Raw genomic sequence first — 115,343 nt, forward strand, 5'->3', positions numbered from 1 at the left:
TTGCTGAGTTGGGGGGAGACGAGTGTTTAATCCGGAAGGAATTCCGCTGGCAAGACAAGTAGACTATGTTTTCAGACAATTGGAGGGAGAATTAAAGAACGCATCGGCAGGGACGGTTCATATTCACGTCAGGAATAATGCGGTAGGGAAGTTCGGTGTTAAGCATCATCCGATCGAGATCCGCAACGGCGAGTTGAAGCCGGCGGAGAAGGGGCTCACGACGCAGCAGGTTGAATCGTTCCGTAAAATGGCCATTGAGGCGTTGAAGATGAAACGGAACTGGACGCACGGAGAAATTTGTTACGATTTCGCAACGCGTCCGGGTACGGGTACATGGTCGGCTAGCGTATTGTACGAATCCAATTACAATATGGCGAATCATACGGGATCATTGTTTCAGTATTCGCCGAAGAGGAATCGTTAATGAACAAAATTCCATATGGAAGAACAAGAAGGCTGCACGAGCAAAGGCGCGTGCAGCCTTCTTGTTGGCGGTTACAATTTATCGATAAGCTTGGCCACTGAGTTGCTCCTGAGCAAGCTGGATAAGGCGGCGTGTAATATTGCCTCCGATCGTGCCGATCTCACGGGTTGTCATATTGCCGTAATAGCCGTCCTGCGGCAGCTGAATGCCTAACTCTTGAGCGATTTCGAACTTCATTTGTTCGAGCGCCATTCTTGCTTGAGGTACTACGAGTGTATTGCGAGATTGTCTTGCCATAGTTGTTCACTCCCTCTATGTCTTTGCACTTTTATTATGATCATTAAGGAATGAAGTATGCAAAATTAGGGTTGAGATTTAATCAAAGCTATGAAGCGGATGTGAGTAACACTATTTATAGACAAAAATTTATTTATATAAAATTTTTGGATACTAAGAGTTTCGTCCATTTTACCCGATATTTTGGACCCATCAATTGGGTACAGGTTTGTAGTACAGATTGGGACCGCGGGATCAAGTCAAACAGCGTGGCTGAGTTATCGGCTTCTTGGCTTTAGAACAGGTTCAGTGTAACTTTCCACGTTGTTCATATGTTTCTCTGCTGCAAAGGTGTTGTCTACCGGCTTATGCGGGACTGCAAAGCCGAGAAGCAGCGGAAGCGCAAACAGGCTGTAGATAATAAGATTGCGTAATAAAGAGTTGGACGGCGTATGGCTATGCCCATGATCGTCATCGCTTGCATGAGCTTCTCCGTGGTGATACGTCCCGCAGCCGCAGGAGACGGTATGCTTGGGAGCGCACAGCATTTGAAATGCGGAGAAGGCTTGATAAGAGGCGCAAGCCATTAGTCCGAGCGCAGTTAGCTTAATCCCTTGCTCGGTTCGTGATGACACGAATAGCGACAGTTCTCCGGTGTGTTTTAAATAAATGATCAGCATACTAAAGCCCGCCAGCATAGCGGCCCGGAGCAGATAATGAGCAACCAGTGTTGGAACCAGAATGCGGTCCATCGTAGTCCTCCTTAGGAGATTGGTTTATCCGTGCAAGGCGCCGGCTATCCAGGTGGAGACATAGACGAGCACGGCGGTGAACGCGATTACCGCAAGCACGATGCGCAGCTTGAAGACGGATAGGAGCATGAGCGTATTTTTCAGATCAATCATCGGACCGAAAACGAGAAAAGCAAGCAGTGGGCCGGCACTGAACATGCTGCTGAATGAAGCGGCAATGAAGGCGTCGGATGTTGAGCAGAGCGACAGTAAGTAAGCGAAACTCATCATGAAAAGATGGGCGAACCAGGAGCTTTCGGCGACAGTGTTCAGCAAGGAGCGGTCGACCCCGGTTTGTATGACAGCAGTAAGCAGCGAGCCGAAAATTAAATATTTGCCCATATCGAAAAATTCATCCGACGCATGTCCTAGCGTGGACACGAGGCGGCTTCCGATCGATTGCTTTCCACGATCATGCACATGAGCATGAGCGTGATCGTGATGGTGGTGGCTATGCGTGTGTTCAGGTTGCTGGTGTTCAAGAGGATGATGGCTATGATGGTGTCCGTCATGGTGATCATGCTTATGAGTGCCGGCCGGGTGAGGTATAGCGTCTTTGAGCGGATTGGCTTTCATGTATCGGTGCAGGATGAGGCCGACAGTGAACGCGACGGCGAATCCGAGCAGCATCCGTTCGTAGACGAGATGCAGCTGCCCGCGAAATGCGGAGTAAGTGGAGGCGAACACAACGGGATTAACAATCGGTCCTGCCAAAATATAAGTAATGCCGATATAGGCCGGCATTCCTTTGCGGATCAGTCGGCGAACGATCGGAATCATGCCGCACTCGCAGAGCGGGAACAGCAATCCGAGCAGCCCGCCGAACGCTGCGCCGAGAACGGCGCTGCGCGGTGCAAGCTTACGAATGACATACTCCGAGATGAACACTTGCAGAATTGCAGATACAACGACACCAAGCAGCATGAACGGGAGCGCTTCGAATATGACGCCGAGAAACAGCATCGTGAAGGTATTCAGTTCAGCTGACCCGATGGAGGGCAGCGACGCTCGTCGATTGACATAGATAAGGGCAATCATGGCTGCACAGCTGGCAGTAAGCGCCGGCGGCAGCCATTTTAGCAGCCATAACCGCATAATTTGAATTCCCCCTCATTCGGGATGGTAGCAGCAGCTCCACAGGTTTTACTCGATTCCTATACCAATGGCTTGTCATAGCAGTCTATGCAGACGACTTAACATTTAGGACAGAGGTATCGGCACTTGACATTCGAAAAGCGGTGAGTATAATCGAGCTAAACGCGATGATCGGAACAAGTAAGCGGGCGTGGCTGTTCTCAGAGAACCGGTGGGTGGTGAGAACCGGTACAGTGCGCACGTCGAATGGATCCGTGAGCGGGCAGCGGAACACGAGCGGCAAGCCGGCAATGCTGACGGTGAATGAACTGCTTGTCCATGCTGACCCGGATGTTCCCCGTTACGGAATTTAAGGCACGATAACAACGACCTTAACCTAGGAAGGGTTGCTTTGAACTCGTGCGAATAAGGGTGGCACCACGGTCCCTCGTCCCTTGCGGCGGGGGCCTTTTTGTGTTCTTTGCACAATTTTCCGGATTTAATATCCGTAGACTATTAGAGGAGTGAATTATTATGAAAAGGGTACTTTCCGGCATTCAGCCAAGCGGCCAGCTGACGCTTGGCAACTACATCGGTGCAATGCAGAACTTCGTGAAGCTTCATGAGACGGAAGAATGCTTCTTCATGATCGTGGACCTGCACGCCATTACCGTTCCGCAGGAGCCTGCAGCGCTGCGCGAGCAGTCGGAGGCCGTTGCCGCTCTGTTCATCGCGGCGGGCATTGACCCGACCAAGGCGAGCGTATTTCTCCAATCCCATGTTCGCGGCCACTCGGAGCTCGGCTGGCTGTTCACGACGCTGGCCTACATGGGTGAGCTCGAAAGAATGACGCAGTTCAAGGACAAATCAGCAGGCAAAGAATCGGTCGGCGCCGGCTTGTTCGTCTATCCGACACTGATGGCGGCCGATATTCTGATCTACAACGCGGATCTCGTACCGGTCGGAGACGATCAGAAGCAGCATCTGGAGCTGACGCGCGATCTTGCACACCGGTTTAACACTAGATTCGGTAACTATTTCAAAGTGCCTGAGCCTTATATTCCTAAGGTCGGCGCCCGTATCATGTCGCTGGACGACGCTAGCAAGAAGATGAGCAAGAGCAATCCGAATCCAGGCAGCTACATAGCGCTCTTGGACCCGCCGGACGTCATTCGCAAGAAGATTAGCCGCGCGACGACCGACTCAGGTCGCGAAGTGATCTATGACCCAGCGAATAAACCAGAGATCAGCAACCTGATGAGCATCTTGTCGCATTGCGGCAACTTGTCGCTTGAAGACATTGTTTCCAAGTATGAAGGACAAGGCTATGGCGCGTTCAAGAAAGATGTGGCCGAGGCGGTCGTCTCTGTCATCGAGCCTCTTCAAGCCAAATATAATGAAATCCGCAGCTCCGGTGCAATTCATGACATCTTGAAGCAAGGTGCGGAGAAAGCTTCCGTTGTTGCAGATAAGACGCTGGCAGATGCGAAGGAGCTAATGGGCTTCCTCGCTCCGAAACGATAAGACGAATCATGCTATAAAGATGGGGCTGTCCAGAAAGCCAGTGACAACTGACGTTCTAGACAGCCCCTTATTGCAATGGATGCAGGAAATTGACGAACGATTAGGCTTGGCCTTCGGCACGTCTGCGCAGGCGCGCTTTGAGAATAAAGCCATAGCCGACATTGAACAGTGTCAGCAGGGCGAGCAGAATGGCGATCCAGCCGTTATGGCTGATCATGATGGCGGTAGCACTCATTAGAATAATGGATGAGACGGCGAACCATAGTGACAACGGTTTGGACAACGTAATCACGCTCCTTCATAGATGGTTGAATCATGAATGTAATTTTGCTGTGGGAAAGCATATATATTCGAGACCCGTGCCATAATAACTTTGCAAGCTTGCAACCCATTACATCGTGCAGAGGATGAAAGGAGATTTTCTTTATGGCAAGCCAATCCCGCAGCAGCAACCAACTGGTGGTACCACAAGCAAGCCAAGCTCTGGCACAATTGAAAATGGAGGCGGCGCAATCCCTCGGCGTACAAATTCCAGCTGACGGTTACTATGGCAATGTCTCCACTCGCGACGCAGGCTCGCTTGGCGGTTACATTACGAAAAAATTGGTGCAAATTGCTGAGCAGCAGCTGTCCGGCGGACAATATCGCTAACGTTTAATTATACACATGCGAGAAGCTCAGGGGCAACCCCTTGAGCTTTTTCGCTGTCGGTCTAATCAGACATCAGACTAATTAATTGTGAAGAAAAAAAGGCCCCGCGTCAATACGTCAGTACGTATTCATGCGGAGCCGTTTCTCAAGCCGCTTGTCGCTCAGCCAGCCGACATATGAGCCTACCGTTTTAAAATCTTTATCCATCATGAGAACCGCAACGAACGGGTATTGTTTGCGGTGCCGGTAGCGGACGTCGCTCCATCTGACCTCATAGCCCCAGGAATGCTCTTTGACGTCGGCGCAGGCGAAAGAGGTGATATACAAGAACGATGCGATCGATGGGTCGTTCTTCGATTTCTCGACGGCTGGATGGGAGGAGCAGTTGACCTGATGGAGCCATCGGAGATGGTTGCTTCGCAAATCTCCGATCACGAAGCTGCCGTCCTTCTTCTTCTTCACAACGTTCCAGTCATGAAGCGAAATCGTCGGAATGAGCCAATACTTGTCGCCCTCGTTTTTAAGTTTATCGAGCGATTCCACCAACGCCTTCTGCCGAAAATGAACGGTTGTACGCCACACATAATATACAGCGAGTACCCCATATAGAAGTGGAAAGACGATCGCTGGATTGACGAGACCGAACGCCCATACGGAGATGGCAATTACGTGAGAAGTAAAGATGACCGGGTCGAAGATGTGGATAATGTTCCAAGAAATCCACTTATTCGAGAACGGCTTTATCGCTTGCGTTCCGTATGCGTTGAACAGATCGGTTATGACGTGAACGCAGACGGAAAGCAGCACCCACCCGATCAAATGCAGCCAAGGAAGCGAGCCTCGATAGAAGAGCTGCAGCACGATGGAAATAAGCGCGGTCCAGACGACAATGGCCGGGATAGAATGAGACGCCCCTCGATGGTTCCGAATATACGATGCATTGCCTTTGAAGCGGAACAGTGTATCAAAGTCAGGAGCCTGCGAGCCGATGACCGTTCCAATCAGCACTGCAGTATGCACCGTACTATTGCCAGCAATAACCGGGTCAACAGCTGCTAGGCCGCCCAGTCCAAGGCCGATAACGAGATGCGTTCCCGTATCCAAGTCGGGATTCCCCTTTCGTTATGATATAATGTGGACGTTGTACCGTTAGTGTCGGTCGACCTGCGCAATATCATACCCGGAAGATGAAATCGTTCGCCGAAAGGAATATGAGCCGTGTACATATGTTTTGCGGAATACCGGATATTACCGGAATTTAGGGATTCGTATCTAACATTATCCAATGAGCTTGTCCGGACATCATCGGATGCTCTTATTGTATATGAAGGAACCGACCAGCCCAATCTGTTCGTTGAGCTTTGGTCGGCTGATTGTGAAGAAGCGGCTGAGCGGATCAAAAGAGAACGCTGCAGCGAGCGCTCTCCATGGCGGCAGGTTGATAACTGGGTACAGGGGGGAAGGGCGAAAGTTCATGTCTGGACGTTCCGCCCGGCTGTACCTGTCATCTCGCGCCATTAATAGCTTGATGTCAACAGAGGCTCTCTCTGTGTCTGCGTCATTGGCGTTGCCTGCGTTACCTTGCCGCCAGCGAACGGATACTCGTAGTTGATCGGCCCGTCGAACGTTACGTAGTCCAGATTTAGCATGAGCAGCAAGTAACGCATGCCCGTAGCAGGATCGCTAATAATAATATGGTCGCGGCCAGCAGCTTCGATGACACCTTTGAAAATTTTGGCGTTCCATTCTCTGTTGTTCTCGTATGTCATGTAGAACGTACCAACCTTGCCGCGGTTCAGGCGCAAAATGTTCTCGATATAGGACTCCTCGGATGCCGGAGTTGGAATGTTCGTTCCTATTGGCGTAACACCGGAGCCGCTCGCGACAAGCGGAGGCATTGCTGTTACTCCAGGCATAGCGGGCAGTCCAGGCATTGCTGGCAATCCAGTCACAGTAGGCATCATCATTGGCATACCGCCCATCGGAATTGAAGCGTTCATCGTCGTTGTTGTCGGAGCGGATACGCTGGCGCCGGCAACCGGAAATGGACTTGCGGCGCTGAAGCCGTATGAGTAGCCGTAACCGCCTTGGGACGCTGGACTGACAGCCGGTTTGTGACCGTAACCGTTAGACATGTTGTGATTCCTCGCTTTTCCTAAGTAATATTAGCCTTGCTTAATAAACGGATGGACAATCTTGACTCGAAGGAGCGAAGAAGCAGTGGGCTTTGAAGCGGCCTGTATTCCGTTGGTTGTACCAAGTACCCGGGCAACCGCCCGCCGGACGGAAAAACCAGAGCGCATTCGAAGCGGGATGCTGACGCTCGCCGTTAATAATGCGTTTTGCAAGATTAACTTCGCTCTCACGTGCCTTCTGGTAAAAGTAACTCTTTTGCGTCGCCTCGAAGCCGCCGGGCGATTGATATACCATCTGCGGGATCGAGCGAATATTTTTGAAGTCCAGACAGTTGCCGCGTACGCGGTTCACGCCAACGTTGCCTACCATCAGCATACCAAGATCTCCTTCACCTTCCGCCTCCGCTCGCATAAGGCGGGCAAGCATTCTAATATGCTCGGTGCTTGCTTTGATGACCGCCATGTCGTTAATCGCTCACTCCTTCTGGGCTTTCAACTACATTCCCATCGTATGCGCGGCAGGCGGAATGGTGACTATGGGCAGGAGTTTATGTTGAATGGACTCCTGCGAGTTCGACAAATCGTCATGGGATGGTGTCAAATTGATGAACAGCAGGTGCGAACATTGTCAATGCTAGTATTTTTCTGTATGATTAGTACGATTCGATCAGGTATGCCGTCTGTCGGCTGCCTGCTGCAATGGAACGGGAGGCTTTTTGTGTGTGGAAAGATTGGATAGAGCTAACGAAGCCGGGACTATTGCGGCTTAACGTAGTTGCTGCCTTCGGGGGCTTCTGGGTCGCTTCCAAATGGAGCTTCGACTGGTGGAAGCTGCTCTTTATGTTGATTGGGACAACGCTGGTCATGGCTAGCGCTTGCGTGATCAATAACTACTGGGACCGCGAGCTGGACAAGAAGATGACCCGTACGCAGGAACGCGCGCTGCCTAGCGGAAGACTGAACCCAGGTGCGGTGCTCACTTACGGGATCGTACTCGGTGTCGTCGGCGTGACCGTATTGTTTACGCTCGTCAATACGATTTGCGGCATTTTGGGGCTTATCGGATTATTCACTTATATCGTCATCTATACGATGTGGCTCAAGAGAACGTCGACGTGGAGTACGTCGATCGGGGGCATCTCCGGGGCGATGCCGCCTGTTATCGGCTATTGTGCGGTAACGGAGACGGTTGATGCCGGAGCATGGATTTTGTTCGCTTGGCTGTTCCTGTGGCAGCCTGCGCACTTCTGGTCGCTGGCGATTCGCCGCGTCGAGGAGTACCGCGCGGCAGGCTTTCCGCTGCTACCGGTAGTAAAAGGAATCGAGCGCACGAAGCTGCAGATGATTCCCTATATTGCATTGCTTATCCCGACAGGCATACTGCTCTATACTTACGATCACGTCGGATATGTATTCCTCATTCTGTCGACGCTGCTGAGCGCTGGCTGGCTCGTTCAGACACTCATGGGATTTCGCGCTCGGAATGTGGACAAGTGGGCAAAAATTAATTTTTTGATTTCCGTTAATTATTTGATGATTATTTTTATCGTAATGATGGCGGATACCACGCACGTATCCTAATTCAAGGTGTGGAGGAGAGCGGACGATGCAGTTTTTGTTGAAACATTCTTTCAAGTTGGCTGTATCAGCATTGGTTGTCTTAATGGGGATTTATTTGTATTTAACGTATGGCGGTTCTTCGGACGGCTCGCAGAAGCTGCCGGTTATGTATTCAGCGCCTGATTTCACGATGACCGATGCGATTAGCGGCGAGGACGTCAAATTTTCCAACTCGAATGGCAAGGTTCGACTCGTATATTTCTACTGGGCTAACTGTCCGGACGTATGCCCGCCGACAACGCAGCTTATGTCGCAAGTACAGGACAAGCTGCAGGCTGACGGGAAGTTCGGAACCGACGTCGAGTTCTACTCGATCACATTCGATCCGGAGCGGGACACGCCTGAGGCGATTAAGAAGTACTCGGAGAAGTTCCATGCCGATTACAGCGGCTGGAAGTTTCTGCGGGGCGAGGAGCAATCGACTGCCAAGCTTGTGACGCAGTTCAACGATATGTTCGTCGTTAAGGATCCCGAGACGAATGAGTACGCCCATCTTGATCTGATTGTGCTCGTCGACCGAGAAGGCAATGTGCGCAAATATATTGAAGGCAACCATGACGGCACGCCTACGACTGCAGACACCATAATGAAAGATATTCGTTCCGCGCTTAAATCATAATCACATCCATGATGAATGGAACAACGTTATCCGCTGTACATTATGATCGCCATAGGCATCATAATGCAGCGGTTTTTTCATGTTACGTGAGATTACGATTACGCCGCCAAGGCTAATCGAAGTCTTCTTTATTGAATGGGACGGAGCTTGGATCTGGATAGACGATGTAGTCTTCAAGCCCTGCCTTCTCGAGTTGCTCGATTAAGTAGTCCTCCGGCGTGCTCTCGACTCCGGGATAGCCGCGGCGGGTGTACAGATGCTCGGCGTCGGGGAACAAGTCGCGGAGCAGCCCGCGGATGCGGCGTCCGGATGAATCGTTATCCATAAACAAATACGGCTGCCGATCGCCTACCTGCTTACGCAGCATCTCTAATTGCGCGCTGCCTGGTGTTCCATATGTACAATAAACGGGGACGTCCGGCTGAAGAACGCGGCGCAGCCGGCTGCGGTCGTTCTTGCCTTCAACGATAATTGCAATATCCATAGCGGCTTCACCTCACCTATATTGTATCCACCTCGGCCTTATTATGCTAGCGTCAGAAGATCGGGGTAAAGGGGAACAAAGCAAGGCTGGCTGCTTACGTAAGTGATCGTCCTGATCTAGTCCAAACAGTCCGCTGCTTGACGCAGCGGACTGTTGATGGATGGTTGTGATTACCAGAAACAGCCGGAGAACACAATCACAAGGAGAATGAACAGTACGAGAATTACGCCTGTGGATGTCCAGAGACCGCCGACATGTCCGCCGCAGCCTTTTACAGGATCAGCATAGCTCATTTATATTGTCACCCCTTTACTGTTCATGGAGGTCACGTGTACCGTCGTGACGACTGCCATTCCGTGATACGTTGTAGTGTATGTAAGGAAAGAGGGGGCGACTTGTGCATCTACCTAGAAGACGAAAAATGGGTTGTCGTAGAGATGCGGCGCGGACCATGGAATGGCAGTATCGCTGCAGCTGCCATGAGTGCGACGAATGCAAGGAAGTAGGGCGAGACGCTGTCACGAAGGACGCCGGCGGCCATCGGTCCGATGAATGCACCGATTGAATAAGCGATCGAGAGAAGAGAGAACGTCTGCCCGTAGCGCTCGCCGGCACTTAGGTCAATGAGCAGCGTTGGGAGCGCCGGTAATATGATCCCCTTTGCCATTCCAAGCATGAACAGCATTGAAGCAAGCGGAAGCGGCAGTCCAATCGCAAGGAAGAAATAGAGTATTGCCAGCATAACCGCTCCCCATAGCGTCCGCATGTAAGGAGAGAAGCGGTTCAAGAACAACATGCTAAGCGTCACGAGTGCGCCGAAGCTGACGACGGAGAATAAAATGCCTGTCGTCATGATCGAGGTCCCGTTGTGGGCATCCGCCATGAGAGGCAGCTCGAATGACAGAATGCCTTGCGCACAGCTCGTTGCTATCGGCAGGACATAGACGGCCCAAGGCAGCGCCCGTCCTTGCGGCCGTTGTGCTGCGGATTGGCCGGGCAGCAGCTTTGATTTACCGCCTCCGCTGGGGTGATGATGGGCGTCAAGCGGGGGACGTCCGGCTGATTGCTCGAGTGTGGTGTCGTCAGGAGCAGCAGTGGGCATACCGACGGTCATTGATTGCGTCTCGCTGTTCTTCATAGGAGGGGTGGCATCGCGCTCATGAATAAAGAATAGTGCACAGATCGCCGTCGTAATGAGAAGCCAGCCGAGATACTCGAATGCGCGGGTGAAGCCGATCTGAGCGACGAGCAAAGCGCCGGCTGCCGGCGAGAAGACGGAGGCGAACGTATGGACCAGCCCATTGCCGGCCATCAGCTTGCCCTGCTTAATCCGGTCCGTCGTAATTCGCGCCAGCAGCGACATACAAGCAGGAGACAGGAAGGCGAGCACGAACCCGCTGACGGAGCGGAGTGCGAGCAGCTGCCACGGATTAACGACCTGCGCTTGAAGAAGAAGAATAATTCCGGCGCATAGAAGGCTTAGGACGATGAACAGCCGGCTTCCGAACCGGTCGACGCCGATTCCGGCGATCAGATTGCCAGGCAGATGGGTGATGGAGTAGATGCCCATCATAAGACCGATGAATGACGGAGCGGCGCCAAGGGAGACAGCGAATGGAGTCAGAATCGGATACTGGGCATGCAGATCAAAAAAAGCGATGAACAGAAACAAATAAAGCCACACGGCTGTCTTCACACGTTTGTCCTCCTTCAGTATGCTTGCGTATGATCGCTTAATAATAACTTGTACGCGCCGAGGGGACGGGTTATGCCGCTTGTGTCAGACTCGTGCGTTTACCAGCGGCCTATCGTCGGGTATAATGATTAATAGATTTTTGTAATGAATGCATAGGCAAGGTATAATAAGGGGGATCAACCGTACAATGCTGCTTATGAATTTCAACTATGATAGTGAAACATGGCAAACCTTTCTTCAGGACAATTGGCTCGTCCTTGCGCTTGCACTCGTTGCTTTATTCATCGTTATCCGCATTGTGAAGACATTTGTGAAATGGGCGCTCGTTGCCGTGATCGTCATTGGTGTCGTCACTTATAGCGGTTATACGCTGGATGACGTGAAATCGCTGGGCACGAAAGTAACGGAGAGCGTTAAGCAAGAAGCGATTGCCGCTATGGCTGGCGAAGCGAAGGACGCGACTTACACCGCGAACAGCGACGGTTCATTCACGGTGAAGACAAGCAATCTCGAGCTGACGGGCAAGCCGGGAGACGCTGAGGTTGAAGTGAAATTCCGCGGGGCAAAGATTGGCTCGCTTAAGATTGATGATGCAATTCGTACGCTGATTGACACGGCGAAGAGCAACAGTTAGGCCGATTCCGCTCATCCAGGTATTCGAAAGGAGCGGATCATATGGTATCATGGATGCAAGGATTAACGGCGTTAGAGCCGGTGGCGCTGGCCGTGCTGGCGCTGCTGCTCGGATCGCTCGTTCATGGATTGATCAAAGGCGCATCGGGCTCCGCGAAGCGTCTTTTCTTTTTTGTATGGGATGGCATACTGATGCTGATCTGTATCGCTGCGGCATTGAAGGCGGCGTCGCTGCTGTCCCCTGTCGCATCGAGGCTGCTGGGGGGTGTCCATCTGCCTAATCAAGAGGTCGGCTCACTGACGCAGCTGTGGTATACCTTCGTAACGAGCTTCCGGGATTTTGCGCTGTTCCGCTATGGCGTGCTGCTGCTGATCTGTTATGCGGCGTTCCGCTGGCTCCTCGCTTATGTAACAGCTCCGATCGAGCGGTACGTGTATCGATTCGGATCGAGAAGCGGCAGGGGGGGAAGTGACGAGGATCGTTCTACTATACCGGGAAGCAGGCTGGCGAGCCGGGCAATCGGCGGGATGATTGGCGCCGTTCACGGCGCGGTTCGATCGCTGCTGCTTATTGCGGCGCTGTTCATCTATACGACGTTGTCGCCAAGCGGGCCGTTCACGACGCAAATTCGCTCCTCAGAGGTATACAGTGAAGCTTCGGCGCGGCTGCTGGAGCCGGTGGCTGGTAAGCTGTTCGATGAACAAGGCCCGGTGCTGACGAAGGCGGTCGGAGACGAGCTTCAGCGTATCATACAGAGAAAATATGAGATTGCCGACTATGCCATATCGGAAGATATTTCCGCTGCAGCGTTGACTGTAACTAAGGATGCGCAGACCGACGAATCCAAAGCCCGCGCATTATATCGCTGGGTTGGGACTCGTATCGCATATGATTGGGATAAAGCACGCAATTATGAGCAGAGGGGCATATGGAAGGAGCAGACGCCGGAGGATACGTTCGCGACCCGTCTTGGGGTATGCATCGATTTTGCGAGACTGTACGCGGTTATGGCCAGAGCATCGGGGCTTTCGGTTCGGGTTGTTACCGGCCAAGGCGGTACAACGGCGAGCGGCTTCGGTCCGCATGCGTGGAATGAAGTCCAGATCACAGGTACGGATGGCCAGCCGGCGTGGGTGCCGCTTGATGCGACATGGGCGATGTCGGGCGACTGGTTCAATCCGCCGGATTTCGAGAAGACACATATTGCTGATCGTGAAGTATAAGGAGTAGTGAGGCACATTTCGGGAAGGAAGCAAAACTTTTTCCCGCGGTGTTCGTTAAGTATAAAGGGTATGCAGCGGTTAAGCTGCTAACGTAAGCGGAAGGAGATAGACAGGTGACGGAAGATCAGCAGAAGCGCGAAATTGTAAACCGTAGACATTTTTCGTTTCGGCTCAATGCATTCTTTTTTATTACGTTTCTATTGTTTAGTGTCCTGATCATAAGGCTGGCAATTCTACAATTCGTGGAAGGACCGACACTGAAAGCGGAAGAGAACAAAATAAGCTCGACAGAGGTGAAAATTCCGCCGATACGGGGGAATATACTCGATTCGAACGGTTATCCGATCGCCTACTCGACGTCGACGCAGTCACTTTACTATAAGCTTGATCCAGACATTCGGAAGAATTTGAAAAGCAAGACGGCGAAGGAGCAGCAGAAAGAAATCGAGGAGCGGATGCATCCGTTCGCGGAGCGGCTTTCTTCGATATTTGCCGAGTTCGGCGAATCGGCTAAGCAGATGACGGCGGATGACGTGCTGCGTCAGCTCGATCTCGGATTTAAGAAGAATACGATATCTACGCCGCGCCGGATCAAGTCCGATCTGACGAATGAGGAAATCGCTTATTTCATGGAGAACCGCGACTTGTTCGATGGAATCGACATTATTGAGGAGAGCGTACGCCATTACGATAAAGGCTCGATTGCGGTACAGCTTGTCGGGTATTTGAAGAAGTTTAACTCTGCCGTTAACTCGCTCGACTTCTATGCCGAGAAGAAGGAAGAGACGACAGATCCGAAGCTCAAATATTTGGACCAGGAAGACGTCGGCATGGACGGCATCGAGCTGATGTACCAGGATGAGCTGCGGGGCAAGAATGGTTTGAAAATATATCCGGTTAACGCCTTGAGCAAAATTATCGGTCCGCCAACGATTACGAACCCTGAGAAGGGGAACGACCTGTATTTGACGATTAATAAGGATGTGCAGCTGAAGACCGAGCAGGCGATTACCGACCATCTCGCCTATTTGAAGACGAGTCCGGACATCCTGAAGGTGAATCAGAAGCCGAAGACAGGCTATGCGGTCGCGATGGAGGTTAATACGGGTAAAGTAATCGCTATGGCGAGTATGCCTGACTATGACCCGAACATTTGGGCCGGGGGCAAAATTAGTCCGGAGGATTACGAGAACAGTATTTATATGCTGAAGAACGGAACGATCCGCGAGGTGCTTGCGCCGTATGAGGATGAGAAGGAAGCGGGACGCCACGCGCCGTCGCTCGTTATGCTCGGTTCGACGCAGAAGCCGTTGTCCATCCTCGTCGGATTGAACGAAGGCTTATTCACAACAAGGACGACCTATAACGATACGGGCGCGTTCTACTTTGGCCGTGAGGGCAGCAAGGTTAAGATCGGTAACGCTTTGGGCCATGCTTATGGTAATCTCGATCCGGCTCTTGCAATCGGCAAATCGTCCAACCCGTTCATGGCGGCTATGGTCGGACAGAAGATGTACGAGAAATACAGAGGAACTAAGGGCGTCGACACTTGGGATCGTTACATGAAAGAATTCGGCCTTGGCGTGAAGACAGGCAGCGATTTGCCGTTCGAGTCTGAAGGCGTCGTCGAATATTACCACGAAGCCGAGACGGCAAGTGTGCAATCGGCGCTTATTCGGGCATCGTTCGGTCAGCAGGCCCGCTATACGGTGCTGCAGCTTGCCCAATATACCGCGGCGCTGGCGAATCAGGGTAAGCGGATGAAGCCGCAATTCGTCGAGAAAATTATGACGTCCGACGGACAGCTAGTTGAGAGCTTCAAGCCGGAGGTGCTCAATACGATCGATATTCCGAAAGAGTATTGGGAAGAAGTGAAGCGCGGCATGAAGCTGGTTAACGTAAGTGCAGCTTTCGCTGGCGTAAACTACACGTATGCAAGTAAAACTGGTACGTCGCAGCAGTCCGTCGGCGGTAAGACGGTCGATAACGCTGTGTTTATCGCTTACGCGCCAGCTGACGATCCAGTGCTCGCTGTTGCGGTTGTCGTACCTGAGGGCGGCTTCGGCGCGAAGGGTGCTGCACCGATCGCACGCAAAATATTTGATGCGTACGATGATGAGATTGGTCTCTACGGAGTGCCGCGCAATCCGTCGAATAAAGCGGCAGCAAGCGCGAATGCAAATGCGAGTGCTAATGCAGCCGCAGGAACAAATGGAAGTGCGGACGCGAATGCCAATAATGGCGCGAACGGCGCTGAGGGCGCGAACATGGAATAAGAATAATGATCGAAACTGCAATTCGCAGCATGAGAAGCAAGGAGGCTGTTCTTTCTCCCGAAGCGGGGGAGGGACGGCTTCTTTTTGTGCTCGAAACCAAATGAATGATTTTGCACTTGGGAAACTTTTTTGCATAGAATAAAGAAGAGTATTACTGGACTACGGAAGGGAGACATTGATGTCAATGAAGCGTGGAACAATGAACGACGGAGCGGTCAAAAGGTGGATTATGACGGTGCTGTATATCGGGATAATGCTCGCATTGTTCGGCTGATAATGGTGGGAGCGTATGGCCTAAACGAATTTTTGACGAGGCTTCCTCGACTAAAGTCGGGTTTCTCTGCTGTACTTCGGAATGTAGGTTGCGTTGATGAAATATGCTACAATATCGGAAACAGAAAATCGTGCGGCTGATGGCGATACGCAGCCGCATACCGCCGATAGGGGAGGCCTTACTGGATGGCTACATACAAACTGGTTGCATTAGATATGGACGGCACTCTGCTTAATGATCAACAGGAAGTCAGTGAGACGAACCGGCGTTGGATACGAAAGGCAATGGAAGCGGGTGTAATTGTCTGCTTCTCGACGGGGCGAGGGTTTCGCAGCGCGCTTCCTTATGCGGAGCAGCTGGGCCTTATGAATGTGCCGATGGTGACGGTGAACGGCAGCGAGATTTGGTCACGTCCGCATGTGCTGCATAGACGTACGCTCGTCGATCCAGAGACGATTCGACGGCTGCACCGGCTGGCGCTGCAGTACCCGGAGGTATGGTATTGGGCATATTCGACCGAAGCGGTGTACAACAAGGAGACGTGGATTAACCCGGCTGATGATTATGCAGGGCATCACTGGCTAAAGTTCGGTTATTACACGGAGGACGACCGCGCTCGGGAGGCGATTTTCCAAGAGGTGGCGTCGTGGGGCAATCTTGAAATAACGAATTCGTCACCGTGGAATTTGGAGATGAATCCGCTCGGGATAACGAAGGCGTCGGCGCTTCGGGAGCTGTGCACGATGTTGAAGCTCGACATATCTGAGACGGTAGCGGTCGGTGACAGTCTGAACGATATTGCGGCGATCCGAGAAGCGGGATTGGGCGTTGCGATGGGTAACGCGCAGGATGAGGTGAAGCGTGCAGCGAATGTGGTGACGTTCACGAATGAGCAGCACGGCGTCGCTGAAGTATTACGTAAGTATGTATTGAAAGCGAAGGTGTCATTGTAAATGCTTGAAATTATTGGGTGGATAGTCGTCATCCTGCTGTTTGTGATCGGGATGGCCGGTGCGGTATATCCCATTCTGCCAGGTGTCGTGGCAATTTATGCTGCTTTTTTTGTATATGGTTTATGTATCAGCTTCTCGCCGTTCGGGTTCTGGTTCTGGACGATTCAGACCATTATTCTTGTGGCTTTATTCATAGGCGATTATGCCATCAATGCCTGGGGAGTCAAAAAATTCGGAGGCTCGCGCGCTTCCGTTGTCGGCAGTACAATCGGCGTCATTATCGGACCGTTCGTCATTCCGGCATTCGGCCTTATTATTGGTCCATTCCTCGGCGCGGTAATCGGTGAAATGTTCTTCGCTAATGCAAGCTTCGAGAAGTCGATGAAGGTCGGACTCGGATCTGTTGTTGGCTTGTTCACCGGTACCGTCGCCAAGTTCGTCTTGCAATTGTTAATGATCGTGCTGTTCTTCATTTGGCTTTGGCTTCTTTAAAATTTAGAGGAGTTGAGAAGAATGGTAAGCGTGACAGTATGGAACGAATATTTGCACGAGCAATACAATGAAGAAGTACGCCGCATCTACCCGGACGGCATTCATCAAGCAATCGCCAGAGGCATAGGCGATGAGAGTATTCAGGTGCGGACTGCGACGCTGCAGCAGCCGGAGCATGGACTGACGCATGACGTGCTCGCGGAGACGGATGTGCTGATCTGGTGGGGGCATATGGACCACGGCCGGGTAGAGGATGCCATCGTCGACCGTGTTCATGAGCGCATTATGAACGGAATGGGGCTGATCGTGCTGCATTCCGGCCATTTCTCCAAGTTGTTCAAGAAGCTGATGGGCACGAGCTGTGATTTGAAGTGGCGTGAAGCGGGCGAGAAGGAGCGGATTTGGGTTGTCAATCCGGCCCATCCGATCGCTTCGGGGCTGCCGGAGTATATGACGATTGAGCATGAGGAGATGTACGGCGAGCACTTCGACATTCCAGCGCCGGACGAGCTTATCTTCGTCAGCTGGTTCGAAGGTGGCGAGGTGTTCCGAAGCGGCTGTACGTTCTATCGCGGCCAGGGCAAAATCTTCTATTTCCGTCCAGGGCACGAGACGTATCCGACATATTATAACCCGCAAGTGCTGAAGGTGCTCAAGAATGCTGTACATTGGGCGGCTCCATCGCAAGCGGCGAAGCCGGTGCGCGGCAATCATCAACCGCTTGAACCGATTGACGGCAAGGCGTAAAATAAAATAACGGTACTTACAATCAGAAGCGGGCGGCACAATCGCTCCGGGCTTCCGGCTGCTCGTAGCCGGAGGAGCCGGACGAGCGTGCCGCTTTTTTTGATTTGGTGTGAAGGCAGCTAATGCCTTCAATGTTAGAGAATGCAATGATGGAGAGGACGAAGCTTAATATTATGCTCAAGAAGGACTCATTAATTAAAGGAACGATCATCCTTGCCGCAGCGGCGCTGGTGGCACGCGTGCTTGGCATATTCCAACGGGTGCCGCTCGATTATATGATGGGCTCGGGCGGCGGCGCGGCGATGGGATTGGCGAACAGCGTCTATCTTTGGCTGCTCATTATCGCAACCGGCGGATTGCCGAGCGCGATCAGCAAGATGGTGTCTGAGCGGCATGCGCTTGGCAAAGCCGGTGAAGCGCAGCGTATATATAAAGCGGCGCTGTTATTCGGTATCGTAACGGGTATCGTGCTGGCGTCAGCACTGTTCTTATTGGCCCCGTGGTACAGTTCTCATGTGGCGCGCACTCCGCTGGCGGATCGTTCGATCCAAGCGATTGCGCCTGCGCTTCTGCTGTTCCCGACAATTGCAATGATGCGTGGCTATTTTCAAGGCCGTCAGATGATGACCGCTGGCGGGATCTCGCAAATTATAGAGCAAATATTGCGTGTTCTGATTGGCGTCGGGCTTGCTCTCGCCGTTGTCTCGGCAGGCTGGGGGGACCGCTGGGTTGCTGCTGCCGCATCCTTCGGCAGCGTCGTTGGCGGAATCGGCGCGCTGCTTGTGATGATGTGGTACGGCCGCAAGCTTGGCTTGCAGGATGCTGCCGAGGTGAGAGCCGGTAGACTGCGGTTCGAACGGTCTAATCTGCCTTTTCGTTCGATCTACAAGGAGCTATTCTCGATGTCACTGCCGATCGTCGTAACCGCGATGACGGTTAATCTGGTGTATATGTTCGATCAATCGTTTCTCGTTCGGCTAAGCGGCAGCTTTTATACCGCTCTTGAAGCCGATCAAGTGCTTGATGCGTTCGGATTGAAGGCGATCTCGATCGCAGGCATTCCGCCGATTCTAGCAATCGCTCTCAGCTCATCGATTATTCCGGTTATCTCCTCCGCCTATACGACGCGTAATATGGATGAGGTTCAGCGGCAATCGTCGCTTGTGATGCGCATCGTTGTGTTTACTGGCGTGCCGGCGGCGCTTGTGCTGACTGTTGCAGCGCAGTCGGTTACGGGCCTGCTGTTCGAGGATGTATCCGGCGGCGGCATCGTCGCCGCGCTGACCGCAGGGACGATTTTCCAAATTTCGATGATGACGAGCAACTCTATTCTGTACGGCTTCGGCAAGCCGAAGACGCCAATGATTAACACCTTTATCGGGCTTGCTGTACTCGTGCTCGGAAGTATTGTGCTTGGTCCGGTGCTTGGGATGTACGGCTTCATTATCTCCTCAACGCTCTGCTTCATGATCGTGACAGCGCTCAATATTCGTGCGATTCGTCAAGACGTTCCGCTTGCGACGCTCGGTAGGCGTTGGACGGGCTATATTGTAACGGTTGCGGTTGCCGCGGCAGCAGGCTATGGAACCGATTACGGCGTTCGAACGCTGTTACTTAACGCGCTGCCGGATAAGCTGGTTTATTTCATTGGCTGTATTGCTGCAGGAGCCGTTGCTGGTGTGCTGTACCTTGTACTGCTCGTGGTGCTGCGTGTCGTTCAGCCGACGGATGTCCGTTCGTTCCCTGGGCCGCTGCGCAAGCTGTTCAGTCCACTTATGCGAATTGCGCCTGTAGCTGACCGAGGTTAAATTTGGATAAAATAATGCTTCTGGATCAACTCTAGCCTTCCTATTCATGGTAGAATGAGATTGAATTAATAAGACTTGGCTATCATGGGAGGGGCTATCGATGTTGAATGGATTGAAACGGTTCAAACGCACGTATTTAGTACTGCTATCAGCACTCGTTGTTATCCTTGCAGGCTGTCAAGCGGTGGCAGGCATTGATCTGAACAAAGTGCTGCTGAACAGCTTGAAGGTCGATTCTGCAGAAAGCAAACAGTCGGTGCAGTTCAAGCTGCTGTGGGACGAGCAGGCGCTTGCGGAGGATGAGGAGCTGACCGAAGATAGTCTGGCTTTGCTGAATATGCTGTCAAACATTAAGCTGAATTTTAATGAAATGAAAATGAAAGACGATGACCATCTGTCGGTCGAAGGCGATCTGACGCTCGGCAGCCGCTCGTTCGGCTTCGGGATGGTTGTGGATGGAGAAGTAGGGCTGCTGACGGTTGAAGGCGCGAAGAAGCCGTTTCTCATTGATTTGAGCGGGGAGTCTGCACTCGATTTGCTCGGCTTAGACAGCAGCGTGCCTGTTACGGAACAGACGCTGACGGAGGTTGGCCGCGAGCTGTTCGATTATGTCGGCGGTTACTTGATCGATAAGATGCCGAATCCGGAAAGCCTGTCGGTAGACCCGCTTGCGAAGACGACGGTTAACGGAGAGTCGCTGACGCTGGCGCATGTCAGTGCGAAGCTGACTGCGGAGCAGGCCTGGAAGTGGATTGCCGATTACATCAACGCGCTGCAAGGCGACCGTGAAGGTCTGCGCAGCACGCTGGTTGGCTTCATCGATATTGTTCTTGCCAACCCGAGCTTGAAGCAAGCGCTTATCGAGTCGGAAGGCAGTGAGAATCTTCGTCCTACTGACGAAGAGATTGATGAAGTTGTCGATGAGGTGATCGAAGCTTTGGCATCGCTCAGCGAATCGATGAAGGAAGCAGAGGACAGCGAAGACTTCGCAGTGATCATGAATAAGAACAGCTACGTTCAAGCTGATCTGTATGTTGATTCGAAGCTCGACATTCGCAAGTCGAATATCGATGTTCAAATTAAACCAGATTTTTCTGCTCTTGATAGCGAAGAAGATGAAGAACTAATACCGATTGAAGGCTTGGCGCTGACGATTGAGTCGGAAATGTGGAATATTAACGGTGACGTCGAGGTTAACGCCGTCAGCAGTGCCCAGAAGAATGGAGCTGTATCGCTGGAATCGCTGGAGGATATGCAGGGCTATCAAGTGCTGCGGCTGTTCGAGCCTACATCTAACATTTACGGCCTGCTCGACAAGGATTTGCATATAGGACACCAAGAAGCTTACATCAGCATGTACAGCAGCCAGCCGCCGGTCATTACGCCTTCAGGCATTACGCTCGTTCCACTGAGAAGAGTGGCTTCGGAACTTGGTGCAAGCCTAACGCTGGAGTCTAATCGGATCAAACTAACCGATGATGCGACGGGCACGACAATTGTTCTGAAGAAGGGAAGTAATCAAGCGACGGTGAATGGCAAGACGGTGAAATGGTCTTTCCCGACGACGACGATTGATAATACGGTCTACGTACCGGCTCGTGACTTGGCGAAGGCTTTGGGCGCAACGCTGTACTGGGAGACGTACGGTTCAGATGAGAAGGTGTATCTGGAGTTTGCGCGTGAAGTCCATTAAGATGAGGTAAGATAAAGCAAGGAGGAATACAGCATGAGAGTTATTACAACGGATGAACAATTTCGCGAAGCTGTCGCAGGGGAGCTTACGGTTGCGGTGTTTAAGACGACCTGGTGCAAGGATTGTCATTTCATTGACCCGTTCATGCCCGAGGTGGAGGCTGCCTATGCGGACCGGCTTCAATTCGTACAGGTCGACCGCGATGATCTTCCCGATCTGTGCAGCGAGCTGAACATTCTAGGCATTCCGAGCTTTATCGCCTTCAAGAACGGCCAAGAAGTCATTCGCTTTGTAAGCAAGCTTCGCAAGACACGTGACGAGATTGAAACGTTCTTAGACCGGGCAGTGGAAGTAGCTGCGGCGCTTCCGCAACGTTAGTCTCGGGTTAGAAAGCTAAATCAAGGATGAGTGGAGAGTGATTCCCGCTCATCCTTTTTTTAATGCATTTTGATCCGGTTGGGAGAAGCGGCCGCTGCGAATGCTAAAAATGTGAACAGTAAAGACGCGGAACTGTCCCATTTTCGACATAGCTTTTGAACAATTCCAAAGGCTATAATGAATGTAATTATTCAAGCCTTTCAAGCATCATTGTGCGCATGTTTGCGTATAGCGTGGGCATGGTCGGCTACATTCTTTATGAAACTAGGTGATGATTTGTGATCTCGGGACGTTATCGTGCGGTTGCCGTCGCTTCCTGTATCATTATGCTTCTCGTTCTGCTGGCAGGCGCGCTTGTCACGAATACCGAATCCGGACGCGGATGCGGCGACGACTGGCCGCTATGTAATGGCAAATTCGTTCCCGCCTATACGGTGGAGTCGTTAATCGAATATTCACATCGGGCGATCAGCGGGCTAGCCGGTATGCTGACGCTCGCAACTTTTCTGTATTCGCTTAGGTATAAGCAGTACAAAGAGCAGCTGGTGTATGCAAGCGCTGCGCTTGCATTAACGATCATACAAGCGCTAATGGGCGCCGCTGCGGTACTGTGGCCGCAATCGCCGGCTGTTATGGCGATCCATTTCGGTATTTCACTGCTGGCCTTCGCTTCAACGCTGCTGCTTGTCGTCTGGCTGAGAAGATTCGGCCGCGGATACAGGAGCACGGCGAGTGCCCCAGTGCCAAGAAAGTTTTATGGTCTGCTGCTGTTGACAGCGATCTACAGCTATGTTGTCGTTTATTTAGGGGCTTATATCCGTCATACGGATTCGTCCGGCGGCTGCCTCGGCTGGCCGCTCTGCAACGGGCAAGTCATTCCGGATCTAGAGGGCGCGACGCTAGCTGTATTCATTCACCGGGTGGCAGCAGTCATTCTGTTTATTCTGATCCTCTGTGTGTTCGTGACAATTCGCAGAGGCGGTGCAGGCGGAGAGCCGCTGCGTGTCTCCAGCGCATGGGCACTCGTTCTCGTTACAGCACAGGTGCTGAGCGGCGCTTGGCTAACGTATAATCTGACGAATGAGGATATGTTCGTATTCACCAGCTTGGTTCATAACTTAATTATCGCGGGCCTGTTCACTATGCTGCTTGACATGGTCATTCGAAGCCGGGGCCTGCGCGATAGCTGACAGCCGAAAATGTATGCCGCTGCTCGGCGATAGAATGTGAGATAGCTAAATATTTCATTAGATTCCTTGCGGATCATGGAATATTTATGCGTATAATAGAGTATACAAGTTAACGCCGCCGGCACGTAAAGAGTGAGGGCGGCGTTTCTTCCACTTCTCCGCATACCGTAAGAGGGGGGAGCCTGTCCGATGCTTAGAATATTATTTGACGAGCCGCCGCGGGTGCCGGAGGGCAAGCAGGCGGAAGCGATTCAGGAGATGTGGAAATTCATCGAAATCGTCAACCGGCGTATCCGGGAAGGCGATGGGCCTGAGCGGAAGCTTAGGACGTATGACATTTGGACGCGGGGACTTATCGGGTCAATCGATGAGATGGAGCAAAGCTGCTATGCGGCGGAGCAATTCGCGCAGCGAATTCATCATGCGACCGTCAGCGAGATGCCGTACGAGGAGCAGCTCGATTATCACCGGTATGTGTATTATGATAAGAACGGCTTCATCCGAATGTTCGCACTGCTTGATAAGCTCGGAACGCTGCTGAATGATGTGCTGTCGCTGGAGACGGAGCGTATGAAGCCGCATTTTTCGTACTTTACAGTGCTGCGCAATATGCGGTTGAATCATAAGCACCCGGCGCTTAGCGTCGTGCTGGACGAGATCAAAGAAAAGTATAAGGAGCCGATGAATCGGCTGCGCTCTAGACGCAACGTTGAGATTCATCATATGAATTCGGAGCTGCAGGACGATCTGACGCAGCTGTACCAGCATCGAGACGACCCTCTTCTAGAAAATATCAGCGAGCAGATGAACGATCTGCGGTTAGGATTAGAGCTTGTGCTTGAAGCATTGACATTATCTTATAGCTATTGCTCCCAAAGATGGAGCAGGCACCAATAAAACGAAACGTTCGGGGGAGGAACGCTTCTTGGAGCTTAAGGGCAGGACGGCACTTATTACGGGCAGCGCCAAAGGTCTGGGCAAACGAGTCGCTCTGGAGCTAGCCCGCCAAGGCTGCAGCATTGTCCTCAACTATAACACCAGCGAGCGGGAAGCCAGAACTTTACAAGAGGAGCTGCGGCAGCTCGGCGTACGTACGGAAGCGATTCAAGCCGACATGACGATTCCGGAGGAAGCGGAGAGGCTGGCCCAAGAGGCGGAGGCCTGGTCAGGAGCGAACGGTATTGATATTTTAATTAATAACGCAGGACCATTCATCCATGAGAGGCGGTTGTTCAGCCGTTACAGCCGGGAAGACATCATATCTTTGGTGAATGGCAACCTGCTCAGCGTTATGCTGCTGGACCAACTGCTGCTCAAGGGGATGAGAGCGAGACGCTGGGGAAGAATTATTCATTTCGGCTTTGGTCATGCAGGCGAGGCTCGATCATGGCCTTACCGGGCAGTATATGCGGCTGCGAAGACGGGACTCGTCTCGTTCACGAAAACATTGGCAGCTGAAGAAGCAGCATACGGTATTACGGTCAATATGATCTGTCCCGGCGACATTCGCGGCATGAACAAAGAGCGCTCGATCGAAGAGGCGGTAGAAGAGGAGTGCGAGATGCAGCCTGGCAGGCCGGGGACAGGAGAGGATGTGTCGCGCGTAATTGCTTTTCTATGCCAATGCCGTTCAGACTATTTGACTGGGAACCTGATCGATGTGAACGGCGGCTTCGATCCGATTATCGTCAATAGGAGGAACCAAAGTATTTAACGGCAGCTCAAAAAAAGAGTCTTGTCACAGTATCGGCTGTGCCGATCTAGACAAGACTCTTCAATTTAGCAGTCATGCTTTAAGGCCATTAGAATACTTGGACAACCTCTTGGATGCCCTCTACCTCTTCAAGCAGTGCGCGTTCGATGCCGGCTTTCAACGTAATCGTCGAGCTCGGGCAGCTGCCGCATGCGCCTACGAGGCGAAGCTTCACGACGCCGTCTTCGACGTCTACCAGTTCAACGTCACCGCCGTCGCGCTGCAGAAACGGACGAAGCTTATCGAGTACGTCCAATACTTCATCGTATTGTGTCGATTGGTTAGTTTCGCTCATTGCAATCAACTCCTTTCTCCCCTATTATAGTACAAAGCGATTGAATTGAAAATGGACTCGATCGTTCTGCGGAACTCCTTGCAGCGATCGCCCGGAGCAGTTCCGACATAGCTTCTGTGAAATTATTGTGCCTTATACGCGCTTGTTCGGAGGAAAAGATATGCTGAAACCGATCATCGAGTTTTGCGCCAGCAACATGCATCACGGTACGGATAAGATCATGAACAAGCTGGAACAGGACCCTGATTATGAAGTGATCGAATACGGCTGCCTCGGCAACTGCGGCGAATGCTATTTGTTCCCGTTCGCACTAGTGGACGGTGAGATTGTAGCCGCCGAAACGGCCGAGCAGTTGTACGACGAAATTGTCAAAATGACAAGTGAGCAGAAAGCTCAGCGCGAAGCGTTGGACAAGCTGCTCGACGATATGGAGTAACAAACGCCTGTGCCGGAGCTGTATACATAGAGCTTCAGGCGCAGGCGTTTCTTTGCTTTTGTTTATTTAGCCGATATGATGTTTTGACTTCCACAATACGCCCGTTTTCAACAGGCGCGGCACGCGGCCCATAAGGGCGGTCTTGCCCATAAGGCCGAAGCCGGCCTTCTTACCGAGAGAACCGAGCATGCCCTTGAGCTTGATTTTGCCAAGCTTCGGTGTCTTGCCATTCCAGATGGCATGCAGCACTTCCGCTACCTGCTTGCCTTGAGCCCCTGCGGCTTGACCGCTTGGCGCAAAAGGCAGCGAAGCGCAGTCGCCGACAATATAGACGTTCGTGTACTGAGGCAGCTGATGATATTCATTAATGATCAGCCGGCCAGAATTGTCCTTCGGGAGATTGATCCGCTGGACGAGCTCGACAGGCTGAATGCCAGCCGTCCACACCGTAACATCGGTATAGATCGGCTTCGGCGATTCGTTATCGTGAAGAATGCCTTCTTCGACTCTTCCGAGCTGGACATGTCCGATCATCTCAACGTCATGCTCGCGGAACCAATCCGCAACGTAGGACTGCAGCTTCGCGGGGAATGCGGACAGAATGCTCGGTCCGCGGTCCAGAATGCGAATGTTAAGATCTTGACGGCTTTCTCTCAGCTCTGCCGCTACCTCTACGCCGCTAAGGCCGCCGCCGACGATCGTTACTTGGCCTTGCGGCTTCACATCGTTAAGACGTTGATACGTTTGGCGGGCATCCGAGAACGTCTGAATCGTACACGTATATTGATCTGCCCCAATAATACCGTGAAATTTATCCGTACAGCCGAGAGCAATAATCAGGTAATCATAAGGAAGCTCATTGTTGCCCTCCATAATGACGACTTGACGTTCAAGATCGACGTCTTGAACCTCTCCATACGTTATAAGAAGACGCGGATCGCTTGGAAAGGCGACCCGCAGCTCGATATCGCTGACTGTCCCTGCTGCAAGTGCATAATATTCGGTCTTCAAGCCTTGGTATGGCATACGGTCGATTAAAGTTACAAGCGTATCGCTTGGAATGCCTTTATCAATGAGCTCGTTCGCGACGGCTTGACCGCCGTATCCGCCGCCTAAAATAATGACTCGTTTCATCCATTACACCCATTCCCATGTCCCGATTTGTATTGTTAGTCTGTCCTGTGTGTCAGGAACCCATGAATGTCATCAATCGGGTATCCCTTACTGGGTCCTATGATGCTATTCGTAAACTTTAATTTCGTTGTACAGCGTATCGCGTTCGACCGGAATACGGCCTGCACCTTTCACGAGCCAGATCAGCTCGTCGCGAGTAATCCCCTCTGGCGTTAAAGCACCAGCCGAGTGACTAATTCTCTCCTTCACCATCGTGCCGTGAACGTCGTTCGCGCCCATTGCCAGCGAGACCTGAGTCAGCTGCAGGCCGATATTGATGAAATAAGCTTTAATATGCTGGAAGTTGTCAAGCATCAGACGGCTGATGGCGATTGTCTTCAAATCCTCGAAGGCCGAATTGCGCCGCTTGATGCTTGCTTTCGGACTCGCCGGCTGCATGGAGAGCGGAATAAAGACGAGGAATCCGTTCGTCTCATCCTGCAGCTCGCGAATGTGCAGCATATGGTTAATACGGTCCTCCTTGCTCTCGACTGAGCCGTACAGCATCGTCGTGTGCGTTTTGAGTCCTAAATTGTGCGCTGCGCGGTGAACCTGTAAATATTGGTTGACGTCCGCTTTGGTCACTTTCATTTTTTTACGGTAATGGTCGGACAGAATCTCTGCGCCGCCACCTGTCAGCGAGGCGAGACCTACCTTCATCAGCTCCTGGAGCACTTCCGTATAGGATAAGCCGCTGATACGGGAGAAGAAGTCGATCTCGGCTGCCGTATAAGCCTTTAGCGTGACGTCGGGGTAACGGTCCTTCAGCGCTTTAAGCGAATCAACATAATATTGAAAAGGTACGTGCGGATTGTGGCCGCCGACGATGTGGAACTCACGCACACCTGGATGGTAATGCTGGTCGACGTATTCAATCATCTGCTCGCCGGTAAGTGTATAAGCGCCCTCTTGGCCTTCGTCTTTACGGAAGTTGCAGAATGCACAGTGCGCTTCGCATACGTTCGTAAAATATAAGCTCATATTCTCGATAAAATATACCTTGCGGCCGTTCTTACGCATATTCACTTCATTCGCGAGTTGGCCAATGGTCAGAATGTCGTCCGACTGGTATAGGAATACGCCATCCTCCAGCGTGAGACGTTCACCATTGTGCACTTTTTCTGCGATTTCCTGCATCCGTTTCTGATCGGTCGGGATGGCAACGTTCATTATCGTATCCTCGCTTTCCGTTGCTGGTGCTCAATATTGTGAAAAAAGGTACATAAGTATTCTTAGCAAATTAACTTTACTTATTATAAACCCCATGAAGGAGGCGGGCAACAACAAAAGTCATCAAGTTGACACAGATATGTCATGATAGCGGATACATTTCTTCAAGAAAACTGATGTGCTCAGCAAGCCTTGCGTTCTAATGCTTGTACAGGGACACCCTCCCCTTGAGAGGGGGGGGTCAAGTGGAGTATACTAAGGGCATACGATGCGTATTAACGCAAGTACCTAAGGGAGGGATTGCCGTGATTACAGTAACGGAAACGGCTGTCGATAAAATTAAAGAAATGCTCGAAGCGGAAGAGACACCGAACCTGTTCCTGCGCGTCGGCGTGAAGGAAGGCGGCTGTAGCGGCTTCTCGTACGGTATGGGCTTTGACGATGAGCGCCACGAGGGTGATGTTGAGCTGGAATCGAACGGCCTGAAGGTCGTCGTCGACAGCGACAGCCTCAAATATCTTAACGGTCTTGAGATCGACTGGAAAGAGCAAGCGATGGGCGGCGGCTTCACGATCCACAACCCGAATGCAACGGTAACGTGCGGCTGCGGAAGCAGCTTCCGTACAGCAACAGCGGCGGGTAACCCGTCGGCTGATCCTTGCTAAGAGCGGCTTAAGCGTAGATAACACCCTGAATAGATTGATTTTGGAATGCAGATTACAACCTTCTAGCTTGTGTATTACAATATATACACTTGTTTAGGAGGTTTTCTTTTTTTGGATATACCATCAATGGACGGTGAGGCTGATTACAAGCTGAGAGGTGTTTTATGTGATGAGGGATTGGGCGTAATGCTTGTTACCATTAGCATACGCCATATTTATTGCTAACGTCCTAGTTGATATTGCTTATTTACAACAGCATATGTTCACAAGATAATAGAGATGGATTGTAATGTAATTTCATACAATATTATGTCGAGTCCATTCTTCTAGATCAGGAGGTGAGGGATAAACACGAGAGAAAGTGTTGTTTCTGGCCAAAATTGTGCTCCTATCTAACTATGGACCTTATACGGCATGTCTGCCGCTACAGGGGGGGGGGAATAATCGTAATCGTTTATTTAGAGATGCTAATCGGATAAGAAGGAGGAACATCATATCCGCTGTTTTATTGTCAATGACGATTTGACAGAACGCAATATATTGAAACAGATCATCCAAGATGAGAATTTGGGCGTTGTAGTGGGGGTTGCTGAGGACGGCTCATATTTTGAGAATGAAAGGCTATCCCGGTTAGATGCAGATGTGCTTATAGTTAATTTGATGATATCACATGTCAATGGCTTCAATACGATTGAGAAAATGTTGTCGAATGGATTTAAAGGCGAGATCGTTATGCTTTCTAATGCTAGCTCCAAGTCCATGATTGCGAAAGCTTATGAGATTGGTGTCGATTTTTATATCCAGAAGCCAATCAACAAGATTGAAGTAATGAGTATTTTGAAGAAAATTGGCAGTCATCTGGAGACGAAGAGAAGATTATATCGGATGAAGGAAGCTTATCAATTGCGTGCTCAACTCACAAGCACCGAGGTTCAAATTTTAGAATTAATACATAAAGGTTATACGCAGTCTAGTATATCGGAGAAGATGTGTATTTCTATTAAAACGGTGAAAAATCACTTGTTTAATGCTTTGAAGAAGACGGGATTAAGTAAAAGTAAACTGTTAGCTGAAAAAATTAGACTGGATTAAATATTCGCGTGTGTCCCAGAAAATATGAGGCTTACAAAATATTAAGACTTACCTTATATTGGGTTTTGTATAATGGAGTATCCAATTACCGCGGAAGTTGGTTACTCGTATACGAATTCCAAATGAAAGGGTGTCCAGTAATGAACAAAGGTTTCAAAGTGATTCTAAGCGCAGCAATGGCCGTAAGCCTGTTCGGTCTAGCAGCAGCCTCTGTTAGTGCCGCTAGCCAAGAGAAAACATTGACTCTGCCTGACAGTTACGGAAAGCTAACCTCTAACGCATGGCGCTCGTCGTTGACAATTAGTGGCAATACTTTACAATTCGATTATATGACTTCGGCCGTATACGATGGTACGAAAACGGTTGATTGGATTAAGACGAGCTGGGAGGTTTGTTCTTCTCTTCGCAATAGTGCGTCGATGTCCATCGGCATTTCGGCCGACGGGGTTCAAGCAGGTGTAAGCAGCTCTTGGCAGAACGTATGTCAAAGCGCATATTGGCAGAACTCCAACGGAGCGAAGGGCGCTTATTCCAACCAAAGAAATGCAGTCATTAAGCCAAGCGCAGATTATCGCAGCGGCACGGTTTCGATCCAGAATGAAGCAAAGCTCAAAATTAAGGGCGATGCAAGAACGTGGGCATATAATGCTTCTGTATAAGCGAAGCATTATTTCATAGAATGAACAGCTGGAGAAGCAGGAGAGGTCTCATAATCGGAGGCCTCCCTGTAATCCGAGATGGAGGGAACTTGTGAGGAAGTCTTTAATCTTTGTACTTGTCTTATGTTTACTCCTCGTTATGATGGGCTGCAGCAAAGCAGCGGATAAGAAAGAGGAGATTATTGGCTGCACGGAGGAAGATTGTGCACTAGTATACGATGGGGCTGAATACATCACTTACAATACAACGTTAAAGTCGAAAAGCGGAAAAATTTCATCTGAGGATAACGAATTCCAATATCGATTGTTTCAGGACGATCGCTATATAACGTCTGGCAACTCCATGACGAATCATTTCAAAATTATGGAACGCTCTAATACTCGGTTGCTAACCGTATATGAGCATGACAATGAAAATGAGGCCTTGTTTCCATTTGCCATTATCGATGGTCAATATGTTTATGCAGTGATGGAGTATAAAGGTGATCGCCAGAAATTCGTCGGACTATTTCGCTTGAATAGCAGCGGAGATCTCGAACAGCTTAAGACGAATCAGAGCGAAATGACGGACAAAATTTTTGGCATCGGGATCCATGCTGAGGATAATGTTTACACGCTCCTGTACGATAATGGGAAACAAGATTTATATAAAACAGACCCTTCGCTCGCTTCCTTCGAGCTTGTAGCCGAGGATGTCAGTCGGACGCTCAGTACGCTTAAGGATGAGGTCTGCTATATGAAGGATCAATCGCTGTACTGCGGCAAAGCTCCTGTGCAGAAGCTGAACGCGGGAACGGCGCTGGCCTGGGTTATCGCTGACCGATATGTACTCGAAGTCGATGATACAGGCAACTATCAGGTGAAAGAACTGCAGGATGGGAAGGAGCTGTTATCTGGAGCCCGATATATCGGGTACAATCATGATGGCTCGCAGATTGTCATCTATAGTGAAGGAAAGATGGATGTATTGGAGGGCTAACTATTGAGCTCCATTATCGAGCTTCGACACGTTAACAAGACGTATAAACGAAAAGTGCTCGATGATTGCACCTACTCGTTTCCCCGCACAGGACTTTACGCCATTTATGGCGTTAGCGGAAGCGGGAAGTCAACTCTGTTAAATCTATTGGCCGGATTCGAAAAGCCGGACAGCGGAGAGATACGATTCGGCTTTCGGGGCATCGAATATGTTATGCAGGAGCATATGCTGCTTACGAACTGCAGCCTGAAGGAAAACTTATGGATCAAATTGAACGTAACGGAGCATAGTCCACGTGACTATGATCGAATGATCCATGACACCTGTGCCCGATTAAATATTGATCATCTTATCGAAGAGAAGGTAGCGGTACTCTCTGGAGGGGAAAAGCAGCGCGCATCGTTAGCCCGTGCTCTCCTTGATATGCCCGAGGTTATTCTATTGGATGAACCGACGGCAAGCATCGATCACGATCTAAGACATGGTCTGCTTGAATTGCTGCTTACTCTCTCTAAGGAAAGGCTGCTGATTGTAACGACACATGATCCGTTAGTTAATCAATATGCGGACATCACGCTGCAGTTGGAAAGAGGGCGTTTGCTTGAATAGAGGGCTAGTCGTCAAAATACTTCGCAAAAAAACGCATCACTTTGCCACAATTTCATTGATTATCCTAGTTGTTTCGTTGATGCTGCTGAATTTTATGTTTGCTTATTTGGCCAATCAATATGAGATGATCAACAGAGATTACTTAAAGAACAACAATGTGAAGGTGATTCATGTCGATCGAGCGGCTGAGGGGAATGACAGCTCGCGGGCTATTCGAATGAGCGATAAGGAAGAGATTAATCAACTGCTCGCCGCAAATGGTCTATCGGAAAAAGCTAAAGCTTATCGAATCTATAATGTGCCTGCAGTGTTCGATTCTTCGATGACAACCGCATACTCCATACTAGGCGTAGGCGAGGAATTAGCTTTCTTAATTAGCGATACCTGTACGCTGAAGGATAACAGTATATGCGTGAAGGAATCACTATCCGCAACGATGACGATTAAGGTTCCGGTCGTGGAGATTAAAGATGGCGGGTATTCCTCGAATGAGACGGTAGACTTATCAATCGAAGCAGAGTCAGGCGCAACCAGCGAAAATTCGATTTTTATCCATTCTATACCGAATAATAATCAGGCTTATGTGAACGAGAACGTAGCCTTACATTTGCTCGATCTTATGTTTCAAGGCACGGGGAACAGCAAGGAGTATATTAGAGAGTCTCATCTGGAGAAGATTATTGTTTATGTGAAGGATATTAAGGACGTCGATCAGGTCGGCAAGCTTCTAAAGAATAATCGATATTATACCAGCTACACGTTCAGCAGCTTCGATAATTTCTCCATTAATATCAGTTCGACGCTTGTTATGCTTTTGTCGATCGGGATTGTGTTCGTACTTGCTTCTATTCTTACGGCGGCATTGCTGCTCGTCAACTATCTAAGACTTCAGAAGAAAGAGGTTGCAATTCTTAAGCTTAATGGATACGACAGCCAAAGCATTAAACAGATTTATACCAGACTAGTGTTCATCATGCTGTCTCGGATTATGATTGTGGCAGCGTTCCTCTATTGTGTCACCTCTTTCATCGAGCCTCTGCATTCAGAATTGAAGTATTTTCCTATTATTGCTCTGATTGATTTATTCATCTTACTGTTCACCTTCCTGCTTGTATATTGGTTCGGAGTCCGAACGATTAGCCGTATGCACATGATGGATTTACTGAAGAAAGGCAAGGAGTTTGAGTGACGTATTTCTCAATTCATGAATGGGGGGAACGATCATAAAAGCATCGAGGTGGCAACTCAAAGCGGTTGCATTATGGTTAAGTGCGGGGCTGGCTGTAACTGGACTATCAGCATGCAGTGTGGACCGTGACAGCACGAAGAATGAGAAAGAGCAGGTGCTTCGTATAGTCGGAGGATACGGCGATATGGGAGTAGAAGGCGAAGCGCTGCGCCAATGGACCGAAATCTATCAATTTACTCATCCGAACGTAACGCTGGAATACGTATCTGTTCCTGAACCGGCGGAGGGCGATCAGGAGAACTCGCTTGATAAGCTGAAGGAAGTGCTGACAGGCCCAGAGCTGCCGGATCTCGTGTGGGTCGATCTCGATCAGATTCCGGAGCTCGCCAGCAGCAATCTGCTGTCCCCGCTTGATCCGCTAATTAAGAAGGATCATTATGATACATCCGGTATTGTACCTGCGGTTCTGGAAGGATTGAGGTCGGCTGGCGAGGGTACCTTGTATGCGCTGGCGCCTCAGTTCAGCGCTTCAGTTATGATCTATAACAAGGATGTATTCAATCAAGCCGGAGTTGATTTGCCTTCTGATGGGATGACATGGGGCCAGACATTCGAGCTTGCAAGCCGAGTTGCAAAGCCTAATCAGCAGAAGCCGCTGTATGGCTTCTCTTTCTCTGCTTGGGAAGGCGGGGATGGTTTCTGGGAGGCGCAGCAGTATATGGCTCCACTGAATGTAAATTTTTTTGACGCTAAAGGCGAGAAGGTGGCTGTGGATACGCCAGGCTGGGCCAAAGCTTGGAGCACCATCATTAATCTGAAGAAGAGCGGCGTGATCCCGCCCGCAGCCGATAGCAGTGAGCCAATGACGGAACCAGAGGAATACAATCCCGTACAAGGCGATCTCTTTCTGTCCGGACGAACAGCTATGGCGATTGTCGATTACAGCTATTTGAGTGATGTCGTCCAGTACAACAAAACAGCTGCTGAGGGCCAAGAGGGCTATAGTCGGATCAATTGGGACATTGTAACGGTACCCGCACATGACGAAGCGCCGGGAGTGGGCGGCGACATCAATATGAACGGAATATTCGCGATTAACGCTAACGCTGCGAACCCGGAAGCAGCATGGGAATTCATCAAGCTGTTGAACAGCGAGGCATGGGCTCGAACGAAGGCAAATGCCGTGCCCGACATGGTCTCTTGGCAGAAATATATTAGGAAAATTGACGGTCTTGAATACCATGTGGAAGCTTTCTTCAAGATGAAGCCCGTTCGGGTTCAGCCGTTATGGAGCAATCCGGTGTTTCGCAGCGTTCCGCGTGCTTACGAAATCGTCGATCTCGGGACGGTAAAATTCAATGAAGCGCTCAGCGGACAAAAATCGGTGGAGCAAGCGCTAAAGGAATGGCAGTCCGAAGGAGAGGCGAAGCTTGAACTGCTTCGTCAGTCCTAATGGTTACAACACCAAACACTGACCTCAGCGTCAGTGTTTGGTTATACCGTGACAATGAATGCGGAATAAAAGCGGTTGGCTGCTCCAAAATTATTGGTCATTCAATAGGGGGAATTCATTCCTTCTGGGATTCCCCCTATTTCTTCATCCACTCCTCATGCCATTCCGGCCAATTCAAGTCTGTCAGCTCTTCTAAGGACAGTCCGTCCAAGGAATAGGCTTCATTCCCTGCTAATGCAGGGGCATACCGATCCTTATTAATAATGGTCGAGTATCCTCCGATCACTTGTCCGTCTGTAAGCATGATTGCAATTTCTACACCCCAACCGTGTTTTTCGAAAATGTCTCCATATTTTATCTCCAGCGGAGAGTTCGTCACTTCAAAAATGTAGGTCGAGATTAATTGGCCGAGATATCGGTCAGGCGCTTCCTTCTGGACGCCCCAGTCAGCCATTCTATAAGGCTTGACCAATTCTTCTCGAGTCCAACAAGGAGCAGTAACTCTAGGATTGTGATTATTACGATGATTGCAGTACGCCTCATGTCTAATCTCCTTTATATAAGGATGGCATGGCCCAATGAAACGGTGTGGAGCTGATCTACCATCTATTAAATCTGAGATCGTATATCCTCTATAATATGTAAAAATTATACTATAGATGTAATTGTTCCGGTAATATGCAGGCTGCTTAGGCAATCGATGTTCATGAGATTCTTACAATCTTCAATACTCGATTAGAAAGCTTCTGGAATACAGTTATATAATAGAAGAGGAGGGGCCTTGGCATCACTGAACCCGTTCCTCTCCTTTACTTACTAGATTCTGGGGGCGTAATCATTGATTTTATCGAATAGAGCAGTGAATGCTTTATATTCTGACATGGACTATGAGCGTATGCGTGTATTGAATCCGGAGAGGGCGAGGGGCTCATTCCGTGATCCATTCGAGCGGGATTATGGGAGGGTTATTCACTCGGCGGCAATCCGGAGACTGCAGGCGAAAACGCAGGTAATTGGGATTGAGGAAGGCGATTTCCACCGGACGCGGCTGACGCATTCGTTGGAGGTAGCGCAGATAGCACGGGGAATCGTCGTCTATCTGAACGATACATGCCCGATTCTTCGCGATATCGGCGGCGCGATCGATAACTCTCTCGTGGAGACGGGGGCGCTTGCGCACGATATCGGGCATCCGCCGTTCGGCCATAAGGGCGAGAGGTCGTTGAATAAGCTGATGGTGAACGCCGGGGCGTGCGGCTTCGAAGGCAACGCGCAGACGCTGCGTATATTGACGAAGCTGGAAGGTCACAATGATGTCGGCTTAAAGCTGTCACGCGCAACACTGCTGTCGATCATGAAATATCCAATCCCGTTCTCGACAGCAACGAACGAGCGGTTCTATGCAGCGGACGAGAAGAATAAGCTGAAGCCGCCCAAGTCGAATGTATATGATGAGGATATAGAAGTGTTCCAGCAGCTATTAAGTGTATACTCGGAAGAGGAACGACAATATCTAACGGCTTATAATCGATGCGAAGGCAATGAGAGACATCACAAATCGGTTCATAAAACGCTGGAATGCTCGATCGTTGAGCTCGCAGATGATATCGCCTACAATACCTACGATGTGCAGGACGGCATGAAGCTTGGCTTGATTCGGTTGCGTCATCTGCAGAGTGTGATTGCTGAGATGAAGGATAGCATGGAAGGATTGGCGGACAAGTCAGCGAATGTGCTTAAGCTGACTACGGTAGAGTCGGCAGAGGAGCAAGAGACGATGAGACAGTTCTTCGCTGATCTGGTCAATTTGTTCATTCGAAGCGTTAAGCTCGTTCAGACGAACCCGGACAGCTTCTCACCTCGCTTCCGTTATAAAGCAGAGATGAGCGTGCAGGCTAAGCAATTGCTTGCTGTTCTTAAGGAACGGCTGGTGGAGCCGAACATTATTTTCTCGCAGCGCGTTCAGACGATGGAGTGGAAGGGCTCGTTCATGGTGGAGAGGCTGTTCGACGCGATGATGAACGACAAGCTGCTGCTTCCGGAGGAATATCGCAAGGATTGGGCGGATGGGCGCGAAGCCCGGCTAGTATGCGACTATATTGCCGGCATGACCGATTCCTACGCGCTTAAAATGTATGCCCGATTGTTCGATGTGAAGCCGGGCAAGCTGTTTGATATATGATGACATAAGGAAAAAGCCTCTTTGCAGAGGCTTTTTCCGTTCGGCTATACGAACCTAATTGATTTCCAAATAATCGAGGAACGCATCCCATTGCCCGTTATCGGCTGTAAGAATGAGCTCGACCTGTTGATTTCCGGTTCCCGTATTGACGTTGTTTATCGTATAGACTGCAGGATAGCTGCCGCCGTAATAGAAGGTGCCCTTCGTCACGCCGCCGACCTTCAGATCGACTCTAGCCATTTGGGAGTTGTTCGAAGCGCCGCGGAGCGAGAAGTTGTTCGTGCTTTTCGTAAAGTTATGCGTGAATTTCACCGAGTCGTTGTTAGCGTATAGTGCTACACCATTGAACGGAGAGTAGATATTGCCAGTGTATTGGCCGCTCTTCGTCATGTTCTCGGCTTCAATTCTCGTCGTTCCACCTGTATTACCGCCGCCATTGTTGCCTCCTCCATTGTTGCCGCCGCCGTTATTGCCACCGCCCGTATTACCGCCGCCGCCGTTGCCGCCGATTGTAATCGTATTGCTTGTAATTGTCGCGCTTCCGCTGCTTTGGTAGCCTTCTACCGTGAGCGATACTTCGTACATTTTGCCCAGCTGCATGCCTCTGCTTGCCCAAGCATTGAAGTGATCGGTTACCGAGATTGTGCCGCTCGTACGCTTCGACGTCCGGACGCTCCAATACTGCTGGAACGTTGCCGTGCCTTTAATGGAAGGCTGGTTCACACGAGTCGTCTCATAAATGTCGTAGGTGCCGCCGTCAACGGTGATCGTACCTTTGGACGAGGCGCCAGGAGGACGCCAGCTGCCCCAGCTGTCGACGATATAATACTCGACGAGCGGGTCAACCGACCATCCATAGATGCAGAGATAAGAGTTGCCGTTCGGAGAATAGTTAGCGCTGTAATTGACCGAGATGTTGCCGATTTGCTGGTGGGTCTGTGTTTCATTGAATTTTTTGCCTTTACGGAATAACGCATTGTTAATGTTGCTCCACGTCGCACTGAAGGTGCCGCCGCTGTTAAGCGTCATGCTTGTGTTCCCGGAATCCTTCCATAGCTCATAATAGTAGCCGTCATGGGTGCCGGACTCATTATTCGTAATCGTTACGGCGTTCGCGACGCCTGCTGGCAATGCGAGTGTGAAGCTGAGCAGCATGGCCAGCATCCATTTCATTTTTCTTGGTTTCATCACATCTTCCTCCTTCGTTGTCATCTTACATCGGTTATTCGGCCTGCTCTTGCTGTGAGAACAACGTTGTCCCAGCTAACAACAAGGTAGACGGAATATTCGATTGACCACCACCTCTCGAAGGAAAGATGAAAGCACTTACATTATTGATTATATCGAATTAAAGCTTTTCATCCAACAAAGAGACTATAGGTTTTACCTTACAAATTTTATATAAAAGTTGATCATAAAATGAAGGGAAAGCCAATAGGGGAAAATTAACAAAAGAGGCCCTTAACGGGCCTCCTTGACGGTGGTTGATTTTGAGTTCATTGAATCTCTCACTACTCGCTGTTAGCTGCTTTGGGCACCGCTTATTTTATAATAAGCGTGTGATTCAGAGATACTCTGCAGCACAACCCCTCGCTTCCTTAGCTTCGTGGTTAATTAATGCCTCCTGCAGTCCTTGTACCATTTGTCAGGTCCAATGGAGCCACACCTCTCATTCACCGTCCTTAGTATGATGCACCGCGGTGCGTCATCTTATACATCCTCTGCGATAAAAAATCGTTCTTTTTTATTTTCAAAGTGGGGGTTTATGATCTATCCTTGATAAGACGATTATTATCCATAAAAAAAGGAGATCTAACGATGCGTGCAATACGTTCAACGCTCGCTTGTTCGGCAGTCTTAGTATTGGGCATCTTGCTGCTGTTGTCCGGATGCACGAATGAGGATAGAAGCAGGGCTGGCGAAGAGCCCGAGCAGGACGAGCAGCAAAAGCTCACGTTAATTGGTGAGAATGTAGTCTCTGTTCGTTGGTCACCGGACGGGTCGAAGCTGGCAGCCGTGACAACGTCAGGCTATCTAAGCATCTATGAAGCCAGAGACGGAACGTTCGAGTTCGCCCGTTATGCAGATAAGAAAACAGGCTATATCAACGGACGGTCACTCGCTTGGAGCGCAGATGGCAATAAAATTTATTACTATGATCGGCCAATTGATGAGATAACGAGGGAGCCCGCACCGCTAGAATATGGAAGTGTGCTGATGTCGGCTGACATCGTTACGGGCAAGGTAAAGTTGGTCCATTCCCATTTCATCGAATCTGTTAGCTCTATGGATGCCGCGGCGGATGGCAATAAATTGTACATGAATACGTATGAGCGGCAGCAATACAGCCTTGTTACTTTTCAACTGCAGGAAGGCTTGCATCACGATATAACCCAATCATTATCAGTCGAGCCGGGAGGCGGCAGCCGTCTGTCGCGTGACGGAAGACTGCTGTTCGTGAATGAACGACAGCCGGAAGGAGACCGTTATCAAGGCGTAATCATCGAACTGGATTCAGGCGAGAAGCGGGTCATAAGCGATCAGTATCTTAGCAATGCGTCATTCTCGCCAAATAGCCGCTGGCTTGCCTATATTGGAGATGATCATACGGTATATGTCATCCCGACGAACGAACAAGCGGATGCTGCCGCAGCCATTGTCCGGCCTGAGGTAGGAGCTGTTGTAGTAGACTGGTCGCCATTAGGAGATCGGCTGGCGCTGTCGGCGCAAGAAGGCGAAGGCGGCCCAATGAAGCTGTATCTTATCGATGTGCCGCAGCCTTATCGCTTAGATACATAGTCTGATTAATGCTCCTTGGAATAAGCGGGACCAATAGGACAAGCATAAATCGGGAAAATGAGTTATAATAGACGCTTATAATGAAAGTGGTTCAGGAGTTGATTGTTTTTGAGTAAGATTGGAAGAAATGAGTCGTGTCCTTGCGGAAGCGGTCAGAAGTACAAACGCTGCTGCATGGAGAAGGATCAAGCGGAGGCGCGCAAGGAGCAGGCTGCAGCACGTCAGACATCCAAGAAGGCCGTGTCGCCGGAAGAGATGTCAAAGTGGATTGCAGAACTGAAGTGGAAGCGTGAGGAATACCGCGAGATGGCATCTATGCTCGTGAAACAGATGGAAGGCGAATATGATCCTGCCATTATTGTTCGCGCAGTGTGGGTATGGCATTGCTACGCTGACGAGACGGAGCTGTCCTCATCGGTTAAGCTGGAATCGTACTGCGCGGCAGTAGAGTTCTTGATGAGCGAAGCGCACGATTTGCCGAACACGCAAAAAGCGATCGCAGCGAAATATGGAATATCGCCAACTACGCTGTCTAAGCGTAATAAAGAATTAACGGCGTTCTTCGCAGAGCGTGCGGCGAATGCCGAGCATAAGGAGCAGGGTATTCCTGTCTTAGCTTAGTCATGATTTTCACGTTTATTTTCTGCCGCTATAATGTTCGTCTAGGCGTCTGCTAGGTGCAGGCGCCTCTTTTTTATTGTGTCCAATAGGCTAGTCCACTCGGTGGGACGAGCGCCGATTGACCTGCTGATCAATCAGACCTATACTTACTTTAAGTAACTACAGGCGAATGGTTATTTCGGACGATGGACATGATGAGAACGGGTGGCGATGATGAATGGAACTTGAGACCGATGTATGTATCGTTGGCGCCGGACCTGGCGGAGCCATGCTTGCTGTACTGCTTGCTGAGAAAGGTATACCGGTCATCTTGGTTGAACGGCATGCCAGCGTATTTAAGGAATTCCGCGGCGAGCATTTGAATGAAGACGGCGAGCGGATCTTGCACAAGCACGGTGTGCTTGATGAGGTGCAAAGACAAGGTATGCTTCTAATGAAGCGCATTGAATATATGGAGCACGGACATTTGGTGAGGACGGTAGTGCCGGAAGAAGGACATGCTCATGTCGGGATTCATGTACCGCAGAAGCATTTGCTTCAAGCTTTGTTCAGCCGCTTAGAGCAAAACCCGAATGCGACGCTGCTGACAGGCGTTGCAGTCAATCGGCTGCTGCAGAACGACAGAGGCGTCATACAAGGTGTCGGCGGCAAGCGGGGCGAGGAAGAAATCTTTATACGCAGTCGTATCGTCGTCGGGGCAGACGGACGTTATTCTACGGTTCGTAAACTGGCGGGCATTGAGACGGACGTCATTAGTCACGGCTACGACTTGCTGTGGGCGCGTATTCCTGCACCGGAAGGCTGGGAGCCGGTTATTCGGATGGCGCTGGCCGGGGGCGCACAGCTGGCGATGTTCACGCAGCAGGGCGGCTTTATCCAGATCGGATGGAGTATACCGGAAGGAGCATTTCCAGCCATGACGAAGCAGCCGATTGATCCGCTCCTCGATACGCTTGTAAGAGCATACCCGGATATCGAGCATTCAGCGAGAGCGAATTTGCGTTCTTGGCGTGACTTCGTCCTCTTGAAGGTACACAGCAGCAGAGCGGAATCGTGGGTCAAGGATGGGCTTGTCATTATGGGTGATGCGGCGCATACGATGAGCCCGACAGGAGCATTCGGCTTAAACTGCGCTTTGAATGATGCAGATACTTTAGCCCGCGTGCTGCTTCATGCATTAGAAGCGGGGGATACGAGCGCTGAGCGGCTGACTGCGTTCGAGAGGTCGAACCGGGTGTCGACAGAGGCTCTGCAGAAGCGGCAGCTCGAGATGGAGCGCTCTTTCGCCGGACAGTTCAGCAAATAATTCGATAAGAAGCGGCCTTACCGACGAAGGGAGGCCGCTTCTTCGTCATTCTATTAACTATTCTAAATCAGGCTATTCTCTTAAGTCATTCATCCAAGAGACAACTATCTCCCGGTCATATGTTATCTTATAACGATAGAACGAGGGAGACGATAGACATGGTTGTATCGTACGGAAGACGGGTGCCTAACAAATGGTTGAAAACGGAAGCGCTGCTTAGTCATCCGGTGCTTTCAGCACATATTCCACCTACTCGCTCTTACACGGCCAGTCATTTGCGGGATATGCTGAACGTACACAGGATGGTCGTCATTAAACCGGTGCTCGGATCAGGTGGCAGCGGCGTTATTAAAGTCGAGCAAGAGGGAAGCGGTTACGCTTATACTTATTATTCGAAGAAAAAGCATTGTGCGACCTTCGACCAATTGCTCGCTTCGATTGTTAGATTGAAGAAGAAGCGGGCGTACCTTATCCAGAAAGGAATTCGGTTGGCGACAATCGGCGGACGTCCAATCGATTACCGGGTGAAGTATGAGAAGACAGCGACGGGATGGGTCTATCGTTCGATGGTAGGGCGGATTGCAAAGCCGGGATTGTTCGTGACGAATCTGTGCCGCGGCGGCACAATGGTAACAGCGGCGCAGGGCATCCGCGGTTCTTTGTCCGCCTCTCAAGTGGCCGCAAAAAAAAGGGAGATGAGAGAACTGACCGTTATCGCAACCCAAGTGCTGGAATCGAGATTTCCTGGCGTCAATCTACTAGGGTATGACTATGGGATTGATAAGAGCGGGAAGATCTGGATTTTTGAAGTGAATACAAAGCCTCAATAAGCGGGCGGCCTCCAATATCAGCTTCGCGCTTAAAATGTTAATTATATGATACGTTTCGTTAATTATGCTTGCGGGTCATGATTAAACTTTTTTATAGAAAAAGCTTGTCCCAAGGCTGTGAATAAGCCTGTCCACAAGTTAGCCGTTGCTAAATCTCATTTTTCCATGTATACCCACATCCTATACACACTCTGTCCACACCAATATGTGGATAAACGGAACGCTTGTTCCGTTTATTACCCCATGCTAAGATGAGTGAGGAAATAAACGGAAACGAAAGAAAGGAGTGTGGGACATGGAGTTGCTGTCTGACGATTTGCTTATCGACTCATACGTAGCCGCAATACAGCTTCATCTTGAACCGGAATTTATACGTCTGCTCAGTGAAGAGTTGGAGCGCAGACAGATCAACCCGGAGAGCTACCGAATAGGAGCGTAAATAGATGTACCATAACGTTGCGTTCAGCCTCTAATCAATATCTTTCATAACATCTACCTCAAATGTATACGAACAGTGTGGACAATAGGCGGCATGTCGACATGTACCCTTGCCCTCCATTTGATTAGCGGCATAATCGACTTCTATCGGTTCGTAAGGTGCGTATGGCCCCATCCAATCGCTCACCGGTCCACGATCTCCAGCTGTACCTGAACAAGAAGGGCATACGGCATCGAGCATACGGATTCCATTGCATACAGCACATAATGACATAAGGGTATCCCTCCTCGGTTGATTGGCTCCAAGGTAGGATACCCTATTTTGTGTCTTTTCTATATTATAATTTCATGCTGCTGCTGTGACCGGGTGAAAGCTTCGCGCTAGGGTCGATATATACCTTCGCATTGTTGACCGCCGTAGGTGCCTCGCCGAAGCCGACAGCAATCAGCTTCAGCTTGCCCGGATAAGTTGTAATGTCACCTGCAGCGAATATGCCTGGGATACTCGTCTCCATCCGTGAATCGACGACGATGGAGCCGCCGTCAATCTCAAGTCCCCAATCGGCGATTGGCCCAAGAGATGAGACGAACCCGTAATTGACAATGACGGCATCGGCAGTTACTTCCGTCTTTACCTTCGTCTTCACCTGCTCTAGCGTTACCCGTTCGATCCTGTCAGTGCCATGCAGCGCTGTAATTTCATGCGAGGTGATGATGCGGACCGCGGATTGATATAGTTTGCTTACGCTGTGCTCATGGGCTCTGAATTTATCTCGGCGATGAACGAGCGTCACGCTTGCGGCAATAGGCTCCAGCATTAGCGCCCAATCGACAGCAGAATCGCCGCCGCCGGTGATGAGTACATGCTGCCCGGAGAATTGCTGCAAATCGCTTATGAAGTAATACAAATTATGCTTCTCGAAGCGGGAGGCCTCTGCCAGCTCGAGCTTTCTCGGCTCGAAAGCTCCGACGCCGGCTGTAATGATGACAGCCTTGGCGAAATGTACTGCTTTGTCGGTTTGAATCTCGAACAGGCGCTCATCGCGTTTGATCACCTGCGTTACTTTCTCTTCCAGACGTACATTCGTAGTGAAGTGATCCATTTGCTGCTTCAGCTGCGTCACGAGCTCGCCAGCCGTAATTTTTGGAAATCCGGCAACGTCATATATATATTTCTCAGGATACAGCGCTGCAAGCTGGCCGCCAAGCTGGGGCATACTCTCAATTAATGTCACGGAGGCCTGCCGCATCCCGCAATAGAATGCGGCAAACATGCCTGCTGGTCCGCCTCCGATGACGACAATATCGATGGGATGAGACTGCGTTGAATCTGTCATATCGGCACCTCCTTGTGTTTATCAACCTCTCTTACATTATAGTCGTTCGAAAGCGCCTGTAAGAACCGATCGGATTGGAACATATGACGAACATTTTCGTATAAATAACCATTGAACTTTTAGTGCAAACTAGGTATCATTCTTTTCATGAATAGGTAAGTTCGACAAACTCTGTCGTTTTCGAATACACAACGTTTTATCCCGCTTGTACTTAGCAATGCCTTTATTTTTTAGGCTTGGATTGTGTAATTTTTCACAAAGAATGTTTATTAAATAATAGACACATATACAACACCTATAAATAGATATATATAAATAAGGGATAGGAAGGGATTCGACCATGAGCAACATTCCAAAAATCGTCATTCTAGGAGCTGGTTATGGCGGTGTGCTGACGGCGCTTCGGCTGCAGAAGCAGCTGAATTATAACGAAGCCGATGTCACTCTTGTGAATAAGCATGATTATCATTATATTACAACACATCTTCATATGCCCGCTGCAGGTACAGACAATCCGGAGAATGCGCGTGTCAGCATTTCTAAGCTGATTGACGAATTTAAGATTGACTTCGTGAAGTCGACGGTCGTGCAGATTCGTCCGCAGGATAAGAAGGTCATTCTGGAGGACGGCACGCTGTCCTATGATTATCTGGTTATCGGTCTGGGCGGCGAACCGGAAACATTCGGTATTCCGGGGCTGCAGGAGCATGCGATGAACATCCGCAGCATTAACTCCGTTCGACTTATCCGTGAGCATATTGAATATCAATTTGCTCGCTTCAAGCGCGAGCCGCACCGTACCGATTATTTGACATTTGTCGTCGGCGGAGCGGGCTTTACCGGTATCGAGTTCGTCGGCGAGCTGGCTGATCGCATTCCTGAGCTGTGCAAGGAATTCGATGTCGATCCGAATCTGGTGAAAATCTACAATGTTGAAGCAGGTCCGTCGGCATTGCCAGGCTTTGATCCCGAGCTTATCGAATATGCGATGAACGTACTGACGAAGAAGGGTGTAGCATTCAAGATCGGGACGGCGATCAAATCGTGTACAGCTGAAGGCGTTGTGGTGCAGAAGGGTGAAGAGCCGGCTGAAGAGATTCGCTCGCAGACGGTTATTTGGTCCGGTGGCGTTCGCGGCAACCGTCTAATTGAGGAAGCTGGCTTCGAGACGATGCGCGGCCGTGTTAAAATCGATGACAATCTGCGTGTCCCTGGCAGCGATCATGTATATGTCGTCGGCGACAACTCGCTTATGTTCGGGGAAGACGGTCGTCCGTATCCGCCAACTGCTCAAATCGCGATGCAGCAGGGTGTCGTCTGTGCCCATAACCTGGTCGCTTCGATCCGAAATCAGCCGCTGAAGAAATTCGTATTCAGCAACAAAGGGACGGTAGCGTCGCTCGGTAAGGGCGAAGCGGTCGGCATCGCCTTCGGTAAGAAATATAAAGGCCGTGTCGCAGCATGGTTGAAGAAGCTGATCGACATTCGTTATTTGTTCATTATCGGCGGCTTGCCGCTCGTGTTCCGTAAAGGGAAGTTTCTATAATGCGGCATTGCAGCGTACAGGTGCGCGGCCTGTTAACAAGAGACGAGCTTGACCGATACAACGCGCTGATGGAAGTCGGCTCCTTCCTGGAGTCGAACAATCGGTATGATCTGGCCTACACGGTACAGAGAGAGATTGATATTCTGATTATGCCGGCTATAGAACGGTTGAAGGATAAGAGTCGCGCGCGCGACCGTGCGACGGCAGAATATTTGGAACAGAAGCGTTTGAAGCAATTGGCCGAGGATGCGGATCAAGATGCTGAAGACGAGGATGAATAAACGGACCTTTTAGCTTATCTAATGTCATAGTAATCGGCATCGATACACCTAGAGCTCCCTCATACAGCATGACGAGATTTCTTATGCTGTTGAAAGGGGCTTTTTCTATAAATTCAAGACTAATGGAAGGGGAAACTAGTTCAAATGAGCAGTCTGCAAACCCGAATCGTGCTTGTGTTCTCCATGATCATTACAATTTCTGCTGTCGTACTTGGCGTAATATTCGTTAACGATGCGCAGCGGCTCGTTGTAAACTCGCTCGGCACCCAGGCGAGAATTATTGCCGAGCACGCAGCAGACAGCATTGATGTGAAGCAGTATGAGCAGCTAACTATCGACAGCGGGACGGACGGTTATTATGCGGAGCTAAGAGCGCAATTGAATGAGATGAAGCAGGGCTACGGGCTTAAATATTTGTACACGATGGGCAGCCGGACGGTAGATGGCCGTACTGAATATTATTATATGGTGGATGGAGCTCCGCTTGACCAGACCGAGGATGTATCAGCTCTCGGGGAAGTAGAAGAGGAGCAGTATCCGGGGCTTGTCCGGTCGTTTGCGAACAAGACGACGACAGTTGGTGAGCTGACCAGCGACGATGAATATGGAGCGGCTGTTACGGCATATGTGCCGATCCGCAATGAGTCAGGTGAGATGATCGGTGTCATTGGTGCTGATTTCGATGCTGAGGAGGTTTACGCGCTTATGAAGCGCAACCGGATGACTGCGATTGCGATTGGGATTACTGTATTGCTATTGTCGCTGCTTGCGACTTTGCTGTTTGCCAAGCGGCTCGTTCGCCCGCTGAAGACCTTGACAAACGAGATGGCGCGTGTTCAGCAAGGCGATCTGACGGTCAGCGTGACGGTGCGCGGCAAAGACGAGGTTGGCAAGCTAGCCGGCGCTTTTCAGGCCATGATCGATGAATTGCGGGGCATGATTCAGCGGCTTAGCGACAATGCAATGCTGCTGCACGCCGCTTCGCAGGAGCTGACGGCAAGCGCGCAGCATACGCAGTATAATACGGAGCAGATTGCAAGGTTAATTCGGGTAATTGATGAGGAGGGGAATGTTCAGGCGAGCCGCTCGAGCAGCGTTATGGCGGCGATCGGGGATACGGACCGTTCCGTACAGCAGATTGCAAGCACCGCTGTGACGGTAGCCTCCGCTGCTCACAGCACGGCGGAGGAGGCGCAGTTGGGCGGCCAATCGGTACAGCTCGCAATGCAGCAGATGGAATCGATCCACCGCAATACAGAGCTGATGAAGGAGGATATCGAGCAGCTGTCGGAGAAGTCCGATCAGATTCAATCCATTATGGGGATCATTAGCTCGATCGCTTCGCAGACCAACCTGTTGTCATTGAATGCAGCGATTGAAGCGGCGAGAGCGGGCGAGGAAGGCCGTGGCTTCGCTGTCGTCGCTGATCAAATACGAAAGTTAGCTCAGCAAACGGAAGAATCCTCGGATATCGTGACAGACCTCATTATGGACATGCTGACTCGTATCCATAGGATTGTCGATTCCGTTCACAGCGGCAGTCGAGAGGTTGGGGATGGGCTTACTATTGTCGGCCGTGCGAAGTCGGCGTTCTCGTCTATTATATCGGAAATCGATAAAATAACGGTACAGATGAAGGAGCTTTCCGACGTGTCCGCCCACATGGCGGCTTGCTCGAAGGAAGCAAGTGCCGCGAGCGGGGAGCTTGCGGGAAGCGTACGCCAGTCTGCGGATCGCTTTGCGAGCGTAACGGCAGCTGCAGAGCAGCAAACGGCTTCGATGCGCGATATTTTCTCAGCGACAGAGTCGCTCGCTAGTATGGCCAACCAGATGACCGAAATGGTCGCGAAATTTAAAGTGTAATCTCGTACATATACAAAAAAAGCTTTGCAGCGGGCTCCTGGTGCAGGATGCGCCAAAATTCCGCAGCAAAGCTATTTATTCTATACACTAAGCAGCTTGGTCAGCTTGTCCGTTGTTAGCAAATTGCCGACATAGAAGTCGCCGAATTCGCCGTATCGTGCGCTGACTTCGTCGAATCGCATCTCGTAGACGAGCTTCTTGAATTGCAGCGCGTCGTCCGCGAACAGCGTGACGCCCCATTCCCAGTTATCGAAGCCGACGGAGCCGGTAATGATTTGCTTCACTTTGCCCGCATATTGGCGGCCGATCATGCCATGGCTGCGCATCATCGCTTTGCGTTCTTCCATGCTGAGCATATACCAGTTATCGTTGCCTTCGCGGCGTTTGTTCATCGGATAGAAGCAAATATGGTTCGACTTCGGAAGCGCCGGCTTAAGACGTGCGGCAACCTCTGGAATGGTCGTCGGATCGACGCCAGGCTGTCCCATGTAGTTGCTTAACTCGACGACGCTGACATAAGAGTAGGTCGGCTTCGTGAAGGCGGCGAATGCCGACTTGTTGAACGCGGTCTCCAGCTCATTCAGCTCCTCGAGCGTCTCGCGGAGATGCATGAACACAATGTCCGCCTTCTGGCCGACGACGGAGTAGACCGCTGTACTGCCTTGCTTCGATTCATGCACTTGCTCCCATTGGTTTAAGAACGATTGAAGCTCGTCTGCTGCTTGTGCGCGTTCAGCTTCAGACGCCCCCTTCCAAGCCTGCCAATCTATCGACCGGAAGTCGTGTAGGGCGTACCAGCCTTCTAATGTTTGTGCTGCTTCACTCATGGTTCATTCCTCCGTTCATTCCGTTGTATGCAATTGCTATCATTGTAGCTTAATGCACAGCGCTTCCGCAAATGTCGGACTTGTGAAATTTGTGCAACGGAAATTGACTTCCGGACAGCCTTTCATTAAACTAATATCGATAAATAGGGATAGAATGAAGAAGTTAGCAATTTTCGTTCGATACGGATATAGATGGGTTATCTTGGAGGATGGACAATATGGTCATTGCCTATATACAGCTGCTAGTAACGATGGTGCTTGCGTTAATACTTATGTTTGGCATTGGATTTATTCTGAATATGCTGCTTAAGACAACATGGTTTCCGATTTATTTGTACATCATCGTCATTATTCCGCTTATGATCTGGGGAACGTGGGATAACGCGGATACATTCGTTGACAATTTCAAATCGTTCACCATTATTGACATTCTCCCTGCCGTTACAGCGCTTATTGGAGCTTATGTAAGCGGCTGGTCGATTCGGGCGCTGCGCCGTGGCGGTTATAAAATGTTTTAAGATTGATATAATTTGTGTATAGCGTAACATGTCAATTCCTCCGGTACCTGTATCGGGGGGATTTTCTATTTTTCGACGTCTGCCAAGTGAAGCGATATTTATGATAGAATGAGAGGAAAGTCTTAAACGGATGGAGTAGATCGAATGCGTATTGGTCATGTGCTGCAATTTACGGAACATCACCGGTACTACACGTTTCGCGGTTTTTCGCTAAGTCCGCTGGATCTGCGGATGCTGTCGCTTATTTACCAGCCTATGATCGGCGCTTCAGCGATTAGCCTCTATCAGCTGCTGTATCACGGCGTGATCGAGGGTCGAACGGGTTATTCCCCGGTTGAACCGCACCGGATGCTGTTTCTGGCGCTTGGCCTGGAGATGAACGAACGCGGCCGCAAAAAACTGCTGATGGATACGTCCCGGCTGGAAGCGGTCGGCCTCCTTCAGACGTCTCGACTGGCCATGCCGGATAACGATGATGTTGTATACGAATATGAGCTGTGTGCCCCCCTGTCACCGGAGGAATTTTTTCGCAATCAGCATTTGTCGCTGCTGCTGCGCGATCAGATTGGCAAATATGCGGTCATCGCGCTGCGGGAATCGTTCAGTGCGAAGGAGCCGGATGAGCTTGCGGAAGCACGCTGGCATAAAGAAAATATATCAGTACCGTTCTATGAAGTGTTCCAGCTCAACACGTCGAACGTGGATGACGAGCTGGAGCAAGCGCTCGTCGAAGTCGCACCGGCGCGCCAGCCGGCTTCGCGCCCGTCCGTATCGGAGACGGCCGGGCTGACGGTTGGCGAGCTGCTTATCCGGTTCCCGCGTGGAGCGGCTAATCGGAAGTACGTCGAACGGCTGCGTTCAGACGAGGATGCGATGGCACAAATTAATTACGTCGCGTATAAGTATAATATCGGTGCCGCTGATATATGCCGATTACTGGATGAAGATGGCGTATTTTCAGCGCAGGGCGAGCTGCTTGTGGACGAGCTTCAGCTTCGTGCCAATCAGCTGTACCGGCAGGATAAGAAGCGGGAAGCAGACCGGCAGCGTGTTATGGCAAGAGCCGGCGCATATGTCTCAGAGCAGGAAGAGCAACCGGATGAGATGGATGAGCAAGCGGTGCCGGAGGAGCTGTATATGCCGGTTCCGAAGCAGCTTGAGGGACGCTGTGACATTCACCAGTACAATATGCTCATGCGGAACGAGCCGCATACACGATTCTTGCAGCGTTTTTTCCCAGGGGCAGTGCCGGATATGATCGATCGTATATTCGAGCGGATCGATTTGAATTACAAGCTGCCTCCCGCTGTCATTAATGTGTTGATTCATTATGTTATCGGAGCTAACGATTCGCAGCGAGTTACGAAGACGTTTATTGAGGCGGTCGCTTCGAATATGCTGCTGAAAGGAATTGATACGTTCGAGAAAGCCGTCCGATACGTTCGTGATCAGCAGCAGATCGAGGCGGAGCGTGAGCGTAATAGCGGCGTCGGTATGCCTGCCGGTAGAAAGGGCGGTGCGTCTAGCGGCGGAGCACGGGGACGTGGCCGTGCGCCCGGAACGGCAGTGTCGCGCAAGCCGGCTATTCCGATCGTTCAGCAGGAGCAGCAGGAGAACGGCTCGTTGTCGGCCGAGAAGCTGGAGGAGCTGCGGAGGCTTGCTCGGAAGCTCGATGGCAAGAAGTAATCAGGCTGATGCAAGCTTATTATTTGGCATAATTGAATCTATGAGTTATGAGTGCGATAAAAAGGAGAGGATGACGTACGATGGAATCGCTTGGCGAGTTGTTGAAGCAGACACCAATGGGGAGCGACGCGCTTCGACGCTCCACGGAGCTGATGAACGAGCTGCTTGCGGACCCGCTTGTGCAGCGGTTCCGTGCGAAAAATCCGGCTCTTGACGATTCTACTTTCCGGCTCAATTTGAACCGGTTCTATCAGTATGTGAAAGAATACCGTAATTGCGAGAACTGCCCGGGGCTCGACCGGTGCCCGAACGACTTCGAAGGCCACTATACGATGCTGGCTTGCGAGACGGTTGGCGGTGAGGTGCACCTATATGATCGGAAGGCCTCGTGCAAAAAGTTTATCGCGCGCCAGAATGAGGAGCAGATTCGCGGCCGTATCCGCAGCTTCTACGTCGATCAGCGGGCGCTCAGCAGCGGATACTCGGCGGAAGAAATTATGGCAATTGATCCAAACCGCAATGAAGCGGTACTGAAATTGCTTCAATACATCGACCGGACGAAAGAAGAAGGGTTGCAGGAGACCGGACTCTATATGGCGGGCCACTTCGGTACCGGCAAGACGTTTTTGATGTGCTACATGCTGCATGAGCTCGCGAAAGCTGGGTATTCCGGTGTTATCGTCTATATGCCGGACTTCGTCGAGGATTTAAAAGCGATGATGCATGAGCCGGGCAAGCTGAAGGAGACGGTCGATATGATGAAGGAGACCGACCTGCTTATTTTTGACGATATCGGGGCAGAAAATTTAAGCCCTTGGGTCCGTGACCATGTCATGGGCGGGATATTGAATTATCGGATGCAGCGCAAGCCGACGTTCTATACCTCGAACTATGAGCTGGACGCGCTGGAGCAGCACTTTAGCTTCACGAGCAAGGAAGGCGATGAACGGCATAAGGGTGAGCGGATTATGGAACGGATTCGCCCTTATGTTGAGGTGATCCGGGTTACCGGGACGAATAAAAGGCGGCGGACGTGAACGAATTGATGCAATAAGTAATTTAATATAAGGCAAATGACCGAATTGAAGGGGGCTCGTTATGAGCTGAGCTTCGATTCGGTTTTTTTGTGCTTTTGTACATACTACAGGAGATGAAACCTATGCCAGGCTAATGATGGCTCGAGGATGGGGCAGCTTAACTTGGCTCAGTCAGCAGAGAACGATAATGGGATCGTGTTGAAAGGAGCGGCGAAATTGAATAGGTTAGGCAGCATCAGTCGTGCGGCAGCGGTTGTGGTGACGGGGGCAGCCGTAATGCTTTTATTATCGGCATGCGGGATGGCGGTACAACGTCAATCTAACTTAACCAATGTGCTGGAAAGCTCGCGGAAGCAAGGGGCGAGCGCTGTTCAGCCGCTGCAGCAGCCGCTTGCGGCGGACGAAACGAATGCAGCGGCAGGGACAGATAGAACGGCTGGCCGATCGCCTGCTCGATCTCATTCCGAATCGGACAAACATAAGCATCAGCAGTTTATCGAGCGGCTGCATCAGCTGGTTAGGCAAGGACGGATGGTAAACGCCGGCCGCTTTGTTGTTGGGAAGACACGGATCGATGAGGTACATCGGCAATGGGGAATGCCGAACCGTATTGAGGGTGGCTATCATTATTACTATCCCGGAATGATGAAGGGAGTGGTCGCTTTCGGTGTCGGGCGGGGCAAGATTATTAAAGAAATTCGCATTGCTGACTTAGCGCTTGATCCGATGAAGGATGGGGTGAAGCTTAAGGTATCGGAAGTAAGGGCGGCGTTTGGCCAGCCGGATTCGGTAAAGCGGCACGGGAGAAAGAAGCGGCTGATCTATTCGTTAGAGGAATATAAGCTTCGTTTCGAATATAATCCGACGTCATCCCAAAATCCAGAGCTTGAGTGGATTAGCATCATTTCTCCATGGGCCGCCAGATTGAGCACGCGTTGAAGCCCCACAGCATGTTATATGGGACCGTTCGCTAGAAGCATCCAGCGAACGTTTTTTTGCTGTGAGGGCGTGTGAGTGGAGATAAGTGCCGAAAGGCACTTATGGAGCGACGATGGAGGGTGAGAGCGAGAAATAAGTGTTGAAAGGAACTTAAGTGAGGCGCGAGCGGGCGAATAGGTGGAGATAGGTGTCAAAAGGCACTTATGTGAGCCGCCAGCGGGTGAATGAGCGGAAGTAGGCTCTGAAAACAACAAATGTAAGCGGATACAACAAAATCTTATAATCAATTCTTATTATCCGGATAAGAATGGTTTAAAAAAATGATTGACACTACCATTCGTTACCTGCTAGAATCACTTCAAGGCCTAAATAACCGAGTAAACATGTAGGATTAATCTATCTAATACGGGGTGGTTCTAGATGACAAGAAAAACAAAGGTGTTTCAATGGTTTACCCTTATCCTTGCCTTCGCGGTAGTGCTGACGGCTTGCTCTTCAAAAGAGAAAACAACGAGCGAGTCCGATAAGGAATCGACGAAGCAAGAAACGACAGCGGGATCGGAGAAGAAAGAGACGCTGAAGCCGGTTGAGCTGTTGAACGTATCTTATGATCCGACGCGCGAGCTGTACGCAGCATACAACGAAGCATTCGCGAAGTATTGGAAGCAAGAGAAGGGCCAAGAGGTTACGATTAAACAATCGCATGGCGGCTCCGGCAAACAAAGCTTGGCTGTCATTGACGGCTTGAAAGCAGACGTCGTAACGCTGGCGCTCGGCTATGACATTGATGCGATTAAAGATAAAGGACTTATTAACGAAGGTTGGCAAAGTAAATTTGAGAAAAACAGCTCGCCATACACGTCAACGATCGTATTCCTCGTCCGCAAGGGCAATCCGAAAGGGATTAAGGATTGGGACGACTTGGTTAAGGATGGAATCGAGGTCATTACGCCTAATCCGAAGACGTCGGGCGGAGCGCGCTGGAACTACCTTGCGGCATGGGGCTACGCACTTAAGCATAACAACAACGACGAGTCGAAGGCTCAGGAATTTGTGAAGCAGCTGTTCAAAAATGTTCCGGTACTCGACTCCGGCGCACGCGGCTCCACGACGACCTTCGTAGAACGCGGTATCGGGGACGTGCTGCTTGCATGGGAGAATGAGGCGTTCCTGTCCATTAACGAGCTCGGACCAGATAAATTCGAGATCGTCTACCCATCGCTTAGCATTTTGGCTGAACCGCCGGTAGCGGTTGTTGATAAAGTCGCTGACGATCGCGGAACGCGAGAAGTAGCGGAAGCTTACCTGCAATATTTGTACTCGGAAGAAGGACAGCGCATCGCAGCAGAGAACTACTATCGTCCGACGCTGCAATCGGTCGCTGATGAATTCAAAGATCAATTCAAGCCGCTTGAATTGCTGACGATTGACAATGATTTTGGCAGCTGGACAGAAGCGCAAGCGAAACATTTTGCGGATGGCGCCATCTTCGATCAAATCTACGTTCCAGGTTCTTAATGAAAGGTATACGTAAGGAGCTGACTTCACATGAAAGGTTCCGCTAACCGAAGGGTGCTTCCGGGATTCGGCTTATCCCTCGGCTACACGATCTTCTACTTGTGTGTCATCGTCCTGATCCCGCTCTCCGGCGTGTTGATTAAGACCGCCGGAATGAGCTGGGAGGACTTCTGGCATACGGTATGGAACGCTCGGGTGATTTACGCCTATAAGATAAGCTTTATGACTGCGCTGGCCGCAGCTGGGATCAATGCGGTATTTGGCTTCCTTGTCGCCTGGGTGCTCGTCCGGTATAAGTTCCCGGGCAAGTCGTTCATCGACAGTCTTGTTGATCTGCCGTTTGCATTGCCTACGGCCGTAGCAGGCGTAGCGCTGACTGCAATATACGCGCCCAATGGCTGGATTGGCTCCAAGCTGGAGCCGCTTGGCATCAAGGTAGCCTACACACCGCTTGGTATTACGGTTGCGCTCGTATTTATCGGACTGCCATTCGTCGTTCGAACGGTTCAGCCGATTTTGCAGGATCTCGAGAAGGATACGGAGGAAGCGGCCGTCATGCTTGGAGCTTACCGCTTTCGAACGTTTAGGAAAATCATCCTGCCAGAAATCATTCCTGCTCTGTTGACGGGCTTCGCGCTGGCTTTTGCCCGGGGCATTGGCGAATATGGTTCCGTCGTTTTCATCTCCGGCAATATGCCAATGAGAACCGAAATCGCGCCTTTGCTCATTATGACGAAGCTTGAGCAATACGATTACGCAGGCGCCACAGCGATTGCACTCGTCATGCTCGTCATTTCGTTCATCGCGCTGCTCATCATTAATTTGCTGCAGGCGAGAATTAACAAACGGACGATATCGGCCTAACGGGCCGCGTAATCGAAGCAAGCAACAGGAGGGGGTTTATATGGCTGGAGCTATTACGGCGCATCTGTCGGAGGAAGCCTCTGTCAGACCACGTCATATTAATGAATCAACACCGGTCCGCATCGTGCTCATCACGATTGCGCTCGCTTTTCTCACACTGGTCGTCATACTTCCGCTTGTGACCGTGTTCGCTGAAGGGTTTAAGAAGGGCTGGGACGTGTATACCGCGTCGCTGCGTGATCCAGATGCGGTATCCGCACTTAAGCTGACGTTGATGGTATCGCTTATCGCGGTTCCGTTAAATACGATTTTCGGTATTCTGGCAGCTTGGGCTATTACAAAATTCAAATTTCGCGGACGCAACGTACTGATTACGTTAATTGATTTGCCGTTTGCCGTCTCACCAGTCATATCCGGTCTTATCTTCGTGCTTTTGTTCGGCGCGCAAGGGTTTTTGGGACCGTGGTTGGACGAAAGGGGCATTCAAATTATTTTTGCCCTGCCGGGTATCGTATTGGCGACAATATTCGTAACGTTCCCATTCATTGCACGGGAGCTCATTCCTCTTATGGAAACGCAAGGCGTCCAAGAGGAAGAGGCGGCGGTCGTACTGGGGGCAAGAGGACTGAAGCTGTTCTGGTACGTCACGCTTCCGAATATCAAATGGGGATTGCTGTACGGCGTTATTTTGTGTAATGCGAGGGCGATGGGTGAGTTCGGCGCAGTGTCGGTCGTATCCGGGCACATTCGCGGCGAGACGAACACATTGCCGCTGCATATCGAAATTTTGTATAACGAGTATCAATTCTCTGCTTCATTCGCTGTATCATCATTGCTCGTTATGCTGGCGCTTCTGACGCTGGCAGTCAAAAAATTTGTTGAGTGGAGGGGATCGATATGGCAAAGCAAGTTGAATTGAATGATTGGTGGCATGATCGTATAGCCGATCAGTTGGAAGGAATGGAATATGGTTCCGTCATCATCACTGTCCATGATGGCCGGATCGTACAAATTGACAGAACGGAGCGCAAACGGTTCGACCCTTCCGCAGGCACTGCGCCGGTAGCCAAGCCGGATGCGATTGCAGACAAGAACGCTCCAGTCAAATCGACGGTCCGCCGAGGGAAGATTGCAAACGGGTAATTTATTGGAGGATAGTAGTGTATTTGAAAGCAAGCTTAGCCGGTTCTGCGACAAAACATGTCGGACCGGCTTTCTTTATTTTAATCTTTCTGACTATATCCCCCAAGTGAGGTGTAATATAAAGATAAGATTACTTTGACAGATCATTTATATGAAAATGATAGGTGGTAAGAGGTAGATATGGACATACCGAATGAAAAGCAGCGGCTGTTCATCGCATTACCTGTGCCGGCTCCTTATAAGACAAGCATAGCTGCCATGATGGCGAAGCTGCGCGAAGCTATGCCGTTCCGCCGCTGGGTGCATCCGGATGATCTCCATGTTACGGTCCAGTTTCTCGGGGAGGCAGTAAGCCGGCAAATTCCTTCCATCGAGCAAGCAATCCGTAAGGCTGTAGCGGGTACTCCCCCATTCGATATCGCGGTTCGGGGGCTGGGGAGCTTCGGAAAGCCCGGCTGGCCTTCGGTTCTGTGGGGAGGGATTGAGGCGGACGCAGAACGTCTTCAAGCGCTCTATCGTACTGTTGTGCAGGCTATGCAGCCGTTAGGCTTTGAACCGGAAGCGCGCCCATATAAGCCGCATTTGACGCTGGCGCGCAATTATGATGGTGCAGCTCCGATAGCTTCTCAGCTTCTTACGGACCTTCCATTCCCGGATGCGGGAGAGACGTGGCAGTGGAAAGCAGAATCCGTGACGCTCTACCGCAGCCGACCTAGTTCACAGCCGATGTACGAGGCGGTCGGCGAGTATCCCTTTCTTCAGCCATTGGGCAGTCAATAACAGAAAGTAGGAAAAAGGCTCCGAGCCAGCTTGTCGCTGATTCGGAGCCTTCAACGTTACAACAATTAGGATTGAACGAACTTAATAATGACCATAGCAGCAAATACGATGGTCATGAATGCGATCATGCCGCCGAAGCCGAACATGACATCGCGCAGGTCGTCGCGCGGCTCTTCGTTAATGTGTGCGCGTGGATCTTCTGCCGAGTATTGAGCATTGTTCATAACTAACCATATCCCCCTCGAACGTGACCAGTTAATACCTCTTTTAAGTATAACTAACTGCGTCAACAATTGTAAAGTGAATTCGGACATTCCTTCCGTCTTTCGTATGCTACAATAGAAAGGATGGCGAATAACGCCTGAATTCATGCATAACGATTATTTTATGCTGGGGTAGGAGGGACGAAAGATGGAACGGCGTGGACAGACGGGAGAACGCGAAGCGGCTATGGAGCTTATAAGAGGCAAGCTGGCGCTGCTGCCAGATTCACCGGGCTGTTATTTAATGAAGAACGGTGAAGGCACAATCATCTATGTCGGCAAGGCGAAGGTGCTCAAAAACCGCGTTAGATCCTACTTCAACGGTTCCCATAATGGCAAGACGCAGCGTCTCGTATCTGAGATTCGAGATTTGGAATATATCGTGACGGGCAGCAATATGGAGGCACTCATTCTTGAGTGCAATCTAATCAAACAGTATCATCCTCGTTATAATGTGCTGCTGAAAGACGATAAGACGTTTCCTTATATTAAAATAACGAATGAACGTCACCCGAAGCTGGAGGTTACTCGCCGGGTGCTGAAGGATAAGGCTAAATATTTTGGCCCATACCCGAACGCTTTTGCCGCTCAACAGACGAAGAAGCTGCTGGATCGGCTTTATCCGCTGCGCAAATGCAATACGCTGCCTGATAAGGTCTGTCTCTATTATCATATCGGACAGTGCATCGCGCCGTGCGAGTATCCGGTCGAGCAATCAGAATATGACCGGATGGTGCAGGAAATTACGAAGTTTCTGAACGGCGGCCAAGATGAGGTGAAGGCGGAGCTTCAGCGCAAAATGGAGGAAGCAGCCGAGTCGCTTGAATTTGAACGGGCCAAAGAATACCGCGATCAGATTATGGCGATCGATGCAGTTGTCGAGAAACAAAAAATAACGCTGTCCGACGCTGTCGACCGAGACGTATTTGGCTACGCCGTCGATAAGGGCTGGATGTGTGTGCAAATTTTATATATGAGGTCGGGCAAAATGGTCGAGCGCCGGTCTTCGTCGTTTCCTTTCTACGGCGACGAGTACGACGACTTCGTCACGTTCGTCGCGCAGTATTACAGCGACAATCCTGCGCTCCCGCGCGAAATTTTGCTGCCTGGGCCGCCGGAAGAGCAGTCGGCCGCTGCTTCCTCCGCTGCGGGAGAAAGCTCCGAGCAAGCTGTGGTCGGTGAAGAGGAGCAGGCGATAGACGAGGCTGCCGTTGAGCTTGACGTTGTCGAAGCGGAGCCTAATGAGCAGGATGATGAAGCATCCGGCACTTCGCGGGCTGATGAGCTGCGCGAGTCGCTGCAGAAATGGCTGAAGGTGAAGGTGTTCGTACCACGTCGCGGACGTAAGCGCGAGGTTGTCACCATGGCGTGCAGCAATGCGAAGGTTGCCCTTGATGAGAAATTCCGTCTCATCGAGCGGGATGAGGAGCGGAGCGTGAAGGCGGCTGAATCGCTCGCGCAATGGCTCGGTCTTGATTCGCTGCGCCGGATTGAGGCGTTCGATAACTCGAACATTCAAGGAACGAACCCGGTTTCGGCGATGGTGGTCTTCATCGACGGCAAGCCGGACAAGAAAGAGTACCGCAAATATAAAATTAAGACGGTCGTCGGCGCGGACGATTATGAGACGATGCGGGAAGTTGTCCGCAGGCGGTATGAACGGGTACTGAAGGAAGATTTGGAGCGTCCGGATCTGATCATCGTTGACGGCGGCAAAGGCCAGATTGCGGTCGCGCTCGACGTGCTGCGCAACGAGCTTGGGCTGTCCATTCCAGTATGCGGCCTTGTAAAGGACGTGAAGCATAAGACAGCTCAGCTTATGTTCGGCGATCCGCCGATGGTTGTGCCTCTGCCGCGCGACAGCCAGGAATTTTACTTGCTGCAGCGTATTCAGGAGGAGGTTCATCGGTTCGCGATTACGTTCCACCGAGAGCAGCGCGGCAAGTCGATGGTCGCTTCGCGCCTTGATGCCATTCCAGGCGTAGGAGAGAAGCGCCGCAAGGCGCTGCTGAAGCATTTTGGCTCACTGAAAAAAATCCGCGAAGCTTCTGTCGAAGACTTCAAGCCGCTCTCGATCGGCGAGAAGCTTGCGCAGCAAATTTTGACCGCTCTGCGGGAAGAAGAAGCGGACAGCTTCGCGGACGCCGAGCCAGCGGATCAGTGATAGGTGAGTTACAACAAGAGGCGGTCCAGATCATCCGTTGTAACGGACGTTCTGGACCGCCTCTTGTTGTGTACTGCCGCCCTTATACCGGCTCAATCGCGCGGCGCCGGTTGGCGAACGATCGCATTATCCACGCGATGCCAACCGGCAGTACGAGGTAGATGATGGCAGCCAGTAGATTAAGCGGGGTGCCGAGCTGCAGCAGGCTGAACGACATCAGTACGGTATCGAGCATCGCGTGCGTGAATACGGCAGTGATGAAGCCGTAACGGACGAACAGCACGCAGAACAGCAGGCCGACGATCGTCAGCTCGATCAAGCGGCTGTAGAACGGGTAGACCGGATACGATACATGCCCGAGTGCCCAAATAACAGTTGGCACCAGATAAGCAAGCCATTGCCGCCGCAGCAGTTTCTTGAATATGGCGATGCCGAATAGCCGGTATATCGCTTCCTCCGAAATTGCAGCACACCAAGCGAGCAGCGGATAAAGCAGAGGAAGCGCGAGATTGTAAGGTGAGGATTCCACGCTTGTCGTCGACCAGGAATGGACGGAACGATCTAATCCAAACAGCAGGATGGACTGTGTACCTAGCAAGACGAAAGCAAGCGGGTAGGACAGCTTCATCGACCGCCATACATGATCTCCGTATCCATGCTCGCCATATCGTGCCCATAGCCGCTGGCCGCTGCTTCTCCATATTCCGTCGCCGCCTACCAGACAGAAGTAGATGCCGATCCCCATTAACAGGGTGAAAATATTAGAGAAGATGACGCCGGCTGTCGTAAGCATCTCAACATCCGGACGGGCGCCGTATGAAGCACGGATGCCGTCTGCCATATTGAAATTATTCGCAATATAGAACGCAAGGAACAGCGCCGTCAGCAGCAAGCCGCGCAGCAGCGAGGTGGAACGGCGCTGCCGGATAGCCATTACGATCGCAGCAATGAATAGAAGCACATTCATGAGCATACTGCCGATCAGTGATACAGCGCTTGCGATGACCTTCTGCTTCTGGATATAGGCAGCGTAATGGTCTGGTACAACGAAGGAAGCGCGGTATTGGAGCGCCTTGAGTTGACCGGATGCGGGCAGTGGATCGACGGTTACTCGAACGGTTAATTGTGCGTCCCCTATAGTATACCCTTGAGGCCGGAAGACGACCTGATTGCCGTCCACTTGTCCGTCCCGAAGCTCAGATAACCGGAAACCGCCCTGCTGAACGGCTGTATTACGGGCAAGCTGAAGCTTGGACCAGTCGGAATAGTATGGCGTTTTTTTTGTATCTGAATTTACAGGAAACAGCCGCCAGCCGACAATTCGGCCCGTCTCAATATGAAGATAGACGAACAGAGTGCCCGCCGCCGTCTTCACCTCCGTCTGCATCGTATCCGTTGGGAAACGGCTGTCATACGTGTTGTCGTAATGAACTAGCTGTTCATTCTTGGCAAGGTAGCCGTACAACAGACTGTCCGACTGATGAACGGCATGCGGAGCCTCACCAGCGATTAACTCGCCGAACTGCTGCTTCACGAATTGGGTAGCTTTAGCAGAGGCTTCTTCACGAGAGAGAACTCGCGGTATTGTGGAATTGTCGGCGTTAACGTTATCGGAAGACGATATAAAGCCGGGAAGCAATTGTACAAGGACAAACAACAATAATCCTAACAAGCCGAGAACAAGAAGGAAGCGTGGTATACGCTCCGGCAGCGTCGGAGTGCTGGTCATCGGTTACCTCCAATCATCGAGCGGCAGGCGCTAGGCTCGTTCCTTTACGATAGCATATGTGGGCTTGGCTTCGTCAATGTCTGGATCGTTATGTCTTTTGGTTCAAGAGATAGATCTAGAAAATGCTCACAAGAGCGTAAAATAATGACCGGCGTTCAGATCGAGTTCAACTTGTCCATAAGCTTCGGATTATTTCGATGTATATCGTCTTCATCCGTCCTTTTGTTAAGTTGGTACCGATCTCCAATTCGATATATAATCGTATACGTTGTGACTTAATCATAACCGAATATTCACAGCCGAATTTCCAATGGAAAACGGGGGAATCATAATGTTGCCGTTCAATAAGCACGGTAACTTGGGGTGAATTCAGCACATGCAGCTTGTATGAGCGAAAGTGTGCTGATTAGGCAATCTATCCAGGCCCGATTCGTGCACCTAACCTCGCAGGCTGAATGGATAGAGCTCATCGCATAAGACGGCATTGGGTCTTCCCGGTGCTTTTTTTTGTGCGTGAAAGCCGTTGATAAACTGTAGTTCATGCGGATTGAGGAGAGGACCGGGACGATGGAGAAGGAGAAGAGACGCAAGCTGTTCAATTGGTCGCCGCCCCGCATTCTGGTGACCGGATTTGCGCTTATTATTTTGCTCGGGGGATTATTGCTCTCTCTGCCGATAGCGAATGCGGACGGGCAGTACCTGCGTTATCTTGACGCTGTATTTACTGCTGCGTCAGGTACATGTGTAACCGGACTTGCTGTTGTAGACATAGGAACACAATTTACGACATTCGGCCAAATCGTTCTTCTAACGCTCATTCAAATCGGCGGCTTAGGCTTCATGACGATGGCGACACTAATTTCTCTCGTGCTCCGTAAGCGGATTTCGCTGAAGGAGAGACTTATTTTGCAGGAAGCGATGAATCAATCGAGCATGGAAGGCATCGTACGGCTCATTCGCAAAGTATTCATTTATTCGATCGCGATCGAGGCTTCCGGAGCCGTTCTGTTTACCTCTAGATTCGCTTTCGACATGCCGCTTGGCAAAGCGATATATTTCGGCATCTGGCATGCCATCGCCTTGTTCAACAATGCAGGCTTCGACTTGTTCGGACAATACCGCAGCTTGAGCATGTACGTCGGTGATCCATTCGTGAACCTGACAGCCATGAGCCTCATCATTCTCGGAGGACTTGGATTCATCGTCTTGTCCGATTTATTAGAGTTTCGTAAACCTAGGAGGCTGTCGCTCCATTCGAAGGTTGTATTGTCGACGACGGGTGTGCTGCTTGCTGTTGGCGCCGCCGTTGTTTATTTATTCGAATTTTCGAACAGCAGGACGCTCGGTACGCTCGATTGGGACTCCAAAATATGGGCATCAATATTTCAGTCTGTTACGCCTCGAACTGCCGGCGCTCATACGATCGATATCGGTAGTATGCAGCATTCGACAATTTTCTTTATGGTCATTCTTATGTTTGTCGGTGCGTCGCCAGGCTCAACCGGAGGCGGGATTAAGACGACGACCTTTGCGACGCTGGTCGGTGCCGTCATGGCTATGATTCGGGGAAAACAGGACATCGTGCTGTTCAAGCATCGCCTTGCGCGTGAACGTATTTCTAAAGCGCTGACGATTACGTTAATTTCACTCTTGCTGGTTATTACGGTGACGATGCTGCTGTCTGCAACGGAAGATCGGGAATTTCTACGGCTGCTGTTCGAAGCGACTTCAGCGTTCGGTAACGTCGGACTGTCGACCGGTATTACGCCGACTCTATCTGATTTCGGCAAAATCGTTATTAGCTTCACGATGTTTGCTGGCCGGCTCGGTCCACTGACACTTGCTTATGCACTCGGTCCGCCTGCAGACAAGGAGCTGTACCGTCATCCGGAAGGCAAAATCATTATCGGCTAGCCGCATACGATCTGTTATTGTGAGATTGGGTGAGAAAGTACAATGAAGCCATTCGTCTTTATTAGTCTATTGGGCTAGTGAGATTCAGTTCTGTGTAGGTCAATAGCTTGGTCTGGCTTGAATGTGAAGTGCTCTCTCTATTAATTATTTACAAGATTGGGGCAAGCGTTTTATAATAAGTCCGAATAACATATGAATTGTCCGGAGGAGCCTGCCAACAGCGGGCTCTTTTTGTCTTTTTCCGGGTATGTTAATTAAGCAGCATGATATCAGAGGGGGATTAACGGCAGCATGGAACAGCAGGCTTATTGGGCGATTGGCATCTTTCTAGTCATTTACGGCCTTATCGTCTCGGAGAAAATCCATCGCACGATTCTCGCGATGATCGGCGCCATTGCAATGGTGCTTGCGGGAATTGTCGATCAGGAAACGGCGCTTCACCATATCGATTTTAATACGCTTGGCTTGCTTATCGGGATGATGATTATCGTGACGATTACTTCAGAGACAGGGGTGTTCAAATACGTTGCGGTAGCGGCGGCTAAGAGAGTCAAAGGAGAACCGGTTTTAATACTCGTCGCCTTAGCGGTTATTACGGCGATCGGCTCCGCATTTCTGGATAATGTGACGACCGTGCTGCTGATGGTTCCCGTTACCTTCAGTATAACGCGGCAATTGAAGGTCAATCCGCTGCCTTTCCTGTTCACGCAGATTATCGCTTCCAATGTAGGCGGAACGGCAACCCTTATCGGCGATCCGCCGAATATTATGATCGGAAGTAAAGTCGAAGAATTAACGTTCATGGCCTTTATTAATAACCTTACTCCAATCGTTATCGTTATAATGCTGGTGTACATATTGCTCTTCATCCTGTTATTTCGCAAGCAGATTCGAACAACGTCTGAGCTGAAAGAAAATCTGATGCGTATGGATACATCGCAAATTATTACCGATCGCGGACTGCTTACGAAATGTTTGATCGTAATGGGACTTACGATCAGTGGTTTTTTTCTGCATCAGACATTCCATCTTGAATCGGCTACTGTCGCACTTGCAGGAGCATTTCTACTGTTGTTGTTAACAGGCGAGCATAAAATGGAGGACGCGCTGACGAAGGTTGAATGGACAACGATTTTCTTCTTCGTTGGACTATTCGTGCTCGTCTCCGGCTTGGTTGAGACAGGCGTTATCGCTGAGTTGGCAGCAGCAGCTATCGATTGGACAGGAGGCGACCCGGTCGCCACGTCGATGCTTATTCTATGGATGAGCGCTATCGCCTCGGCTTTCCTGGACAATATTCCGTTCGTTGCGACGATGATTCCGATGATTCAGGAGATGGGGCAGATGGGCATCGACAATTTGGAGCCGCTCTGGTGGAGTCTCGCGCTAGGGGCGTGTCTGGGCGGTAATGGGACGCTGATCGGAGCGAGCGCAAACTTAATTGTCGCTGGTCTGGCGGGCAAGGAAGGGCATCCGATTCGATTCGTTCAATATTTGAAGCTCGGATTTCCGCTCATGCTAGTATCCATTATCATTTCCAGTATTTATATTTATGTCCGTTATTTGATTTAGTGGTTCGGGGACGAAAGGAGCAGCATTCTGGCCGTCATTGGCAGTGAAACGCATGGAACTGCTTCCAAAGAAGCATACTATATTATGACAACGAAGAAAAAGGTCGCGGCCGCAGCATGCAGCCGCGACTTCTCGTATTTTCATTGCCTCAGTGGTAACAGGACGCTTTACGACATTGAACGGGAATAGGAGGCAGCAAGAGAGTCGACCCACAGCTTGACAGCCGGACTTAAACCGGATGGTATCGCATAAATAAGCGAGGTTGTCCGCTTCGTCTCCTCCAATTCGCGCAGCGGCGAGACAATTAGATCGTTGTCATCCAGCATCTGCTGCCTTACATAAGAGCTGGGGAGCAAGGTTGCCGCCCGGCATGTTGCAAGAAGCCGCAGGATCGCTTCGAATGAGTCGATCTCCATCCGGACATCGGGCTCAAGGGAATATTTGCTGAACAGCTCGTCGGTTAATGAGCGGTACCAGGTTCCCTTAGTAAACAGAATGACCGGAAGGCCGTTCAGTTCGTCTATCGTCATTGGTCCCCGGTCCGTCACGAATTGGTTGCGCGGCATGACGAGCACGAGATGGTCATCGAACAAGGGGACGCAGTGAAGCTGTGCATCTTGAATGCGGGAAGCAACGATGCCGAAATCGACTTTGCGCTCGCGGACGAGCGATACGATTTCGTGCGTCTTGCCGGTAACCGCTTTAATGTCCAGATCGGGATGACTCTCATTAAGCGATTTGATGAAATCGGGCAGCGTCGTCTGCAGCGTCGTTAAGCTGGCGCCAATCGTCACCTCGGTCGGACCTTCCGTGCGGAACCCGGATACGGTATGCAGATAACGCTGATGAAGCGTTCTCAGCTCAAGTGCATACTCGTACGTCAGCTGACCGACGCGAGTCAGCTCCAGCCGCTTGCCAATGCGCCGGAATAGCTCAATGCCGAGCTCTTCCTCAAGCTTCGCGATCCGACGTGATAAAGCGGGCTGGGATAGATTAAGCTGTGCAGAAGCTTTGTTCATACTGGATTGCTCTACAACGACGGCGAAAGCGAGCATATCTTCGAGCATCTTGGATTACGCCTCCAATGTATCGTATGGCCTGTAGGTGTCTTATGCATATAAGTTATAAGAAATTATCAACAATAAGCAATTCCATTATAAGCGGAAAAGGAGTACGATGGAATATGTGGCGAAGCTGTGTCGACATTTGTTGACGCTGTACGGGGTCAGGAGTACAATGGACAATGTTTTGTTGTACGCAATGGGGGCGCCTTTTTAAGCTTAAGGAGCCGAACCGCAATTAATCGGGCAAGACAGGAAAGGAGAACGCACATTTTATGAAAGCTAACTCGTACCATTGGCGGAAGCTTCACTCTCTGCTCGGAGTTATTCCGCTAGGCTTGTTCTTGATTGAGCATGCCATCACGAACTATTCCGCGTTTGAATCAGGACCTGAAGGATTTGATGACAGCGTAAAGTTTCTGAATGATTTGCCGCTCGTCTACGTCCTGGAAATCTTCGGCATCTTCCTGCCGCTGCTGTTCCATGGCGTATACGGTCTGTACATGGCGTATCAATCGAACTTTAACGCGGGCCGCTTCAGCTATGGCCGCAACTGGGCATTCGTTGCGCAGCGTGTAACGGGTGTCATTACGTTTATTTTCCTTATCTGGCACCTGTACGAGACGCGGTTCCAAGTAGCGATCGGCGAAGTGACGCACGAAGAGCTGGGCGCGCTTATGCATGACATCTTCACAAATCCGGTTAGCCTGGTTCTGTATGTCATCGGCGTATTGTCTGCTGTATTCCACTTCAGCAACGGTGTGTGGGCATTCCTGATTAGCTGGGGCATTACGATAGGTCCTCGCGCGCAGCGTGTATCGTCTGCAATTTGCATGGGCTTGTTCGTCATTATTTCCGTCCTCTTCCTGCTGTCGATCACCGCATTCACGGGCGATGACTTCAAAGAAGCGGCATCCGCTGCAGCATCGGCGATTTCGATCGGCTAATGACCAGCTGGAACTGAACTGAAAGAGACCCTCGAAAGGAGAGCATTCGATATGGCTAAAAATAAAATAATCGTCGTTGGCGGCGGCCTCGCTGGCTTGATGGCGACGATTAAAGCAGCGGAGGCCGGCGTTCACGTCGACCTGTTCTCGCTCGTGCCTGTAAAGCGTTCCCACTCCGTATGTGCGCAAGGCGGCATTAACGGTGCGGTTAATACAAAGGGCGAAGGCGACTCCCCATGGGAGCACTTCGATGATACGGTATATGGCGGCGACTTCCTCGCGAACCAGCCGCCTGTTAAAGCGATGTGCGACGCAGCGCCAGGCATCATTCACTTGATGGACCGGATGGGCGTTATGTTCAGCCGTACGCCGGAAGGCTTGCTCGACTTCCGCCGCTTTGGCGGCACGCAATACCATCGTACTGCATTCGCAGGGGCGACGACGGGCCAACAATTGCTTTATGCGCTGGATGAGCAAGTTCGCCGCTGGGAAACAGCGGGCCTTGTTACGAAGTACGAGCATTGGGAATTCCTCGGCGCAGTACTTGACGACGATGGACACTGCCGCGGTATCGCTGCGCAGAGCCTGCGTTCGATGGAAATTCAGACGATGCGCGCGGACGCTGTCATTCTTGCGACGGGCGGCCCTGGCATCATCTTCGGTAAAACGACGAACTCGGTCATTAATACGGGTACGGCAGCAAGTGCTGTATACCAACAAGGCGTTCACTATGCGAACGGCGAGATGATCCAAATTCACCCTACAGCTATTCCAGGCGACGATAAGAACCGCCTGATGTCGGAATCTGCGCGCGGTGAAGGCGGACGGATCTGGACCTATAAAGATGGTAAGCCGTGGTATTTCCTTGAAGAGAAATATCCAGCGTACGGCAACCTTGTTCCACGTGATATCGCGACTCGCGAAATTTTCAGCGTCTGCGTCGACCAGAAGCTCGGCATTAATGGCGAGAACATGGTATACCTCGACCTGTCGCACAAAGATCCGAAGGAGCTGGACGTTAAGCTCGGCGGTATTATTGAAATTTACGAGAAGTTTGTTGGGGATGACCCGCGTAAGCTTCCGATGAAAATTTTCCCTGCGGTGCACTACTCGATGGGCGGCATGTGGGTTGACTACAACCAAATGACGAACATTCCGGGCTTGTTCGCTTGCGGCGAATGTGAATACCAATATCATGGTGCGAACCGTCTCGGCGCGAACTCGCTCCTGTCCGCTATCTATGGCGGTATGGTGACGGGTCCGAAAGCAGTTGAGTATATCAAAGGTCTGAAGAAATCGGCAGAAGATATTGCTTCGTCCGTATTCGACCGCGAGGTCAAACGTCATACGGAGAAATACGAAAGCATTCTGAAGCTGGACGGCACAGAGAATGCTTACAGCCTTCATAAAGAGCTCGGCGAATGGATGACGAACAACATGACCGTCGTTCGTTATAATGACCGTTTGCAGCAGACGATTGACAAAATCAAAGAGCTGAAGCAACGCTATAACAACATCAACATTAACGATACAGCGAGTTGGAACAATGCAGGTGTTGCGTTCACGCGCCAATTGTGGAATATGTTCGAGCTCGCGGAAGCGATGACGCTTGGAGCGCTGCTGCGTAACGAGAGCCGCGGCGCGCACTACAAGCCAGAATTCCCGAACCGTAACGACGAAGATTTCTTGAAAACGACGATTGCGAAATGGACAAAGGATGGTCCGCAAATTTCGTATGAAGACGTCGATACGTCGCTCATTAAGCCGCGTAAACGCGACTACTCGAGCAACAAGCATTAATCTAGGCTGATGCTTGCAAAGTGAATTTTCTTCATTGGCTGGCTGCTTCCTGCAGCCGCCTATTTAGGCAACACCTATAGGAGGGAAACGACGATGGCGGAAACGACAACAGCAGCCAAAACGGTGAAGTTGATAATCTCCCGTCAGGACGGTCCGGATTCGGCGCCGTACACGGAAGAATTCGAAGTACCTTACCGCAAAAATATGAACGTTATTAGCGCGTTGATGGAAATTCAGCGCAATCCGAAGAAAGCCGACGGCAGCAGCACGGCGCCGGTATGCTGGGAATCCAACTGTCTTGAGGAAGTATGTGGTGCTTGCTCGATGGTTATTAACGGCAAGCCTCGCCAAGCATGCAGCGCGTTGATCGATAAGCTCGAGCAGCCGATTCGCCTTGAGCCGATGCGTACGTTCCCGGTTGTACGTGACCTCGTCATTAACCGTGAGCGCATGTTCAACGCTCTGAAACGCGTGAAAGCATGGATTCCGATTGACGGTACGTACGATCTTGGTCCAGGTCCGCGCATGGCAGAGACGAAGCGCCAATGGGCATATGAACTGTCCAAATGTATGACATGCGGCGTCTGCCTTGAGTCGTGCCCGAACGTTAACGACCGGAGCAGCTTCATCGGCCCTGCCGCGATCTCGCAGGCGCGTCTGTTCAACACGCATCCAACGGGCGAAATGCACAAGGAAGAACGTCTGGACGCTCTTATGGAAGACGGCGGCATTGAAGGCTGCGGTAACTCGCAAAACTGCGTGCGTGCATGTCCGAAAGGCATTCCGCTTACAACGTCCATTGCGGCGATTAATAAAGAAACGACTAAGCATCTCTTCAAGAAATGGCTCGGCATGTAGTTGCTGCTGGCTAACTGAAGACTGCCTCTATGCCGATTGGCTGGAGGCAGTTTTTGTTTTGATTTGCGGGGGATAGTGTAGGGGAGGCGGATATCCGCTGCGTGGCAGATCATTCTTCCGATCGCTGTTGTTTTCGGATTGTTCTGATCCAATAAGACCGCCCAGAGGTAACAATCCGAAAACAAAGGCGACCGCTGCCGCTTCTCCAGAATGATCCGCCCCTCCGCTCTCTCGCCCCCGCCCAAACACTCCCGCACTCGGCATCGACTGCCTGTCTCGCTGGTGGGGGAGAGATGCCTCGTACGCGCTTCTCCTACTCGGCTAGTGGGAATCGCTGGTGAAGCAGATATCCGCTGCGTGGCAGATCATTCTTCCGATCGCTGTTGTTTTCGGATTGTTCTGATCCAATAAGACCGCCCAGAGGTAACAATCCGAAAACAAAGGCGACCGCTGCCGCTTCTCCAGAATGTTCTGCCCCTCCGCTTTCGCACCTCCTCCAAAACAAACCTCACGCTCGGCATCAACTACCTGCCTCGCTGGTGGGGAGAGATGCCTCGTATGTGCTTCGCCTACTCGGCTGGTGGGAGTCGCTGCGCGGAGAATTTGGCGGTCGATGTTCGTTGCGGAACAGAAAATGGTTTTTTATTTCCCGGGAAAGTATTTGTTCATTATTCGGACCTAATTTCTGTACTGCGTACAATAATTTGGTTATTAATGAATGATGAGCTGAAGAAGCCTGCATAAAGTGCAGCTATTCTGCTTAAGAATCACAATTTCACCAAAATCGAAGCCGAATTGCAGTATATGCATGAATTTATTCAAAAGCGAACAAAGGAGTTGAAGAAGCTTGCACGAAGTACAGCATTTATTGCAAGAGCTAATCACTCTTCGACAATGATACCGAAGCGCTTTATTCTACTCTCTGGCAGAAATTTAGCACGAGAGTCTGCACAAAGTAAAGTCATTTCGTGTATGAATGCGACTTTCTAGTTAGAGTTAGTCTGCGCTTTACGCTGTTAATTGTAGTATGGTAACCTCTTAGTAGTCGGGATGTGATATATCGCGGATTAGCGCAGTTAACGTAGGGAGGCAAAGTCGGATGGTAACCTATGAATCGGTTAAGGCATATTGCTTGGGTAAGCGAGGGGCGCAGGAGACGTATCCGTTCGGGCCAGAACCGTTTGTTGCGAAAGTGTGCGGTAAAATGTTCGCGCTTGTGTCAGAGGGGAGCGTGTCATTGAAATGTGATCCAGTGATTGCCCTTAACTTACGGGAACAGAATCCTGCCGTAAAGCCGGGATATCATATGAACAAGAAGCATTGGAATACAGTCTCGTTTGTTCCGGAGTTGAGTGAGGATGAACTGAATGATATGATCGACCATTCTTACGATCTGGTCGTTAGAAGCTTAACGAAGGCACAGCGGGAACAGCTTCAAGCATCGCTTGTGCAGTCATAACGATAAGGAAAGGAATGCAGTATAATGGCCAAGAAACAAGCAAAAGGGCGACAGCACAATACAGCGTCAATGACGCCGTCAGATAAGCCGGCAACATTAAAGGATTTACTTGGCGCAGATGTACTACAGAAGCTGAAACAGCAGCAGGAGCAGTTGAAGGATGAAGAGGAGAAGCGTCGGGAAGAGCAGCGCATTCAAGCTGAAGCGGCACGGAAGGCGGAGCAGAAGCGTCTAGATAATGACTTCGAATATTTGCTGAACAACAGCAGTATGGACTGGCGCAAGCACAAATAGATATTAGCAAGCAGAGAAGAAGCCTGCGGCCAATGCATGAACAATCATGCATTGGCTGCAGGCTTCTTGTATTGGGGAGAGATTACATCCATTTCTCTCCCCAATTTTGAATCGATTGGATGACAGGCTCGAGATCACGACCCTTATCCGTTAATTCATATTCAATTCTAACCGGCATTTCCGGATAGACATTGCGTTTGACGATATCGGTTGCTTCCAGCTCCTTCATGCGGTCGGTCAGCATCTTGTCGCTCATGTCTGGAATTTGTTCTTTCATTTCCTTGAAACGTTTCGGTCCGCCAAGCAGCACCCGAATGATCAGGCCTGTCCATTTCTTGCCGAGCAGTTCGGCGGCGGATTCGTATTTCGGGCACATCCTCGAGTAATCCAACCGTATCACCCCTTCTCTGTCGTATATTGTACCATATGGTCTAAGGAAAGGTAAGGTATACGGGACTATGGCACGTTCTCAGTTGTTTATATGCTTAATTTAATTGAGGAGATAAATAATTGTAGATTCCTCACTGATTTGTATTGAACTCGTACGCTATGTAACGCCTCACCATTGTATGTTGTTGATGTAAGGAAGAAACAAAAATACATATCAGTCTATATGAATCTAGGCAAATCGTAGGTTGGTTCTAAATAGCAATTGAAGTATAATAGGCTCAGCGGCATTGACGGCATTAGCTGGTCATTCAGCGACATCATGACAGGATTGAGAGGTAATCCTTACGGAAATGACAGGAGTAGACTGGGGATTTTTTGAACGGAAAACGAATAGCGAGCATTTGCGATTGCTTGTCAATTCTGGATATAAAGCTGTTTATCCGATCGAATCATTCGACGAGCTGCTCTCGGTTACGGTAAACGTCTACCGACTGTCGCACAGCGGCAAGCGAAGAACTGAAGCCGTGCTCGAGCTTGAAAACTGGGCGGCCCGCTTGGAACAGGTGATGTCCGGATCAGGTGAGCATTATTATGTCGGCCGGCTCCATACGGAGACTAGGCTGGAATTCTACTACTATGTGCGAAGTGATTATGACGACAGTATGCTGAAGACGCTTCTTCGGCAGAATACGGATATTCGCGCACAGCTGTACAGGAAGCCAGATCCGGAATGGGATTTCTATAAATTTATGCTGCCCGACGACAGGGAACAGCTTCTTATTCATAATGCGCAGATGGTATATGCACTTGCACATCATGGCGATCGCATTGATCGTCAGCGGACAGTATATCATTGGCTTCTGTTTCGGCATAACGATGACCGTATCGGGATCAAACAGACGCTTGAGCATCTCGGATATCGGATTGAGGAAGGCAAGAGCGGAGAGCCGGAGCCGGATTATCCGTATCCGCTCGTCATTAGCAGACAGGATGATGTGAAGCTGGACACGCTCAACCGACGGGTAGATGAGTTGTACTGGCTGCTAGTGGGCAAAGAGGGCAAATATGACGGGTGGGGTTCAGCGATGAAGCTGTCTGCAACCGCGCGTTGTAAGGCGTTTTTTCGCCGAATCTTGGGTAATTCTATGAATAGCAAGAGGAGCGGTTCTTGGAAACCGTAATAGACGGTCTTTCTGCATGTGCGGAAGGACCGTTTTTTTTGTCTAATAGGATAGAAATATCAATATGACTTCGATTGAATAATAATTTGGTCTTATAACTATAGTCATCCTTTCTAATCAAGAAGATAAGGTTATTGAAACAAAATAGGAATTTGTATTATCGGTTCCTTGACTTACAATAAATACATAAGTAGACTTGATTGTAATAGATTAAAATTTTTTCATAATGTACCAAAGACAATCAGGTTCTGCCGCATTTCACAAGAGACCAATGACGAGAGGGAGGGATAGATGACGTACTTGGAGACGCGGTAAGTCTGGTTAATTTTTTTTTATTTTGAAACGATAGTGCCCAGTAGAAAATATTCGATCTGATGAGCCAATATGAATTCGGAATGATGGTTAACGAAAGGCTGGCATGGTCGGAATTTAGTGATTAGTACCTCGCAGGAGGAGGAAATGGCTTCGTAGTCCGAATCTTCGGTTGTAGTAACTGAAGGTATCAGAGGCCTTTGTTGGAACATCACCAAATATGGAATAAAGGACAGCTGGCGCAGGTGGTACGGCATTTGTATCAGTACGATGTCGACAGCAGGGGCAAAGATTCATCGGATTATGGAAGCGGCATCTGAAATGTATACAAGGCAGTATGCCATCAACCACATTAACCAAGAAGTAAATAAGAACCGAGGTGGAGCTTGTGCTGGCACACCATTATAGTTCAATGATCATTATGAGGCAAGGAACGCTGCTCTTCGGATTTAAGTTTATGATTGAGCAATTTCATTTCATCAATAAGGTTATGACAAGCGATCGCATTGATCGAGAGGAGCTTGTCAATTGCCGGCCTAGTATTCTTCTAGTTGAAAGCGTTCTATTGAGTCAATCGTTAGAGCTCATACATGAGTTGAAGCAGTATAGGATCATTAATCATGTCATCGCATTGTACGAGCGGGAAGAAGCAGTGGCGGTTGAAGATTATTGGAATTCCGGAATTGTCAGCTATCTCCCGACCTATTCTACTCAACAACAGTTGATGGTTGCAATGGAGGGGGAGCTATGCGGCTTCTCTGTTCTCCCTACACGGATGGCGGAACTGGTTGAGCTACGCAATGCATCTTCGGATGTACAGGCGAGCTTGACAATGTCGGAGCGGAATGTGTTGGAGCAGGTAGCAGGCGGCTGCACGAACAAGGAAATAGCAACGAGCATGCATCTTAGCGTGCGAACGATTGAGACGTATTTAAGTAAAATATATCGCAAGTTGGGAGCAAGGAATCGAGTAGAAGCAGTTGCGAAATATTGGCAGTCTCCTGTTTAAATGAAGTCTGTAGGTATGTATTTGGAAAGTAGTGGAACATACAGACGTTCATCCCTTTCTTCTTCGTTCAAAATGTGGAAAACCACATGGAAATGTGTGGATGTCCACGATATTCGACAAGTTAATTGCTTGTTACGATATTGACAACAGATTGTTAATGGTGAACGGAGTAAAGTACGAATCGTGAAAGGAGGTGAACAACTAATGCGAGCAATCGATATGATCGGCGAAGTGAATGAGTCCGAATTGATGGAGCTGTCTGGTGCTTCTCAAGCTGCTCCAGCTGCAGTAGCTAGTTCGTGGCCATGCGCGATTCTCCCGCCAGTTATTATTTATACGATTCAAGATTCTGCCAAATCATGCCCGTCGTCAGCATGTACGGTGAGTTGCTAATTTAAGTTTATGTGAACGAAGGTGGGGGATATCGTGACGACGGTGGAAACTTATCAATCCTATGCGAAGGCTGCGTACATGTCAGAGAGAGGGGCTGGCAAGACTCAGCGGCCAAGCGACGCAATGTCTGAAGCGGAAGTAATCGCTCCGTGGTTAACCCGTTCTGGCTCATCGCTCGAAGTGTTCGACAGTCGGCTGCAGATGAAAGGAATCGATACAGCGGCTTTCGTCGGCATGCTGCAAAGCGGCGATATCCCCTCCGTTACTGAAATGCAGTGGGAGCAAACACTCGAGGATGTATTGAATCATTGGCCAACGCATCAATGGATGAGAAACAACCTGCAGCTTGGAGTCGCTTTATTTACAGCTCCATTCCTGCATGAGATGGAACGGAAGCTGCGGATCAGCGGCTTTCTGGAACGTTTGAAGCCGATCATCGGGGATGCAGTGCTTCAAAACGTGCTGCAATGTTTGATGAACGATTTGAGGCTATTAAGCGATAAAGCTGTTGTCTATGACTTTCATCTGTGCCGGGAGTCGAAGCCAGACTTGACTTTAGAGGCTTATCTCGAGGAATGGGCTGATGATGCTGAGGCTTGGAAGCGCATTCTTCTGAAGTTTCCGGTGCTGGCACGTATGATGTCGGAGCACTTGGCAAGATCCTTGCGCAACGGTCTTGAGCTGTTCGGCAGGCTGGAGGAGGATTACGCACAGCTTCAAGAGACATTCTTAGGCGGAATGCCAGCCGTATTGCAGCGTGTGGAGATGAGTGCGGGCGATTCGCATCAAGATGGTCGAACCGTGACGCTGCTGCATTTTGATAACGGCACGACAATTGTATATAAACCGAGATCTCTTCAGACGGATATGGCATTTACTCAATGGCTTAACTGGCTTGAGCGTAATGGATTGGAAGACGGTCCGATTGCCGCACGGACAATCGATCGTGGCCATTACGGATGGCAGCAGTATGTTGAGCATCAGCCATGTGCGAATGAAGAGCAAGTTACACGCTACTATTACCGCATGGGAGTGCTGAGCGGTATTTTCCATCTGTTCCAGTCGACGGATATGCATTATGAGAATATCGTAGCCAGCGGTGAAATGCCATATGTCATCGATATGGAAACGATCGTCTCCAATACCGTTTTCAAAACCGGTGTAGTACCTTTTCCATCATCAGAGCTTCAACGCACGGTGCTGACGTCGGGTTTGTATCCGACAGGCATACTGTTCAATACCAGATTCGATTTCGATATTAGCGGAATTGCTGGAAAGCCTGACCAGAAGTCTACTAATATGACAGGCTGGAAGCTGCAGAATGAAGAGGGCTCAACGCCTCGTTACGAGCAAGTATCATTCGTTACTTCTCATCAACAGCATTTGGTTCGTTTGAATGGAGAAATAATCAACCCTGTGCAATACATCAGCGATATTACAAGGGGATTCGAAGCGGTTTATCGCATCTTCTTAGACAAGCAAGAGCAATTGCTTGACGTCGTGTCGACACTATTCGCCTGTGCTCGCTGTAGAGCGCTGCTGCGCCCGACCTTTCTGTATGGACGTTTCCTGACGGCCTCTATACATCCCGACAATCTGGGAGACGGGTTGAAGCGTGAGTATCTGCTAGAAATGTTATGGAACATTACGAAGACAGAGCCGACGTTCGAGCATATCGTATGGAGCGAAATTCAAGATCTGCTCAATAACGATATTCCTTACTTTACGTTTGGGATTGACGGCACGTCCATTACGGACAGTCGCGGAACGGAGATTCAAGATGTATTCCAACAGTCGAGTCTCGACATCATCCGCAGGCAGATTGATCGTCTTGGGGAAGAGGATTTGGCTCTCCAGTTGAGATTGATATCGTCATCGCTGCATTATAATGCAGTTCGAGAAATGGATGCCGCTGCAGTCGAAGCACTGCCGGGGTATAAGAATGCCACTGAAGAGCCGCTGCTTGATCCGATGCTGGAGGCGCGGCGCATCGCAGACTATTTGATAGAGCAGTCGATAGTGGACGATGAATTTGTGAGCTGGATTGGAGTACGCAATCAAGACGAGAAATGTGTGTGGCAAGCTTTAGATTATTCAATGTATAGCGGCATTATGGGAATTACGGTCTTTATGGGCCAAATGTACGATCAAACGAAGGAACCGAAATACCGGGACATCGCGGTCAAGAGCTTCCGGTATGTCATGTCGGTATTTGAACGGATAAAAGGCGAGATGTCTCCATCTGTTTTTAACGGTTTAGGGACAGTCGTATATGCCGGCATCTATTTGAACGAGCTGTTCGAATTTCCTGAAGCAAGACGTTTTGCAATGGAGCTGTTGGATTCGATCCGCATTGCTCCGCAATCTGGGAACGAAATCATGCAGGGGAACGGATATAAGGAGACTGAACCGATCGTTGATTTTTTGGACGGTTATGCTGGTATCGTTACTCTGTGCACGAATATATGGGAGGTTACCCGTGAGCAGGCGGCGTACGATACGGCGGTGCTGTATGGTCAGTATTTGCTCGATCGTTTGAAGTCGGTGCCTGTCACATGGACTGGCTTTGCTCACGGATCGTCAGGGATTATTTATGCGCTTGATAAGCTGGAGCTTTGCGGTTGGCAGGAAGGGCGCGAGCTGCGTGCCAAGCTGATCGAGTTCGAAGCATTGAACTTCGATGAGACGCATCGCAACTGGTGCGACCTAAGAGAGCACGTAACAAGTCCGTATTCGACCTATTATTGGTGCCACGGTGCTCCGGGCGTGCTGCTTGGAAGAACGCTGGCGCAAGACGCTGATTTAACGCCAGATCAACTGCAAGCTGTCTTGGACGCCGTTATGAACGCGACTAACAGCCTGCCGCGCTTATCGCTCTGTCATGGGTTGTTCGGCAACATTAATATTTTGCTAGACATCTCGACAGCTGAGTGGGGGCGTGAGTATAAGTCTGTTATTGAGCAGTACATCGCGCAATCGCTGAAGCGGACAGATATCCGCACCATTCTCGAAGGGATGCAGTTGAGAAGTCTCTTAGGTCTTATGTTAGGAATTACGGGAGTCGGCTGGACGCTGCTGCGACTTCATAACCGCAGCATTCCATCGCTGTTGACGCTCGGATTTCCTTCCGGGAAGGGAGTAACTGGCTTCGATGCGTAAAGTTCCATTCATAGAACAGATGAGCCAGACGGAATGCGGTCTTGCATGCGTCGCGATGATCAGCGGATATTACGACAAGCATTTGTCGCTGTTCGAGCTTCGCGACCGTGTCGGCAGCGGACGGGACGGCAATACGCTGTTCGAGCTGAAGCGGTTGTCCGAGGAGCTTGGCTTTAAGGTCAAATGCTTCAAGCTGGATCGTTTGCCGGAGCTGGACGGACCGGTTATTTGCTACTGGGAGCAGAAGCACTTTATCGTATTGGAACGAATCAAGAACGGTTATTATTATATCCTCGATCCGGCTCACGGCAGGGCGAAGCTGAACGAGGAAGATTTCATGGCGAAGTTCTCGCGCTATGTGCTGTGGGCGGAGCCGGGCGAAGGCTTCGTCAAGCAGAAACCGAAGAGCTTGTGGAAGCCTTATCTGAAGCTGTTGTTCAAGAAGCCGCGAATGCTTGTTTTCATGCTGGCATCTAACGTTACGCTGCAAGCGTTCGCGTTAATTTCTCCGATCTTAATCCAGCATATGATCGATGATCTGCTGGTCAAGCAGAGCGGCGGATCGATGGCGCTATATTTTCAAGGCTTGCTGCTTGCGTTAGTTCTGTTCTTTGTCTTCAGTCTCTTGATGAATGAGACGATGATTCGAGTGTTCCGCAATGTGGACTACGAGCTGTCCAGCGGATTTTTCGGACGAATGCTTCGAATTCCGTACAGCTTTTTTCAGATTCGAAGCACCGGCGATTTGATGTACCGATTTTCTAACCTGCGTTCGATTCGTATGATCGTTTCAAACCAGGTGATGAAAAGCTTTCTGGACTGTATCCTGCTAGGCGTCATTGTGGGATATATGGTTTCGAAGTCGATGTATCTGTCGTTATATATTTTTCTGTTCGTCGGCGTGCTGTATTTAGGCATCTATATAATCCGGCCCTTTATGTATGAGGCGAACCGCGATGAGCTGGCGAAGGATACGAAGCTGTTCTCGCTACAGAACGAATCCGTGCAAGGGATGCTGAATATTAAAATTTCTGGCGCGGAGAACACCGTCTCGGACCGTTGGCACGGCTTGTATGCGAAGTATGTGAAATCGTTTATAAGACGAGAGCGGGTATTCGGCCTGCTTAGCGGATTCTCAGGCGCGCTGACGTTCTACATTCCGATGTTTATCATATGGATCGGTGCTACGCAGGTCAGCAGCGGGCAGATGTCAATTGGCGAGTTGATCGCCTTCCAGTCGATTGCCGCCTATTTCATCTCAACGGCTAATTCTCTCATCATGTCGTTCGAGACCTTCTTCCAGTTGAAAGTCTATTTGCGCCGGGTACAGGATGTGATGGACACTCCGACCGAGTCGGACCCGAACCGTACGTACAGACAGCATCAGCTTGAGGGAAGCATTCGGTTAGAGGGCGTGTGCTACGCGTATACGAAATATGCTGATCCCGTGCTCAAAAATATTAATTTGAACATTGAGGCGGGGCAGAAAATAGCTGTCATTGGTGCCTCTGGCTCCGGCAAAAGCACACTTGCGAACTTGCTCGTAGGCCTATATGAGCCGAGTGCAGGAAGAGTGCTGTATGACGGGCATGACCTGGCTGATTTGGACAAGCCGCATATCCGTCGGCAGATGGGGATCGTGAATCAGCAGCCTTACTTGTTCAACCAGACGATACTAGACAACATTAAGGGCAACTATCCGGACGTTGGATTTGAGGAGGTTGTTCGAGCAGCGAAAGCGGCTCAAATCCATGACGAGATCGAAGCGATGCCAATGAAATACGATACGATGCTGTCGGAGGCGGCCAGCAACTTATCGGGCGGCCAACGGCAGAGGGTTGCGATCGCTAGATGTCTTGTTCATTCGCCCAAAGTTATTGTATTTGACGAAGCAACGAATGCGCTTGATAGCATTAATGAGCAGCGGATTGAGCAATATTTGTCGAGCTTGGCTTGCACGCGAATTATTATTGCCCATCGCTTGTCCACAGTCATGGATGCAGATCAGATTGTCGTGATGGAGCATGGTCAAGTGGCGGCATGCGGAACGCATTCCGAATTGCTGCAATCGAGCGGGTATTATCAGCAATTGATCGCGGCATATGTCGATATAAGAGGCTTGGAAGGAGGTGATACTAGTGAACCAAGCATGGAAAAATCCTTACGCCAGAGCTCATAACGCAGCTCTGCCAATCGAGAACCCAATCGCTGAACTGAATGAGGACGAGCTTCTGAAAGTTAGCGGTGCAGCAACAGGCGGCGGTGCAGGTACAGTCATTACGGCTCCATCCACTCCAGGCTGGGCTGAGACGATTCTGACGTCGGTTGTATGCGCAGCGGCAAGCTACTTCCTGGGTAACGGCGGTCACGTGTGCACGTTGACGGTTGAGTGCCAGAAATCTTGCAGCACGAAATAATATTTTATTCACGATTGAACGAAGAGATAAGCACCTGCTTATCTCTTTGTCGTGCGAGAGGGGATTATGTGATGACAACAGCCTATGCTTTTCGAGCGCTTCATATTAATGAGCGCAAAAGCAGCTCCTCCGCTGCGGAAGAAGCCGATTTGACGATGGCGCTGCCCTATTGGAGGGAGCTGCTTGGCCTGCAGCAGCAGTCGGATTTCGATAGCTTGCTGGAGCAGCGTTATCAGATTGATGTTACATTCGTCGAAAGCCACTTTGACCGTAATGAGGCGGAGGATTTCGGAGCAAGCTCCGAGTGGGTTGATTACATAGAGAAGGTATTTATTGGCCAGGAGAAGGCGAGAACCGTAGAGGGGGATGACTACGAAAGTATTGCTTTGAGCGAGTTTCCGTTCTATACGTTTTTCGAGCCGTTCCTGCGGGAGTTTTATTATAATCTATTTTATGACTTGATCGCTGACTATCGGCATAACATCCTACTGGATGCAAAGAACGATATCGTGAAATATTATTTGGATCAATTGTACACGATAGCGCACAAGACGCTCATGCTGGAGATCAACTATCTTCGGACGGAGGGCCATCTATCAGGCAGTACGCCGGAGGAGCGCTATTTAAGCTATGTGGAGCAGTATTTGAAGCAAAAAACGTATCGTCTGTCGCTGCTGCACGAATATCCGGTTATGTTCCGACTGCTGGCGGAGAAGACGCGATATGTGAAACGTTTCATTCTTGAAGCCATATCCCGTTCCTTCTCCGATTGGGCGATGCTCTCCGAACAGTTCGGAATACGAGAGCAGTCCATCGAGCGGCTGGAGCTTGGCCAAGGCGACTCGCATAAGCAGGGGCGGGCCGTCGCGATTATTCGTTATAGCTGCGGGGGACGCATTGTTTATAAGCCAAGAAATATGAAAATTGATGATACGTTTCAGCAGCTATTGGCCTGGATGAATGACCGAATGGACGACCATGCTCCTCTACTTACGGTGTCCGTCTCTAACCGTGAAGAGTACGGCTGGATGCAATTCGTGGAATATAAACGGAGTGTGACGAGCAGCCAAGCCGAGCAGTTCTATTACCGACTGGGCAAGCTGCTTGCGGTGCTCCATACGATGAATGCGACAGACTTTCATTACGAGAATATTATTGCTTGCAGTAATCAGCCGGTATTAATCGATCTGGAGTCGTTGTTCCACCATCCGCTAGGTGTCGATCATGATCTGACGGAAAGCGAAGCGATTAATAAAGCACTCATGCTCATCCGTGATTCGGTGTTGTCGACAGGCGTTATTCCAATAGCTGTGGACAAGCGCCAGCCTTTCGATATAAGCGGGATCGGAGGAGGAGATGACCAGTTAAGTCCGTTCAAGGTGAATACCGTTGAAGGAGCTTATACCGATGAGATTAGGCTCACTAAGCAATTCGGTATCGTATCGGCAGGACATAATAACCCGATTGGAACAGGCGATGTATCGGGTAATATCGCCGCTTATTTGGATCATATTTGCCGGGGCTTTGCAGCTGTCTATACATTCTTCATGCAACATATGGATGAAACCCGTCAGCGGCTCATGACGTTCGCGCAATGCGAGATTCGTAAAATATTGTCTCCGACGATGAAATATGCCAAGCTGCTGTATATGAGCTACCATCCAGACTTTATGCGCAATCAGCTTGATCGCGAACTGCTGCTGAACCGGGTAACGAGCGTAGCTACCCCTATTAGCCGGGCGGCAATGTCAGAAATTGAAGATATGCTTGGCGGCGATATTCCGTACTTCTCTACTACGCCTTCAAGTCGCGACCTCTGGGATTCGCGCCAGCAGCGAATCGACAATTTCTATACAGTCGATGCATTGCAGCGCAGCCTATCCAAGCTCGAGAATTATTCCGAGACCGACTTGGCGAATCAGCTGACCATTATTCGCGCTACGATATTGGCAATGTATGCTGAGGAAGACGTTAAAATGGCTGAGCTCAAAGGGTGGTCGGCAGCTGATTCAAGTAAAGTCGATCTGGTGAGCAAGGCTGAGCTCATTGCTGATTCACTTATTCGTTCGGCGGTGAAGCATGTCGGCCCGCAAGGAGAAGAGTATTGCTGGACGAGCATGGTAACGAAGGGCGGCAGCGAGACGATGTGGCAGTTCTCGATTACGGGACCGGGGCTATATGATGGCAATCCGGGCATCGCCTTATTCTTCGCCTACCTATGGCAGGCTACAGGTCAAGAGAAATATCGTCAGGCATGCGAGGCCACGATTCGTCCGATCGAGCTCGTTCTGGAGCAATTCATTAAGCCGGACAATATTGCTATCGGTGCATTTCTTGGGCTGGGAGGAATGGCGTATTCCTTCTATCAACTCGGGCGCATATTGGATGATTCCGATCGAAGGAGTACGGGAGTGCGTCTGCTTCGGGAGCTTCCACGCCTTGTGAAGGGCGACAGGATGTATGATCTAATTGGTGGCAGCGCAGGGGCGCTGACGGTTCTAGCACGCATTATGGACTATGAGCAAGATGCAGAGCTGAGCCGTATTGGAGATCTACTTGTCGGACATTTGATTGCTGGTGCCAAGCAGCAGCCAATCGGTATCGCTTGGTGTCCTGGCGATGAGGAAAAGCCATACATTGGCTTCTCTCACGGTAATGCTGGTATAGTACATGCATTGTGCTGCTTTATGCCTTACTCCGAACAGAAGGATGAGATTATTCGAATCATTGAAGCAGCCGTCGCCTACGAGAATACGAAATTTGATGCGAATGTCGGCAATTGGTACAGCGATCATTTGAACTTGCATTCACTAGCATGGTGTCACGGCGCTCCAGGCATTCTGCTGTCTCGGCTGGAGGCAGCACGCCGTTGTCCGCAGCTCGAAGAGGTGAAAGCGGATGTTAATGCTGCCGTGAAGGCGACGCTCGAAGCCGGTATTGGCGACAATTACTCCTTCTGCCACGGGGCGATGGGTAATGGGGACATTCTAATGCAAGCGGCCTCTGCAGGTGATGTACAGCTTCAAGCACAAGCAGCGGCTTACGAGCATAAGCTGCTTGATAAATTGTTCGCGCCTTCAGGCGTAATTAAAGCGGACGTGAATGCGGTAGGCGTTATGAACGGCTTAGCCAGCATCGGATACGGGCTGCTGCGCATTCACGACCGTGAGCGCGTTCCATCCTTGCTGACGCTGGAAATTCGATAATACCGCTGCGATGTGGCAAGCGTGCGGCTCAATACTAGACCTTTTCGACGAAAGTGCGGAAAGGTCTTTTTTTGTTGTAACATATATTTTACTTTTTGTCATATATATATTACAATCAACCGAAGGAGGGATAATGTGGAAGAAAGGCTGGAAAATAGAATTCACGTGTTAAGGGCCAGCCGAAAGTGGTCACAGAAGCAGCTGGCTGAGCTGCTCGGAGTGAGCAGGCAAACTGTCGTGTCGCTGGAGGCGAACAAGTACAATCCGTCCTTAATGCTGGCATTTCGGGTCGCTAAGGTGTTCGATACCAATATTAACGAGGTGTTCCAGTATTATTCGGATCAACAGGATAAGGAGGAGAACTAATATGTTCATGACTTATTTGACGCCGCTTGCACTTCTTATTTTTGGGCTGTCGGCCTTATATTTTGCGTTTATATTTCCGAGAGGGAAGGATGAGAGGACGAGTATCATTTTGAAGAGTGCTTATCAGATGGCCTATTATATGATGCTAATTGCACTGGCAGTACTGTTCATCGTTGCGAAGTATTCGGGATTAGAATCTCTTAACGAGCATTTCAAGGAAGCGGTCATGGTAGTGCTGTTGGTTGCTCATCTCACGTTCGTGGTGTCCGCTATATATTATAACCAGAAAATGTAGGTAATAAGGGAAGAGCCATACTCCAGCATTGCAGGTGAAGGGACTTACGAAGAGGCGGTCAGGACGTTCCGCTTAGACAGAACGTCCAGGAGCAAGCTTACATTCGAATGACAGCAAGACCGGCCAGTGTTAGCACAAAAGCAGCCCATTGCAGCTTCGTTAACCTTTCTTGATACAAGACGATCGAGCCGAGCGCCACGACTAAGCTGTTCGTTGCGAAGATTGGAGCGGCGATGCTGGCTTTGCCCGATTCGAGTGCGATAGCATACAGCTGCAGGCCAGCATAAGAGAACACGCCGGCCAGCAGTCCCCAGCGGAAGCCTCGCCGGCTGGCAGCGACAGGGTCCGGCGAGGAGGCTGGCACGATGCGGCTCCGGTCGAGGGCGTCAAGCCGCTGAAACCAGAGCAGCGACAGTGCATAACCGACCAGCAGTACGGGGGCGCTTGCAAGCTCTAGCTGCTCGGTTACTTTCAGGCCGCCGTTGCGAAAGGCGAATAAGAAGATCGCGGCTAAGACGAGGACAAACCATCTGCGCTGCGTGACGGTTAGAGGCTCTTTGCCACGGATGGAGACGAAGACGACGGATAGCAGCAGAAGGGCGATGCCGATCCATTCAGCAGCCGAGACGGGCTCGTCGTAGACAACGACGCTCATGCCGACGACGAGTGCAATGTTCATGTTCGTCAGCGGCGATGTGAGACTCGCTGGGCCGTACTCCAGCGCTTTCATGAATAAAGCGTTGCCCCATGCGGAGCCTGCGCCAATGAAGAAACCAGCTGCGAGCAGTCGCCAATCAGCAAGACTAGCGAGCGTGCCTTCAGCAGCGCTGTGTATGCCGAAGCCGAGCGTGCCTGACACGTACAGGCCGAACAACAACCCGTTCGAGGAGCCTCCTTTCATTTGACTAACCTTCATCCACCAACCGGCAAGCCCGAACAAGACGGCGCTTCCGATTGCAGTTATAAGCCACATCGTATCATCATGCCTTTCATCATCCGATACATTTTGTAATACAGTTGTAATGTTCCTGTTATCGTCTCATTACAATGGGGGGCTATTATAATAAGCAAGACCCCCTTTTTAATATAATTTTTAGAGCCTTCCCGCAGGAAGGCTCCTTTTTTGTTCGGATTAAGTTAGAGAGCAACCTCAATCCGCTTCTTCTCTTTGAAATATACCCACTGCTTAAAGCCGATTTCTAATAAACGTTTCCGGACAAGCTCCCAATCGTCGCCTACGCGGGATGGGACATGCGCATCAGAGCCGAACGTCACTTGAACGCCCCAATGAAGCGCTCTCTCCAAGATGTCATCCGACGGGTACCAGCCGCCGACATCCTTCGTTTTGCCTGATGTGTTGATTTCGATTGCGACGCTGCATTCCCCGATGATGCGCAGTGTATTGTCCACCGCATCCATAGCCGGAATGTCGGAGAAGGAAGGATAGTAGCCCTTCATCGCATCGATATGGCCGAGAATGTGGAACAAGCCGCTCCGCGCTGATTCGGCGATCAAATCGTAATAATGCGACTTCTCCTCAATTTGCTGCTGCTCGTTCAGTCCATCCCAACGGTTCCGATTAAAAATGCTGACGCCGCGCGTCTGATGGACTGAGCCGATCAGATAATCGAACGGATATGGCTCGAATGCTTTCCGGTACGTATCGATATGCTCTGGGAAGTAGTCCGATTCCATGCCGAGCAGTACGTCGATGCGGTCAGCGTACTTGGCTTTCAGCTGCAGCACCTCATCGACATAATGTTTAAGCTCGCTTCTTGCCATCGTAATTTGCGGGAACGGATGCTCGTCCGCATGCGCGAAATAAGGGGAATGGTCGGAAATTCCGATTGCCTTCAGACCAGCCTCGATGCCAGCTTTAATATAATCTTCAATGGTTCCGTCGGCATGGCCGCAGCGGAAATGATGGGTGTGCATGTCGAATTTCATCTAGTGGGCCTCCTATTCGCTGCTTATAAATTGAGTTTCAGGCATTCCCTTAAGGTCACTAAGGAACTGCTTGATCGCGGAGTTCAAATATCGGCCGCTTCGGTAGACGACACCAACCGGATGCGTCAACTCCAGCTCGTTAACTTTAATCATCCGCAATGTACCTTGCTTCAGCTCGTTCGTAATGGACAGCTTCGATACGACGGCTGCACCGAGATTGAGCTCCACCATTCGCTTCACTTCCTCGCTGCTCGACAGCTCCATTACGATGTTCGGCGAAATGCCGTATTTTTGAAAAATTTGATCGACAAACCTTCTGCCGAATGTGTCAGGAGACAACATAATCATCGGAATGTCCTTCAACGCTTCGACGGTCGTATGCTTAAGATTGCTCATCGGGTGGGCAGGTGCTACAACAAGCTCATACGTATCGTAGTATAAAGTAGACGCTTCCATATTCGGGTTGCGATCATTGAGATAAGTAATTCCGATATCCAGCGTGCCTTGTTCGACGGCCGGCATAACTTGTGAGGAGGGCATGGAGTGAATCGTCGTCTTGATCATCGGGAACTGATTTTGAATATAGGTGAGAACACGCGGCAAAATTTGAATCGCGATCGTGCTGGTCGTACCGATAATAATGTGGCCTTGTGGAACCTGATTCAAGTCGGACAACTTCTGCTTTAATTCCTCCACGATGTTTAATATGCGCTCCGCATGCTCGAGAAACACCTGTCCGCGGTCCGTTAACGTAACAGGCTGATTCCGGTCGATCAGCACTGTCTTGAACTCGTCTTCGAGACTTTTAATTTGCGCCGATACAGCAGGCTGCGTTAAGTTCAGTATCTCGCCCGCTTTACGGAAGCTCATCGTTCTCGATATCGTAAGGAGCGTTTCAAGTTGGTTAATGTTCATGAACAGTCTCCTTGTCTCGCTCGATAAGCGTTATTTATCACATGGTAGCTTTAGTATAAATGATTTGGGCGTCTGTGGCAAAATACAGACTTGGTTCGAACATAAAAATGCATATTTAGAAGGAATTGTAGGATTGGTGTCGAATTGTTGTCCGTCAAGCATCCTGTATGTATGCATATGCGAGGAGGTCGGCTGTCTTGAACAGCAAGAAGGCAGTAAGAGGGTGGCTCATGTATGATTGGGCGAACTCGGCTTTCGTTACGACGATGATTGCCGCAGTCATGCCGGTATACTATGAGAAGGTTGCGGGCAAAGGACTCGGCGAGAATATGGCGACTGTATACTGGGCGAACACCCAGAGTATAGGTGCGCTAATCGTTGCTCTATTGTCACCGGTGCTAGGAGCAATTGCTGATTATTCGGGTTCAAAAATAAAGTTTTTAAGCTTCTTCGCGATACTCGGCTCGATCGCAAGCCTGCTCTGCGTGCTTGTCGGTGAAGGAGATTGGCTGCTGGCATCCGTCCTCGTCATTGTCGGCTTGATCGGATTTGGGGCGGGCAATACGTTCTACGACGCACTGCTCATTGAGATTGCACCTGCCGATCGCAGAGATCAGCTTAGCTCGCAGGGGTATGCGTGGGGCTATCTTGGCGGGGGCTTGCTGCTCGGGATTAATATTGTAATGATCCAGAAGTGGGAGCTGCTTGGCTTTGCTAGCAGCGAGAGCGCTACGCGTATCGTATTCATGACGGTCGGAGTGTGGTGGCTTCTGTTCGCGATTCCGATCGTCCGCCATGTGAAGGAGCGGCAGCGCCAGACGACGGGACAGACAGCAGCACGGGCGGTCAAGATCGCATTCCAACGACTTGGACAGACCTTCAGACGAATCAAGCAATATCCTGAACTGCTGAAATATATGGTGTCTTATTGGTTTTTTAACGACGGCATTAATACGGTTATCGTCATGGCGACTGTATATGGCAGCAGTATTGGCATCGGGATGAACGCCCTAATTACTGCGCTGCTTATTACGCAGTTCATCGGCTTTCCGAGCTCACTGCTGTTCGGTCGATTTGCCCGCAAGCTCGGTGCGAAGAAAGGGCTTTATCTTTCGCTTACGTTGTACATCATCATTGTGACGCTTGGATTTTTTATGGAGAATGCGCTTCATTTCTATATCCTTGCCACGATGGTCGGACTGGTGCAGGGAGGCAGCCAGGCGCTGGCGCGTTCGCTGTATGCTGAACTCGTACCGCCGGCTCGATCGGCCGAGTTTTTCGGCTTCTTGACGATATCGAGCAAATTTTCTTCCGTTGTTGGTCCGCTCGTATTTGCAATTACAGCGGGGAATACGGACTCGAGCAGAATCGGCATTTTGTCGCTGATTGCTTTTTTCGTCATCGGAATTGCGCTGTTATGGACAGTAGATTTGGCGAAGGGGAAGCGGGAAGCTGTAGCCGAGCAAAATGTTACGTAACAATAAAGGCGAGGAGCCTGGCAATTGGATGCCGAATGCTCTCTCGCCTTCGTTATGCTTGGGATTTACAGCCAATCCTTCTTCCGGAACAAATAAAACATGCCCAGACCTAGTAGAATCATAAAGCCGAGCAAAATATACGACCCATAATGCATATGCAAGCCGGGTATAAAATCGAAGTTCATTCCATATACGCCGGTAATAAACGTCAAAGGCATGAAGATCGTCGTTAACGCGGTGAACACGCGCATAATTTCGTTCGCTCGGGCAGACAGACTGGACTGATAAGCCTCGCGAAGGTTGCTCATCAGATCGCGGTACGTATCGAAGGTCTCGGAAATTTTGACGGCATTCTCGTAGATGTCGCTGAAATACTTCTGGAGCTGATCGTCGATCAGCTTCAAGTCTTTCTTGTTCAGCGTGGCGATGACTTCGCGCTGCGGGCCGAGCACCTTCCTTAACCACAAAATTTCACTTCGGAGACCGATGATCTCGTTCAGATGCGTCTTCTTCGTGTGCATCAGAATATCTTCTTCAAGATTGTCAATTCGAACCTCGATCCGGTCGCCGACGAAGAAGTAATTGTCTACAACGAGGTCGACGAGATGATATAGGAACCGATCGGGCGTATTCACTTCTTCTTCCCATAGAATCGGCTTCAGCAGGCGAAGCTCATTGATCTTCTGCTTCGTAACCGTAATAATGAAATGCCGTCCGAGAAAAATGTTCAGCGCGCGAAGGAAAATCTCTTCATCGTCGAATCGAATGCTGTTAATAACGATAAAATAATGGCCATCGTGAATTTCAATTTTCGGGCGCTGCTCCTCTTCGCTGAGGCAGTCTTCTACAGCAAGATCATGCAGGCCGAACAGTGGCTGCAGCAGAGCGAGGTCATCCAGATCGGCGTCGATCCAGAAGAAGCCGCTCTCCGGTGCAATAAGCGTTTCTTTAATATCATCAATAGGGGTAAAAATACCGTTGTTGACGCGGCGGATTTTCATTGCCGCTCTCTCCTTTCGTCATGTCCGATGCCGGACGGTCATAACGAACAATAGAGACCGCATCTCCGCCTTACCGCTAACGGTCGTCTTGTATCGAACCATAGTTATGGGCTCGATGACTGACGCGCTGCATGGCAGGCAGGGATATGGAGCTGTTCGACCGTCGGATCGCCAAGATGCAGGTCAAATGTCTGTGGACTAGACCCATCGCCTTCCATGCTGTTTCCCCCCTTGTAATAGTTGTTTATTTCGTGCAAATGGCTAATAATTCTTGTCTAGTATACTCCTGCATTGTATGTCGGACAAGATTTTTTAGTCAGTCGTGCCAGCTGCAGCTTAATGCATGCGCAGGCTTTGGCAGATGCCATTATATGCGGCTTCACGCTAACCTGTTCAAGTGTACGTCGTACATCCGCTGAAGGCTTGTACGATAGGTGAAATCCAGCTTGACGCGCATGGAGGAATACTCTATAGTATAAACATATTACCGAATCGTATTTGTGCGATCGGAATAATTTTATAATGAACGAATAACTGAATAAGATCTTTCTTATCAAGAGCAGGCGGAGGGACTAGCCCGATGAAGCCCGGCAACCGGCGTGAAGCACGGTGCTAATTCTTGCGGATTCGAATGGAATTCGGATCTGGGAGATGAGAGAGTCGTTATGGATATCATAAGACCCCTCTCATTTGGCGAGCGGGTCTTTTTGTCGTATCATATCCGCGATACCTCAACTGTCGGTCGAACAGTGAAGACTGCTAGCGAAATGATGAAAGGCAGAAGGAGTGATGAATTATGCCGATTAAAGTACCGGATCATTTACCGGCTAGAGAGGTTCTGGCGAGCGAGAACATTTTCGTCATGGACGAAAGCACTGCTTACCATCAAGATATACGTCCGCTTCGGATCGCAATTTTGAATTTGATGCCGACTAAGGAGACGACGGAGACTCAGCTGCTTAGGCTGATCGGTAATACGCCGCTTCAGATTGAGGTCGTGCTGCTGCATCCGGCTACACATGTGTCGAAGAACACGTCAGCAGAGCATCTGGAGATGTTCTACAAAACGTTCGACGAAATTCAAGATCAATGGTATGACGGAATGATTATTACCGGTGCGCCGGTTGAGCATATGCCGTTCGAGGAAGTCAACTATTGGGAAGAGCTGCAGCGCATTATGGAATGGTCGAAACGCCGCGTTACCTCGACGCTTCATATTTGTTGGGCATCGCAGGCGGGACTGTACCATCATTACGGCATTCCCAAATACGACATCGATAAGAAGATATTCGGCGTATTTCCTCATACGATTGAGAAGCAAAACGTGCCGCTGCTGCGCGGCTTCGACGAATATTTCTATGTGCCGCAATCGCGTCATACCGAGGTTCGCCGCGAAGATATCGAGAAGGTGGAGGAGCTCGAAATATTGTCGGAGTCGGAGGAGTCGGGCATCTACATCGTCGCGAGCAAGGATGGCAAGCAAATTTTCGTATCCGGCCATTCCGAATATGACCCGCTGACACTGAAGCTAGAATATGACCGTGATATTGCGAAGGGACTTGATATCGAGGTTCCTCGCAACTACTTCCCGAACGATGATCCGACGAAGCCTCCGCGCTCGTCTTGGAGAGCGCATGCGAATTTACTGTTTTCGAACTGGTTGAACTATTATGTATACCAGCAGACGCCATACGATATGGGTGCGTTAATTTAAATCCACTATCTATCCTCGATTATTAAAAGGAGAATTTCGTTTATGAAAATCGAAAGTCGTTTGGCGCAGATTGGCTCCATTCAAGAACCGAAAACAGGTGCGGTCAGCTTCCCTGTCTATCAAGCTACGGCGTTCCGCCATCCGAAGCTTGGTGAAAGCACCGGATTCGACTATGCGCGCACGAAGAGTCCAACGCGCTCGGTATTAGAGGAAGCGGCCGCTCAGCTGGAATCGGGCGATGCCGCTTTTGCCTGCAGTTCTGGCATGGCAGCGCTGCAGGTTGTGTTCTCGCTGTTCAGTCAGGGCGATCATCTGATTGTCTCGCTTGATCTGTACGGAGGCACGTACAGGCTGCTGGAGAAAATCATGTCCCGCTTCGGCGTGACGGCCTCGTACGTGGATACGAATGACATCGACGCGATTGGCGAGCTCTGTACGCCGAATACGAAAGCGATTCTGATCGAGACGCCGACCAATCCGCTTATGATGATTACCGATATTGAACGTGTCAGCGCATGGGCGAAGTCCAAAGGCCTGCTGACGATTGTGGATAACACGCTGCTCACGCCGTTCTTCCAGCGGCCGATCGAGCTTGGCGCTGATATTGTCGTACATAGCGCGACCAAATATCTCGGCGGCCATAACGATGTGCTCGCCGGCCTGATCGTATCGAAGGGCAAGGAGCTCTCGGAGCAAATTGCGTTCCTGCATAATTCGATCGGCGCTGTGCTTGGGCCTCAAGATTCTTGGCTGCTGATGCGCGGCATGAAGACGCTCGCGCTGCGAATGGAACGCCATCAATATAATGCGACACGCATTGCTGAATACTTGCTTGAGCATGAGTCCATCGAGGAAGTGTACTATCCGGCGCTTCCTTCGCATCCGGGGTATGAGACGCAGAAGCGTCAATCGTCCGGCAATACAGGTATCTTCTCGTTCAAGGTGAAGGATGCACGTTACGTGGAGCCGATCCTGCGTCATATTAAGCTGATCGCCTTCGCGGAGAGCCTCGGCGGCGTCGAGTCGCTGATGACGTATCCGGCCGTTCAGACGCATGCTGACATTCCGCTCGAAATTCGCGAGAAGATCGGGGTCGACGATAAGCTGCTTCGGTTCTCCGTCGGCATCGAGCATGTCGACGATTTGATAGCCGATTTGGATCAGGCGCTTGCTGCGGCGAAGCTTGAGATTGAGGGGGCGTAATCGATGAGCAGCCAAGTGAAATATGATTTCGATAAAGTAATTGATCGGTCCGGCACCGCATCTTATAAATGGGATCAATCGGAGAAGCTGTTCGGACGAGCTGACCTGCTGCCGTTATGGGTTGCAGATATGGATTTCGAGCCGCCGCGGGAAGTGGTCGAGGCGATCAAAGCGCGCGCCAATGAAGGCATCTATGGCTATACGATCCGGACGGAAGGCTATTATAAAGCGGTTGAAGGCTGGCTGAAGCGACGGCATAACTGGCAGATTAAGCATGAATGGGTTACGTCGAGCCCAGGCGTCGTTCCGGCGCTCAGCATCGCTGTACAAGCATTCACGAAGCCGGGTGACGGTGTCATTCTGCAATCGCCGGTATATTATCCGTTCTACGATGTAATTAAAATGAACGGACGCGTAGTTGTCGACAATGCGCTCATTCTGGAGGACGGTCGTTATAGAATCGACTTTGACTTGCTGGAGCGTCAAGCAGCGGATGGCGCGAAGCTGCTGCTGCTTTGCTCGCCGCACAATCCCGGCGGCCGCGTCTGGACGCGCGAAGAGCTGCATCGGATCGGTGATATTTGCGTAAAGCATAACATTCTAATCGTTGCGGACGAAATTCACCACGATCTGGTATACCGCGAGCATAAGCATACGGCGTTCGGCTCGATTTCCGAGGCGTTCGAGCAGCAGTCGATTACGTGTATCGCGACGAGCAAAACGTTCAACCTGGCTGGTCTGCAAGCCGCGACGGTCATTATTCCGAACGATGAGATTCGCCGCAAATACAATTATTTGCTCAAGACGCTGTCGATTCATATGGAAAGCTTCTTCGGTTTAACGGCTGTCGAAAGCAGCTATACGTACGGCGACGAGTGGCTGGAGCAGTTGATCGATTATTTGCAAGGCAATCGCGATTATTTGCTGGAGTTCGTACGTACCCGTATGCCGCAGATTAAAGCGATGAAGCCGGAAGGCACATATATGGTATGGCTGGACTGCCGGGAGGTTTCCGACAATCCGGCTGTATTGAAGAAGCTGATGTTCGAGCAAGCTGGCGTTGCGTTCAGCGAAGGCTCCGTCTTCGGCAAGCAAGGAGCAGGTTACTTGCGAGTTAATATCGCTTGCCCGCGTTCTATATTGGCTGAGGCGCTGGAGCGCTTCGCTAATGCGGTGCAGGCTGCGGTCGTGTAGAGCGGCTTGGTTCGTTTTGCCGCGGCAGTCACATTTCTGACGAGTGACTGCCGCGGTCTTTTTGTGTTAGGATAAGGTGATTGCATTCATTGATAGTACGGTCAACTTCCATACCTATAGGAGGGATATATAGATGATTACGGTAGATTCCGTATTGGATAAGGCGCTCCGTGGTGAGCGGATCAGCCTGGAAGAATGCGTAGTGCTCTTGGAATCGGATCAGATTGAGAAGATGGGGCAGGTCGCCAACCAAATTATGCTCCGCAAACATCCTGAGCCGATTACGACGTTCGTGGTCGGTCGGAATGTCAACTATACGAATATATGCGACGTATATTGCCGATTCTGCGCGTTCTACCGCGCACCAGGCTCGAAGGAAGGCTACGTGCTTCCAGACGAGGCCATTTTTCAGAAGATCCAAGAGACCGTTGACGTCGGCGGCACTGAAATCTTAATGCAGGGCGGAACGAACCCAGACCTTCCGTTCTCCTATTATACGAATTTGCTTCGGGAAATTAAGAAACGGTTTCCTAGCATTACGATGCACTCCTTCTCGCCAGCGGAGATTATGAAGATGAAGGAAGTGTCGAACGGCTTGTCGCTCGACGAAGTCGTTCGACAAATTCACGAAGCGGGTCTTGACTCGCTGCCGGGCGGCGGCGCCGAAATTCTTGACGACCGTACGCGCCGCAAAGTAAGTAAGCTCAAAGGCTCATGGACCGACTGGATGGATGTGATGAAGTCGGCGCATAAGCACGGCATGAACACGACGGCGACGATGGTATACGGCTTCGGCGAGACGATGGAGGAGCGTGCGCTTCATCTGCTTCGCGTTCGTGATGCGCAGGACGAGTGCATCGCGAACAAGTACGATTCCAAAGGCTTTCTTGCGTTCATCTCGTGGCCGCTTCAGCCGGACAATACGAATATGCGCGTCGAGAAATCGAAGCCGGAGGAATATCTCAAGATGGTGGCGGTCAGCCGCATTTTCCTCGATAACATCGAGAATCTGCAATCGTCTTGGGTCACGATGGGACCGGAATATGGCAAGCTGTCGCTTCACTACGGCTGCAACGACTTCGGCAGCACGATGATGGAGGAGAACGTCGTCTCCGCAGCGGGCACGACGCACAAGGTTAACATTGACCTGACGTTGCGCCTTATCCGCGAGGCTGGCAAGGTCCCGGCTCAGCGCAACACGAAGTACGAGATCTTGAAAGTGTACGAAGAGAACGAAGTAGCGGACAAAGATTTTATTATGCAGAACTGATCCTATAATTTACAGGGGGCGGTCTTGAATTCTGTAGAACAGACGTTCAAGACCGTCCCTATTTTCAACTTAAATTACTTACAGATTGCAGGAGAGCGGCTTGGTTGCAAGACCAACGAAGGGCCGATTTACGTGGAGTAGTGTATGATGTGCATGCTTTCTTCAACACATCTTTAAATATGGCTACAATGCTGCAATAAATGCAGGAACCGGCTAAGCAACAGATTAGAAAGATCCATTTACGCTTTGCGTAAGGTAAGGGAGACGTGTTCTGGTCACATCAAGAAACTAAGGCTCGAAACAAGCTACAAGTATCGAGGCAAATGGAGGGAGAAATAAAGGAGCTGCCCGCTCAATATGGCAGCTCCTTTCTACTTCAACTCGGCTTAAGCGCTCGTTGTTCTTGTTTGAGTTATGTCTTCATTGTTGTCGGCGCATACGATTCGGTTCTTGCCTGAATTTTTCGCCATGTATAATGCCGCGTCTGTCCGGGCGAAGAAGGATTCTTTACCTTCCCAGGCACGGTAACGGGCGATGCCAATGCTGAGCGTCACTCTCTTCCCATCCAGCAGATCATGGGTTTCAGAAGATACCTTGATGCGGATTCGTTCCATCCGGCTATACGTTTCGTCGAGCGTCGTATCGGACAATAGAATGGCAAACTCTTCACCGCCATATCGAGCCGCAATATCCTCGCCGCGCACTTCGGTGCGAATTAGCTCGGATACTCGGCGCAAAATGGAATCGCCAGCGCGATGGCCATATATATCGTTAATTTGCTTAAAGTTGTCGATATCGAGCAGAACCAGATGAAGCGGCATGCCGCTTGATTCGTGATGGATAACAAGATGGTCCAAATATTCATGAAAGGTCATATGATTGTACAGCTCGGTCATCGCATCGGTCTTAACAAGCTTTTCCATTAGAGCGGATTTAGCCAGCAGTTCTTTATACATGATCTCCGACTCCAACGATCTTTGAACTGCGGACCGTCCGAGCTTGGCGAGCTGCAGCGCGACAATAGAGCATATTATTGTTATGGCTGACATACCAGCCGTTTCCAATCGGATGATGTTATGTTGGATATTCCAGTTCAGCAGTAGAATGGAGATCAGCGATAAAACGGCGGTTAGCATAAGCTTATTGGAGCTGCAGTAGTAGGCAGAAGCGAAAATGGGGATGAGCATAATGAGACTCAAGGAAGCCATATCGCTAATATAAGCATAGACAGCGCAATTCAGCATTAGTCCAATAAGGATGCCGTAGTCGGTCAGACGTTTACTCCCGTAAGCGCGAAACAATTCGGCTGCAGTAAGGATTATAAGCTGAACGGCTGTCGGTATAAGAAGCTCGCGCATCCAATGATGATCATCAGCATAGTGCAGCCTTGCCCATTGTATGAAAAATAATAGAACAAGCATAGCCCAGCAGCCGTTAAGGAGCAGCCGATTCCAGCGGGAATGCTTCGATTGTAACCATTTGTCATTCATTCGAGCCATCACCACCATGAATTCTAAGGACTAGTTCCGTACAATATACCACGTTTCGACTATCGTTGAAACACCGCTGCCATTACCTCCAGACAGTTCATCGTATATACGCCGCCCCGAAGCATATACTTTTAAAGAAGGAAAGGGGTGAGCGCGTGGAGCTTTTTTCCATATCCTTACACGACGCTGAACAGGGTCAGCGGCAAAAATTGCACGACCTGCTGCTTCTAGAATATTCGGAGCTACATAACTTTCCTGCCGTACCACGGCTTGAGTGGAGTTCTGGAATGGATCGATTAATCGGCTGGATTGATAAAATGCCGGAATTTCGTTTGACGCAGCATGGTCCTCCATTGTACAAAGCAACAGCGAATGCGCTGGCCGAGTACATTATTGCGGAGCTGGAAAAGTCTTTGCTAACCGCGATTATACGCAAGCAGTACAAGATAGAGCAGCAGGAGGAAGTCGATACGATCGTCCGCTTTTGCTCGGAAATGCTCGGTTCTGCACAAGTTGATCCGTCGGAGCGAGACGCCTTCAGTGAAGCGGATCGCAGGAGAAGAAAGCAAAAGGTAGCGGACGAGCTTGAAGCGTACTTACAGAACAATACGCAGCTTCATCTGACCGGCTTCGTTACGTTCCGGCTTCAGACGTATTGGAACGAGCTTCGTGATGCCGCAGAATATGCAATTGATGAATTTGTCATGGACAAACAATATCAGGAGTTTATCTCGCTGCTTAAATATTTCGTTGATCTCCAGGAGCCGAAGCTTCCGCTCGTTCATTTGCTGCACAAATCGGGACATGAGTTCACCGTATGCGACGAGCGGCTTCAGCCGCTTGAGCACAAGCCGGTCGACCGGATTGTCGCCGAAATGATCGAGTACGAAATGAACGTTGAGGATATGGTGATCAGCACCTTAGTGACGATCTCGCCAAAACAAATCGTCATCCATACGAGGCAGCCTGAGCTGCAAATTATTCGAACGATTGAATCGATATTTGGGCTGCGTGTATCTGTGTGCGTCGGCTGCAGCTCCTGTCATTCGTCGTTCGAGAATCGGGTATAACGGTATTGACCGCTAATATCCGCCGAATGTATAATAACATAAACAACTGTTGAACAAAATGAACAGCGTTGACGAAGATAACGATTCGCCGATTTCGCACGGACCAGAGAGAGAAGCCTAGGCTGTAAGCTTCTTCCGAGGCAGCGGTGAATATACCCCTTCTTAGCTTTGCGGTTGAACCCGGATATACGATAGAATCGTATATGATCGGCAGTAAGCCGTAACGGATCATCCCCGTTACCGGATTTCATGAGGATCGCGAGCTCCGCATATCTTACGTTAGGTTAGAATGAACGGTATAAGCGATCGAATGAGGGTGGAACCACGAGCATATAGCACTCGTCCCTTTGCGGGATGCGTGCTTTTTTTGTTGCTTATTGACTCATCTACCTTTAGCGGCAATTGAAGCACGTGGTCTATGCATGCTTGAAATTACTATAACGAATGGCTTGCAGTTAAAGCGATAGCTCATCTGTGAGCCTGGAACAAAGGAGAATGAACGATGGCAATTAAAGTAACGCTGCCGGACGGCGCGGTCCGGGAATATGAAGCAGGCACAACGATTGAAGACGTTGCCGGCTCCATTAGCAAAGGGCTTCAGAAGAATGCGATCGCAGGCAAACTCGATGGTAAAGTCGTTGATATTTATACACCGATTGAAGCAGACGCGAGCGTAGAGATCGTGACGCTCGATTCTGCCGATGGTTTGGAGGTTTACCGTCACAGCACAGCTCACTTGATGGCGCAAGCAATTAAACGTCTGTACGGCAATACGGCTGTGAAGCTCGGTATTGGTCCGGTTATCGAAGACGGCTTCTACTACGACATCGATCTAGAGCAGTCGCTGACGCCGGATGATCTTGTGAAGATTGAGAAAGAAATGGCGAAGATCGTGAAGGAGGATCTGCCAATTCGCAGGCGTGTCGTAAGTCGTGAAGAGGCGATTAAGACGTTCACGGAGCTTGGCGACCCACTGAAGCTTGAGCTCATTCGTGACCTGCCGGAGGACGTTCAGTTGACGATCTATGATCAAGGCGAATTTTTCGACCTGTGCCGTGGACCGCACCTTCCGTCGACAGGCCGCATTAAAGCGTTCAAGCTGCTTAGCATCGCAGGCGCTTACTGGCGCGGCGATTCGAAGAACAAAATGCTGCAGCGTATTTATGGCACAGCGTTTCCGAAGCAATCGCAGCTCGAAGAGCATCTGCATTTCCTTGAGGAAGCGAAGAAGCGCGACCACCGCAAGCTTGGCAAAGAGCTGAAGATGTTCACGTTCTCCCGCGAGGTAGGACAAGGCCTGCCGCTCTGGCTGCCGAACGGCGCACGCGTACGCCGTACGATGGAGCGTTATATTGTGGATCTTGAGGAGCGTCTCGGCTACTCGCACGTTTATACGCCTGTTCTGGCGAACGTAGAGCTGTACAAAATTTCTGGTCACTGGGAGCACTATTCGGAGGATATGTTCCCGCCGATGGCGCTCGATAACGAGGAGCTTGTTCTTCGTCCGATGAACTGCCCTCACCATATGATGGTTTACAAAAGCGACATGCGCAGCTACCGCGATCTGCCAATCCGCGTAGCGGAGCTTGGCACGATGCACCGTTACGAAATGTCCGGCGCTTTGACTGGTCTGCATCGCGTTCGGGCGATGACGCTGAACGACGCTCATATTTTCTGCCGTCCTGATCAGATCAAAGAAGAGTTCGCGCGCGTAATCAATCTGATCCGCCAAGTCTATAAAGACTTTGGCATTAAAGAATATCGTTTCCGTCTGTCGTACCGCGATCCGAAGGATACGGAGAAATACTTCCCGGACGACAACATGTGGGAAATGTCACAGCGTATGCTGCGCGAGGTTGTCGAAGAGCTCGATCTGCCGTTCTTCGAAGCGGAAGGAGAGGCTGCTTTCTACGGTCCGAAGCTGGACGTTCAGATCAAGACTGCACTTGGCAAGGAAGAGACGCTCTCCACGGCGCAGCTCGACTTCCTGCTGCCTGAGCGCTTTGAGCTTGAATATACGGGCGATGACGGCAAGAAGCATCGTCCGGTCGTTATTCACCGCGGCATCATTAGTACGATGGAGCGCATGACTGCATATTTGATCGAGAATTTCGCAGGAGCGCTTCCGCTCTGGCTGTCGCCTACGCATGCTCGCGTCATTCCGGTTTCTTCGGCTTATGATGACTACGCTCGTGAAGTAGAGGAGAAGCTGCTTGCAGCGGGTATCCGTGCTGAGTCGGATCTGCGCAACGAGAAGCTCGGTTACAAAATTCGCGAAGCGCAGCTGGAGAAAATGCCGTATATGCTCATTGTCGGCGATAACGAAGCGCAAGCCGGCACCGTATCGGTGCGCAAGCGCGGCGAAGGGGATATCGGCGCCAAATCGGTAGATGAGCTGATTGCGGTGCTGACTGCCGAGATTGCAGCTAAGACCGTTTAATCGTTACGTAATTACATGAAGGAATAGCCGATTCGCCGGCCCGTTATTTAATTGACGGTAGAGGCGGATCGGCTATTTTTTGTAGTGCATAATTTTTCAAATGGCGGGGCAACCTCGTAATGAGGAGGAGGTAACGAATGTTATCAAGCTTCGCACGGCTGCAGCGCCGCGCTATCCTTGCAAGTTTAGGGTTGACCGTACTATTAAGCGGAATCACAATCGAAGGGAGGGATAGCGCGAAGGCTGCAGCGGCAGTCGCGGCCGGTTCGCGGGGAGGCGGCGACTCCATGACGGTCGAAGTTGTGGCTACCGGCTACACCGCTGGTGTCGAATCGACCGGAAAGCGTCCGGGACATCCACAATACGGCATTACGTATTCTGGAGTAAAAGTTCGGCGGGGCAAAATATCGACGATTGCCGCTGATCCGAAGGTTTTTCCGATTGGAACGCTGCTTTACATTCCGAACTATGGCTACGGTGTCGTAGCCGACACGGGCTCTGCGATAAAAGGAAATCGAATCGATCTCTACTTTGATACGATTAAGCAGGTGTATGAGCAGTGGGGTAAACGAACGGTTCAGGTGCGTGTGATCAAACGTGGGAACGGCAAGCTCACTCAAGCATGGCTTAACTCAATTGACGAAGCACTTGCAGCTAATCAGTCGATTCCGCAGAACGTTCTTGAATCATAAGCGGCTTCAAGCGCTGCCGACTATATGAAGAGTGAAAGAGCTGTCTTAAGAAGTCTTGATCTAAGACTTTAAAGACAGCTTTTTCATATGAGTGAATACTAATACTATCAATCAGATTAAGGCTTGAAGTTTTTTATGACGAGCCGAGTGTCGACACTGATAATTCCCTGCAGCGAATAAATTTTGTCATAAAGAAATTCCTCGAGCTCATCCTCATCTTTCAATTGGGCGTGCATATGCAAGGTGCTCGGGCCGGTCGTTTGATAGACGCTCATGATGCTGGGCTCTTCTGCAAGCTGACGTCCAACTTGTTCGACGAGTCTTGGCTCGACGACGACTTCGAAGAAAGCGGAAACCGATTTACCAAGCTTCGCAGCATTGACTCGTATCGTAAAATGCTCGATGATCCCGTCTTCGACAAGGGATTCCACTCGTTTCTGAATCGCGACTCTGGACAGGTTAAGCGACTCGCCTATCTTTGCATAGGGCAGCCGCCCATTATTTAGCAGCAATTCGACGATTCGTTGATCGATATCGTCCAAGTGCGGAGGTACCATATGCAATCCACCCTTCCGTTTCATTATGTAATAAAACATAACATAAAAACGTTCGTTTGGAAATAGATCTTTCTTAAGCATGCTTTTTCGACAGTGTAAAAAACTTCTTTTATTTCAACGGGAATTGCGGTATATATAAGATAATAAAAGTATTTAGTGCATTAAATTTGTAATAATTATGCAAATGGAGACAGGTTTTTACGAGGTAGATTAGTTCACACAAGCTTTGGAGTATATCAAAAATCGTACAGGAGGGCTGTTAACTTGTGATGATAATTAACATTTGAAATGGAGGTAGACAATGAAATATACGATTGAGCAGCTGAATGTGATGGATCGGAATTCATTTTTGGAATCGGTTGGCTGGGTTGTGGAGCATTCTCCTTGGGTGATGGAGCGTGTATACGACAAGCGGCCTTATCGGAGCGGGGATGGATTGCATGCTGGACTTGTCGAAGTCATTCGTAGCTTAAGTGAGGAAGAGACCGTGCGTCTGCTGCGCAGCCACCCGGATTTAGGGACTCGGCTTGCGATGACGGATGCTTCAGTATCCGAGCAGCGAGGAGCAGGTCTTGACAGCCTAACGGAAGAGGAATATAAGCTGTTGTCCGAATTGAATCAACGTTATACGAGTCGTTTCGGATTTCCGTTCATTATGGCGGTGAAAGGGAAGCAGAAGACAGAGATTATAGAGTCGATGCAGCGCCGTCTGTACAATGGGCGTGATGAGGAGCTGCAGACGGCAATTGCCGAGATCGGTCGAATTACGAAATTTAGATTGGCAGAGAAAGTCGAGCAGTAACAGATAAGCAGAAAGTCCATAATGGGAGCGGGAGAGGTTAATATGGTTGGAGCTTTGTTGAAGTTGTGGAAACGGGATGAGGAGCGGAGGCAATTTAACGAGGAGGTCTCGTCGGAGAAACAACTGTTAGGCAGGCTGTTCAATGAGTCTGAGGTCATATCGAATCGGTTAAATGCGGCTGTTGATGAGGTGAATCAATCGATCAGCCGATTGACCGAGGTGGCAGATCATGTGTCGAAGCAGGAAGAGCAGATGCTGGGGCGCAGCAAATTGGCCGTTGAGAAGATTGATGAAGCGTTCTCTGTGCTGCAGGAGGTCGCGGCGTCGGCTGATGAGATTAGCGCAGCCTCGACAAGGCTGAGCAGTGAAAGCAAGGAAACGAAGCTGGTCGTTACAGATGTATTCCGTTCGCTTGATACGACTGATAAAGTGATGAATGATTTGAACATCCACAATCAGTCGATGGAAGCGCAATTCCGGTCGTTGATTGAACAGATGTCTAGCATATATGAAATCAATAAGTTAATTCAAGACATTGTATCCCAGACCTCACTGCTCGCTTTGAATGCCTCGATCGAAGCGGCGCATGCTGGCGAGTATGGCCGAGGCTTCTCTGTCGTTGCACAAGAAATCCGCAAGCTGGCGGAACAAAGCCATGAAGCGGTACGACGTTCTACCGGAATTGTTGATCAGATCGAGAGCGGTATTCAGAAGGTGGTCATTTCGGTCGAGAATGAGAGGAAGGCTGTCGTTAGCGGCGTCGAGGAAGTGGCGCGCAGCAAAGCGCGGATGAACGAGATTGTAGAGAAGATTACCGAGGTGGACCGGCTTGTTAGTCTGACCGATCAAGCGAATACCGCCCAAGCCGGACATATGGGCGAGCTGTCGCTAATGCTGAAGGAAGTCGTCGACACGGTCAATGAGACGCTGCACAGTGTGGACGGTACCATTGCGATGTCTCAGCGTCAGCGGGATCAGATCGCGAAGCTGGGCAAGATTAGCCGCAATTTGAGCAAGACGTCGGGTGAGCTTGCCGATACGCTGGAGCAGATCGGCTACCGCAGCGAAGCGCAGGCTGCTGGTGTGGACGTAGATGAGCTGCTCGGGTGGCTTGAGGAGCAGGCGTCGCTTAGCGAGCTGCGATCGATGGAGGACAATGCTCATGCACGCAAGCTGACGGAGCTGCTGAATTCGAAGGAAGGCATAGAAGCGGTCTGGTCGAATCGGGAGGATGGGACGTTCATATTCTCCTTGCCGGAAGCAGGGCTGTTGAATGCGAAAGGACGGGACTGGTGGAAACGGGCAATGGAGGGAAAACCGTTCAAGTCTGATGTATATGTTTCGGCTATAACGAAACGTCCATGTATGACAATTGCTGTACCGATTCGGGGAGCTGATGGTCAATCGATCGGCGTATTAGGAGCGGATGTTCGACTAGCCGCAAGTGAATGATTCGTACTTATGAAAGATACAAGAGGTCTAAGTTAGAGGTAGAAATAGCGGATGTGTGGAGCGTGCAGCTCTGCCTCCGTTTTTTAAGTTTGTACAGCTTATAACGAAAGAGGCTGTTCAACGGTTCACTTGTCTCGGTCTTGAGACGGATATCGGATTCAACCAATCGACGGTTAAAAGAAAGCGCTGCTTTCGATATAATGAACATGTAAACAAGGTAGCACGATTTAGGAGTTGAAGACGATGAATAGACATTATGCAAGCCGGATTTTTTGGGGCATGGTCATAGTCGCGTTTGGCGGGGGCTTTCTGCTTAAGCAGCTCGGGATCATTGAGTTCGATATTGGCGACATCGTCTCTGTATTTTGGCCTGTGTTCTTAATTTTCGCTGGATTCGATGGTTTGCTGTTTCATCGGCAAGGCGGAGGTGGAGGAGCGCTGTGGGGCGGAATTATGATCGCGATTGGTTTTATCTTTCTCGGCCGCAACCTGGATTGGTTCGATTGGTCGGTCGGGGACTTGTTCCGGTTCGTCGTTCCTGTCGTCCTGATCTTGTTCGGACTGAATATGATCTTCAGGCCGAAGGGGGAAAGCAGACGGTTATATGACGGACATGATGATTGGCAGACCTATAAGCCTGGAGGCTATGTGCCGCCTGCTCCGCCGCTTCATCCCGATCCAACGTTGGCTGGTACTGATGGAGGCGAGAACCTTTCTTCGAAGACGGATGAACCGGTTCTATCGAACAGCGGATATGATGAAGTATACCGACCAGATCTGAGCAAGCATCATAGAGAGCACATTCGTCAGATGAATCGAAGCATGCGTGAGCATATGCGGGAGCTGCGTCGTCAGGAGCATTATAAGCGCCGTAATCCATCAGGACGGGTGGAATGGTGGGATAACAATCCGAATGCGATGAACCGTTCCGGCTTTATCGGGGATATTCATATCGGTCATGACCACTGGGAGCTGAAGCCGCTTAACATTTCGCATTTTATTGGCGATACGGTAATTGATTTGACGAGGGCGCATATTCCTGCCGGCGAGACCAAAATTACGATTTCGTCTTTTATCGGCGACGTGAAGATTTATTTGCCTAACGATTACGAGGTCGGCATTCATGTTGTATCGAGCGCATTCATTGGTGTCGCCCGCGTAATGGATATGAACGACAACCGTATGTTTAGAAGCATGGATTTTCAGACGCCTTACTATGAAGAAACGGAAAAACGAATTAAATTGGTATGCAGCACGTTTATCGGCGATGTGCGAGTAACGAAGGTAGGGTGAGCGGGTTATGATGGTTCGTTTGCTGCGAAGCGGCAAGCTCGAAATTATTATGATGTTCTCCGTCTCTGCCCTGTTGTCCGTCGGATGCGTGTATGCACTGCGCGAGTGGCTGTTCGATGCGGATCACGTCGTTGAATTTGGAATGCTGGCGATTGGTGCTATTCTGCTGGTGAGTGCAGGGTTTGGCTATTGGACGGCGCAGACGATTCAGCGCCGCATCGATGCGATTCATATTGCGCTTAAGCAAGCGAATAATGGGAATTGGGCCGTTCGAATGCAATCGAACGGCGCGCGCTTGTTTGAGGCGGTTCATGCAGAGTTTAACGAGATGGCTGCAGCGGTCGAGGAGCGGCTGAAACTGGCGCAGGCAGCAGGCGAGGAGCAAGTGATGCGAGAGATGGCATCGAATGAAGCGGCGGTACTCGAGGAGAGAAAGCGGCTTGCGCGCGACCTGCACGATACCGTCAGTCAGCAGTTGTTCGCCATTCATATGTCCGCTTCTTCACTTCCTAAGCTGCTTGAAGTGAATCCAGAGTATGCGGCGGATGTGATGAAGCAGCTGATTGAAATTTCGACGCTTGCACAGAAGCAAATGCGCGGCTTCATTGCGCAGCTGAGGCCGATGGAGCTGGAGGGGCGGTCTTTGCAGCAGGCGCTGGACAAGTGGTTTCCTGACTATTGTAGACAGAATCAGCTGCAGGGCGAATTGGACTGGCGCGTGCAAGAGCCGCTGTCAGAGGCGAAGGAGCATCAGCTGTTCCTAATCATTCAAGAGGCAATGGCGAACATTGTGAAGCATGCACGCGCGTCGCGGGCGGTGCTCTCCATGTCGGAGACAGAGAATCAAATCCTGCTGACATTGTCGGACGATGGTGTCGGTTTCCGGCCGAACGAAGTACGGGAAGGCTCATACGGACTGTCCACCATGCGGGAGAGAGCTCAGAAGCTGAGTGGAGATGCGATTTTGTTCAGTAAGCCTGGCGGCGGTACACGGATTCGAGTCACGATACCGAAATATACGGACAAGAGAGGTTAGAGACCAGCGATGGGGATTACGAATAATAAGTACACCGTTATGATTATCGACGATCACGACATGGTCAGGGCAGGGCTGAAAACGTACCTAATGCTGGAGCCGAAGTTCGAGGTTATGGCTGAAGCAAGTAACGGCAGCGAGGCGCTGCAAATGATTGAGAAGATGGAGACTCGGCCTGATCTTATTTTGATGGATTTGATGATGCCGGTTATGGATGGCATTCAGACGACTGCAGCATTAATTGAACGTTATCCGGATTTGAAGATTGTGATGCTGACCAGCTTTTTGGAAGATGAGAAGGTATTGGCAGCGGTCGAGGCGGGAGCTGTCAGCTATGTGCTGAAGACGGTGTCGGCAGAGGAGTTAATTTACGCTTTGTTGGGAGCTGTCAAAGGGATGCCGGTCATGACCGGCGACGTCTCGCAGGCGTTGACGCGCGGCTTGCGCCAGCGTTCGGCTCAAGGTGCGGACGAAGGACTGACTGAACGCGAGAAGGAAGTGCTGCTTCTTATTGCAGATGGTATGTCAAACAAAGAAATTGCCGAGGAGCTTCACATCAGTATCAAAACGGTGAAGACGCATGTTAGCAATCTATTGATGAAATGCGAGCTTGAGGATCGGACGCAGCTGGCAGTTTATGCTCATCGTAAAGGCTGGGTGAAGGCACAGCAATAGGCGAATACGGATCGGACTGGCATAATCGCCGGGTAGGCAGGACACTCTAAGGCATATCGTTATTTCAGCGGTAAGCTAAGTGCTGGCTGGAGCTTTCCGCTGTGCCGAAAGGGGGAGTGAGCATGATTGCGCTTCGATCCGATATTGAATTTACGGAATGTGAGTTCGCCGAAGCGAAAGAGAAGCTCGAACGGGAACAGTTCACGCTAGGCGGCAATTGGGATTATGATCGCGGTACGTTTGATCGTTATTTGGACGATGAGCGTAAAGTATGGCTAAGGCTTCCGTTCGAGGTTATAACAGGCTCAATCGATGTAGATCGAGCAGATAACAATGCTTCTATTAAGTTCGGCACGCCGTTCGTTCTGAAGCACCTGTATCAAGAAGGCAATGATGAGGAAGCTACTGTCAGGCTGGCAGGCAGTGTGTTCGATCAGTTTCAGTCACCGGCAGATCCGGATGCACGGGTGGAAGCGGTCTGGATTGATAAGGCGAAGCATGCGTTAGCTGCGGCTGAGCATGTGCTGCTTGCTTAGTGGCTGCAGGCTTCCACAGTCTGTTATGTGAAGTACCTCTTGTTATTCGTTCTGGCAGCTTGCTGGTCCGATTCGCAAGAGGTTTGTTTATTTTGTTATAAATTCATTATTGTTTTAATTCTTTTTAAGTTTGTTTTAAGGTAGAATGTGCATGATAGAAATAACAAAACGGCAGACTTATGAATATGGAGGGACGTACTGATGGACGATCAGAACAGAAAAGGTCCTTATGACGATTTTTTCACCGACAAACCTGACGAAGCGCGTGAGCAGAGCACAGAACATTCGAGCTCTAATGAGAATGCGCAGCATGACGAGGCTCAAGCGGATCAATCATCTAATAAATCCTCTTACTATTATTCTTATGGACCTTTAAAGCCTGGCGCGCAGGAGGGACGGCATAACAGCTTCCACCAGCAGCCGGAACAGAATGGACGGACAGGTGCATATAACCAAGACGGCCCGAGCCGTACGGACAATTGGCCGGAGGCTCCGCAGGTCTCACAGGTTGAGGCGAGAACGCAGAATGAGGTTTATCCGCGTCCGGCGGAATATATGCCGAATCCGCAAGAGTCTAGCAATGTCCTCCCGATGCAAAACCGGACGTTCGTACCAGCAGCGGCATCGAGCTCGGTGAGAAGCGGTTGGCAGTTGAAAGAGAAGCGCCGATCCTCGTGGGTAGGCATGTTCTCTGCATTCATCGCGGGCGTTATCGTCGTCGGTGCTCTCGGATATGCAGCGGATACGAACAATTGGTTCACGAAGAAGGAAGCAGTCGCTTCCAGCGCTAGCCAGACTGGCAGCACGGTGTCGGCGAGCGGCGGCAGTGCAGGAGTTTCCAATGTGGCAGATGTGGTGCGGCCGAACAATATTGCGAAAATTTTCGAGCAAGCTAGTCCGGCTGTCGTAAAAATCGAAACCTATGTGAAGCAGCAGTCGCGGCAGCAAGGTGGCGGACTGTTCGATGATCCATTCTTCCGCCAGTTCTTCGGTGACGACTATCCAGGCTCCAGTCAGCGGGAGCAGCAAGGCGAAAGCAAGCTGACGCCATCAGGAATTGGAACAGGGTTCTTCTTCGATGAGACCGGCTATATTCTGACGAACCAGCACGTTGTTTCCAGCGCCGACGAAATTCAAGTGACGGTGCAAGGGTATGATAAGCCATTCACAGCGAAGCTGCTTGGTTCAAGCTACGATCTGGACTTGGCTGTGCTGAAAGTAGAAGGAGATAAGCCGTTCCCGACGCTGACACTCGGTTCCTCTGACAGTATCAACATCGGTGATTGGGTAGTCGCTATCGGCAACCCATACGGTTTTGACCATACCGTTACGATTGGTGTACTGAGCGCGAAGGAGCGTCCAATCGACATTTCGGATGAAGATGGCACGCGTGAATACAAGCATTTGCTTCAGACTGATGCATCGATTAACCCGGGCAACTCCGGCGGTCCGCTGCTGAATTTGCAGGGGGAAGTGATCGGTATTAATACGGCTGTAAGCTCGCAGGCGCAAGGGATTGGCTTCGCGATTCCGACGAGCACGATTCAAGAGGTATTGGACAGCCTGAAGAATAATAAAGAAATTCCGAAAGCGCCGTCTCCATATATCGGTGTCGATCTTGCGGACTTGACTGAGCAATACGCGAAACAGCTTGGACTTGATACGACAGAGGGTGTGCTTGTAACGGGCGTATACTACAAATCGCCTGCTTATCAGGCAGACGTGCGCCAATACGATGTCATTACGGGAGTAGATGGCAAAAAATACGGAACGTCCGAGAAGCTGAAAGAAGCGATTGTAGCCCATAAGGTCGGCGATCAGATTACGCTTAATGTAATTCGTAACGGTAAAGCAATCGATCTGCCAATTACGATCGGCGACAAGAATGAATTAACTATCCAACAATAAATTAACAGTGAAACGCAGGACGGCGAATAACCGCCTGCGTTTCTTGACGTAGAAGGAGTGTTCGGCATATGAGACATCGTATTTTTGTAGTAGATGACGACGATAAAATTACTTCGATGCTTCGGAGGAGCTTAGCGTTCGAGGGCTACGAGGTGACGATCGCCAACGACGGCCAGGAAGGGCTTAAGCTGATGCAGCAATCGGACCCTGATCTGCTCATTCTAGATGTCATGATGCCGAACATGGACGGCTGGGAGGTATGTCGGCGTGTCCGGGAGGCGGGCAGCGGTGTACCGATTCTGATGCTCACCGCGAAGGATGAAATTCAAGACCGCGTACGGGGGCTTGATATTGGAGCCGACGACTATTTAGTGAAACCGTTTGCATTAGAGGAGCTGCTGGCGAGAGTACGCGCGCTGCTTCGACGTAAGCCTGATAAGCAAGAAACAGATGGCCGTCTTCAGTTCGAGGATCTTACACTTGATCTCGATTCGCGGGAAGCAATTCGTGGAGGTCGCAGAATTGATCTGACAGCCAAGGAGTTCGATCTTCTTCATCTGTTTATGCAAAATCCGCGCAGAGTACTTACCCGGGATTCGATTATGGACAAAATATGGGGCTATGACTACAGCGGCGAATCGAACGTGCTTGAAGTATATATTGCGATGCTGAGGCAGAAGACGGAGCTCGGTTCGGCCAAGCGGCTCATTCAGACCGTGCGCGGTACCGGCTACGTACTAAGAGGGGAAGGCTGACAACATGTCGATACGGCTGCGGCTTACGCTATGGTACTCCGGAATGGTGGCCATTATTTTACTGCTGTTCGGAAGCACTCTATATTTCTATGTTAACTATAATTCCAATAACGAGGTGAAGGTCCGGCTCGGCGAAAGTGCGAAGCAGCTGCTTGAGGAGAGCCGGGGCGGCTGGAGTGGCAGTATTGTTCTTAATCGATTGACGAACTCGACGCTGCAAAGTGAATTGTATGTACAGCTGTACAATGTACCCTATGACAATATTGCTGATAAATCCTCAAATATGCTGCAAAACAACCTTCAGTTTCCTAAACCTGCGCAGTGGAACGATTCTGATCTTATTCACTACCGTACCGTGAAGACGAACGGAAATCCGTTCATGCTGTGCGAGATAAAGCTGTTCGGATTGGATCAACAGGTTCTCTATATCGTACAAATCGGCGCTTACACAGGCAGTCAGGCCGAGTATCTCTACGATCTGCGCACGATTCTAATTATAAGCTCGCTTGCGGCTGTACTGATTGCCGCTGCTACCGGGCTGCTGCTCGCGCGCAAGGCGCTGCGTCCCATTGAGAACGTGATCAGTGCCTCGCGCCAGATCGAGAAAGGCTCCGATCTGAGCCATCGCATACCGAGGTTGAAGGCGAACGACGAGATTGGCCGGTTGATTGATACGCTCAATGGAATGTTATCCAAGCTGGAGAAGGCATATAACGAGCTGGACGAGGCCTATCATTCTCAGCGACGGTTCGTGTCGGACGCTTCGCATGAGCTGCGGACTCCACTGACGACGATACGCGGCAATATTGAGCTGCTCCAACGGATGTCGCGACCGGCGCTTGGGGACGAGAACGGAACGGCACCGGCTGTGTCGGAGATGGAGGCGGAGCGGATCGCCATGTCGCAGGAAGCGATGCAGGACATTGCAGACGAAGCGATTCGAATGAGCCGGCTCGTCAATGATTTGCTGTCGCTCGCGCGGGCAGACGCTGGCTTCGTCATGGAGAAGTCGGAGGTAGAGCTGCTTCCGATAATCGAGGATGTATCCCGCCGGGCCCAGCATTTGCCGCGAAATGCGGAGTGGATCACACATGATTATAGTATTCTCGAAGGAACGCTCGTGTACGGGAATTCGGATTATTTGCGGCAGCTGCTGTTTATATTTATCGAGAACGCGTTTAAATATACGCCAAGCGGTACGGTTGACCTAAGCGTCAGAAAGCTGGAGGACCGAGTCGGTATTGTAATTAAGGATACTGGTATCGGTATGAAACGAGAGGAAGTACCGAACATTTTCGACAGGTTCTATCGGGCGGATGAATCGCGCGGCAAGACAAGCGGGACTGGTCTTGGATTATCCATCGCGAAATGGATCATCGACGAGCATCATGGCTTTGTTGAAGTCATCACGCGTGAAGAAGCGGGAAGCACTTTTACCATTTGGCTGCCTGTCAGCTTTCCTCAGCACTCCGAATCGGGTATAATGGAGTGAATGGATTGTAAGGCCGAGGAACTTGGCATCGGCAGAAAGTAGGTGTTTAGTCATGGAAGTTGTCAAAATTTCACCACGCGGCTATTGTTATGGCGTAGTAGATGCAATGGTGCTTGCTCTGCAGACTGCTCGCAACCTGGACCTTCCAAGACCGGTTCACATATTAGGAATGATCGTTCACAATGCACATGTAACGGAAGCATTCAAGCAGGAGGGCGTGATTACGCTTGATGGCCCTAACCGGCTTGAAATATTGGAACAGATTGAGAAGGGGACTGTTATTTTTACAGCTCACGGCGTTTCGCCGGAAGTAAGACAGCGTGCGATCGACAAGGGGCTAACCGTCGTAGACGCGACATGTCCAGATGTTACGAAGACTCATGACCTCATTCGTACGAAGACGGCAGAAGGTTATGACATTATTTATATCGGTAAGCAAGGACACCCAGAGCCAGAGGGTGCTATCGGCATCGCGCCGGATCACGTTCATCTGATTGAGCGCGAACAAGATATTGAGAAGCTGGACGTACAGAGCGAAAAGCTGCTCATTACGAATCAGACAACGATGTCGCAATGGGACATCCGTACACTAATTTCGAAGCTGCTGGAGAAATATCCGCATGCTGAGATTCATAACGAGATCTGTCTTGCGACGCAGGTTCGTCAAGAAGCCGTTGCGGAACAAGCGAATCAGGCTCAGCTTGTTATCGTAGTTGGCGATCCTCGGAGCAACAACTCGAACCGTCTGGCGCAGGTATCCGAAGAAATTGCCGGCGTGAAGGCTTATCGGGTTGCTGACCTAAGTGAGATTGATATTGAATGGCTGAAGGGTTTAGAACGCGTCGCAGTCACGTCCGGTGCATCGACGCCGACACCGATTACGAAGGAAGTCATTACGTTCCTGGAGCAATTCGATTCGAATGATCCTTCGACATGGGAGAAACGGCGTACGATTAACATGAACAAGCTCTTGCCGACGATTCGCACGAAAACGGCAGGTGCGAAGTGATGACGGACAAAGAACAGGTGAAGCTGCAGGGGAGCGCTGCGGACGTACCAACGAATAAGCTGGTAGGACTGAAGCGCTGGTTCAAGCATAAATTTATTAAGTTAATGCGGGCTCCAGGCGGATCGGCGAAGGTGGCGCTTGGCTTCTCGATTGGCATTGCGATTGAGATGATTACGCTGCCAACGTTCGGTCTGGCGTTTCTACTCATGTTCCCGCTCGTTTATTTGATGAAGGCGAGCATGGCTGGAGCATTAAGCGGCTTCGTGTTCGGCAAGATCATTTTTATTCCGATTGCTTTCCTTAGCGGAATAGTGGGAGGATGGATATTACCGGATCATCTTCAGGTCGATATTTCATTCCTCCCGCAATTTGTCAACAAATTTATTGAATATAACTTGAAGCTTATCGTTGGCGGATTCATTAATGGTACTCTTCTTGGTATTCTGTTCTACTTTCCAGTGAGGTACGGCATAGCTTTCTTCACGGAACGGAGACGGAAGAAAAGAAAACTAAAGCGCAAAGATACACCAACAGCTAATCCGGTCACAGAGTGAACTTCGTAGCCTTCATCCTTATGGGTGGAGGCTATTTGTCGTTCTCTACCAGTACGATCATGAACGGGAATACCTACAGTACGAATAGACCCTATTGACGAATGCGGTGAAATAATGTATATTCACTTTAGCGGTTAAAAGCATAAAAGCCACAAAGCATAAAAGCTTAAAAGCATACAAGCGTTGAAGTGTAAAAGATGTTTCTTATACGAAAATATCCCATCTATAAATAAGAAATTGAGGAGAGATCGATATGATTGTCATTACGAAATCTAACATTACCGAAGAACGTATTGCAGAGATTGTACTGCAGATCGAGAAGGCGGGTGTTCAAGCCCACGTTTCAAGAGGCACGGATCGTACCGTCATCGGCATTATTGGCAAGGCTGAGCCGGCGCTTGCTGAGCATCTGCGGCAGTTAAAGGACGTTGATAATGTCATTAAAATATCGAAGTCCTACAAGCTCGCCAGCCGTGAGTTTCATCCGAACGATACGATAATTGAAGTGAAAGGTGTACAGATTGGCGGCGATAATCTCGTTATTATGGGCGGTCCGTGTGCAGTGGAGAATGCGGCGCAAATTGATGAGATCGCACGTCTCGTTAAGGCAGCAGGCGGGCAAGTGCTTCGGGGCGGCGCCTTCAAGCCTCGTACCGGCCCATACAGCTTCCAAGGCATCGGAGTGGAAGGGCTGGTCATGATGGCCGAAGCTGGTCAAAAGCATGGACTGCTGACGATTACGGAGGTTATGACACCGGAGTATGTCGATGTATGTGCAGAATATGCAGACATTCTGCAAGTTGGTACGCGCAACATGCAAAACTTTGACCTGCTTCGTAAGCTGGGGACGATTAATAAGCCGGTTCTTCTGAAACGAGGCTTTAGTGCAACCTATGATGAATTTTTGAATGCTGCGGAATACATCCTAGCCGGCGGCAATCCGAACGTAATGCTTTGTGAGCGCGGAATCCGAACGTTCGAAACATATACGCGTAATACGCTCGATTTGTCAGCTATTCCAGTTTTGCAATCGCTCAGCCATCTTCCGGTCATCTCAGACCCTAGCCACGGAACGGGACGCCGCGAATTAGTTGAGCCGATGTCCAAAGCTTCGGTCGCTGCTGGTGCGAATGGTCTCATTATCGAAATGCATACGGATCCCGACAATTCGATGACGGGTGATGGCGTGCAATCGCTATTTCCAGATCAATTCGCAAACTTACTAAAGGATTTGGAGAAGCTTGCACCGATTGTTGGCAAACGATTCGATACGCCGAAGCAGCCGGCTGAGGAATTTATTTCCTGGGTAAAATGAGTCTTCTATCGGTAACCATAACCGTGAACCCTTGCGTATCAAGGGGTTCACGGTTTTTTTAGTTTCGAATCGACACCGGAAATTGTAATAGATTTTCCAAAGCTGTGAGAATAGCTGACATGACTTAAAAAAATACCTTACATAACTATTGACCATGTAAATCGTCGAGTACTATAATAGCCACATAAGAAATAAGGAAACTTGAACGATTGACGTTCAACCTAACCTAAATGTTCGGAAATAGGAGGATTTTATCATGTCAGTCCAAAATGTATTGAACACCATTAAGGAAAACAACATCCAATTCGTAGACTTCCGTTTCGTTGATCTCGCTGGCCGTGCGCATCACATTACGCTGCCAGCGTCGGAAGTTGACGCTGATACTTTTGTAAATGGCGTTGCATTCGACGGATCTTCGATTAACGGCTTCCGCGGTATCGAAAACTCCGACATGGTCATGATGCCAGATCCAGCATCGAGCTTCATCGATCCTTTCACTGAGCATCCAACGCTTAACGTAATGAGCAACATCTTCACGCCGGACGGCGAGCGTTATGACCGCGACCCTCGTTCGATCGCTCAAAAAGCAGAAGAGTATCTTCAATCCACAGGTATCGGCACGCAAGCGTTCTTCGCACCAGAATCCGAGTTCTTCATCTTCGACGATGTTCGTTACGAAAGCAGCATGAACAAATCGTTCTTCGAGGTTGATTCCGATGAGGCAGCTTGGAACACTGGCCGTAAGGAAGAAGGCGGTAACCTTGGTTTCAAAGTTAACGTTAAAGGCGGCTATGTACCGGTTGCACCAGTAGATGCCCAACAAGACATCCGCAGCGAAATGGTTCGCCTCCTGCAAGAAACTGGCCTCCGCGTAGAGCGTCATCACCATGAGGTTGCAACGGCTGGTCAAGCAGAAATCAACTTCCGCTTCGACTCGCTGACGAAAACGGCTGACAACCTGTTGAAATACAAATATATCGTGCACAATGTAGCGCGCCAATACGGCAAAGTTGCAACGTTCATGCCTAAGCCACTCTTTGGCGACAACGGCAGCGGCATGCACGTTCATATGTCGATCTTCAACGGCGATTCCCCGCTGTTCTACGAGAAAGGCGCTTATGCTAACCTGAGCCCGCTCGCAATGAACTATATCGGCGGTATCCTGTATCATGCACCAGCTCTGATCGCGCTGACGAACCCTTCGACGAACTCGTTCAAACGTCTTGTTCCTGGTTACGAAGCGCCGGTTAACCTCGTATTCTCCAAAGGTAACCGTTCCGCTGCAGTTCGTATTCCGATCGCAGCTGTTACGCCAAAAGGCTGCCGCATCGAGTTCCGTACACCGGACTCCACGGCTAACCCTTACCTCGCATTCGCAGCAATGCTGCTCGCAGGTATCGACGGTATTAAACGTAAAATCGATCCAGTTGCACTCGGCTATGGTCCATTCGATAAAAATATCTATGAAATGTCCGATGAAGAGAAGAAAGAAATCCGCAGCGTACCAGGCACGCTTGACGAAGCGCTTAACGCTCTGGAAGCAGACTATGAATTCTTGACGGAAGGCAATGTCTTCACGAAAGAATTTATCGACAACTACGTTGCAGTTAAACGTTCTGAAGCGAAAGCAGTATCGATCCGTATCCATCCTTACGAGTACGGCCTCTACTTCGATTGCTAAGATATACGCACTCATACGTTATGAAGCGGACCGCTATGGTCCGCTTTTTACATTGAAGCAGGTCAAGATCCAACGGTATGCAGTCGATCGTTCGTAACATATATTTTCCATGTCGATGAGCTATG

111 protein-coding genes and 2 riboswitches are annotated in these 115,343 nt (G+C 50.3%); of the genes, 83 read left to right on the forward strand and 28 right to left on the reverse strand.

Features of this window, described 5'->3' with window-relative positions; all coding sequences use genetic code 11:
* The first annotated feature begins 22 nt into the window (after positions 1–22).
* On the forward strand, positions 23–424 hold the full coding sequence (locus tag PXY01_RS11810; RefSeq protein ID WP_127570120.1) for an O-methyltransferase: 402 nt from the start codon (positions 23–25) through the stop codon (positions 422–424).
* A gap of 78 nt (positions 425–502) precedes the next feature.
* Here the strand turns inward: PXY01_RS11810 and PXY01_RS11815 are convergent, their stop codons facing one another.
* The 3 genes from PXY01_RS11815 to PXY01_RS11825 all read right to left on the reverse strand — a co-directional run bounded on the left by PXY01_RS11815 (position 503) and on the right by PXY01_RS11825 (position 2,586).
* A complete protein-coding gene (locus PXY01_RS11815; RefSeq protein ID WP_127570122.1) occupies positions 503–721 on the reverse strand; it encodes an alpha/beta-type small acid-soluble spore protein in 219 nt (72 codons plus the stop codon).
* A gap of 257 nt (positions 722–978) precedes the next feature.
* The gene (locus PXY01_RS11820; protein WP_127570124.1) at positions 979–1,452 is read right to left on the reverse strand and encodes a DUF1980 domain-containing protein; all 474 of its coding nucleotides are present in this window, start codon (positions 1,450–1,452) and stop codon (positions 979–981) included.
* A 24-nt stretch (positions 1,453–1,476) separates the two neighbouring features.
* Complete coding sequence (locus PXY01_RS11825) at positions 1,477–2,586, reverse strand: permease (protein WP_127570126.1); 1,110 nt, start codon at positions 2,584–2,586, stop codon at positions 1,477–1,479.
* Between the two features lie 167 nt (positions 2,587–2,753).
* Between PXY01_RS11825 and PXY01_RS11830 the strand changes: the two genes are divergently transcribed.
* Together PXY01_RS11830 and trpS are read left to right on the forward strand one after the other, a co-directional pair.
* Complete coding sequence (locus PXY01_RS11830) at positions 2,754–2,939, forward strand: hypothetical protein (protein ID WP_127570128.1); 186 nt, start codon at positions 2,754–2,756, stop codon at positions 2,937–2,939.
* A gap of 160 nt (positions 2,940–3,099) precedes the next feature.
* Positions 3,100–4,089, forward strand: coding sequence for a tryptophan--tRNA ligase (gene trpS, locus PXY01_RS11835; protein ID WP_127570130.1), 990 nt, complete (start codon positions 3,100–3,102; stop codon positions 4,087–4,089).
* 100 nt (positions 4,090–4,189) lie between these two features.
* Here trpS and PXY01_RS11840 read toward each other — a convergent pair whose 3' ends face one another.
* Complete coding sequence (locus tag PXY01_RS11840; protein ID WP_127570132.1) at positions 4,190–4,372, reverse strand: DUF5325 family protein; 183 nt, start codon at positions 4,370–4,372, stop codon at positions 4,190–4,192.
* Between the two features lie 143 nt (positions 4,373–4,515).
* Here PXY01_RS11840 and PXY01_RS11845 point away from each other — a divergent pair, with 143 nt between their 5' ends.
* Positions 4,516–4,740: an alpha/beta-type small acid-soluble spore protein gene (locus PXY01_RS11845; protein ID WP_127534088.1), complete on the forward strand. Its 225-nt coding sequence runs from the start codon at positions 4,516–4,518 to the stop codon at positions 4,738–4,740.
* A gap of 117 nt (positions 4,741–4,857) precedes the next feature.
* Here PXY01_RS11845 and PXY01_RS11850 read toward each other — a convergent pair whose 3' ends face one another.
* Positions 4,858–5,844: a metal-dependent hydrolase gene (locus tag PXY01_RS11850; protein ID WP_127570134.1), complete on the reverse strand. Its 987-nt coding sequence runs from the start codon at positions 5,842–5,844 to the stop codon at positions 4,858–4,860.
* A gap of 114 nt (positions 5,845–5,958) precedes the next feature.
* Between PXY01_RS11850 and PXY01_RS11855 the strand changes: the two genes are divergently transcribed.
* Entirely contained in the window at positions 5,959–6,261 is a 303-nt protein-coding gene (locus tag PXY01_RS11855; protein WP_127570136.1) for a hypothetical protein, read from the forward strand.
* Here PXY01_RS11855 and gerQ read toward each other — a convergent pair.
* Complete coding sequence (gerQ, locus tag PXY01_RS11860) at positions 6,258–6,875, reverse strand: spore coat protein GerQ (protein WP_127570138.1); 618 nt, start codon at positions 6,873–6,875, stop codon at positions 6,258–6,260. The two genes, PXY01_RS11855 and gerQ, sit on opposite strands and share 4 nt — an antisense overlap.
* Positions 6,876–6,915: 40 nt before the next feature.
* Complete coding sequence (locus PXY01_RS11865) at positions 6,916–7,338, reverse strand: cell wall hydrolase (RefSeq protein WP_127570140.1); 423 nt, start codon at positions 7,336–7,338, stop codon at positions 6,916–6,918.
* Between the two features lie 236 nt (positions 7,339–7,574).
* Here PXY01_RS11865 and cyoE point away from each other — a divergent pair, with 236 nt between their 5' ends.
* Both cyoE and PXY01_RS11875 read left to right on the forward strand, forming a co-directional pair.
* Positions 7,575–8,456, forward strand: coding sequence for a heme o synthase (cyoE, locus tag PXY01_RS11870; RefSeq protein WP_127570141.1), 882 nt, complete (start codon positions 7,575–7,577; stop codon positions 8,454–8,456).
* 25 nt (positions 8,457–8,481) lie between these two features.
* Complete coding sequence (locus PXY01_RS11875; RefSeq protein ID WP_127570143.1) at positions 8,482–9,114, forward strand: SCO family protein; 633 nt, start codon at positions 8,482–8,484, stop codon at positions 9,112–9,114.
* Positions 9,115–9,226: 112 nt separating this feature from the next.
* Here PXY01_RS11875 and PXY01_RS11880 read toward each other — a convergent pair whose 3' ends face one another.
* The 3 genes from PXY01_RS11880 to PXY01_RS11885 form a co-directional block, all read right to left on the reverse strand.
* Positions 9,227–9,598, reverse strand: coding sequence for a DNA primase (locus tag PXY01_RS11880; RefSeq protein ID WP_127570145.1), 372 nt, complete (start codon positions 9,596–9,598; stop codon positions 9,227–9,229).
* 170 nt (positions 9,599–9,768) lie between these two features.
* Positions 9,769–9,891, reverse strand: a complete 123-nt coding sequence (locus PXY01_RS23065) for a hypothetical protein (RefSeq protein WP_262385096.1) — start codon at positions 9,889–9,891, stop codon at positions 9,769–9,771.
* 110 nt (positions 9,892–10,001) lie between these two features.
* Positions 10,002–11,294 (reverse strand): MFS transporter, encoded by a 1,293-nt coding sequence (locus PXY01_RS11885; RefSeq protein ID WP_127570147.1) that lies wholly within the window; start codon positions 11,292–11,294, stop codon positions 10,002–10,004.
* Between the two features lie 187 nt (positions 11,295–11,481).
* Between PXY01_RS11885 and PXY01_RS11890 the strand changes: the two genes are divergently transcribed.
* The 12 genes from PXY01_RS11890 to PXY01_RS11945 all read left to right on the forward strand — a co-directional run bounded on the left by PXY01_RS11890 (position 11,482) and on the right by PXY01_RS11945 (position 24,676).
* A complete protein-coding gene (locus tag PXY01_RS11890) occupies positions 11,482–11,928 on the forward strand; it encodes a hypothetical protein (RefSeq protein WP_246027899.1) in 447 nt (148 codons plus the stop codon).
* Positions 11,929–11,969: 41 nt separating this feature from the next.
* Positions 11,970–13,151 (forward strand): transglutaminase domain-containing protein, encoded by a 1,182-nt coding sequence (locus tag PXY01_RS11895; protein WP_127570149.1) that lies wholly within the window; start codon positions 11,970–11,972, stop codon positions 13,149–13,151.
* A 113-nt stretch (positions 13,152–13,264) separates the two neighbouring features.
* Complete coding sequence (locus tag PXY01_RS11900; RefSeq protein WP_127570151.1) at positions 13,265–15,427, forward strand: peptidoglycan D,D-transpeptidase FtsI family protein; 2,163 nt, start codon at positions 13,265–13,267, stop codon at positions 15,425–15,427.
* Positions 15,428–15,886: 459 nt separating this feature from the next.
* Complete coding sequence (locus PXY01_RS11905; protein ID WP_127570153.1) at positions 15,887–16,654, forward strand: Cof-type HAD-IIB family hydrolase; 768 nt, start codon at positions 15,887–15,889, stop codon at positions 16,652–16,654.
* Positions 16,655–17,146 carry a DUF456 domain-containing protein gene (locus PXY01_RS11910; RefSeq protein WP_127570155.1) on the forward strand — a complete coding sequence of 164 codons (492 nt, stop codon included), beginning with the start codon at positions 16,655–16,657 and terminating at the stop codon, positions 17,144–17,146.
* A gap of 21 nt (positions 17,147–17,167) precedes the next feature.
* Positions 17,168–17,893, forward strand: a complete 726-nt coding sequence (locus tag PXY01_RS11915; RefSeq protein WP_127570157.1) for a ThuA domain-containing protein — start codon at positions 17,168–17,170, stop codon at positions 17,891–17,893.
* Positions 17,894–18,015: 122 nt separating this feature from the next.
* On the forward strand, positions 18,016–19,701 hold the full coding sequence (locus PXY01_RS11920) for a polysaccharide biosynthesis protein (RefSeq protein WP_246027900.1): 1,686 nt from the start codon (positions 18,016–18,018) through the stop codon (positions 19,699–19,701).
* A 100-nt stretch (positions 19,702–19,801) separates the two neighbouring features.
* Positions 19,802–21,394 carry a copper amine oxidase N-terminal domain-containing protein gene (locus tag PXY01_RS11925; protein WP_127570159.1) on the forward strand — a complete coding sequence of 531 codons (1,593 nt, stop codon included), beginning with the start codon at positions 19,802–19,804 and terminating at the stop codon, positions 21,392–21,394.
* A gap of 33 nt (positions 21,395–21,427) precedes the next feature.
* A complete protein-coding gene (locus PXY01_RS11930) occupies positions 21,428–21,772 on the forward strand; it encodes a thioredoxin family protein (RefSeq protein WP_127570161.1) in 345 nt (114 codons plus the stop codon).
* 278 nt (positions 21,773–22,050) lie between these two features.
* Positions 22,051–22,962 carry a COX15/CtaA family protein gene (locus tag PXY01_RS11935; protein ID WP_127570163.1) on the forward strand — a complete coding sequence of 304 codons (912 nt, stop codon included), beginning with the start codon at positions 22,051–22,053 and terminating at the stop codon, positions 22,960–22,962.
* A gap of 189 nt (positions 22,963–23,151) precedes the next feature.
* A complete protein-coding gene (locus PXY01_RS11940; RefSeq protein WP_127570165.1) occupies positions 23,152–23,859 on the forward strand; it encodes a Cthe_2314 family HEPN domain-containing protein in 708 nt (235 codons plus the stop codon).
* Between the two features lie 28 nt (positions 23,860–23,887).
* Positions 23,888–24,676 carry an SDR family oxidoreductase gene (locus tag PXY01_RS11945; protein ID WP_127570167.1) on the forward strand — a complete coding sequence of 263 codons (789 nt, stop codon included), beginning with the start codon at positions 23,888–23,890 and terminating at the stop codon, positions 24,674–24,676.
* 88 nt (positions 24,677–24,764) lie between these two features.
* Here the strand turns inward: PXY01_RS11945 and PXY01_RS11950 are convergent, their stop codons facing one another.
* Positions 24,765–25,010 (reverse strand): NifU family protein, encoded by a 246-nt coding sequence (locus tag PXY01_RS11950; RefSeq protein WP_127570169.1) that lies wholly within the window; start codon positions 25,008–25,010, stop codon positions 24,765–24,767.
* 163 nt (positions 25,011–25,173) lie between these two features.
* On the opposite strand from PXY01_RS11950, the gene PXY01_RS11955 reads away from it, so the two are divergent.
* Positions 25,174–25,446 carry a YuzB family protein gene (locus PXY01_RS11955; RefSeq protein WP_127570353.1) on the forward strand — a complete coding sequence of 91 codons (273 nt, stop codon included), beginning with the start codon at positions 25,174–25,176 and terminating at the stop codon, positions 25,444–25,446.
* A gap of 66 nt (positions 25,447–25,512) precedes the next feature.
* Here PXY01_RS11955 and PXY01_RS11960 read toward each other — a convergent pair whose 3' ends face one another.
* A complete protein-coding gene (locus PXY01_RS11960) occupies positions 25,513–26,580 on the reverse strand; it encodes an NAD(P)/FAD-dependent oxidoreductase (RefSeq protein ID WP_127570171.1) in 1,068 nt (355 codons plus the stop codon).
* Between the two features lie 105 nt (positions 26,581–26,685).
* Positions 26,686–27,789, reverse strand: coding sequence for an aminofutalosine synthase MqnE (gene mqnE, locus PXY01_RS11965; protein WP_127570173.1), 1,104 nt, complete (start codon positions 27,787–27,789; stop codon positions 26,686–26,688).
* A 305-nt stretch (positions 27,790–28,094) separates the two neighbouring features.
* Here mqnE and erpA point away from each other — a divergent pair, with 305 nt between their 5' ends.
* From erpA to PXY01_RS12000, 7 genes are all read left to right on the forward strand, one after another.
* The gene (gene erpA, locus PXY01_RS11970) at positions 28,095–28,454 is read left to right on the forward strand and encodes an iron-sulfur cluster insertion protein ErpA (protein ID WP_127570175.1); all 360 of its coding nucleotides are present in this window, start codon (positions 28,095–28,097) and stop codon (positions 28,452–28,454) included.
* Between the two features lie 507 nt (positions 28,455–28,961).
* Positions 28,962–29,546: a response regulator transcription factor gene (locus tag PXY01_RS11975; RefSeq protein WP_262385099.1), complete on the forward strand. Its 585-nt coding sequence runs from the start codon at positions 28,962–28,964 to the stop codon at positions 29,544–29,546.
* A 140-nt stretch (positions 29,547–29,686) separates the two neighbouring features.
* The gene (locus PXY01_RS11980) at positions 29,687–30,205 is read left to right on the forward strand and encodes a hypothetical protein (protein ID WP_246027901.1); all 519 of its coding nucleotides are present in this window, start codon (positions 29,687–29,689) and stop codon (positions 30,203–30,205) included.
* A gap of 91 nt (positions 30,206–30,296) precedes the next feature.
* Positions 30,297–31,184: a hypothetical protein gene (locus PXY01_RS11985; protein ID WP_127570181.1), complete on the forward strand. Its 888-nt coding sequence runs from the start codon at positions 30,297–30,299 to the stop codon at positions 31,182–31,184.
* 3 nt (positions 31,185–31,187) lie between these two features.
* On the forward strand, positions 31,188–31,793 hold the full coding sequence (locus tag PXY01_RS11990; protein WP_127570183.1) for an ATP-binding cassette domain-containing protein: 606 nt from the start codon (positions 31,188–31,190) through the stop codon (positions 31,791–31,793).
* Positions 31,786–32,982 carry an ABC transporter permease family protein gene (locus tag PXY01_RS11995; RefSeq protein ID WP_127570185.1) on the forward strand — a complete coding sequence of 399 codons (1,197 nt, stop codon included), beginning with the start codon at positions 31,786–31,788 and terminating at the stop codon, positions 32,980–32,982. The genes PXY01_RS11990 and PXY01_RS11995 overlap by 8 nt, the downstream gene beginning before the upstream one ends.
* A 118-nt stretch (positions 32,983–33,100) precedes the next feature.
* The gene (locus tag PXY01_RS12000; protein WP_164744396.1) at positions 33,101–34,435 is read left to right on the forward strand and encodes an extracellular solute-binding protein; all 1,335 of its coding nucleotides are present in this window, start codon (positions 33,101–33,103) and stop codon (positions 34,433–34,435) included.
* Positions 34,436–34,571: 136 nt separating this feature from the next.
* Here PXY01_RS12000 and PXY01_RS12005 read toward each other — a convergent pair whose 3' ends face one another.
* Positions 34,572–34,907 (reverse strand): hypothetical protein, encoded by a 336-nt coding sequence (locus PXY01_RS12005; RefSeq protein WP_127570189.1) that lies wholly within the window; start codon positions 34,905–34,907, stop codon positions 34,572–34,574.
* 366 nt (positions 34,908–35,273) lie between these two features.
* On the opposite strand from PXY01_RS12005, the gene PXY01_RS12010 reads away from it, so the two are divergent.
* Positions 35,274–36,617, forward strand: a complete 1,344-nt coding sequence (locus PXY01_RS12010; protein WP_127570191.1) for an anti-phage deoxyguanosine triphosphatase — start codon at positions 35,274–35,276, stop codon at positions 36,615–36,617.
* Positions 36,618–36,671: 54 nt separating this feature from the next.
* On the opposite strand, the gene PXY01_RS12015 is transcribed toward PXY01_RS12010, so the two are convergent.
* Entirely contained in the window at positions 36,672–37,805 is a 1,134-nt protein-coding gene (locus PXY01_RS12015) for a glycoside hydrolase family 11 protein (RefSeq protein WP_127570193.1), read from the reverse strand.
* A gap of 630 nt (positions 37,806–38,435) precedes the next feature.
* On the opposite strand from PXY01_RS12015, the gene PXY01_RS12020 reads away from it, so the two are divergent.
* The 5 genes from PXY01_RS12020 (at position 38,436) to PXY01_RS12040 (ending at position 42,612) form a co-directional block, all read left to right on the forward strand.
* Positions 38,436–39,416, forward strand: coding sequence for a WD40 repeat domain-containing protein (locus tag PXY01_RS12020; RefSeq protein WP_127570195.1), 981 nt, complete (start codon positions 38,436–38,438; stop codon positions 39,414–39,416).
* A 108-nt stretch (positions 39,417–39,524) separates the two neighbouring features.
* Positions 39,525–40,037, forward strand: coding sequence for an SEC-C metal-binding domain-containing protein (locus tag PXY01_RS23070; RefSeq protein ID WP_281277880.1), 513 nt, complete (start codon positions 39,525–39,527; stop codon positions 40,035–40,037).
* A 217-nt stretch (positions 40,038–40,254) separates the two neighbouring features.
* Entirely contained in the window at positions 40,255–41,343 is a 1,089-nt protein-coding gene (locus PXY01_RS12030) for an FAD-dependent monooxygenase (protein ID WP_127570197.1), read from the forward strand.
* A gap of 158 nt (positions 41,344–41,501) precedes the next feature.
* Positions 41,502–42,173: a YheC/YheD family protein gene (locus PXY01_RS12035; RefSeq protein WP_127570199.1), complete on the forward strand. Its 672-nt coding sequence runs from the start codon at positions 41,502–41,504 to the stop codon at positions 42,171–42,173.
* A gap of 295 nt (positions 42,174–42,468) precedes the next feature.
* On the forward strand, positions 42,469–42,612 hold the full coding sequence (locus tag PXY01_RS12040) for a sporulation histidine kinase inhibitor Sda (protein WP_127570201.1): 144 nt from the start codon (positions 42,469–42,471) through the stop codon (positions 42,610–42,612).
* A gap of 30 nt (positions 42,613–42,642) precedes the next feature.
* Here PXY01_RS12040 and PXY01_RS12045 read toward each other — a convergent pair whose 3' ends face one another.
* Together PXY01_RS12045 and PXY01_RS12050 are read right to left on the reverse strand one after the other, a co-directional pair.
* On the reverse strand, positions 42,643–42,885 hold the full coding sequence (locus PXY01_RS12045; RefSeq protein ID WP_127570203.1) for a hypothetical protein: 243 nt from the start codon (positions 42,883–42,885) through the stop codon (positions 42,643–42,645).
* Positions 42,886–42,949: 64 nt separating this feature from the next.
* Positions 42,950–43,948 (reverse strand): NAD(P)/FAD-dependent oxidoreductase, encoded by a 999-nt coding sequence (locus tag PXY01_RS12050; RefSeq protein ID WP_127570206.1) that lies wholly within the window; start codon positions 43,946–43,948, stop codon positions 42,950–42,952.
* A gap of 340 nt (positions 43,949–44,288) precedes the next feature.
* Between PXY01_RS12050 and PXY01_RS12055 the strand changes: the two genes are divergently transcribed.
* From PXY01_RS12055 to PXY01_RS12065, 3 genes are all read left to right on the forward strand, one after another.
* Positions 44,289–45,494: an NAD(P)/FAD-dependent oxidoreductase gene (locus PXY01_RS12055; RefSeq protein ID WP_127570208.1), complete on the forward strand. Its 1,206-nt coding sequence runs from the start codon at positions 44,289–44,291 to the stop codon at positions 45,492–45,494.
* Positions 45,494–45,775: a hypothetical protein gene (locus PXY01_RS12060; RefSeq protein WP_127570210.1), complete on the forward strand. Its 282-nt coding sequence runs from the start codon at positions 45,494–45,496 to the stop codon at positions 45,773–45,775. The genes PXY01_RS12055 and PXY01_RS12060 overlap by 1 nt, the downstream gene beginning before the upstream one ends.
* A gap of 144 nt (positions 45,776–45,919) precedes the next feature.
* Positions 45,920–47,638 (forward strand): methyl-accepting chemotaxis protein, encoded by a 1,719-nt coding sequence (locus tag PXY01_RS12065; RefSeq protein WP_127570212.1) that lies wholly within the window; start codon positions 45,920–45,922, stop codon positions 47,636–47,638.
* Between the two features lie 80 nt (positions 47,639–47,718).
* On the opposite strand, the gene hemQ is transcribed toward PXY01_RS12065, so the two are convergent.
* Entirely contained in the window at positions 47,719–48,465 is a 747-nt protein-coding gene (gene hemQ, locus PXY01_RS12070; RefSeq protein ID WP_127570214.1) for a hydrogen peroxide-dependent heme synthase, read from the reverse strand.
* Positions 48,466–48,683: 218 nt separating this feature from the next.
* Here hemQ and PXY01_RS12075 point away from each other — a divergent pair, with 218 nt between their 5' ends.
* The 9 genes from PXY01_RS12075 (at position 48,684) to thpR (ending at position 56,950) form a co-directional block, all read left to right on the forward strand.
* Entirely contained in the window at positions 48,684–48,983 is a 300-nt protein-coding gene (locus PXY01_RS12075; RefSeq protein ID WP_174721823.1) for a YuiB family protein, read from the forward strand.
* A gap of 144 nt (positions 48,984–49,127) precedes the next feature.
* On the forward strand, positions 49,128–50,669 hold the full coding sequence (locus tag PXY01_RS12080) for a DnaD domain protein (protein ID WP_127570216.1): 1,542 nt from the start codon (positions 49,128–49,130) through the stop codon (positions 50,667–50,669).
* An 80-nt stretch (positions 50,670–50,749) separates the two neighbouring features.
* Positions 50,750–51,706 carry a primosomal protein DnaI gene (dnaI, locus tag PXY01_RS12085; protein WP_127570218.1) on the forward strand — a complete coding sequence of 319 codons (957 nt, stop codon included), beginning with the start codon at positions 50,750–50,752 and terminating at the stop codon, positions 51,704–51,706.
* A 162-nt stretch (positions 51,707–51,868) separates the two neighbouring features.
* Positions 51,869–52,645 (forward strand): DUF4309 domain-containing protein, encoded by a 777-nt coding sequence (locus tag PXY01_RS12090; protein ID WP_164744397.1) that lies wholly within the window; start codon positions 51,869–51,871, stop codon positions 52,643–52,645.
* Between the two features lie 420 nt (positions 52,646–53,065).
* Positions 53,066–54,163, forward strand: a complete 1,098-nt coding sequence (locus tag PXY01_RS12095; protein WP_127570222.1) for a sulfate ABC transporter substrate-binding protein — start codon at positions 53,066–53,068, stop codon at positions 54,161–54,163.
* Positions 54,164–54,193: 30 nt separating this feature from the next.
* Positions 54,194–55,027, forward strand: a complete 834-nt coding sequence (gene cysT, locus PXY01_RS12100; protein ID WP_127570224.1) for a sulfate ABC transporter permease subunit CysT — start codon at positions 54,194–54,196, stop codon at positions 55,025–55,027.
* Between the two features lie 40 nt (positions 55,028–55,067).
* On the forward strand, positions 55,068–55,946 hold the full coding sequence (gene cysW, locus PXY01_RS12105; RefSeq protein WP_127570226.1) for a sulfate ABC transporter permease subunit CysW: 879 nt from the start codon (positions 55,068–55,070) through the stop codon (positions 55,944–55,946).
* Positions 55,925–56,170 carry a YezD family protein gene (locus tag PXY01_RS22815; protein ID WP_246027902.1) on the forward strand — a complete coding sequence of 82 codons (246 nt, stop codon included), beginning with the start codon at positions 55,925–55,927 and terminating at the stop codon, positions 56,168–56,170. The genes cysW and PXY01_RS22815 overlap by 22 nt, the downstream gene beginning before the upstream one ends.
* Before the next feature lie 180 nt (positions 56,171–56,350).
* Complete coding sequence (gene thpR, locus PXY01_RS12115) at positions 56,351–56,950, forward strand: RNA 2',3'-cyclic phosphodiesterase (protein WP_127570228.1); 600 nt, start codon at positions 56,351–56,353, stop codon at positions 56,948–56,950.
* 65 nt (positions 56,951–57,015) lie between these two features.
* On the opposite strand, the gene PXY01_RS12120 is transcribed toward thpR, so the two are convergent.
* Positions 57,016–57,174, reverse strand: coding sequence for a YqzM family protein (locus PXY01_RS12120; RefSeq protein WP_127570230.1), 159 nt, complete (start codon positions 57,172–57,174; stop codon positions 57,016–57,018).
* Between the two features lie 187 nt (positions 57,175–57,361).
* Here PXY01_RS12120 and uvrC point away from each other — a divergent pair, with 187 nt between their 5' ends.
* Positions 57,362–59,377, forward strand: coding sequence for an excinuclease ABC subunit UvrC (gene uvrC, locus PXY01_RS12125; protein ID WP_127570232.1), 2,016 nt, complete (start codon positions 57,362–57,364; stop codon positions 59,375–59,377).
* Between the two features lie 82 nt (positions 59,378–59,459).
* Here the strand turns inward: uvrC and PXY01_RS12130 are convergent, their stop codons facing one another.
* Complete coding sequence (locus tag PXY01_RS12130; protein ID WP_127570234.1) at positions 59,460–61,106, reverse strand: CPBP family intramembrane glutamic endopeptidase; 1,647 nt, start codon at positions 61,104–61,106, stop codon at positions 59,460–59,462.
* Between the two features lie 287 nt (positions 61,107–61,393).
* A riboswitch (cyclic di-AMP (ydaO/yuaA leader) is annotated at positions 61,394–61,574 on the forward strand.
* 99 nt (positions 61,575–61,673) lie between these two features.
* Between PXY01_RS12130 and PXY01_RS12135 the strand changes: the two genes are divergently transcribed.
* Positions 61,674–63,020, forward strand: coding sequence for a TrkH family potassium uptake protein (locus PXY01_RS12135; protein ID WP_127570236.1), 1,347 nt, complete (start codon positions 61,674–61,676; stop codon positions 63,018–63,020).
* 291 nt (positions 63,021–63,311) lie between these two features.
* Positions 63,312–64,592 (forward strand): ArsB/NhaD family transporter, encoded by a 1,281-nt coding sequence (locus PXY01_RS12140; protein WP_127570238.1) that lies wholly within the window; start codon positions 63,312–63,314, stop codon positions 64,590–64,592.
* A gap of 167 nt (positions 64,593–64,759) precedes the next feature.
* On the opposite strand, the gene PXY01_RS12145 is transcribed toward PXY01_RS12140, so the two are convergent.
* A complete protein-coding gene (locus PXY01_RS12145) occupies positions 64,760–65,659 on the reverse strand; it encodes a LysR family transcriptional regulator (protein WP_127570240.1) in 900 nt (299 codons plus the stop codon).
* A 269-nt stretch (positions 65,660–65,928) separates the two neighbouring features.
* On the opposite strand from PXY01_RS12145, the gene PXY01_RS12150 reads away from it, so the two are divergent.
* From PXY01_RS12150 to PXY01_RS12170, 5 genes are all read left to right on the forward strand, one after another.
* Positions 65,929–66,600 (forward strand): succinate dehydrogenase cytochrome b558 subunit, encoded by a 672-nt coding sequence (locus PXY01_RS12150; protein ID WP_127570242.1) that lies wholly within the window; start codon positions 65,929–65,931, stop codon positions 66,598–66,600.
* A gap of 51 nt (positions 66,601–66,651) precedes the next feature.
* Positions 66,652–68,400: a succinate dehydrogenase flavoprotein subunit gene (sdhA, locus tag PXY01_RS12155; RefSeq protein WP_127570244.1), complete on the forward strand. Its 1,749-nt coding sequence runs from the start codon at positions 66,652–66,654 to the stop codon at positions 68,398–68,400.
* Positions 68,401–68,493: 93 nt separating this feature from the next.
* On the forward strand, positions 68,494–69,258 hold the full coding sequence (gene sdhB / locus PXY01_RS12160) for a succinate dehydrogenase iron-sulfur subunit (RefSeq protein ID WP_127570246.1): 765 nt from the start codon (positions 68,494–68,496) through the stop codon (positions 69,256–69,258).
* A gap of 1,099 nt (positions 69,259–70,357) precedes the next feature.
* Entirely contained in the window at positions 70,358–70,717 is a 360-nt protein-coding gene (locus PXY01_RS12165) for an MmcQ/YjbR family DNA-binding protein (RefSeq protein WP_127570248.1), read from the forward strand.
* 24 nt (positions 70,718–70,741) lie between these two features.
* Positions 70,742–71,011: a YqkE family protein gene (locus PXY01_RS12170; protein WP_127570250.1), complete on the forward strand. Its 270-nt coding sequence runs from the start codon at positions 70,742–70,744 to the stop codon at positions 71,009–71,011.
* An 82-nt stretch (positions 71,012–71,093) separates the two neighbouring features.
* On the opposite strand, the gene PXY01_RS12175 is transcribed toward PXY01_RS12170, so the two are convergent.
* The gene (locus PXY01_RS12175; protein ID WP_127570252.1) at positions 71,094–71,402 is read right to left on the reverse strand and encodes a winged helix-turn-helix transcriptional regulator; all 309 of its coding nucleotides are present in this window, start codon (positions 71,400–71,402) and stop codon (positions 71,094–71,096) included.
* Between the two features lie 349 nt (positions 71,403–71,751).
* Here PXY01_RS12175 and PXY01_RS12180 point away from each other — a divergent pair, with 349 nt between their 5' ends.
* The 9 genes from PXY01_RS12180 (at position 71,752) to PXY01_RS12220 (ending at position 83,739) form a co-directional block, all read left to right on the forward strand.
* Positions 71,752–72,582 (forward strand): DUF695 domain-containing protein, encoded by an 831-nt coding sequence (locus tag PXY01_RS12180; RefSeq protein WP_127570254.1) that lies wholly within the window; start codon positions 71,752–71,754, stop codon positions 72,580–72,582.
* 700 nt (positions 72,583–73,282) lie between these two features.
* On the forward strand, positions 73,283–73,903 hold the full coding sequence (locus PXY01_RS12185) for a response regulator transcription factor (RefSeq protein WP_127570256.1): 621 nt from the start codon (positions 73,283–73,285) through the stop codon (positions 73,901–73,903).
* A gap of 204 nt (positions 73,904–74,107) precedes the next feature.
* Complete coding sequence (locus tag PXY01_RS12190; RefSeq protein WP_127570258.1) at positions 74,108–74,296, forward strand: class II lanthipeptide, LchA2/BrtA2 family; 189 nt, start codon at positions 74,108–74,110, stop codon at positions 74,294–74,296.
* A 33-nt stretch (positions 74,297–74,329) separates the two neighbouring features.
* The gene (locus PXY01_RS12195; protein ID WP_127570260.1) at positions 74,330–77,455 is read left to right on the forward strand and encodes a type 2 lanthipeptide synthetase LanM family protein; all 3,126 of its coding nucleotides are present in this window, start codon (positions 74,330–74,332) and stop codon (positions 77,453–77,455) included.
* Complete coding sequence (locus PXY01_RS12200) at positions 77,448–79,634, forward strand: peptidase domain-containing ABC transporter (protein WP_127570262.1); 2,187 nt, start codon at positions 77,448–77,450, stop codon at positions 79,632–79,634. The genes PXY01_RS12195 and PXY01_RS12200 overlap by 8 nt, the downstream gene beginning before the upstream one ends.
* Positions 79,594–79,872 (forward strand): lichenicidin alpha family lanthipeptide, encoded by a 279-nt coding sequence (locus tag PXY01_RS12205; protein ID WP_164744398.1) that lies wholly within the window; start codon positions 79,594–79,596, stop codon positions 79,870–79,872. Before PXY01_RS12200 ends, PXY01_RS12205 begins: the two co-directional genes overlap by 41 nt.
* Before the next feature lie 71 nt (positions 79,873–79,943).
* On the forward strand, positions 79,944–83,078 hold the full coding sequence (locus PXY01_RS12210) for a type 2 lanthipeptide synthetase LanM family protein (RefSeq protein ID WP_127570266.1): 3,135 nt from the start codon (positions 79,944–79,946) through the stop codon (positions 83,076–83,078).
* Between the two features lie 135 nt (positions 83,079–83,213).
* A complete protein-coding gene (locus PXY01_RS12215) occupies positions 83,214–83,444 on the forward strand; it encodes a helix-turn-helix transcriptional regulator (protein WP_127570268.1) in 231 nt (76 codons plus the stop codon).
* 1 nt (position 83,445) lies between these two features.
* On the forward strand, positions 83,446–83,739 hold the full coding sequence (locus tag PXY01_RS12220) for a hypothetical protein (RefSeq protein WP_127570270.1): 294 nt from the start codon (positions 83,446–83,448) through the stop codon (positions 83,737–83,739).
* 97 nt (positions 83,740–83,836) lie between these two features.
* Here PXY01_RS12220 and PXY01_RS12225 read toward each other — a convergent pair whose 3' ends face one another.
* The 3 genes from PXY01_RS12225 to PXY01_RS12235 all read right to left on the reverse strand — a co-directional run bounded on the left by PXY01_RS12225 (position 83,837) and on the right by PXY01_RS12235 (position 86,601).
* A complete protein-coding gene (locus tag PXY01_RS12225) occupies positions 83,837–84,712 on the reverse strand; it encodes a DMT family transporter (RefSeq protein ID WP_127570272.1) in 876 nt (291 codons plus the stop codon).
* Between the two features lie 164 nt (positions 84,713–84,876).
* Positions 84,877–85,686, reverse strand: coding sequence for a histidinol-phosphatase (locus PXY01_RS12230; RefSeq protein ID WP_127570274.1), 810 nt, complete (start codon positions 85,684–85,686; stop codon positions 84,877–84,879).
* A 12-nt stretch (positions 85,687–85,698) separates the two neighbouring features.
* Positions 85,699–86,601, reverse strand: a complete 903-nt coding sequence (locus PXY01_RS12235; RefSeq protein WP_127570276.1) for a LysR family transcriptional regulator — start codon at positions 86,599–86,601, stop codon at positions 85,699–85,701.
* 197 nt (positions 86,602–86,798) lie between these two features.
* Here PXY01_RS12235 and PXY01_RS12240 point away from each other — a divergent pair, with 197 nt between their 5' ends.
* The gene (locus tag PXY01_RS12240) at positions 86,799–88,079 is read left to right on the forward strand and encodes an MFS transporter (RefSeq protein WP_127570278.1); all 1,281 of its coding nucleotides are present in this window, start codon (positions 86,799–86,801) and stop codon (positions 88,077–88,079) included.
* A gap of 65 nt (positions 88,080–88,144) precedes the next feature.
* On the opposite strand, the gene corA is transcribed toward PXY01_RS12240, so the two are convergent.
* Positions 88,145–89,080 carry a magnesium/cobalt transporter CorA gene (gene corA, locus PXY01_RS12245; protein ID WP_127570280.1) on the reverse strand — a complete coding sequence of 312 codons (936 nt, stop codon included), beginning with the start codon at positions 89,078–89,080 and terminating at the stop codon, positions 88,145–88,147.
* A 547-nt stretch (positions 89,081–89,627) separates the two neighbouring features.
* Positions 89,628–89,738: riboswitch (SAM riboswitch) on the forward strand.
* A 138-nt stretch (positions 89,739–89,876) separates the two neighbouring features.
* On the opposite strand from corA, the gene metA reads away from it, so the two are divergent.
* The 4 genes from metA (at position 89,877) to mqnC (ending at position 94,461) form a co-directional block, all read left to right on the forward strand.
* Positions 89,877–90,794, forward strand: coding sequence for a homoserine O-acetyltransferase MetA (gene metA / locus PXY01_RS12250; RefSeq protein WP_127570282.1), 918 nt, complete (start codon positions 89,877–89,879; stop codon positions 90,792–90,794).
* Positions 90,795–90,836: 42 nt separating this feature from the next.
* Positions 90,837–91,997, forward strand: a complete 1,161-nt coding sequence (locus tag PXY01_RS12255) for a PLP-dependent transferase (protein ID WP_127570284.1) — start codon at positions 90,837–90,839, stop codon at positions 91,995–91,997.
* Between the two features lie 3 nt (positions 91,998–92,000).
* Positions 92,001–93,191: a MalY/PatB family protein gene (locus PXY01_RS12260; protein ID WP_127570286.1), complete on the forward strand. Its 1,191-nt coding sequence runs from the start codon at positions 92,001–92,003 to the stop codon at positions 93,189–93,191.
* A 133-nt stretch (positions 93,192–93,324) separates the two neighbouring features.
* Positions 93,325–94,461 carry a cyclic dehypoxanthinyl futalosine synthase gene (mqnC, locus tag PXY01_RS12265; protein ID WP_127570288.1) on the forward strand — a complete coding sequence of 379 codons (1,137 nt, stop codon included), beginning with the start codon at positions 93,325–93,327 and terminating at the stop codon, positions 94,459–94,461.
* A gap of 386 nt (positions 94,462–94,847) precedes the next feature.
* Here the strand turns inward: mqnC and PXY01_RS12270 are convergent, their stop codons facing one another.
* Positions 94,848–95,951 carry a GGDEF domain-containing protein gene (locus tag PXY01_RS12270; RefSeq protein WP_164744400.1) on the reverse strand — a complete coding sequence of 368 codons (1,104 nt, stop codon included), beginning with the start codon at positions 95,949–95,951 and terminating at the stop codon, positions 94,848–94,850.
* A gap of 287 nt (positions 95,952–96,238) precedes the next feature.
* On the opposite strand from PXY01_RS12270, the gene ytxC reads away from it, so the two are divergent.
* The 3 genes from ytxC to PXY01_RS12285 all read left to right on the forward strand — a co-directional run bounded on the left by ytxC (position 96,239) and on the right by PXY01_RS12285 (position 100,153).
* Positions 96,239–97,021, forward strand: coding sequence for a putative sporulation protein YtxC (gene ytxC, locus PXY01_RS12275; RefSeq protein ID WP_127570292.1), 783 nt, complete (start codon positions 96,239–96,241; stop codon positions 97,019–97,021).
* A gap of 502 nt (positions 97,022–97,523) precedes the next feature.
* Positions 97,524–99,461, forward strand: coding sequence for a threonine--tRNA ligase (gene thrS, locus PXY01_RS12280; RefSeq protein ID WP_127570294.1), 1,938 nt, complete (start codon positions 97,524–97,526; stop codon positions 99,459–99,461).
* Positions 99,462–99,598: 137 nt separating this feature from the next.
* Positions 99,599–100,153 carry a 3D domain-containing protein gene (locus tag PXY01_RS12285; protein ID WP_127570296.1) on the forward strand — a complete coding sequence of 185 codons (555 nt, stop codon included), beginning with the start codon at positions 99,599–99,601 and terminating at the stop codon, positions 100,151–100,153.
* A 116-nt stretch (positions 100,154–100,269) separates the two neighbouring features.
* Here PXY01_RS12285 and PXY01_RS12290 read toward each other — a convergent pair whose 3' ends face one another.
* Positions 100,270–100,710 carry an Lrp/AsnC family transcriptional regulator gene (locus PXY01_RS12290; protein ID WP_127570298.1) on the reverse strand — a complete coding sequence of 147 codons (441 nt, stop codon included), beginning with the start codon at positions 100,708–100,710 and terminating at the stop codon, positions 100,270–100,272.
* A 301-nt stretch (positions 100,711–101,011) separates the two neighbouring features.
* Here PXY01_RS12290 and uraD point away from each other — a divergent pair, with 301 nt between their 5' ends.
* The 13 genes from uraD to glnA all read left to right on the forward strand — a co-directional run bounded on the left by uraD (position 101,012) and on the right by glnA (position 115,218).
* Complete coding sequence (gene uraD / locus PXY01_RS12295; protein ID WP_127570300.1) at positions 101,012–101,512, forward strand: 2-oxo-4-hydroxy-4-carboxy-5-ureidoimidazoline decarboxylase; 501 nt, start codon at positions 101,012–101,014, stop codon at positions 101,510–101,512.
* A gap of 42 nt (positions 101,513–101,554) precedes the next feature.
* Positions 101,555–102,964 carry a methyl-accepting chemotaxis protein gene (locus PXY01_RS12300; protein ID WP_127570302.1) on the forward strand — a complete coding sequence of 470 codons (1,410 nt, stop codon included), beginning with the start codon at positions 101,555–101,557 and terminating at the stop codon, positions 102,962–102,964.
* Positions 102,965–103,207: 243 nt separating this feature from the next.
* The gene (gene liaF, locus PXY01_RS12305; protein WP_127570304.1) at positions 103,208–104,257 is read left to right on the forward strand and encodes a cell wall-active antibiotics response protein LiaF; all 1,050 of its coding nucleotides are present in this window, start codon (positions 103,208–103,210) and stop codon (positions 104,255–104,257) included.
* Between the two features lie 7 nt (positions 104,258–104,264).
* Positions 104,265–105,293: a sensor histidine kinase gene (locus tag PXY01_RS12310; RefSeq protein ID WP_127570306.1), complete on the forward strand. Its 1,029-nt coding sequence runs from the start codon at positions 104,265–104,267 to the stop codon at positions 105,291–105,293.
* Positions 105,294–105,302: 9 nt separating this feature from the next.
* Complete coding sequence (locus PXY01_RS12315) at positions 105,303–105,968, forward strand: response regulator (RefSeq protein ID WP_127570308.1); 666 nt, start codon at positions 105,303–105,305, stop codon at positions 105,966–105,968.
* A 122-nt stretch (positions 105,969–106,090) separates the two neighbouring features.
* Positions 106,091–106,504, forward strand: a complete 414-nt coding sequence (locus PXY01_RS12320) for a YugN family protein (protein ID WP_127570310.1) — start codon at positions 106,091–106,093, stop codon at positions 106,502–106,504.
* Positions 106,505–106,705: 201 nt separating this feature from the next.
* The gene (locus PXY01_RS12325; RefSeq protein ID WP_127570312.1) at positions 106,706–108,412 is read left to right on the forward strand and encodes a S1C family serine protease; all 1,707 of its coding nucleotides are present in this window, start codon (positions 106,706–106,708) and stop codon (positions 108,410–108,412) included.
* Between the two features lie 68 nt (positions 108,413–108,480).
* A complete protein-coding gene (locus PXY01_RS12330; RefSeq protein ID WP_127570314.1) occupies positions 108,481–109,167 on the forward strand; it encodes a response regulator transcription factor in 687 nt (228 codons plus the stop codon).
* Between the two features lie 4 nt (positions 109,168–109,171).
* Complete coding sequence (locus PXY01_RS12335; RefSeq protein ID WP_127570316.1) at positions 109,172–110,659, forward strand: sensor histidine kinase; 1,488 nt, start codon at positions 109,172–109,174, stop codon at positions 110,657–110,659.
* A 52-nt stretch (positions 110,660–110,711) separates the two neighbouring features.
* On the forward strand, positions 110,712–111,668 hold the full coding sequence (locus tag PXY01_RS12340; protein WP_127570318.1) for a 4-hydroxy-3-methylbut-2-enyl diphosphate reductase: 957 nt from the start codon (positions 110,712–110,714) through the stop codon (positions 111,666–111,668).
* Positions 111,668–112,222 carry a DUF2062 domain-containing protein gene (locus PXY01_RS12345; protein WP_127570320.1) on the forward strand — a complete coding sequence of 185 codons (555 nt, stop codon included), beginning with the start codon at positions 111,668–111,670 and terminating at the stop codon, positions 112,220–112,222. The genes PXY01_RS12340 and PXY01_RS12345 overlap by 1 nt, the downstream gene beginning before the upstream one ends.
* Positions 112,223–112,475: 253 nt before the next feature.
* Positions 112,476–113,537: a 3-deoxy-7-phosphoheptulonate synthase gene (aroF, locus tag PXY01_RS12350; protein ID WP_127570322.1), complete on the forward strand. Its 1,062-nt coding sequence runs from the start codon at positions 112,476–112,478 to the stop codon at positions 113,535–113,537.
* 256 nt (positions 113,538–113,793) lie between these two features.
* Positions 113,794–115,218: a type I glutamate--ammonia ligase gene (gene glnA / locus PXY01_RS12355; protein ID WP_127570324.1), complete on the forward strand. Its 1,425-nt coding sequence runs from the start codon at positions 113,794–113,796 to the stop codon at positions 115,216–115,218.
* Positions 115,219–115,343 lie beyond the last annotated feature (125 nt).

This window comes from Paenibacillus xylaniclasticus (genome assembly GCF_004001065.1).
Taxonomy (GTDB): Bacteria; Bacillota; Bacilli; order Paenibacillales; family Paenibacillaceae; genus Paenibacillus_T; species Paenibacillus_T xylaniclasticus.

Bases quoted from the DNA above. Each gene is read 5' to 3' on its own strand.
- PXY01_RS11815 (WP_127570122.1), bottom strand. From the start codon at position 721: ATGGCAAGACAATCTCGCAATACACTCGTAGTACCTCAAGCAAGAATG.
- PXY01_RS11820 (WP_127570124.1), bottom strand. From the start codon at position 1,452: ATGGACCGCATTCTGGTTCCAACACTGGTTGCTCATTATCTGCTCCGG.
- PXY01_RS11825 (WP_127570126.1), bottom strand. From the start codon at position 2,586: ATGCGGTTATGGCTGCTAAAATGGCTGCCGCCGGCGCTTACTGCCAGC.
- PXY01_RS11830 (WP_127570128.1), top strand. From the start codon at position 2,754: ATGATCGGAACAAGTAAGCGGGCGTGGCTGTTCTCAGAGAACCGGTGG.
- trpS (WP_127570130.1), top strand. From the start codon at position 3,100: ATGAAAAGGGTACTTTCCGGCATTCAGCCAAGCGGCCAGCTGACGCTT.
- PXY01_RS11845 (WP_127534088.1), top strand. From the start codon at position 4,516: ATGGCAAGCCAATCCCGCAGCAGCAACCAACTGGTGGTACCACAAGCA.
- gerQ (WP_127570138.1), bottom strand. From the start codon at position 6,875: ATGTCTAACGGTTACGGTCACAAACCGGCTGTCAGTCCAGCGTCCCAA.
- PXY01_RS11865 (WP_127570140.1), bottom strand. From the start codon at position 7,338: ATGGCGGTCATCAAAGCAAGCACCGAGCATATTAGAATGCTTGCCCGC.
- cyoE (WP_127570141.1), top strand. From the start codon at position 7,575: ATGGAACGGGAGGCTTTTTGTGTGTGGAAAGATTGGATAGAGCTAACG.
- PXY01_RS11875 (WP_127570143.1), top strand. From the start codon at position 8,482: ATGCAGTTTTTGTTGAAACATTCTTTCAAGTTGGCTGTATCAGCATTG.
- PXY01_RS11880 (WP_127570145.1), bottom strand. From the start codon at position 9,598: ATGGATATTGCAATTATCGTTGAAGGCAAGAACGACCGCAGCCGGCTG.
- PXY01_RS23065 (WP_262385096.1), bottom strand. From the start codon at position 9,891: ATGAGCTATGCTGATCCTGTAAAAGGCTGCGGCGGACATGTCGGCGGT.
- PXY01_RS11890 (WP_246027899.1), top strand. From the start codon at position 11,482: ATGCTGCTTATGAATTTCAACTATGATAGTGAAACATGGCAAACCTTT.
- PXY01_RS11895 (WP_127570149.1), top strand. From the start codon at position 11,970: ATGGTATCATGGATGCAAGGATTAACGGCGTTAGAGCCGGTGGCGCTG.
- PXY01_RS11905 (WP_127570153.1), top strand. From the start codon at position 15,887: ATGGCTACATACAAACTGGTTGCATTAGATATGGACGGCACTCTGCTT.
- PXY01_RS11910 (WP_127570155.1), top strand. From the start codon at position 16,655: ATGCTTGAAATTATTGGGTGGATAGTCGTCATCCTGCTGTTTGTGATC.
- PXY01_RS11915 (WP_127570157.1), top strand. From the start codon at position 17,168: ATGGTAAGCGTGACAGTATGGAACGAATATTTGCACGAGCAATACAAT.
- PXY01_RS11920 (WP_246027900.1), top strand. From the start codon at position 18,016: ATGCCTTCAATGTTAGAGAATGCAATGATGGAGAGGACGAAGCTTAAT.
- PXY01_RS11925 (WP_127570159.1), top strand. From the start codon at position 19,802: ATGTTGAATGGATTGAAACGGTTCAAACGCACGTATTTAGTACTGCTA.
- PXY01_RS11930 (WP_127570161.1), top strand. From the start codon at position 21,428: ATGAGAGTTATTACAACGGATGAACAATTTCGCGAAGCTGTCGCAGGG.
- PXY01_RS11940 (WP_127570165.1), top strand. From the start codon at position 23,152: ATGCTTAGAATATTATTTGACGAGCCGCCGCGGGTGCCGGAGGGCAAG.
- PXY01_RS11950 (WP_127570169.1), bottom strand. From the start codon at position 25,010: ATGAGCGAAACTAACCAATCGACACAATACGATGAAGTATTGGACGTA.
- PXY01_RS11960 (WP_127570171.1), bottom strand. From the start codon at position 26,580: ATGAAACGAGTCATTATTTTAGGCGGCGGATACGGCGGTCAAGCCGTC.
- mqnE (WP_127570173.1), bottom strand. From the start codon at position 27,789: ATGAACGTTGCCATCCCGACCGATCAGAAACGGATGCAGGAAATCGCA.
- PXY01_RS11980 (WP_246027901.1), top strand. From the start codon at position 29,687: ATGAACAAAGGTTTCAAAGTGATTCTAAGCGCAGCAATGGCCGTAAGC.
- PXY01_RS12015 (WP_127570193.1), bottom strand. From the start codon at position 37,805: ATGAAACCAAGAAAAATGAAATGGATGCTGGCCATGCTGCTCAGCTTC.
- PXY01_RS12020 (WP_127570195.1), top strand. From the start codon at position 38,436: ATGCGTGCAATACGTTCAACGCTCGCTTGTTCGGCAGTCTTAGTATTG.
- PXY01_RS12030 (WP_127570197.1), top strand. From the start codon at position 40,255: ATGGAACTTGAGACCGATGTATGTATCGTTGGCGCCGGACCTGGCGGA.
- PXY01_RS12035 (WP_127570199.1), top strand. From the start codon at position 41,502: ATGGTTGTATCGTACGGAAGACGGGTGCCTAACAAATGGTTGAAAACG.
- PXY01_RS12040 (WP_127570201.1), top strand. From the start codon at position 42,469: ATGGAGTTGCTGTCTGACGATTTGCTTATCGACTCATACGTAGCCGCA.
- PXY01_RS12045 (WP_127570203.1), bottom strand. From the start codon at position 42,885: ATGTCATTATGTGCTGTATGCAATGGAATCCGTATGCTCGATGCCGTA.
- PXY01_RS12050 (WP_127570206.1), bottom strand. From the start codon at position 43,948: ATGACAGATTCAACGCAGTCTCATCCCATCGATATTGTCGTCATCGGA.
- PXY01_RS12055 (WP_127570208.1), top strand. From the start codon at position 44,289: ATGAGCAACATTCCAAAAATCGTCATTCTAGGAGCTGGTTATGGCGGT.
- PXY01_RS12060 (WP_127570210.1), top strand. From the start codon at position 45,494: ATGCGGCATTGCAGCGTACAGGTGCGCGGCCTGTTAACAAGAGACGAG.
- PXY01_RS12065 (WP_127570212.1), top strand. From the start codon at position 45,920: ATGAGCAGTCTGCAAACCCGAATCGTGCTTGTGTTCTCCATGATCATT.
- hemQ (WP_127570214.1), bottom strand. From the start codon at position 48,465: ATGAGTGAAGCAGCACAAACATTAGAAGGCTGGTACGCCCTACACGAC.
- PXY01_RS12075 (WP_174721823.1), top strand. From the start codon at position 48,684: ATGGTCATTGCCTATATACAGCTGCTAGTAACGATGGTGCTTGCGTTA.
- PXY01_RS12080 (WP_127570216.1), top strand. From the start codon at position 49,128: ATGCGTATTGGTCATGTGCTGCAATTTACGGAACATCACCGGTACTAC.
- dnaI (WP_127570218.1), top strand. From the start codon at position 50,750: ATGGAATCGCTTGGCGAGTTGTTGAAGCAGACACCAATGGGGAGCGAC.
- PXY01_RS12095 (WP_127570222.1), top strand. From the start codon at position 53,066: ATGACAAGAAAAACAAAGGTGTTTCAATGGTTTACCCTTATCCTTGCC.
- cysT (WP_127570224.1), top strand. From the start codon at position 54,194: ATGAAAGGTTCCGCTAACCGAAGGGTGCTTCCGGGATTCGGCTTATCC.
- cysW (WP_127570226.1), top strand. From the start codon at position 55,068: ATGGCTGGAGCTATTACGGCGCATCTGTCGGAGGAAGCCTCTGTCAGA.
- PXY01_RS22815 (WP_246027902.1), top strand. From the start codon at position 55,925: ATGGCAAAGCAAGTTGAATTGAATGATTGGTGGCATGATCGTATAGCC.
- thpR (WP_127570228.1), top strand. From the start codon at position 56,351: ATGGACATACCGAATGAAAAGCAGCGGCTGTTCATCGCATTACCTGTG.
- PXY01_RS12120 (WP_127570230.1), bottom strand. From the start codon at position 57,174: ATGAACAATGCTCAATACTCGGCAGAAGATCCACGCGCACACATTAAC.
- uvrC (WP_127570232.1), top strand. From the start codon at position 57,362: ATGGAACGGCGTGGACAGACGGGAGAACGCGAAGCGGCTATGGAGCTT.
- PXY01_RS12130 (WP_127570234.1), bottom strand. From the start codon at position 61,106: ATGACCAGCACTCCGACGCTGCCGGAGCGTATACCACGCTTCCTTCTT.
- PXY01_RS12135 (WP_127570236.1), top strand. From the start codon at position 61,674: ATGGAGAAGGAGAAGAGACGCAAGCTGTTCAATTGGTCGCCGCCCCGC.
- PXY01_RS12140 (WP_127570238.1), top strand. From the start codon at position 63,312: ATGGAACAGCAGGCTTATTGGGCGATTGGCATCTTTCTAGTCATTTAC.
- PXY01_RS12145 (WP_127570240.1), bottom strand. From the start codon at position 65,659: ATGCTCGAAGATATGCTCGCTTTCGCCGTCGTTGTAGAGCAATCCAGT.
- PXY01_RS12150 (WP_127570242.1), top strand. From the start codon at position 65,929: ATGAAAGCTAACTCGTACCATTGGCGGAAGCTTCACTCTCTGCTCGGA.
- sdhA (WP_127570244.1), top strand. From the start codon at position 66,652: ATGGCTAAAAATAAAATAATCGTCGTTGGCGGCGGCCTCGCTGGCTTG.
- sdhB (WP_127570246.1), top strand. From the start codon at position 68,494: ATGGCGGAAACGACAACAGCAGCCAAAACGGTGAAGTTGATAATCTCC.
- PXY01_RS12165 (WP_127570248.1), top strand. From the start codon at position 70,358: ATGGTAACCTATGAATCGGTTAAGGCATATTGCTTGGGTAAGCGAGGG.
- PXY01_RS12170 (WP_127570250.1), top strand. From the start codon at position 70,742: ATGGCCAAGAAACAAGCAAAAGGGCGACAGCACAATACAGCGTCAATG.
- PXY01_RS12180 (WP_127570254.1), top strand. From the start codon at position 71,752: ATGACAGGAGTAGACTGGGGATTTTTTGAACGGAAAACGAATAGCGAG.
- PXY01_RS12190 (WP_127570258.1), top strand. From the start codon at position 74,108: ATGCGAGCAATCGATATGATCGGCGAAGTGAATGAGTCCGAATTGATG.
- PXY01_RS12200 (WP_127570262.1), top strand. From the start codon at position 77,448: ATGCGTAAAGTTCCATTCATAGAACAGATGAGCCAGACGGAATGCGGT.
- PXY01_RS12210 (WP_127570266.1), top strand. From the start codon at position 79,944: ATGACAACAGCCTATGCTTTTCGAGCGCTTCATATTAATGAGCGCAAA.
- PXY01_RS12220 (WP_127570270.1), top strand. From the start codon at position 83,446: ATGTTCATGACTTATTTGACGCCGCTTGCACTTCTTATTTTTGGGCTG.
- PXY01_RS12225 (WP_127570272.1), bottom strand. From the start codon at position 84,712: ATGTGGCTTATAACTGCAATCGGAAGCGCCGTCTTGTTCGGGCTTGCC.
- PXY01_RS12230 (WP_127570274.1), bottom strand. From the start codon at position 85,686: ATGAAATTCGACATGCACACCCATCATTTCCGCTGCGGCCATGCCGAC.
- PXY01_RS12235 (WP_127570276.1), bottom strand. From the start codon at position 86,601: ATGAACATTAACCAACTTGAAACGCTCCTTACGATATCGAGAACGATG.
- corA (WP_127570280.1), bottom strand. From the start codon at position 89,080: ATGAAAATCCGCCGCGTCAACAACGGTATTTTTACCCCTATTGATGAT.
- metA (WP_127570282.1), top strand. From the start codon at position 89,877: ATGCCGATTAAAGTACCGGATCATTTACCGGCTAGAGAGGTTCTGGCG.
- PXY01_RS12255 (WP_127570284.1), top strand. From the start codon at position 90,837: ATGAAAATCGAAAGTCGTTTGGCGCAGATTGGCTCCATTCAAGAACCG.
- PXY01_RS12260 (WP_127570286.1), top strand. From the start codon at position 92,001: ATGAGCAGCCAAGTGAAATATGATTTCGATAAAGTAATTGATCGGTCC.
- mqnC (WP_127570288.1), top strand. From the start codon at position 93,325: ATGATTACGGTAGATTCCGTATTGGATAAGGCGCTCCGTGGTGAGCGG.
- PXY01_RS12270 (WP_164744400.1), bottom strand. From the start codon at position 95,951: ATGAATGACAAATGGTTACAATCGAAGCATTCCCGCTGGAATCGGCTG.
- ytxC (WP_127570292.1), top strand. From the start codon at position 96,239: ATGGATCGATTAATCGGCTGGATTGATAAAATGCCGGAATTTCGTTTG.
- thrS (WP_127570294.1), top strand. From the start codon at position 97,524: ATGGCAATTAAAGTAACGCTGCCGGACGGCGCGGTCCGGGAATATGAA.
- PXY01_RS12285 (WP_127570296.1), top strand. From the start codon at position 99,599: ATGTTATCAAGCTTCGCACGGCTGCAGCGCCGCGCTATCCTTGCAAGT.
- PXY01_RS12290 (WP_127570298.1), bottom strand. From the start codon at position 100,710: ATGGTACCTCCGCACTTGGACGATATCGATCAACGAATCGTCGAATTG.
- uraD (WP_127570300.1), top strand. From the start codon at position 101,012: ATGAAATATACGATTGAGCAGCTGAATGTGATGGATCGGAATTCATTT.
- PXY01_RS12300 (WP_127570302.1), top strand. From the start codon at position 101,555: ATGGTTGGAGCTTTGTTGAAGTTGTGGAAACGGGATGAGGAGCGGAGG.
- liaF (WP_127570304.1), top strand. From the start codon at position 103,208: ATGAATAGACATTATGCAAGCCGGATTTTTTGGGGCATGGTCATAGTC.
- PXY01_RS12310 (WP_127570306.1), top strand. From the start codon at position 104,265: ATGATGGTTCGTTTGCTGCGAAGCGGCAAGCTCGAAATTATTATGATG.
- PXY01_RS12315 (WP_127570308.1), top strand. From the start codon at position 105,303: ATGGGGATTACGAATAATAAGTACACCGTTATGATTATCGACGATCAC.
- PXY01_RS12320 (WP_127570310.1), top strand. From the start codon at position 106,091: ATGATTGCGCTTCGATCCGATATTGAATTTACGGAATGTGAGTTCGCC.
- PXY01_RS12325 (WP_127570312.1), top strand. From the start codon at position 106,706: ATGGACGATCAGAACAGAAAAGGTCCTTATGACGATTTTTTCACCGAC.
- PXY01_RS12330 (WP_127570314.1), top strand. From the start codon at position 108,481: ATGAGACATCGTATTTTTGTAGTAGATGACGACGATAAAATTACTTCG.
- PXY01_RS12335 (WP_127570316.1), top strand. From the start codon at position 109,172: ATGTCGATACGGCTGCGGCTTACGCTATGGTACTCCGGAATGGTGGCC.
- PXY01_RS12340 (WP_127570318.1), top strand. From the start codon at position 110,712: ATGGAAGTTGTCAAAATTTCACCACGCGGCTATTGTTATGGCGTAGTA.
- PXY01_RS12345 (WP_127570320.1), top strand. From the start codon at position 111,668: ATGACGGACAAAGAACAGGTGAAGCTGCAGGGGAGCGCTGCGGACGTA.
- aroF (WP_127570322.1), top strand. From the start codon at position 112,476: ATGATTGTCATTACGAAATCTAACATTACCGAAGAACGTATTGCAGAG.
- glnA (WP_127570324.1), top strand. From the start codon at position 113,794: ATGTCAGTCCAAAATGTATTGAACACCATTAAGGAAAACAACATCCAA.